The sequence below is a fragment of the Micromonospora sp. PTRAS2 genome (assembly GCF_054052245.1).
On record NZ_JBSWBU010000006.1, the window covers coordinates 114,126 to 229,468 of the forward strand.

Consider the following 115,343-nt stretch of genomic DNA (forward strand, 5'->3'; position numbering starts at 1 on the left):
CTGGCCTTCACGCTGCCCGGCGGCCAGAGCATCACCGGCGGTTGGAACGCCACCTACTCCCCCACCTCCGGGCAGGTGACCGCCAAGAACGTCTCCTACAACGGCACCATCGCCCCCAACGCCTCGGTGAGCATCGGCTTCCAGGCCAACCACACCGGCAACACCGCCAAGCCCAGTTCCTTCACCCTCAACGGCGCGACCTGCACGATCGCCTGACCGTCGGCGACGGTGACCGGGGGTGGGCCGACCAGGCCCGCCCCCGGTCAGCGCGTACGGGACGGGGGCGCGGTGCTGTCGCGGACGACGAGTTCGGTGGCGAGCTCGATCCGCGGGCTCTCGATCTTCTCGCCCCGGGCGAGCCGCAGCACGGTACGCGCCGCCAGCATGCCCATCTCCACGAGCGGCTGCCGGACGGTGGTCAGCGGCGGGGAGCACCACCGCACCTCGGGCAGGTCGTCGAAGCCGACCACGCTGACGTCGTCGGGCACCCGCAGGCCGCGCTTGCGGACCGCCTCGTAGACGCCGAGCGCCATCTGGTCGCTGGAGGCGAAGATCGCGGTCGGCGGGTCGGGCAGGGCCAGCAGCTGGGTGCCGGCGGCGTAGCCCGACTCGTGGTAGAAGTTGCCCGGCCGGATGAGGGCGTCGTCGACGGCGACGCCGGCGGCGTCGAGCGCCGCCCGGTAGCCGTCCAGCCGGGCCCGGCTGCACATCAGCTGCGGCGGCCCGGCGATGAAGCCGACCCGACGGTGCCCCAGGCCGAGCAGGTACTGGTTGGCCTCCAGGCTGCCCGCCCAGTTGGTGGCGCCGATGGTGGGCGCCTCCTGCGGGGCCACGCCGGCCGGGTCGACGATGACCACCGGCAGGTTGAGCCGGCGCAGCTCGGCCTGCAACGGCGGCGCCACCATCGAGGTCACGAAGATGACCCCCTCCGTGGACCGGCCACGCATGTTGTCGAGCCACTGCTTGGCCGAGGAGGTGCGCTGGTGGATGGCCGAGACGACGGTGCCCGCGCCGCTGCTGTGCGCGACGTCCTCCACCCCCCGGATGATCTCCACGGCCCAGGGGCTGTCCAGGTCGTTGAAGACCAGGTCGATCAGGGCCGAGCTGGTACGCCTGCTCGGCAGCCGGCGACGGTAGCCGTGCCGGGTCAGCAGCTCCTCGACGCGTTCCCGGGTCTGGGGGGCGACGTCGGAGCGGCCGTTGATGACCCGGGAGACCGTGGGCACGGAAACGCCGGCCAGACGCGCGATCATCGCGATGGTGACGTTTCGGCTGCTGTCGGAACCCACGGTCCGCCCTTTCGTCTCACCTGGTGCCTACGGTCGCAGAAGGCTATCGCAGCGGTCGCCGGTCACCCCTTGACACTGCCCGAGAGACCGCTGATGAGCTGGCGTTCGGCCACGGCGTAGAAGCCGAGCGCCGGCACCATGGACAGCACCACGTAGGCGAGCACCCTTGCGGTGTCGTCGGAGTACTGCCCCTGGAACGCCTGGACCCCGACGGGCAGGGTCCACCAGCTCTGGTCGGTGAACACGACCAGCGGGAGCATGAAGTTGTTCCAGCTGGTCACGAGGGCCAGCACGGAGACGGTGGCCAGCGCGGGGCGGGCCATCGGCAGCAGGATCCGCCAGAAGAACCCGAACGGGCTGCACCCGTCGAGGATCGCCGCCTCCTCGACCTCGCCGGGGATGGTGCGGAAGAACTGCCGCAGGATGATGACGGTGATCGGCAGGCCGAACGCGGCCTGGGGCAGGATCACCCCGAGCGGGTTGTCCAGCAGGCCCAGGCCACGCAGCAGCACGAACAACGGCAGGATGGCCACCGCGAACGGGAACATCAGCCCCACGCCGAAGAGGGTGAACAGCAGCTCCCGCCCCCGGAACGCGAAGCGCGCGAAGACGAACGCGGCCATCGCCGCCGCGGCGACCATGATGAACGTGCCGGTCACCGCGATGAGGACGCTGTTGCCCAACTGCCGCCAGAACACCTCGGAGGCGAGGATGTCGGTGTAGTTGCTCGGCGCCCACGGGTCGGGCAGGCCGAGGGGATTGGTGGACAGCTGCCCGTTGTCCTTGAACCCGCCGAGCACCCCGAACAGGACCGGCACGACGATGACCGCGCCGACGGCGATGCAGACGAGGTGCAACACGAGGCGGCGGGCCCGCAGGGCGGGGTTCGCCGTGCTGGTCATCGGTTGTCTCCCTGGTTGGTGATCGCGCCCTCGGTGTCGCGGCGCAGCACGACGCGCTGGTAGACGAGGGCGAACACGAAGCTCAGCAGGAACATGACGATGCTGATCGCGCTGGCGTAGCCGACCTCGAAGCGGCGGAAGCCGTACTGGAACATCGTCACGGCCATGGTCTCGGAGGCGTGGATGGGGCCGCCGCCGGTGAGTACCCAGACCATGTCGAACAGCTGGATGGTGCCGATGACCGACAGGAAGACGCTGATCCGGATCGTCGGCCCGAGCAGGGGCAGGGTGACGTGCCGGAAGGCCTGCCAGGGGCCGGCGCCGTCGGTGGTGGCCGCCTCGTTCAGCTCCTTGGGGATGCCCTGCCGGGCGGCCAGGAAGAGCATCATGTAGAGCCCGAAGTACTTCCAGGACACGATCATGAAGACGGCGTACAGCACGGTGTCCGGGTCGGCGAAGATCGTGCCGGCGTCGGAGCCCAGCCACCGCGCGATCGAGTCGCCCAGCCCCCGGTTCGGCGAGAACACCAGGTTGAACAGGACGGCGGTGGTGACCTCGGAGAGCACGTACGGGGCGAAGAAGATCAGCCGGTAGATGCTGCGGCCCCGCAGGGGCTGGTTGAGCAGCATGGCCAGGCCCAGCGCGGCGGGCAGCTGGACGGTCAGCGACAGCACGATCAGCACGAGGGCGTGCCACAGGTCGCCGCGGAACGTCGGGTCGCCGAAGGCGCGCGTGTAGTTGTCCAGCCCGACGAAGTTCTCCGGCAGGCCGAAGCCGTTCCACTTGTAGAGGCTGGCGTAGCTGGCCACCACGATGGGGGCGATGACCAGCAGCAGGAACAGCGCCAGGGCCGGGGTCAGGAAGGCGGCGAGGACGCGGCGGCGGCCCGGCCGGGGCCGGGCGCCGCGCCGTCGCGCGGTGCCCGGCCCCGGCGGGTCGGTCGCCGGGCCGCCGCGCCTGGTGTCCGGCACGGTCGATGGCCTGGTCATACGTGTTCCACTCGATTCTCTCAGCGGGCCACGGGGCGGGCCACGGCTACTGGCTCTTCGCGACCGCGGTGATGTCCTTGAGGATCTGCGCGGACGTCTTGTTGCCGGCGATCAGTTCGGCGACGCTGTCGTTGACCTGCTGGCCGACGGCGGGCGGGTACGCCTGGTCGAGGTAGAGCTGGAAGCCGGTCGCGCTGGCCAGGGCCTGCGCGACGGTCTTGTTGTTGGGGTCGGAGATCGCGTCGGTCGCCTCCTTGACCGTCGGCAGCACCGCGCCGGTCTTGGCGGACTTGCGCTGGCTGTCGACGCTGAGCAGGGCCTTGAGGAAGTCGAGGGTCGCCGCGGGGGCGTCCTTGCCGACGGCGAAGCCGTTGCCGCCGCCGAACACCTCCGTGGCGGAGCCCTTGCCGCCGTCGACGGCCGGGAACGGGAAGAAGCCGAGCTTGTCGCCGATGCCCTTCTTGCTGGTGGAGCTGGACGCCTGCACGGACGGGGCCCACTGCCCCATCAGCTCCAGGGCGGCGCCGCCGTTGCCCATGGTGGCGGCCTGGCCGTCCGGGGAGCCGTACTCGGCGCCGAGGAAGCCCTTCTGGAACGGCTGCAGGTCGACCAGTTCCTTGAGCCGGTCGCCGGCGGCCACGAAGTCGGGGGTGTCGAAGTTCTTGTCCTTGGCGGCCTGCTGGAGGGCGCCGAGCCCACCGATGCGCATGGACAGGTAGGCCCAGTAGAAGTGGGCGGGCCACTTCTCCTTGCCGGCCAGCGCGATCGGGACGATGCCGGCGGCCTTGAGCTTGCGGACCGTGTCGAGCAGCGCGGCCCAGGTGGTCGGCGGCTCGGTGATCTGGGCCTTGGCGAAGAGGTCCTTGTTGTACCAGAACCCGACCATGCCGATGTCGAACGGCACGCCGTAGATCTTGCCGTCGATGGTGTAGGGCTCCAGGGACAGGGGCAGCAGGCTCCCGATCCACGGCTGCACGTCGTCGGTGATGTCCTTGACCAGGCCGGCCTCCGCCTGCTGCCGGAGCACCCCGCCGCCCCACGACTGGAAGAGGTCGGGCGGGGACCCGGCCTGGGTGGCGGTGGTCAGCTTCGCCTTGAACGCCTCGTTCTCCAGCGGCTGAATCTCGATCTTGACGTTCGAGTGCGCGGTCTTGTACTCCTCGGCCGCCGCCGCCCACACCGGCAGCATCGGCTCGGTGTTCTGGATGTGCCACCAGTCGATGGTCTGCGGGGCGTTCGGGTCGCCGGATTCGTCGTCGCCGCTACAGCCGCTGAGCAGGTAGGCGCCGGCGCCGGCGCCGACGAGGCCGAGCAGCGTTCTGCGGGAGAGGTGCGCTGACATGGTCCATCCCTTCGGGGACTCACGAGGTGCTCGGATGCTGATCGAGCCGGCAGGACTCGACGTTATCTTCGGAAGTTCCAATGCTTCGCCGGTATTACCGATCGATGGCGGGCACGCTACGACGAAGCGTATGTCCGGGTCAAGGGGTCTGTCCTAAGGCGACGTCAACGGCTACCGTGGTCGGCACCTACCGATAATCCGGGCCGAGCGTCCGGAAGTTCCGAAAGCCGCACCAGAGGAGCCGACGTGTCGACCGAGACCGCTGACGTGGCGACCGCTGCCCGGTCGATCCGCAACCCCGTCCTTCCCGGGTTCCACCCGGACCCGTCGATCCTGCGGGTCGGCGACGACTACTACCTGGCCACCTCCACGTTCGAGTGGTACCCGGGCGTCCGCGTGCACCACTCCCGCGACCTCGTGCACTGGCGCCCGCTCGGCGGGATCGTCACCGAACGCCGCCTGCTCGACCTGCGCGGCTGCGGCGACTCCAACGGGGTGTGGGCACCGGACCTGACCTGGCACGACGGGCAGTTCTTCCTCGTCTACAGCGACGTGGCCAGCTTCGCCAGCGGCTACTGGGACCCGCAGAACTACCTCATCACCGCGCCCGACATCGCCGGCCCCTGGTCGGATCCGGTGCAGCTGCACGGGCGCGGCTTCGACGCGTCGCTGTTCCACGACGACGACGGCAGCACCTGGATGCTGAGCATGCGCGCGGACTGGCGACCCGGGCGCGACCGCTTCGCCGGCATCGAGATCCAGCGCTACGACCGCGCCCGGCGCCGCCTCGTGGGCCGCCCCCAACTGCTGTTCACCGGCACGTCGGTCGGGCTCACCGAGGGCCCGCACATCTACCGTCACGACGGCTGGTACTGGCTGGTCACCGCCGAGGGGGGCACCAGCTGGGAACACCAGGTCACGGTGGCCCGCTCCCGCGAGCTGCTCGGGCCGTACGAGGTGGACCCGGCGGGACCGCTGCTGACCTCGGTGGGCCGGCCCGACCTGTCGCTGCAGAAGGCCGGGCACGGCAGCCTGGTGCACACCCAGCACGGCGACTGGTACCTGGCGCACCTCGTCGGCCGCCCCTACACCCCGCTGGGCAACTGCGTGCTGGGGCGGGAGACCGCCATCCAGCGGGTCGACTGGCCCGCCGGTGGCTGGCCGAGCGTCCCCGGCGGCGTGCCGGCGGACGAGGTCGCGGGGCCCGGCCTGCCCCTGCACCCGTGGCCCGACGAGCCCGTCACCGACCACTTCGACGCCGGCGAGCTGGGCGCGTCCTGGTCGACGCTGCGCCGGCCCGCCACCGACGACTGGGTCGACCTGCGCATCCGCCCCTCCCACCTGCGTGTCCACGGGGGACAGTCGCCGGTGGGCAAGCAGGCGCCCAGCCTGGTCGCGCGGCGCGTCGGCGCCACGCACTGCTCCCTGGAGACCGTCGTCGAGTTCGACCCGGTCGACCACTACCAGCTCGCCGGGGTGACCGCCTACTACAACACCCTCAACTGGCACCACCTCTACCTCACCCGGGCCGACGACGGCCGACGGGTGCTGGAGCTGCTCAGCTCCGACAGCGGGCGGCGCACCGCGTACCCCGAACTCACCGTCGACGCGCCCGGCACCGGCCCGGTGGGCCTGCGGGCCGAGTTCGACGGGCCCGTGGTGCGCTTCTGGTACGACCTCGGCGCCGGGTGGCGGCGGATCCCGGTGGAGCTGGACGCGACGATCCTGTCGGACGAGCACGCCGCGCTGATCATCGACGGCGAGCCGGCGGCGTGGGGCTTCACCGGGGCCCTGCTCGGGCTGTGGGTGCAGGACCTCGGCGGCGACGGCGCCCACGCGGACTTCGACCTGGCCACCTACCGGGAACACTGACGGTCCGATGCGACCTGTCCCCGCGCCCCGCCCCGGGGTGAGCGCCGACATCGTCGACACCACCCGGGGTGGGGGGCGGGTGCTCGGCCTCACCTTCGACGACGGGCCGAACCCCGCCGACACGCCGCGCCTGCTCGACGTGCTGCGCCGGCACGGCATCACGGCAGTGTTCTGCCTGTGGGGCGAGCACGTCGACGCCCACCCCGACGTGGTACGCCGGATCGTGGCCGACGGGCACACCCTGGGCAACCACAGCATGCGCCACGAGGACATGAGCTCCTGGTCCGCCGAGCGGATCGAGGCGGACCTGCGGGAGGCCGACGCGGCCATCCGCCGTGCCGTGCCGGGGGCGCGGATCCCGTACTTCCGCGCCCCCTACGGCGCCTGGGGCCGGACGCCCGCCGTGGCCGCCGCCATGGGCATGCGGCCGCTGGGCTGGCGGTTGGCCCTCGGCGACTGGGACCCGCCGGGCACCGACGAGCTGGTCCGCCGCCTGCGCGACGGGATCACCCCGGGGGCCGTGGTACTGCTGCACGACGGGGGCGGCGACCGCAGCCAGACCGTCGACACGGTCGAACGCGTCGTGCCCGTCCTGGCGGCGGAGGGCTGGCGGTTCGCCCTGCCGCGGCGGCCGGACTGGCCGTGACGCGGGCCCGACCCGTGGGCCCCGGAACCCGGCGACTCAGAACCCGGCGAGGACGATCTTGCCGATCGTCGCACCGCTCTCGACCGCGGCGTGCGCCCGCCGCAGGTTGGCCGCGTCGATGCCGTCGATCCGCGTGGTCATCGTGGTCCGCAGCACCCCCTGGTCCACCAGCTCGGCGACCCGCCGCAGGATGTGGTGCTGCGCGAGGCTGGCCGGATCGTACAGGGGCCGGGTGAACATCAGCTCCCAGTGCCAGGAGATGCTCTTGGCCTTGAGCGGCAGCAGGTCCAGGCCCGGCGGCTCGTCGATGGCGACCACGGCCCCGAACGGGCGCACGATCCGGGCGAAGGTCTCGACCATCCCGGCGGAGAACGGGCTGAAGACGTGGTCGACGCCGCCGGGCAGCGCCTCGACGAGGTCCTCGTGGTAGTCGACGACCCGGTGCGCGCCCTGGTCGAGGACGAACCGCCGGGACTCGGGGCGCGACGCCGTCCCGACGACCTCGACGTCGGTCAGGTGCCGGGCGAGCTGGACGAGGATGGAGCCCACCCCGCCGGCCGCGCCCAGGACCAGCAGGGTGCCGGTGCTGGTGGCGGTCAGCCGGAGCCGGTCGAACAGGGACTCCCACGCGGTGAGCGCCGTCAGCGGCAGGGCCGCGGCCTCGGCGAAGTCCAGCGACGCCGGCTTCGGCCCGACGATGCGCTCGTCGACCAGGTGCAGCTCGGAGTTCGTGCCGGGGCGGACCATCGAGCCCGCGTACCAGACCTCGTCGCCGGGGGCGAAGAGGGTGACGGCCGGGCCGACGCGCTCCACCACGCCGGCGGCGTCGTACCCGAGGATCTTCGGCTCGTCGCCCGGCGCGCTGCCGGCGCGGACCTTGACGTCGGCCGGGTTGACGGAGACGGCCTCGACCCGGACGAGAAGGTCGTGGTCCCCGAGGGTCGGGACGGGGAGGGTCAGGTCGAGCAGTGAGGACGGATCGGAGCTGGGCAGGTTCCTGCGGTACCCGACCGCACGCATCAGTTCAGCCATGCCCGGGACGCTATTTCGCCGGCCCTAGTTACCGTCAACGGTCATTGGTATCCGAAGGGAACTACGATGGCCGGGTGCTCACCACCGCATGCGGACGGGCCCACGACGTCTACGACGCGTCCTGCCCGTGCCGCCACATCCTGGACCTGCTGGCCAACAAGTGGAGCGCGCTGGCGTTGGGGGCGCTGGAGGACGGGCCCCGGCGCTTCGGCGAACTCCGCGCCCGCCTCGACGGGATCAGCCCGAAGGTGCTCACCGCCACACTGCGCCGCCTGGAAGAACACGGCCTCGTCGACCGCACGGTGTATCCGGCGGTGCCGCTGCACGTGGAATACTCCCTGACCGCCCTCGGGTGGGACGCGTGCGAGCCGTTGGCCCGGCTGCGCCGCTGGGTGGTGGAGAACATCGAGCGTTTCCCGGCCGGGGCGGGCGCGCCGGCCGGTCAGTAGTCCCGGTCGGAGACGACGTGCATCGCGGCCTCCTCGGCGGAGGCCGCCGCGCCGTCGACGCCGATGTCGGTGGCGTACAGGTCGAGGCTGTCGGAGTCGTCGCCGCCGTAGGCCGAGACCAGCCGCCCGGCCCGCCCGTCGCCCACCTCGTCGTCGATCAGCTCGCCGTCGGTGTCGCTCGCGTCGCCGAGGCCGTCGCCGGCCCAGTCGTCGCCCTCCGGCAGCTCGCGCCGGAGCCGGCCGGCGAGGCTCTCCCCCTGCTCCTGTTCGCGGGCCGTGGTGCCCCAGTCGTCGACCGCCCACGGCCGCTCCGCGGGCGACCAGCCCTCGTCGAGGACGTCGGCCACCCCCCGGTCGTCCAGGCTGTCCTCCGGCTGCAGCACCCCGGACTCGTCCGGGCCGTCGTAGTCACTCATGGTTTCCTCCCACCGGCGTGCCTGCTCCCGCGGGGCGGGCCGGGGCCCGGTGCACCGTGGGTCCCCTGGACGGTACAACCCCCCGGCGCACACCACGGGGCCGGTGCGGAGCTCGCCCCCTCCGCACCGGCCCCACCGGCTCGGCCGGCCGGCGCGTCCGCGCCCGCCTGTGGCCGGTGCACTGCCGGTGGTGATCCCGGTGCCGGTCGTGGGTCCGACCGGCACCGGAGCGTCGACCCCGCCGACGTACGCCGTCAGCAGGTGGAGTTGGTCTGGGTGATCAGGCCCAGCCGCCAGGGCAGGCTGTTGTAGTCGCCACCGGCGTTCGGGTCCAGCCCCTGGTAGAGGAAGCGCAGGTTGCAGGGGCTGATCGGCAGGGTCTGGTCGTTGCCGCTGCGGATCAGCTCACCGTGGCTGATGTCCCGCGACCAGGCCGTGCCGCTGAAGGTCACGTTGTTGTGGCGGGCGAACGGGTTGTTCTCCTCGGCGGCCAGGGCCTGCCACGGCCCGGCGATGCTGGTGGAGGTCCAGGAGCGGAACCAGCGCCGCCCGTCGCCGCCGATCGCCTCGATCAGCAGCAGGTACCGGTCGCCGACCCGGTAGACGTTGGACGCCTCGAACAGCCGGTTCTTGTTCGCGTCCTGCATCGCGATCACCGGCTGGCTCATCCCGTTGGGGAAGTTCGCCACGCTCGTCTGCGAGCGGTAGAGGTGGCCGTTGTCGTCGGAGGAGAACAGGTGACAGTTGGCGCTGTCGCAGATGACCCACATGTCGACCCAGTAGCCGTCGCCGATGTTGTCGCGGATGATCTGCGGCATGCCGCTGTAGAAGTGCTTCGGCGCGGTCCACCCGTTCGGGTTGCTGATGTCCGGGTTCGTCGAGTACGACGCGTTGCCGGTCTGGTAGACCAGGTACCACAGCCGCTGCGGCGCGAAGTAGAACACCTGCGGGGCCGCCCGGTAGCCGGTCCCGATGGGCGACTGGTCGAGGTAGTGGAACGTCGCCGAGCCCGCCTGCGACCAGTCGGTGAAGTTGAAGTAGACCAGGTTGTAGCCCGCCGTCTGCGCCGTGCTGGCGAACACGTGGTACTTGCCGTCGTGGTAGACCACGGACGGGTCCTTGATCCCCGCGATGCCCCGCCCGTCGTTCTTCGGGCCGACCAGCGCGCCGCTGGAGGACCACGTGAAGCTGGTCGGCAGCGTCTGCGTGGGCGGCGTCGTCGGCGGCGGGGTGGTGGGCGGGGGCGTGCTCGTCGGGGGCGGGGTGGTCGTGGGCGGGGGCGTGGTCGGGTTCGTGACGCCGCCCGTGCAGGCGGTGCCGTTGAGGGTGAAGCTCGTCGGGGCGGGGTTGCTGCCGGCCCAGGAACCGTTGAAGCCGAACGACACGCTGGCGTTGGTGCCGATGGTCGCGTTGTAGCCGACGTTGCGGGCCACCACTTGGGCGCCGCTCTGCGTCACCGTCGCGTTCCACGCCTGGGTCACCTGCTGCCCCGCCCCGTACGACCAGGTCAGCGACCAGCCGTTGACCGGGTCACCGAGGTTCGTCACCGTCACGTTCGCGCCGAAGCCGCCCGTCCACTGCGACGACACGGCGTAGCTGACCGAACAGCCGGCGGCCGCTGCCCGCGCGGGCAGCACGGCGGCGGTACCGGAGGCGGCGAGCCCGGCGGCGGCCAGGACCAGCCCGGCTCGGACCCTCGCAGACATTCGCACTGGCATTCCCAATCTGTGATGGTGTGGCAGACGAGGACACGAGTCGACGGTCGCGCCCGGGCACCCCGGGACAGGGGCGGGCGGCGCGCGGTGCACATCGGCTGGGGGGGTGCCCGGCGGCCCTTGCCGGGGCACAGGGGCGGACGGACCGCCAGTGGCTCCCGCGCGGACGGCGTCGGGTGGAGCGTGCCCTTCGCTCCCGTAGCGGAGGGTATCTTGTGACCGCTCACACTCACAAGGCATCGACGTGTGGCGATCCTGCCGGGAGGGCCGCCGGCGACACACGGGCGGCGCGCAGCGCCACTTTTCGATCCCGTCCCGCCATCCGGTCACACGGCAACTAAACAAGCCGCCCGGGGCTCGCGACCGCCGCCGGACAGCCAGCGAAAACTCGCTAAACCGGCGCTAACCATCGGAGTCACCACTCGTCGGACTGTCGGGACCCAAGGTGTGAGATACGGCCGAGTCCGGCCAACCACCACTCTTGCGATGATTGTTAAACCTATGAATACTTCGACGCCTCCGATCGGGTGGGCCTCACCAGCCGATCGGCTGCCCGGGGCAGCCCGAAAGGCTGCCCGTGCTCAGCTCCAGGAGGTACCACATGCGACTCTCCGGGTCCCCGCTGCGCCGCGCCACCGCCGCATCGGTAGCCGGCGCGCTGGTCGTCGGCGCGCTGACCGGCGCTCCCGCCCAGGCCGCACCCGCGACGCCCGCCTCCCCAGACCAGGTCACCGCGCTCGCCGCCGCACTCGGCGACCGCTCCGCCGGGGCGTACGCCCGCCCCGACGGCACCATGGTCGTCACCGTGACCGACGACGCCGCCGCCCGGAAGGTCCGCGCGGCCGGCGCGACCCCGAAGCTCGTCACCCGCGGCGCCGACGACCTCGCCCGCGCCACCGCCGCCCTCGACAGCTCCGCGCGGATCCCCGGCACCGCGTGGTGGACCGACCCGGCCACCAACCAGGTCGTCGTCTCCGTCGACAGCACCGTCACCGGCGCGCAGCTCCAGCGCGTCGAGGCCGTCGCCGGCCGCCTCGGCGGCAGCGTCCGCATCGAGCGGGAAGCCGGGACACTCAGCATCCGGGCCGCTGGCGGCGAGGCGATCTGGGCCGAGGGCGGCGGGCGCTGCTCGCTCGGCTTCAACGTCCGCAGCGGCGACACCTACTACTTCCTCACCGCCGGACACTGCACCGACATCGCCGCCAACTGGTACGCCGACTCCGGGCAGAGCAGCCTGCTCGGCTCCGGCGGCACGGGCAGCTTCCCCGGCGACGACTACGGCATCGTCGCGCACAGCGACGCGGCGGCCGCCGACGGCAGCGTCTCCCGCTACGACGGCACCACCCAGGACATCACCGCGGCCGCCGACGCCTTCGTCGGGCAGAGCGTGCAACGCTCCGGCAGCACCACCGGCCTGCACGACGGCACGGTCGAGGCGGTCGACGCCACGGTGAACTACGTCGAGGGCTCCGTCACCGGGCTGATCCGCACCACCGTCTGCGCCGAGCCGGGCGACAGCGGCGGCGCGCTGTTCAGCGGGAGCACCGCCCTGGGCCTCACCTCGGGCGGCAACGGCAACTGCTCCTCCGGCGGCACCACCTACTTCCAGCCGGTGACCGAGGCGCTGAGCGTCTACGGGGTCGAGATCGTCTGAGCGACGGGCGGGGCGGGACGCCGGCTGCGCGGCGGCCCGCCCCGCCCGTCCCCGCACCTTTCGTCGCCGTCACACGACCGGTGCCGGCCCGCGTGATTCCCCGGGCAACGGGCGCGCCGGCATCGACGGGGGCCCGGCAGCCGGGGCGGCTTTCCGGCATTGCCGCCCCGCGATGCGCGACATGCCCGACCACCGTGTCGAGGACCTGGGGATACGACGCGACAAGTCGAATCGCCCACCGCGAGAGCACGGGTCTCCCGCGTCGACCGCGCGGGAGGGCACCATGCCGAGAACAGCGTCGGCGGCCCCTGCCACGGGCGCAATCCGCAGGCCGCGGGACAGCAGTTCCCGTACCATCCGGACGGCCCGCCATGGGATGCGGATCGCCTTGCGCCGCAACAGGATCCGGCACCGGCGGGGCGACGACGGCCACCCGGCCGACAGCCGGCTCGAATTCACCGGCGTGCGCCCTTTCCGTTGAATGAGGCGGATTTCGGCGTATTGAGCGGAACGAACAATCCGCCCTCCGGGCGACCTCTATCAGTGAAGGCACCGAATCAACCTGGCCCGAACGGCGGAAATTGTCCACCGCTGATCCGGGTGTAACCTTGTTGCAATATGAGTGTGGTCAAGTCGATCACATGACGATACCCGTTCCGGGAAAAGCGATTCGGAGTGCGGGCCGGGCACTCCTTTGGACGTCCGGGCTGATTGCACTGGCCCTTCCTCTGACAGCGGCACCTGTCGACGCTCAGGGCCCGGCCGCCACCACCATCGTGATGCCCGAGTGCGCGTGGGCGTCGAAATACGGGGTTACGGGGCTGAATGCCTACTGGCCCGACAGCGCCGCCACCTACTGGTCGACCGTCTACCCCGTGACGGAGGACCTGGAGATCACCATCTCCGGGGTCTACCCGGACGCCCGCTACGCGTCCTTCACCGTCTACGACGACAAGCCCACCTGGTTCAGTCGTAACGGCGCCAGCTCCAGCCTGCCCGACTACCTCATCGCCCCGGACCCGGGCAGCGCCAACCCGTGGCAGGGCGTGCGGAGGCCGGGCGGCCGGTTCACCCTCACGCTCAGCCCGGACGTGGCCCCCGGGCAGCCCAACCGGTTGCCGCTGTCCCGGGAGGACGCCCTCCCCGGGGCGAAGGCCTCCGTGATCTACCGGGTCTACCTGCCCACCGGCGGCGACTCGACGGTGGTGCTGCCGACGGTGACCCTGACCCAGGGAGGCGTGTCGAAGACGCTGCCCACCTGCCCGCCCGCCCCGCCGCCGACCCCGACCCCGACCCCGACCCCGCCACCGCCCTCTCCGCCGACCAGCCCGTCGCCCACGCCCCCGGCCACCACGCCCCCGGCCACCACGCCGCCCGCCACCACGCCCGCCGCGCCGGCCGCCGTCCCGGCGGAGGACGTGGCGGCGACCTCCGACTCGACCGACCGGGCGGTCGGCGACGACCCCGAGGGCCCCGGCGAGGCGGATCGCCCCAGCCCTCCCCCGATCACCGGCGACAAGCTCTTCACCCGCACCTCCGAGGTGGAGAACCTCGCGCCGAACCCGGACAACGCCTACCTCGGCGCCTGGCTCCTCCCACCGGGGCCGGACCACGTCGTGGTGATCCGGGGCCGGGCAGCGCAGGCGGTCTCCGGGAGCCGTCCGGTCTCCTGGCCCCGCCGGCGCGCCGAGGTCCGCTACTGGTCGATGTGCACCAACCTCGGCGGCCAGTACAAGCCCGTCGTGATCAACCGGTTCGCCGACGGGTCGACGAGCTACGGCTGCCGCTACAACGACGAGACCCGGCTCGACCGGCACGGGAACTACGCCTTCGTCCTCGGCACGGAGGGGCAGCGGGCGGCCATCGAGGACGTCAGGAACACCACCTTCGTGCCCTTCTCCGTCTCGTACCCGACGGTCCCGCACATGGTCCTGCTCCGGCACCTGCTTCCGGTGGCGGACTTCCCGTACGCCGTGCAGAACGTGCCGATGAACAGCTCGGCGGAGACCGCCGCGGCGATCATGGTGGAGTACTACCCGCTGGTGACCGTCTGCTCGTTGGCCACGCTCACCACCGAGGGGCCCCACGGCTGCTCCGCCTGAGCGGCGCGGCGCACCCTCCGCGAGCGGGGCGATGATCGGGCTACGGCCCGACCGCCCGCCGCCCGGCCCGCTGGTCCCGCGGGCCGGGCGGACGGCCGGAACCTGCCACGGCAGGTCGACACGTCGCCGGTTCAGGCGTTCACCCCTCGGCCACATTCGGCGCGCGAGGCGGTGACAGTGCGACGCCCGACAGCCGCATGCGCCTGAGGCGAGCCGGGTCGAGCGTGCCCGCCGTGACGACCTGCCTGCCGGTCAGCGCACCGACCGCGCCACGGGCACGGCCGCCGCGCCGACGGCGTACGGGTTCAGCACGTCGGTCGGCTCGTCGGAGAAGTCGACCTCCGTGCCCACCCCGAGCTGCGCGGCCCACTCGACGAAGAGGTCCAGGGCGACGTGGTCCTCGAGTGCGATGCCGGTCGAGTCGAAGATCGTCTGGCCGTGCCGGGCGTCCGCCACGATGCCCGGGTCGGCGCAGATCTCGCTGAGCGAGGGGCCGAGGCGTCGCGGATCGAGGACCTGGCTCTCGCCCTCCCGTGTCGCCTGCTCCGGGTGGTCGGGACAGACGAGTGCCCGGTCCACCAACGTCCGGGGCAGCTCGACCTTGCCGACGATGTCGGAGCCGACCGCATTGACGTGCAGGTGCTCCCGCAGTGCGGCATCCGGGAAGACGGGCCCCGCGCCGATGCCCACCGACGTCGCCGTCACCAGGATGTCGGCGGACCTCGCCACCTCGTCGGGGCTGGCCGCCGTCACCGCCAGCCCGGTGAAGCCGGCCCTGCGGCCGAAGGACGCCAGGTGGGCGGGGTCGACATCCCAGGCCAGCACCGTGTCGATCGGGAAGACGAGGCTCAGGGCGTGCAGTTGGGTGACCGCCTGGGCGCCACAGCCGATCAGCCCGACCGTCCGGCTGTCGGGGTGGGCCAGCGCCCGGCTGGCCAGCGCCGACGCGGCACCGGTGCGCAGGGCGGTGAGCGCCGCGCCGTCGGCCACCACCGTCGTACGCCCGGTCCGGTCGTCGAAGCGCGCCACGCAGGCGGTGATCGTCGGCAGGCCGTGGTCGTCGCCGTTCGACGGGGTGTACGAGACGACCTTGATGGTGGTGCTGTCGTTCCGCTCCCGGTGCGGCATCCACTCGATCACCCCCGGGGCGGGTCCCTCCCGCTCGAACGCTCCCCGGGCGGGCGACAACTCGGCCACACCCTTGTGCACCTCGACGAATTTGTCGCCGAGGCGCGAGATCAGCTCCGTCAGCAATGCGTCGACGCCGACCTCGTCCATTATTCGACCAATGTGCCGCTGGGTCAGAATGAGCATCTCGCTGGAACCCTTGTCTGTAGAGCCATGGCTTCGCCGTCGGGAACGCGTTCTGTGCGGAGACGCCAAAAGGCCGGATCGGGCCGGAACGCCACAACCCAACAGGTCAATCGAAGCCAATCACCAACCATCGGCACGCGACAACACCGAATAGTAGTAGACCCCACACCGGACGGCAACGGCCGACGCTCCCGTCACGGCCAGGGCACCCCGTTTCACCTCGATTCACATCGTTTTCTCATCCAAGATTCACCTCATTCTCACTGCAAATCAAAAGCACACCGGCGCGAATCACCACACATCGACGCAGGCCACTTCAGCTCTCACCGGGCGGCGCCGGGGTGCCCCGCCGGCAACCCCCGCCGACAGCCCTCGCGGCGGCGGCACGGAGCCACCGGAAGGCCGCCGCCGGACAGGAAGGGACGAGACGCCACCCGGATCGACGAGCGCCGTTGCCATAACACTTAACTTTCTTTATAGTGCGATGACGTAGATCACCTTCCCAGTCCCCGGAGGCACCCGTGCGACCTCGCGGCAGAACACTCCTGGCCGCCGGCCTCGCCGCGGCCCTCGCGCTGGCCCCGCTCGCCCTGACCGGCACCGCCGGTGCGGCGGCGGCGCCGACCGCGAGCTTCACCAAGGTGAACGACTGGGGCTCCGGGTGGGAGGGCAGCTACCGGATCACTAACTCCGGCAGCACCACCATCAGCTCCTGGCGGCTGGAGTTCGACCTGCCCGCCGGCACCACCGTCGGCTCGTACTGGGACGCGCTGCTGACCAGCACCGGCCAGCACCACACCTTCACCAACCGGTCCTGGAACGGCACGGTCGCCCCGGGCGCCTCGGTGACCTTCGGCTTCGTCGCCAGCGGCACCGGCGCCCCGACCGGCTGCACCCTCAACGGCCAGCCCTGCACCGGCGGCACCACCCCGACCCCCGCCCCGCCGCCGACCACCACGCCACCGGCCACCGTCCCGCCCACCACCGCGCCGCCCACGACGACGCCACCGCCGACCGGCCTCTCGCCGGTCGCCGCCAACGGCCAGCTCCGCGTCTGCGGCCGCCAGCTCTGCAACCGCGACGGCCGGGCGATCCAGTTGCGCGGCATGAGCACGCACGGCATCCAGTGGTACGCGAACTGCGCCACCCCGGCCTCACTGGACGTGCTCGCCCGCGAGTGGAACGCCGACGTGCTGCGCATCTCGATGTACGTCCAGGAGGACGGGTACGAGACCGACCCACGCCGCTTCACCGACCTGGTGCACAACTACATCGAGCTGGCCACCGCCCGGGGCATGTACGCCATCGTCGACTGGCACATGCTCAGCCCCGGCGACCCGAACTTCAACCTGACCCAGGCGCGCACCTTCTTCGCCGAGATCGCCGACCGGCACAAGGACAAGGTCAACGTGCTCTACGAGATCGCCAACGAGCCCAACGGCGTGCCGTGGAGCGCCATCAAAAGCTACGCCGAGCAGGTCGTCCCGGTCATCCGCAGCCGCGACCCGGAGGCTGTGGTGCTGGTCGGCACCCCCGACTGGTCGTCCCTCGGCGTCTCCGGCAGCGGCGGCGGGGTGGACACGATCGCGGCAAACCCGGTCGCCGGCGGCAACCTCATGTACGTCTTCCACTTCTACGCCGCCTCGCACGGCGACGCGTACTACGACACCTTCGCCCGCGCCGCCGACCGGCTGCCGCTGTTCGTCACCGAGTTCGGCACCCAGGACTACTCCGGCGACGGCCCGAACGACTTCGCCATGGCCCAGCGCTACCTCGACCTGATGGCCAGCAAGAAGATCAGCTGGACGAACTGGAACTTCTCCGACGACTTCCGCTCCGGCGCGGTCTTCACCACCGGCACCTGCGGCAGCGGCCAGTTCGGCGGCACGGCCCGCCTCAAGCCGGCCGGCACCTGGATCCGCGACCGCATCCGCACCCCCGACACCTTCTGACAACCCACCCACCCCACCCAGCCCTCGGTGATCAAAGGGCTGGGGTGGGGCGGGGCGGGGCGGGGGGCAACCGGGGCGGTTACTGCTAGTGATGCTTCTTACTTTGGGTGGGGCGGTGGGGGTGGTGGGGGGTGCGTGTCTGGTGGGGCTGACGGGGGTGGCGGTTTGCGTCTCCCCCGGAACTTCTGGGCGGTTGTGAACAGGGAAAACTGACCGATCGGACAGAGGGTGGCCGCAGATTTGGGTCGCCGGTCGGCTGTTCGTGGGAGCGTCTTCGGGGCGGCGGGCTCGGCACTCTTGAGTCGTTCCCGTTCACCGTGCGTAAGGGCCCCGACCATGTCGCAGCTCCTGCCCGCCGCCGACCGGCCCCTCCCGCCGGCCGTCGCCCCGGTCACCCCGCCCATCCCGGCCGCCCCATCGTCGCCGGCCGTCGACCCGGCCGTCGCCGTCGCCGCTCCCGTCGCCCCCGGGGCCCGTACCGCCGTGGTCGGCCTCGGCTACGTCGGCCTGCCGACCAGCCTGGCCCTGGTCGGCAGCGGCGCGCGGGTGATCGGCATCGACATCGACCCGGCCCGGCTCGACGACATCCGCGCCGACCGCGCCGACCTGCTCGACGTCGACCGCGAGCGGCTCCGCGACACGTTGCGGGCGACCGACCCGGCCCTGCGGCTCACCACGTCGATCGCCGAGATCGCCGACGCCGACACGGTGCTGATCTGCGTGCCCACGCCGGTGGACCGCCACCTCGACCCGGACCTCACCGCGCTGCGGGCCGCCTGTGCCGCGGTGGTCGCCCACGCCCGCGCCGGCCAGACCATCGTGCTCACCTCGACCAGCTACGTCGGCACCACCCGCGACCTGCTGGTCGAGCCGCTGGCCGCCCGGGGCCTGCGGGTCGGCCAGGAGGTGTGGGTGGCGTTCGCCCCGGAACGGGTCGACCCCGGCAACGACGGGCACCGCCAGGAGCTGACCCCCCGGGTCGTCGGCGGGGTCACCCCGGACTGCACCGCGCGGGCCGCCGCAGCGCTGTCCCGGATCACCCCCCGGGTGCACCGGCTCGGCTCGCCCGAGGCCGCCGAGATGACCAAGCTGCTGGAGAACACGTTCCGGGCCGTCAACATCGCCCTGGCCAACGAGTTCGCCGACGTCTGCCGGGACCTGCACCTGGACGTCACCGAGGTGATCGACGGGGCGGCCACCAAGCCGTACGGGTTCATGGCCTTCCAGCCCGGCCCGGGGGTGGGCGGGCACTGCATCCCCTGCGACCCGCACTACCTGCTGTGGCAGCTGCGCGGGCAGCGCCGCGAGGCGCCGCTGATCGAGACCGCGATGCGCGGCATCTCCGCCCGCCCCCGCCGCGTCGTCGAGCGGGTCCGGGACCTGCTCGCCGGGTCCGGTCGTACGCTGCTCGGGGCCCGCGTCCTGCTGGTCGGGGTGACCTACAAGCCCGGCGTCGCGGACGTCCGCGAGTCGCCGGCGCTGGAGATCATCGGCGAGCTGGTCCGGGCCGGCGCGGACGTCGGCTTCGTCGACGACCTCGTCGCGTCGGTGCGCACCCCCGACGGCGCGACCCTGCACCGGCTGACCGACCACACCGAGCGGGAGTGGGACCTGGTGGTCGTGCACACCGCCCAGTCCGACCTGGACGACGCGTGGCTGCGCGGCCAGCCGATGGTGCTCGACGCCACCTACCGGATGACCGGGCTGCCGCGCCGCGAGGTCGTCTGACATGCCGGTGCCCCACGAGGTCCGGGGCGCGTCGGTCGAGGCGCCGGTGCTCCACCCGGTGCGGCGCGGCGTGCGTCGGCTGCTCGCCGCGCTCTGCCTGCTCCCGCTGATCGCCCTGCTGGCCCGGCAGCTGCCCCAGTTGCCGTACGCGCCGCTGGCGGCGTACTACGGCTTCGCCGTGCTCACCGCCACCGTCGCCGTGTTCTACCTGGCCTACGCCCGCTACGAGGACCCCAGCGAGGCCCCGCCGCACCCCCGGCACGCGGCCACGTTCCCGTCGCTGCCCCCGGCCCCCCGGGTCAGCCTGCTGGTGGCCGTCAAGGACGAGGTCGACGGGATCGAGGCGTGCGTACGGTCGATGACCGGCAGCGACCACCGGCCGTTGCAGGTGATCGTGGTCGACGACGGCTCCACCGACGGCACCGCCGAGGTGCTGGACCGGCTCGCCGCCGAACTCCCCGTCACCGTGCTGCACCTGCCCCGCAACGTCGGCAAGAAGCGGGCCCTGGTGCACGGCGCCCGGCACGCCACCGGCGACGTGCTCGCCTTCACCGACTCCGACTGCGTCCTCGCCCCGGACGCGCTGCGCCGCTGCGTCGAGGCCCTGCTGCGCCAGCCCGACCTGGGCGCGGTCAGCGGGCACGCCCGCGCGCTCAACCCCGACGAGTCGCTGCTCACCCGCGTACAGGACGTCTGGTACGAGGGCCAGTTCCGGGTGGCCAAGGCCGCCGAGGCGTCGTTCGGGGCGGTGACCTGCGTCTCCGGCCCGCTGGCGGTGTTCCGGCGGGAGGCCGTGATCAACTACCTGCCGGCCTGGGCGGCGGACCGGTTCCTCGGCGGCGAGTTCCGCTTCGCCACCGACCGGCAGCTCACCGGCTACGTCCTCGGGCAGCGCTGGATCGGCGTACGCCTCAAGCGGCGCTTCGCCGACTCGCCGTTCGTCCGCGACGAGGACCACCCGCCCCGGGCCTGGCGGGTCGGGTACGTCCGCTCCGCGCGGGTGTGGACGACGGTGCCGGCGCGACCGCGCCCGTTCCTGCGCCAGCAGACCCGCTGGAAGAAGAGCTACGTGCGCAACCTCTTCTTCACCGGCACGTTCATGTGGCGGCGCGGCCCCGGCCCGGCGGCGCTCTACTACGGGCACGCGCTGTGGGTCGCGGTCGCCCCGGTGATGGCCTTCGCCCACCTGGTGTGGGCCCCGCTGCGCGGCTGGTGGGCGGTGCCGCTGCTCTACCTGTGCGGGGTGCTGCTCAAGGGCACCTTCTGGGGGCTGGCCTACCGGCTGGACAACCCGGGCGACCCGCGCTGGGCGTACCGGCCGCTGATGAGCGTGCTCTCCGCCACGGTGCTGTCCTGGCTGCTGCCCTACTCGGTGGGCACGATCCGGCGCGGCGTCTGGTCGCGGAGCGCGGTGTGAACGCGGGCCGGCGGCTGCTCGCCAGGCTGGCCCGGGTGGCGCTCACCCTCGCCGGGGCCGTGGCGCTGGTGGCGCTCTACGTCGTGGTGTTCACCCGTGGGGAGGTGCTGCGGTGACGCGCTGGTGGCCGCGCCCGCTGGGGGCGCTGCTCTCGCTGGTCACCCTGCTGGTGGTGGCGACGCCGTTCGGGGTCTCCTGGTATCTGGCCGACCTGCGGCGGCACGTCGGCGCGCAGCGGGACACCGCCGTGACCCGGCTCGACCCGGCCGACCTGCGCCGGTTCACGGAGCTGGCCGGTCGGCTGCCGCAGCGGGCCGCGCCGGTGGTGGTGGCCTACCACGACATCCGGCCGCACGGCGACGACCCGGCCGCGACCGAGCCGGGCGGCCGGGAGCACTACGTGGTCAGCCCGGAGGAGTTCGACGCGCAGCTCACCGCCCTGCAGGCGGCCGGCTACCGGTCGATCTCCTCGGCGCAGTACGTCGACTACCTGCGCGGCGGCGCGGTGCCGGAGCGCTCGGTCTACCTGACGTTCGACGACGGCACCCGGGGCCTGTGGGCGTACGCCGACCGGATCCTCGCCCGGCACGACATGGTGGCCGCCTCCTACCTGATCACCGGGCAGGTGGGCGAGCACCGGCCGTACTACCTGAGCTGGGCGGAGATCGCCCGGATGGCGCGCTCGGGCCGGTGGGACTTCCAGGCGCACACCCACGACCTGCACACCCGGGTGCAGACCGGGCCGGGCACGCAGGGCTCGCCGCTGACCCACCGGCGGTGGGATCCGGCCGCGGAGGCGCAGGAGAGCCTGGCCGCCTACCGGCAGCGGCTCACCGCCGACCTCGACGCGATGTTCGCCGCGTTCACCGCCCACGACCTGCCCCGGCCGCAGCTGTTCGCGTACCCGTTCTCCGAGGTCGGCGACGCCGTGACCGACCCGGCGGCGGCCGAGTTCAGCCGCGAGCTGGTCGCCGGGCGGTTCGCCGGCGCGCTGACCAACAAGTCGCGGGGGCCCGAGCCGAGCAGCCGCCGGTCCGCGGCCGGCGGCCAGGTCGAGCGGGCCGAGGTGTACGCCACGACGAGCGCCGCCGAGCTGGTCAGCGCGGTGGTCGAGCGGACGGCCGTGCCCCCGCTGGTGAGCGCCCCGTTCACGAACCCCTGGGACTGGCGCGACCAGCAGGGCGAGCCGATGACGGACCTGTCGTCGCTGACCGCCGGCCGGTTCACCGCCGCCAGCCCGCGCCGCGCCTACGGCACGCTGCTCGCCTACGCCAGCGCGGACTGGACCGACTACACGGTCGACGCGGCGCTGCGCGGCCTGCGGGCCGACGGCGGCACCGTCACGCTGACGGTCCGGGTGGACAGCGACGACCCGGTGTCGGTGCGCGTCGGGCACGGCCGGGTGGCGCTGCTGCGCGGCGACCGGGTGGTCGCCGAGGCGGCCCTGGACCCGGCCGCCACCCACCGGGTGGCGGTGACGGTGCGCGACGGCGAGACCGTCGCCCGGGTCGACGGCGGCCCCGCCCTGCGGGTGGCGACGCCGGCCGGGCCGCGTTCCACGGGTGGGCTCGCGGTCGCGGTCGACGACGCGGCGGGCCGCCCCCACCCGTCGGTCGCCGCCCTCGACGTGCGCGCCGCGGACTGACGGCCGCGACGGCCGGGCCGGGCGACCGCCCCGCCCCGGCCCCGTCGCAGGGACCGGGCCGGGCGCGGGGACGCCTCAGCCGTCGCGCAGCACCCGGCGGGACAGGCCGAAACCGAAGGCGGCCCCCAGCGTCGCGGCCGTGGCCAGGAACAGCACCGGGCTGCCGTACGCGTCCACGACCAGCCCCGCCGCCGCGCCGGAGAGCGGGAACAGGCCCAGCGCGGCGAGGAGGATGGCGCTCATCACCCGGCCGAGCAGGTGGGGGGCGGTGTGCTGCTGGACGACGGTGATCACCAGGACGTTGGTCACGGTGCTGGCGACCCCGGCCACGGCCAGCGCGACGAGGGCGCCGGCGTACCCGGTGAACGGCACGAGGGCCACCGCCCCGGCCAGCACCAGGCCGGCGAGCATGGCCGTGGCGCCGCGCCGGCGGATCCCGGTCAGCCCGGCGGTGAAGAACCCGCCGGCCAGCGAGCCGCCGGTGAACGCGGCCAGCAGGCCGCCGAAGCCCTCGGCCCCGGCGGACAGGTCGGCGCTGGCCAGCGAGGGCAGGCCCACCCGGACCATCCCGCCGACGGTCAGGTTGGCCGCGGCGGTCACCACCAGCACGGTACGCAGCAGCGGCGACCCGCGCAGCAGCTGCCAGAACGTCAGCCGGGGCGGCGACGCCGCGCCCCCGGCGGGCGGGGCGGCGGCCGGCGCGGCCCGCCGGTGGTGCGCCCCGATGACGGCGAGGCAGGCCGCCGACACCGCGAAGGTCAGCGCGTCGACGCCGAACGCGACGCCCGGCGAGAGCAGCACGACGACGAGCCCGGCCACCCCGGGCCCGACCAGCCCGGCGGCGAAGCCGGCGGTGCTGTGCAGTGCGTTGCCGGCCTGCAACTGCTCGGCCGGCAGCAACCGGGGAGTGATGGCGTAGGCGGCCGGCTGGAACAGGCCGGCCCCCAGGCCGGCGACGGCGACCAGCACCCCGATCAGGACGAGGCCCGGGTCACCGGCGACGGCGGCCACCGCGATCGGGGCCGTGGCCGCCAGCCGGAGCAGGTCGGAGACCAGCATCACCTGCCAGGGGCCGACCCGGTCGGCGAGGATCCCGCCCAGCGGGGTGGTCGCGAGCCGGCACAGGCCGTAGCCGGCGACCAGCAGCCCGAGTTCGCGGGCACCCCCGCCGACCTGGTAGACGAGGAAGGGCAGCGCGACGGCGTGGAAGGCGTCGCCGAAGACCGACACCGACTCGGCGACGAAGAGCAGCCGGTAGTCGCGGGACCGCAGCGGCGCCAGGCTCAGCCGCGGCCGGCGGCGGGGCGTCCGGGTGGCGGTGGTGTCAGCCACGGGGGGCCACCGGCAGCGACTCCAGCCCCCGCAGCATGATCGTGTTGCGCCAGCGCAGGTCCGTCTCCGTGCCGGCCAGGGCCAGCGCAGGGAAGCGGTCCAGCAGCCCGGCCAGCGCCACCTCGCCCTCCAGCTTGCCGAGGAACGCGCCGAGGCAGCGGTGCGTCCCGTGGCCGAAGGCGAGGTGCCCGGCGTCGCCCCGGTCGAGCAGCAGCCGGTCGGCGTCGGGGAACCGGTCGGGGTCGCGGTTCGCCCCGCCGAGGGACACCAGCACCAGCTCCCCGGCGGGGATCTCGACCCCGTCGACGTCCACCGGCGCGGTGGTGAACCGCAGGGTCGCCATGCTCACCGGCGACTCGTACCGGAGGAACTCGTCGACCGCCGCGGGCAGCGCGGCCCGGTTGCGCCGCAGCCAGGCGTGCTGGTCGGGGTGGCGCAGCAGCGCCAGGGTGGCCGTGCCGAGCAGGTTGACGGTCGTCTCGTGGCCCCCGATGAGCAGCAGGAACACCATGCCCACGATCTCGTCGTCGGTGAGCTGCCCCTGGTCGCGGGCCGTGAGCAGGAGGGTCAGCAGATCGTCGCGCGGGTCGGTGCGCCGCCGCCGCAGCACGACGGCGATGTGCTCGGTCAGCTCCCGCAGCGCCCGGCCGAACGCCGCCGGGTCGTCGCCGTGGGTCAGGATCGCCGTCGACCAGCTCCGGTAGGCGGCCCGTTCCTCGGCGGGGAAGCCGATCAGCTCGCAGATGACCAGCATGGGCAGCGGGAACGCGAAGTCCGCCACCAGGTCGGCGGTGTCGCGGTCGGCCAGCTCGTCGAGCAGGGCGGTGGTGATCCGCTGCACCAGCGGACGCATGGCCGCCACCCGGCGTGCGGTGAAGAACCCGTGGATCAGCCGGCGCAGCCGGGTGTGGTCGGGCGGGTCGCTGTTGAGCATGTGGACCATGTCGCCGCCGAGCGTCACCCCCGCCACCCGGCGGTCGGCCAGTTCCTGCGCCCGCCGGGCGTCCTGGCCGAACCTCGGGTCGGCCAGCGCCGCGCGCACGTCGCGGTAGCGGGCGACGACCCACATGGGCAGCCCCTCGTCGCTGTGCAGGATCGACACCGGGCCGTTGGCCCGGATCCGGGCCAGCGTCGGGTACGGGTCGACGACGAACGGGGCCTGTCGTGGCGGCGTCGGCCCGTCCTCGGCGGTGGTCATGGGTCTCCTCTTCGGTGGCGCTCGGGCGGTGCTAGACGATCAGGGCGGGGAAGGGCCAGCGGTGGGCGCGGGTCGGCAGCCACCACAGGTGGCCGGCCTGCTCGGCGACCAGGTGCGCTCCGACGAGTTCCCGGCGCACGTCGGCCGGCACCGCCGTCGCCACGACGCCCTCGGCCAGCGTCTCGATCGCCGCCAGGTGGCCCGGCTCGTCGATCGTCACCACCTCCAGGGCGCCGGAGCGCCGGTCGCGGACCTCCACGAAGCCGGGGCCGCGCCGGTAGACGCAGAGGCCGAGGAAGAACGCCGCCCGCCAGCGGGCCGCGACCGTGCCGGTGGCGTCCCCGTCCAGGCGGGACGGTGGGCACAGGTGGGTGAACAGGTCGCCGCCGTGGCAGCCGTCCCGGCAGCGCGCCGTCCAGTCCACCGCGATCCCCCGGGCGGTCAGCTCCCGGACCAGCAGGAGGGACCGCGCCGCGCGGGCGTCCGCGTCGGCGCACAGGTCCACCGGGTGGGCCAGCCGCGCGTGCCGCGCGCCGGCGGCATACCAACCGGCCACCGTCCCCCCGCACGGCCCGACCAGCCGGTGCGTGCCGAGCGCCATCCCGGGCAGCCGGGCGGCGGCCGGATCGTAGTCGCGGGACAGCTCGACCTCGACCACGGTCGCGCCGAAGTCACCCCGCGGCGACGGCATGGCGGTCCTGTCCGGCGCGCGCGGCGGCGTCCGCGGCGGCCCGCTGGTGGTCGACCCGGGCCAGCACCTGGTTGTGCGACTCGACGGCGGTGTGCACCCAGCAGCCTCCCTCGTGGAACACGATGCCCAGCTCCGACCACTGGTCGAGCAGCGGCCGGACCGTCGCCGCCCCGCCGGGGACGCGGGCCGCCAGGGTGGCGTCCGTGCGGGGCTGCGCCAGCAGCCGGAACAGCGCCACCTCGGCCGGCGTGGCCAGCTCGCGCACCGACCAGTCGTACGCGGCGCGGCGGCTGACCAGCACGACCCGGTCGTCGATCTCCTGGTAGGTGAGCCGGCTGACCGGGTACTCGGTGCGCCACCGGTCGATCGCCGCGTCCAACGCCGCCGCCTCGGCCCGGCCGATGCCCCGGGCCACGGTGGTGAAGATGTACGCCAGGTCGGTCAGCTCGGCGGCGGGCAGGTCGTAGATCTCCCGGTACTGCGGGGCGGGCTCCAGCACCGGGAAGCCCAGCTCCGGCTGGTTGAAGTAGGGGCTGAACCGCTCGATGGCGATGCGCGCCGCGCCCATCGGCGGGTCGAGGTGGTGCAGCGCCGGCAGCTGCGCGACGACGTCGGTGTAGTCCTCGGCGGTCTCGCCGGGGAAGCCGTAGAGGTAGTTCCAGCTCGTCGTCACCCCGGCGCTCTGGGCCTCGCGCAGCGCGCGGACGTTCTGGCAGCCGGTCACGCCCTTGTCCATCAGCCGCAGCACGTGGGTGCTGAGGTTCTCCACCCCGGGCTGGACCTGCACCGCCCCGGCCTCGGCGAGCCGTTGGAAGTGCTGCCGGCGCAGGTTGGCCTTGACCTCGAAGTGCAGGCGGACGTCGTAGTCGGATTCGGCCAGCCGCAGCAGCACCGAGTCGAAGTACGCCATGTCCAGGATGTTGTCGACCACGATGAAGTCGAGCAGCTGGTGCCGGCGGGCCAGGTCCAGCACCTCGTCGAGGAAGCGTCCCGGGCTCTTGCTGCGGAACTGCATCGACGAGCCGTTGAGGCCGCAGAAGGTGCAGTGGTGCTTCTCGCCCCACCAGCAGCCCCGGGAGCCCTCGACGACGAGCTTCGGGGCCACCCACTCGGCCGCCGCCGAGGCGTCGAGGCGTTCGACGAAGCCCGTGTAGTCGGGGGCGACGATCCGGCCCGGCGGCAGCGGTTGCGCCGACATGGGGTTAGCCCGCGCGACGCCCGTGGGGTCCCGCCAGCACAGCCCAGGGACGTCCGCGAGGCCACCGGCAGGGCCGCCGCCGGGACGCGGGTCGCCGCCGCCGACCGGTGCGGCGTCGAGCGCGTCGAGCAGCGCGGGGAAGGCCGCCTCCCCCTCGCCGCGCACGACGAAGTCGAGGAACGGGAAGTTGCGGTGCAGCGCCGCGCCCTGCGCACCGTCGCAGTTGGCCCCGCCGAGGACGGTCCGCACGGCGGGCCTGCGCTGCTTGAGCAGCCGGGCGGCGGCCAGGCTGGCGGTGTTCTGCTGGAAGGTGCTGGTGAACCCGACGACGTCGGGCGCGGCGGCGTCCAGCTCGGCGACCAGGGTCGCCACGAACTCCGGCACCAGCTCGTGCAGCGCGGCGGTCATGGCCGTCTCGGCCCGGCTCGCCCCCGCGTCGGCCAGCAGCCGGTGCAACGGCCCGAAGTCGCGCCGCCGCCCGTAGAGGGCACCGGCGAACACCCAGTCCCCGGCGCCCTGGAAGTAGGAGGTCTCGGAGAAGTACTGGTAGTCGGCCAGGCCGAAGGTGAGCCGGTCCACCGCCCAGTCGACGAAGTCGAGGTTCGCGTGGCGGACCCGCACGTCGTGGCCGGCGGCACCGGCGGCGGTGCGCAGGATGCCCAGGGCGAGCGACGGGACGTCGAGCGATCCCCACGGCATGTGCACCAGGACGACCTTCATCGCCGGTCTCCTCTCGGGCGGGCTGGGCATCGTTCCGGGGCCTCGCGGCGGCGCCCCGGAACGACGTCGTGGACGTGCGTCACCGCGGCCGGGTCACTTGCCGGCCGGCGGCGCCTCGGTCACCTGGGGTCGCGCGGCCGGGACCGCCCGGTCAAGATCGAGGAGCATCTTGACGATGACGGCGCCGCGGTCCCGCTCGCCCGTGCTGATCGGGTCGTGCCGCACAGTGCGTCGCTTCATTGCATTCACCTCCCTCCGGTCGGTCGGGGTTCGGACCCCGCCGGTCGCGGTGGTCCTGACTGGGGGCCGCCGGGGGCGGCCCGTACGGGGGGAGCACCGCGGTGGCGTAGCGGAGCAGGGCGGCGAAGACGACCGACTGTCCGGCGGCGTCGCCGTGGTGGCCGCCGGTGGTCCAGAGCACCTCGTGCGGCACCGCGCGGTCCCGCAGCGCGGCCACGTACCGGCCGACGGCCTCGGCGGGGCACCGCTCGTCGTCGGTGGCGGCGGCGACGAACAGCGGGCCGCGCACCCGGTCCAGGTACGTCATCGGGTCGGCGGCCCGGTACCGGTCGGGGACCTCGGCGGGGGTGCCGCCGAAGAGTTCCTCGTCCGCCTCGCGCACGGCGGGCAGCGTGGCGCGGTGCGCGGTCGCGTAGTCGGCCACCGGGGAGACCGCCAGCCCGACCGCCCAGTCGTCGGGGGCGACGCCCAGCGCGAGCAGCACCAGGTAGCCGCCCCAGGAGTAGCCGCACAGCCCGATCCGCCCCGGCTGCGCCACGCCGAGGTCGACCAGGTGCCGGCGTACGGCGTCGAGGTCCTCCAGCTGGGCCAGGCCGACCCGGTGGCCGAAGTCGTGCCGCCAGCGCGGGCCGTAGCCGGTGGATCCCCGGTAGTTGGTGCGCACGACGGCGTAGCCGGCCCCGGTGAGCAGTTCCACCCGGGGGTCGTAGCTGTCCCGGTCGTGCAGGAACGGCCCGCCGTGCAGCAGGAGGATCGTCGGCCACGGACCGGTGCCGGGCGGGGTGGCCAGGAAGCTGTGGATCCGGCCGTACGGCTGGGGTGTCCACACCTCGCGGCGGCCCGGCGCGGCGGGCGGGCCGGGCGTCGGACGGGGGTCGGCGGCCGGGTCGACGACGAGCCGGCGCGGCGGCGTCGCCTCCCGGCTCCACACGTAGTGGATCGTGCCCTCGGGGGCGCAGGCCAGCTCCAGGATGGTCCCCGCCGGGGTGGGCAGGACGGCCGGCTCGCCGCCGTCGAGGTCGGTCAGGAGCAGCCGGCTGCGTCCCGCCCGGTCCTGTTGGACCAGCACCCGTCGGCCGTCGACGTGCCAGTGCGCGGTGATCTCCGTGTCGAACGCCAACCGCTCGTGCAGCCGGACGTTCCGGCCCGGCCGCCAGGTGCCGACGGTGTAGTGCCCGCCCGCCTCCACGACCAGCAGCAACTCCGCGTCGCCGGCCGGGTCGGGGCGGAACTCCAGGGCCCACACCCGGCGGTGCGGGCCGCCGGCGAGGGCCTCGGTGTGGCCGTCGGTGCGGCGGACCACCGTGACCGCGGCCGGCCCGTCCGGTCGGCCGGCGAGGGCGAGCAGGGTGCCGTCGGGGCTCAGGTCCACCAGGGGCGCGTAGCCGGCCACGGTCGCCAGCGGGCGGGCCGGTCCGCCGGGCGGGCCGAGGTGGTACCGGGACTCCGCGTCGTGCCCGACGCAGACGACCGCCAGCGTGCCGGCGTGGTCGAAGGCGATGCCGTACGGCCGGCCGCGGGGCAGCCCGGTCAGCGCGGGCGCGGCCGGTCCGCCGTCGAACGGCTGGCGGCGCCAGGCACCGACGCCGTCCGGGTCGGCGTCGAACCACCAGACGTGGCCGCCGTCCGGCTCCAGGTCGCAGGCGTCCACCCCGTGCCGCGCCCGGGTCAGCACCCGACGCTGCCCGGTGGCGCGGTCCCACGCGACGACCTGGGGGCGGCCCGCGACGTCGTCGAGCTCGACGGCCCGCAGCGGGGCGGCGGCGGCGAATGCCGGTGCGCGCGGTGCAATCACGACGACCCCGTTCCACCGGACGGCCGGAGCACCGATCGTAATAGACGGATGACGATGCGTACATGCCGTCGGCCGCGGTTGCCCACCGCCCCGCAACTGTCACTTCACGGGCGCTTTCCGGTGAGTCGTCATGACGCGCCGCAAAATGGTCCGCGCGCATCCCGGCGACGGCGGTCACCGTGGACGTCGGTGCCGGCCGCCCTGCGCGGCTGGGTTACCGTACCCGGGTGCCGCCGCACGGACCTCGTCATCTCGGCCGCCGCTGCAGGCGGGCCCCCTCGTGACCGCTCCCCCGGTGCTACGCGTGACGGGCGCGACCGTCGTCCGGGACGGCAGACCGATCCTGAGCGAGGTGTCGCTGACGGTCCGCGCCGGCGAGCACTGGGCGCTGCTCGGCCCCAACGGGGCGGGCAAGAGCACACTGCTCGGCCTTCTCGGTGCCGTCACGCACCCCACCCGGGGCACCGTCGAGGTGCTGGGCCACCGGCTGGGGCGGGTCGACATGCGCGAGTTGCGGTCCCACGTCGGCCACGTCGACCCGCGGCACGACCTGCGCTCGCCCCTCACGGTGCACGACGTCGTGTTGACCGGGCTGACCAACACCGTCGAACGCGTTCCCCGCTGGGCGCCGACACCCGAGCAGGCCGCGCAGGCCGACCGGCTGATCGGACTGCTCGGCCTCGGCGAGCGCCACGGCGCGCGGTGGCCGACCCTGTCGCAGGGGGAGCGGGGCCGTGCGCTCATCGCCCGCGCGCTGATGCCCAGTCCGCGGCTGCTGCTGCTCGACGAGCCCGCGACCGGTCTCGACGTCGCCGGCCGGGAACAGCTCATCGAGCGCCTCGACACGCTGCACCACACCTACCCGCGGCTCGCGTCCGTCCTGGTCACCCACCACCTGGAGGAGCTTCCCCCGGGGACGACCCACGTGCTGCTGCTGCGGGACGGGCGCTGCCTGGCGTCGGGGCCCGCCGACGAGGTCCTCACCAGCGACCAGGTCAGCAAGTGCTTCGACCATCCCGTCCGGCTCACCCGCGTCGAGGGACGGTGGAGCGTGCGGGCGAACCGCCCGGCGAGGCCGGCCGGCTGAGCCGGTGCCGCGGGCTCACACGTCGGTGACGCGCAGGCCGGCGTGCGCCTTGTAACGGCGGTTGACCGAGATGAGGTTGGCGGTGAACGCCTCCACCTGGTGGGCGTTGCGCAGCCGCCCGCCGTAGACGCCACGCACCCCGGGGATGACGGCGGCGAGGTCCTGGACGAGGTCGGTGGCCGCGCGGTCGTCGCCGAGCACGAGCACGTCGGTGTCGACCGTGTCGAGGTCGGGATCCTCCAGGAGCACGGCGGAGACGTGGTGGAACGCGCCGACCACGGTCGACCCGGTGAGGATGGCCGCCGCCTGCTGGGCCGCCGAGCCCTCGGCGACGGGGAGGGCGTACGCGCCCTGCCGGTCGAAGCCCAGCGGGTTGACGCAGTCGACCACGACCTTCCCGGCCAGCGCCGGGGCCAGCTCGGTGAGCAGCTCGGCGTGGCCGTCCCACGGCACGGCCACCACGACGATGTCGCCGGCCGCCGCCGCGTCGGCGTTCGCCGTGCCCCGGACCCGGCCGGGCAGGGCCGCGGCGGTGCTCTCCGCGCGCGCGGCGTCCCGCGAGCCGAGCACCACGTCGAGCCCGGCCGCGGCGAAGCGGCGGGCGAGGCCGCGCCCCTGCGGGCCGGTGCCGCCGAGCACGGCGACGGTACGGCCGCGAAGCGCGTCGCTGACGGTCATGCCGGGTTCCTTTCGTAGACGACGAGCGGGTTGCCGCAGGGGTCGACGACCACCGCCCGCCGCTCGTGCGGGCCGGCCTGCGGGGCCCCGGCCGTGGCGCCGGCCGCCACCAGCCCGGCCAGGCAGGCGTCCAGGTCGTCGACCTGCACGCTGAGCAGGGTCCGCCCGGCGACGGGCTGCTGGGTGGCGTCGGCGAGGCCGACGGTGACGGTGCCGTCGGTGACGGCGGCGTACCGGTCGCCGTCGCGGAACCGCACCGTCAGGCCGAGGGTGGTGTAGAAGGCGAGCTGGGCGTCCAGGTCCCCGGCGGGGACGATCACGTGCCCGATCCTCATGGGCGGAACCTCGGCATGACCTCGCGGGCGAACCGCTCGACGATCTCGATGGACCGCTCGATGGGCAGGCCGAGCCACTGGGCGCGGAAGACGAAGTGGTTGTAGCCGGCGTCGGCGAAGTCGCGGATCTTCGCGGCGATGTCGTCGGGCGAGCCGAAGAACAGCGCCTTCTCCTTGATCGCGTCCCACTGCGACTCGAAGAAGTCCATGCCGTACTGGACGTACTCGCCGTAGGAGCGGCGCACCGCGTCGCCGGCCACCGCGAAGGCGGCCTCCGCCGAGTCCGCGACGCACAGGTCGCGGTGGATCGGGAACACCGCGCCGTCCTCGTCGAAGCCGGCCGCCCGGCGCTGCTCCCGGTAGTCGGCCAGGTTGCCGACGGCCCAGTTGCGGCGCACGTTCGACGGGGCCAGCCACGGCAGGCCCTGCCGGGCGATCCGGGCGATGCCCGTCGGGCCGTTCGCGCCGACCCACACCGGCGGGTGCGGGCGCTGCACGGGCAGGACGCTGCAGCGTACGCCGTCGAGGGCGAAGTGCTTGCCCTCGTGGTGGACCGTCTCCCCCATCCACAGCCGCTGCATCACCGCGAGGGCCTCGTTCATCCGCGACACGCGGGTGCGCCGGTCGATGCCGAACGACGCGAACTCGACGTCGCGGTAGCCGGAGCCGATGCCCAGCACGAACCGGCCGCCGGACATCTGGTCGATGGTCGCGATCTCCTCGGCCCAGTGCACCGGGTGGCCCAGCGGCAGGATGAGGATGCCGGTGCCGAGCTGCATGGTCCCGGAGTGGTCCACGAGCCGGCTCAGCAGCGGCAGCGGCTGCGGCGTGCTCAGCGACGACAGGTAGTGGTGGATGCCGAACACCGAGTCGTAGCCCAGGTCGCGGACGTGCTGGACGTACTCGACGGTCTCGCCGATGCGCCGGCCCAGGTCGTCGCCGGGGGCGTACTGGTGGTCGAGGAGGATGCCGAACTTCACGCCGCGCGCCTACTCTTCCCGGGACCGGGTGTCGCTGAGCCGGAAGTAGGGCGCGACCAGCCGGTCCCGGTCGGCCAGCGCCTGGGCGATGCCCTTCTCGCGGCGCTCCTTGAGGAAGTTCCAGTCGCCCTCGTCGAAGCTGACGTTGGTGGCCCAGCCGTGCCCGACCCAGCCGGTCATCGCGCCCAGACCCTTACCCCGGGCCTCCATGACCACCTGCATCATCGACTTGCCCATCATCAGCGAGTCCAGCGGCATGACCGCGATCGCGTCGGCGTAGTCGTCGACCCACTTCTGCAGCTCGTCGCGCTCGACGACCTTGGTGACCAGGCCCTTGCGCTCGCCCTCCTCGGCGCCGATGGCCCGCATGGTCAGCATGACGTCCTTCATCGTCGTCAGGCCGACCTTCTCGATCCAGTGGTACATGTCCTGCGGGGCGGGGCCGAGGTAGCGGAACGCCGGGTGGGTGAACCGGGCGTCCGGGGAGGCGATGACGATGTCGGCCGACAGCGCGATCTGGAAGTGGCCGCCGTAGCAGTAGCCCTGCACCTGGCAGATGGTCGCCTTCAGCGACTCGATGATCGGGCGGGTGAAGCCGGAGCTGAGCACGTTGCGGTCGGGCAGGATGCGCTGCCGCTGCGCCGGCCGCCGCCGCGACGCCTTGTCGGTGCCGGTCCGGTAGCCGATGTAGTGGCCCAGCTCGGCGGCGTCCGCGCCGGTGCCGAAGTGCTCGCCCTCGCCCTTGAACACGATGACCTTGACCCGGTCGTCGGTCTCGGCCTCCCGCACCAGGTCGCCGACCCGCTCGAACGCGGCGACGGGGATCGCGTTGAGCCGCTCGGGACGGTCGAAGGTGATGGTCGCGACGGACCGCTGTTCGTCGACGTCGTAGCGGACGTACTTCGCGAGGACCTCGGGGTCGACCTCCATGTTCTCGACGTCCCACTGGTGTTCCAGAAGCTCGGCTTCGGTCTTCTTCACGGCGGTTCCTTAGGTGGCGGGGGTGCGGAAGGCGGGGATCACTTCGGTGGCGAACAGCCGCAGCGAGGCGCGCAGCTTCTCGGTGGGCATGCCCAGCCACCCGGGGCGGAAGATCAGGTGGTCGAAGCCCAGGTCGCGCAGGGCGGAGATCCGTTCGACGAGGAACTCCGGGGAGCCCAGCAGCAGGGTGTTGCGCACCAGCTCGTCGAACCGGTCCCGCTGCCAGCGCAGCGCCGGGTACTCGGCGTACGTCGAGTACTCGACGCGGGCGTGGGGCAGCGCCTCCTCGACGGCCCGCTCGGTGGTCGGCGCGCAGTACAGCTCGACGCCGACGGGCCGCTGCACGGTCGCCGGGTCGCGGCCATACTCGGCCAGGGCCTCGTTGTAGACGGCCAGGTGCTCGGGCAGGAAGCGGCGGCTCGGGGAGTTGCCCGGCGCGTACCAGGCGTCGCCGAGGCGGGCCGCCCGGCGGACGGCCTTCTTGCCGCCCGCGCCGATCCAGATCGGCGGGCCGCCCGGGGTCAGCGGGCGCACCCCGATCGTGGCGTCGGTCTGCGGGTAGAACTCGCCCTCGTGGGTGACGGGCTGCCCGGTCCACAGGGCCCGGATGAGCCGCAGGCTCTCGTCGAAGCGGCGGAACCGGGTCTCCGGGTCGATGCCGAACGCGGCGAACTCGTTGTCGCGGTAGCCGGCGCCGACGCCGAGGACCACCCGCCCGCCGGAGAGGTGGTCGAGGGTGGCGAACTCCTCGGCGACGTGCACCGGGTGGAACATCGGCAGCAGCAGGATGCCGGTGCCGAGCAGCATGTCGCCGGAGCGCGGGATCAGGCTGGCCAGCATCGAGATCGGCTGGGGCGTGGCCAGGTTGGACTGGAAGTGGTTGATCGTCCACACCGAGTCGTAGCCCAGCTCGGCGGCCAGCTCGACGGTGCCGAACAGGTCGTCCAGGTGTCTGCGCAGGTCGTCGCCGTGCGGGTACTGGTGCGACGCCATGATGCCGAACCTCATCAGCTTCCCCCTCCCTGCGACACGGGTGCCGCCGCGCGGCTGGTCTTGCCGGTGGTGCTGCGTTCCAGGGCGGGCACGAACTCGACCCGCCGGGGGGTCTTGAAGTGGGCGAGGCGGTCCCGGGCGTACGCGACGACGGCGTCGGCGAGGTCGGCGTCGGTGACCGCGTCGTCGGCCTCCCGCACGACGAGCGCCACGGGGATCTCGCCCAGCCGGTCGTCGGGGCGGCCGAGCACCCGCACGTCGCGCACGAGCGGGTGCTCGCGCAGCACGTCCTCGATCTCCTCGGGCCACACCTGGAAACCGCCGCACTTGATCATGTCGCGCTTGCGGCCGACGAGGAACAGGACGCCGTCGGCGTCGACGTAGCCGATGTCGCCGGTGTGCACCCAGCCGTCGCGGACCAGGTCACGGGACGCCTCGGCGTCGTCGACGTACCCCCGGGTCAGCGCGGACCGGACGACCACCTCGCCCGACGAGCCGGTGGGCAGGGCCTCGCCCGCGTCGTCGCGGATCTCCAGCTCCACGCCCGGGTAGACCCGGCCGGCCGAACCGGGCTTCCACCGGCCGGCCTTCATGTCCCGGCCGGTCCAGCCGGCGATGTGCCCGGCCTCGGTCGAGCCGTAGTTGACCAGGATCGGCACCCGGTAGCGCTCCTCGAAGGCGCGCCGCACCGGCCACGAGATCGCCTGCCCGGCCACGAGGACGGACTTGACCCCGTGAAACGGCAGGTCCCGCTCGGCGTGCACGATGTCGAAGACCATCGTGGGCAGCAGGAAGAGGTTGTCGAACGCGAACCGGTCCATCAGGTCGGCGAGCCGGTCGACGCCGAAGCGTTCCCAGACCACGGCGGCCCGCCCGACGAAGTACGCGAACAGCAGCGAGTGCTGGCCGCCGCTGTGGAACAGCGGCAGGGCGATGAGGTTGGGGGCGGCGTCGGGCGCGGCGGTGCCCTCGGCGTCGGTGCCGGTGCTGACCCGGGCCAGCCGTCCGAGCGACTCGCGGGTCCCGCCGTGGGTGACGCTGACCGCCTTCGGCCGCCCGGTGGTGGTGCCGCCGGTGAACAGGATGCACGCCTCGGCCTCGGGCGCGACGTCGACCGTCGGCACCCGCGCCTCGTGCCGCCACGGCAGCGCCGACGCCCCGGCGAGCGGCTCCGCGACGCTACGCACCGGCGGCGCGTCCCCGGCGGCGGCGAGGAACTCGGCGACCACGTCCGGGCGGCGGTCGTCGACGAGCAGCAGGCGCGGGTCGGTCTTCGCGACCGACTCGGCCAGTTCGGCGGCGTTGTAGAGGCTGCTGACGGTGACCGGGACCGCGCCGATCTTCCACGCGCCGAAGAGGAAGAAGACGATCTCCGGGCCGTTGGTCAGGTAGCAGGCGACGCGGTCGCCGGGGCCGACGCCCTCGGCGCGCAGCGCGGCGGCGACCCCGCCGGCGAGCAGGTCGATCTGGTCGAACGTCCACGACCGGCCGTCCTCGCCGTACAGGCCGGGCACGTCGGGGCGGTCGGCGCAGCGCCGGTCGAGGATGCGGGCGAGGTTGCCGGCGCTCATCGGGACGCCTCCCGTCCGGTCGGTGCGGTGTCGACGCGCGCGATGACCTCCGCGCCGAAGCGGGCGAGCTGCTCCATCGCCTCGTCCTGGCCGGCGCCGACGAACTGGTGGCGCAGGGAGACCTCCGTGATGCCGAGGTCGGTCTCCCAGCGGCGCAGCTTGTCGACGATCTCGTCGGCCGACCCGACGAGGCAGTCCTCGGCGAGGTAGCGGTCGAGGTCGAGGGACTGGGCGTCGTCCCACGACTTGTAGCCCGCGTACTGGCGCTGCAGGTGGGGACGGACGGCGGCGACGGCGCCGGCGTAGCTGTCGCCGAGGTACGCCTCGCGGGTCATCGGGTACTCCCGGTCGAGGGCGAAGCCGCGCTCGGCGAGGTCGGCGCGGTAGATGCCGAGCAGGCGGGCCAGCTCGGCGTCGTTGCCCTTGGGGCCGATGAGCCACGGGGCGTCCAGCCGGGCGGCCCGGCGGATCGCGGGCTCGGCGAACGCGCCGATCCACAGCGGCGGGCCGCCGGGCTGCACCGGGCGCAGCGCCAGGGACGCGCCGGGGACCTCGCCCCAGCTGCCGGCGAGATCGACGGTCTCGCCGTTCCACAGCGACCGCAGCGTCGGCACGTACTCGCGCAGGCGGCGCAGCCGGTCGTCCCAGGCGACGCCGAAGGCGGCGGTCTCCCGCTTGCGGTAGCCGGCGCCGACGCCGACGGTCAGCCGGCCGCGCGAGAGCACGTCGAGGGACGCGAGGTCCTCGGCGAGCGCGACCGGGTTCAGCAGCGGCGCGAGCAGCACCCCGAAGCCGATGCGGACCCGCGAGGTGGCGCGGGCGAGGTACCCGGCGAGCGGGATCGGCTGGACGAACGCCGACCGGGCCAGGTAGTGGTGGCCGAGGTAGACGGCGTGGAAGCCGGCCGCCTCGGCGGCGGCGGCCTGGGCGAGCACGCCGTCGATGCCGTCGACGGCGGAGGCCGACGGGTCGAACTGGGCGCTGAGGAAGCAGCTGATCCTCACCCGACGACCGCCTCGGTGACGGGCGGGGCGACCGGGGCGGCGTCGGCCTTCTCCTGGGCGCGGAAGTGCGGGATGACCTTCTCGGCGAACTCCTCCATCGACCGCAGCGCGGCCCGGCGGTCCAGCGACGGGATCCGCAGCCAGCCGATGTAGTGGTTGATGCCGAGCTGTTCGCGCAGCATCTCGATGGTCTCGATGACCCGCTGCGCCGAGCCGAAGTTGCCGCCGTGGGTCAGCGTCTGCTCCAGGGTCAACAGCTCGATGTTCTTCGCGACGGCCGCGTAGTAGGAGCGTTCCTGCTCGATGGCCTCCTCCGAGCCGGGGATGACCTTGCCGACCGACTTGTAGTAGTTCATCGCGGCCAGGGCGGCCTCCCGCAGGCCCTCCTCGCCCTCGCCGCACCAGACCTGCTGCATGAACGGCAGTTCGTAGTCGGCGATGTCGAACCCGTTCTCCCGCATGCTCTGCCGGTAGAGGCTGAAGTTCTTCTGCATGATGCCCAACGGCGTGAAGTTCGGGGAGGTGATGATCGACTCGCCGACCGCGCCGCGCTCGCGGAAGCTGTCCGGGGAGACGGTGCCCTGCAGGATCGGCGGGCCGCCGGGGGTGTGCGGGCGCGGGTAGGTCGTGACGTTGTCGTAGTGGAAGATCTGGCCGTGGTAGGAGAAGTTCTCCTGCGACAGCGCCAGCCGCAGGATCTCCAGGGTCTCCTGGTAGCGCTGCTTGGACTCCTCGAGGGGGATGCCGAAGCCGGCGAACTCGGCGGGCTGGTAGCCGCGGCCGACGCCGATGCGGACCCGGCCGCCGCTGAGCACGTCGAGGGCGGCGATGTCCTCGGCCAGGCGCAGCGGGTGGTGCAGCGGCAGCACGAGGACGGCGGTGCCGATGGTGATCCGCCGGGTCCGCTCGGCGACGGCCATGCCGAAGTTCACCGGGCTGCCGAGGATGCCGTACTTGGAGAAGTGGTGCTCGGCCAGCCAGATCGAGTCGAAGCCGAGCTCGTCGGCCAGCTGGATCTCGTCGAGGGTCTCCCGCAGCACCTGGTGGTCCGATGTGCCATCGCTCACCGGAAACAGGTTCATGATTCCGAACTTCACGGCCTCTCCTCGTTTATTCCGACCAGCCGGTATGTTACTGCCGTGGTAGATGGCCTGCAAGGGTTACGCAGGTCAGGCCGCTGCTGTGCGGCCGGGCGGCGCGCCGGCGCGCGCGCCGACCCGCAGCTCGCCGGCGCGACGGCGGTGCCACGAGCCGCGCCCGAACCGGGCGTCGAGCACGAGCGCCCGGCGCAGGAACAGGTGCGGGTCCGCCTCCATCGTGATGCCCATCCCGCCGTGCACCTGGATGCACCGCTCGGCGGCGAAGACCGCCGCGCGCCCGGCCGCGGCCTTCGCCGCGTGCACCTGGATCCCGGCGTCGGGGCGGCCGGTGTCGACCGCCCAGGCGGCGTACAGGGTCAGGTCCCACGCGGCCTTGCGCGCCGTGGCGGCCTCCGCGAGCTGGAACGCGACCCCCTGGAACGAGCCGATCACCCGCCCGAACTGCCGGCGGGTGCGGGCCTGCTCGGCGGCCAGGTCGATCGCGCCCTGCGCGACCCCGCACAGCTCGGCGGCCACCACCAGCGCGGCGCGCCGCACGCCCGCACCGGCGGGCGACACCCGCCCCGGCGCGGTCACGGTGACGTCCGACAGCGGCACCGACGGGTCGACGGAATCGCGCGCGGCGACCCCGGCCGCCTCGGCGGTCCAGACCCCGTCGGGGCCCAGGACGGCGAGGCCGTCGGCCTGTGCCGCGTACGGCACCAGGGTCCGCACCAGCGGATCGGGCGACACCGCGGCCGCCCAGCCGGAGCCGCCCGGCACGTCGACCGCGCAGGTGAGCACCCGGCCGCCGGAGAGCACCTCGTCGGGCAGCGGGTCGGGCCGGTCGCCGCCGCAGAGCAGCTGGACGGCCGCCGCGTGCGCCGGGAACCGGCTCGGCACGAGCCGCTCGCCGAGCGCCTCGACGGCGACCAGCAGGTCGATCAGGTGCGACCCGACGCCGCCGGCGGCCTCGGGCACCCCGAGGAGGCCGAAGTCGCCCAGCAGCAGGCCGTCGCAGGCCGGGGCGCGCCACGGGCCCGTCAGGGCGTCGCGGGCCCGGACTTTCTCCCCCGCCGCGAGGGCCGCGACGGTGTCGCCGATCTCCCGCTGCTCCGGGGTGAAGGTTGCTCGCATGTGGCCACTCCGCTCAGCGCGAGCGGGGCAGGTTCAGCACCCGCTCCGCGAGGATCGACTTCTGGACTTCCTCCGTGCCGCCCTCGATGGTGTGGGCGCGGGCACGCAGGTAGCGGCGCATCCGGGCGGCGGCCCCGTCACCGTCGAGCAGCACGCCGCCGGCCTCGTCGAGCTGCACGGCGAGGCGGTTGGCGTTCTGCACCACCTGCGCCCACAGGCTCTTGAGCGCCGACGTCTCCGGGCCCGGCACGCCGCCGGCCCGGCTCTCGCCGAGCATGCGCATCGACCCGATCCGGACCGCCTCGGCGTCGCAGTGCAGCGCGCCCACGGTGTCGAGGAACGCGCCGTCGTCGGCCATCCCGCGCGCGACCGCGAGGTCGACGACGCGGTCCACCGCCTGGCGGGCCCACACCCACAGGTTCAGCGCCATGCTGCCGCGCTCGAACGCCAGCGTGGTGAGCGCGACGGTCCAGCCGTTGCCGACGCCGCCGAGCACGTCGGAGTCGGGCACGAAGACGTCGTCGAGGAACATCTCGTTGAACTCGGTGTCCCCGTTGATCATCTCCAGCGACCGGACGGTGAAGGCGTCCATCGGGGCGAGGAAGTAGGTGATGCCCCGGTGCTTCGGCGCGTCGGGGTCGGTGCGCGCCAGCAGCAGGCACTTCGACGCGTTGTGCGCGTTGGACGTCCAGATCTTCGCGCCGTTGACGCGCCACCCGCCGTCGACCCGGGTCGCGGCCGTACGCAGGCTCGCCAGGTCGGAGCCGGAGCCGGGCTCGCTGAAGCCCTGGCACCAGTACGTCTCGCCGCGCAGGATCCCGGGCAGGTGCCGGGCCTGCTGCTCGTCGGTGCCGTGGGCGATGATCGTGGGCCCGGCCAGCATCATGCCGACCCCGTTGAGCGGGTACGGCGCGCCGCGCACGGCGGCCTCCTCGTTGAAGATGGCCTGCGCCAGCGAGTCCATGCCCCGGCCGCCGTGCGCGGTCGGCCACGACAGGCCGGCCCAGCCGCCGGTGCACAGCCGGTCCTGCCACACCCGCGACCAGTGCTCGCGCTCGTCCTGCGACAGCTCCTCCTGGTCGGGCACGTCGGCCAGCGCCTTGTCGAGCCAGTCGCCGACCTCGCGCCGGAACGCCAGGTCGGTGCCGCTGTCAGCGAAGTCCATGCCCACCTCCCAGCGGGTCGTCGTCGATGCCGCTCACGCGGAGAGCTCCTCGGAGCGCGTGAGCCGGGCCTTGTAGAGCTTGCCGTTCGGGTCGCGCGGCAGCGCGTCGCGCACGACGTACGACACCGGGCGCTTCGGCTTGGCCAGCCGCTGCGCGAGGTGGTCGCGCAGCCGCGCCACGGCCGCGTCGGCGTCGGGCGCGGTGTCGGCCAGCACGACGTGCGCCTGCGGCACCTCGCCGAACTCCTCGTCGGGCACGCCGACCACGCCGGCGTCGACGACCCAGTCGTGTTCGAGCAGCGCCGCCTCGATCTCGGCCGGGTAGACGTTGACGCCGCCGACGAGGATCAGCTCGGCCGCGCGGCCGGTGACGTAGAGGAAACCGTCGGCGTCGACGTGGCCGACGTCCCAGACGGTCATCAGGCCGTCGCGGCGCGCGCCGTCGGTCTTGCCGGGGTCGTTGTGGTATTCGACCCGGTCGTCGCCCTGGCGCATGTAGACGATGCCGGTCTGCCCGACGGGCACCTCGTTGCCCAGCTCGTCGAGGATCTTCAGCGTGGAGATCGAGGCCGGGCGGCCGACCGTGCCGGGGTGGGCGAGCCACTCGTGGGGGCGCGCGATGGTGGTGCCGACCTCGGTCGAGCCGTAGTACTCGTAGACGACGGGGCCGAACCAGTCGAGGATGCGCTGCTTGACCTCGCGGGGGCAGGGCGCCGCGCCGTGCAGCACGTAGCGCAGCGTGGAGACGTCGTAGGCGTCGCGCACGTCGGCGGGCAGTTGCAGCAGCCGGTAGAAGTGCGTCGGCACCATGCTGGTGCCGGTGACCCGCTGGTCCTGGACCCGCCGCAGGAAGCCCTCCGGCGTCCAGCCGTCCATCAGGACCAGGGTGCCGCCGGCGTGCAGCGCGCCCATGGCCGGGGTGATGTTGGCCGAGTGGTACATCGGCGCGGAGACCAACCAGGACGCGAACGCGGGGCGTTCCATCCCGAACTCCTTGAACAGCCAGACGTACGTCAGCGCCCCGGTGTCGGCGTCGACGCCGCTGAGCGGCCGCTTGACGCCCTTCGGGCGGCCGGTGGTGCCCGAGGTGTACATCATCAGGGAGCCGGCCGGCGTGTCCTGCGGGCTCGTGTCGGGCATGCCCCCGGTGAGCGCCGACAGCGGCCGGGCCCGGCCCGTGCGGGGGGTGCCGTCGACGAACACGTCGATGTCGGGGGTGGCCCCGGCGGCGGCGACCACCACGTCCTCGACGCGGGCGGAGCCGACGACCACCTTCGCGCCGCTGTCGGCGAGGATGTAGCCGACCTCGGGCGCGGTGAGGTGGTAGTTGAGCGTCACGAGGTAGAGCCCCGACTGCATCGCCGCGAGATACAGCGCCACCATGCCGGCGCTGTTCGTCATGACCGCCGCGACCGTGTCGCCGGCCTGGAGGCCCGCCCGGGTACGCAGGCCGTGCGAGATCCGGTTCACCTCGGCGAACAGCTCGCCGTAGGAGATCCGCCGATCGTCGGCGGTCACGATCGCGCACAGGTCCGGTTCGGCGACGGCCCACAGCCGAAACCCCGTCCGCTCCTCGCTCATCGGACTCCTTGAATTAAATTCCGACCATCCGGTATGTTGTTGTCACACAGTAAGGGAGCCGTCCGACGATGTCCATACCCGTGAGCGACGCACACGCCGCCAGCTACCGCGCCCGCCAGGTGCCGGCCCCCGTCCAGGTCGCCGACGGCGTCTGGGGCATCCCGATCCCCCTGCACGGCAGCGCCCTGCGCTACGTCACCGTCTACCTGGTCGACACCGGCGACGGCCCGGTCCTCGTCGACGCCGGCTACGACCACCCGACCTGCTGGGCGTCGTTCCAACGGTCGGTCGAGTCGCTCGGCCACCGGGTCGAGGCCATCACGACCGTCCTCCTCACCCACAACCACCCCGACCACGTCGGCTTCGCCGCCCGCCTGCGGGAGGTCTCCGGGGCGCGGATCGTCATGGGACGCGCCGACGACTTCGCCACCGCGCATCGCACCCGCGGCACCTTCCTCGCCCAGCTCCGCGCCGCCCTCGACCTCACCGGCGCGCCGGCCGACGTCGTCGACGGCATGTACGCCGACGCCGTCGCGGTCGCCGAGCACCACGAGACGCTGCGGCTCGACGTCGCCCTCGACGCCGACACCGAGTTCCGCTTCGGCGACGTGACCATCCACGCCGTGCCCGCCCCCGGGCACACCTACGGGCACACGGTCTACTTCGACGCCCGCGGCCTGGTCTTCACCGGCGACACGATGATGGCCGAGGGGCCGACCCAGCTCGCGATCGTGAGCCGGCCCGACGACGACCCGGCCGGCGACCTGCTCCGTTCCCTGGCGCGCATCCGCGACCTCGGCGCGACCGTCGCCTGCCCCGCCCACCAGTTCCCCTACCGGGACGTGGCGGCGCGCGCCGACGAGCTGTCGGCCTTCCACCGGGGTGAGGTCGACCGGGTCCGGGACCTGGCCGGCGACGGCGCCGACGCGTGGACGCTTGCGCCGCGCATGCCGTGGCGCAAGCCGTGGGACGACCTCGGCCGGGGCACCCGACGCTTCTCCCTGATGCACACCCTCGCCCTGCTGCGCCACGTGACCGGCGCCAACCGGTAGGCGTCGGCGGGCGGCGCGTCAGCCGCGCCCGGACTCGGCGTACGCCCAGTCGGGGCGCAGGTCGGCGCGCAGCTGGCGCAGGGTCCGCTTGAGCACCTTCCCCGACGGGTTCGTCGGCAGCTCCGCCACCAGGTAGACCTCCTTCGGCACCTTGAACCGGCCGAGCCGCTGCCGGGCGTACGCGATCAGGTCCTCGGCCCGAAGCCCCGGCCGGCCGACGACGAACGCCACCGGCACCTCCACCCACACGGGGTGCGGCGCACCCACCACCGACGCGGCGAGCACGAGCGGGTGCCCGGCGAGCACGTTCTCGATCTCGGCGCTGGCGATGTTCTCCCCGCCGCTGCGGATCATGTCCTTGAGCCGGTCGCGGATGTAGAGGTAGCCGTCGGCGTCGAGGCAGCCGACGTCGCCGGTGTGGAACCAGCCGTCGCGGAACGCGGCCCGCGTCGCCTCCGGGTCGTCGAGGTAGCCGGGGCTCACCTTCGGCCCCCGCGCCACCACCTCGCCGTCCTCGCCGACCGGCACGTCGCGGCCGTCCGGGTCGACCACCCGCACCTGCACCCACGGCACCGGCAGGCCGACCGAGCCCTGCTTGGCCTCCTGGTGGGCGGCGTCGAGGTAGGTCAGCCCGCTGCACGTCTCGGTGAGGCCGTAGCCCTCGATCAGGCGCGCGTTGCCGAACAGCTCCCGCGCCACGGCGAACAGCGCCGACGTCACCTGCGAGTAGATGACCCAGCGCACCGACGACAGGTCGGCCGCGACGCCCGTCGCGCGGCGGAGCATGTCGAGCATCGTCGCCGCCATCACCATGCCGGTGATCCGTTCCGCCTCGATCGCCCGCAGCACGGCCGCCGGCTCGAAGCGCCGCAGCAGCACCATCGTGCCGCCGACGTGCCAGATGCCGTAGCCGGGCAGGTCGGTGCCGCCGACGTGGTAGAGCGGGGCGAAGTTGAGGATCCGGTCGCCGGGGCGCAGCCCCAGCTCCACGATCTGGGCGTGCATGTTCATGTTCACGTTGCCGTGGGTGAGCAGGACGCCCTTGGGCAGGCTGGTCGTGCCGGAGGTGTAGACGATCCGCTGCAGGGCGGCGTCGTCCAGGTCGGCGTCGGCGACCCGGGCCCCCCGGTGGGCGTCGATCAGCGCCCGCAGGTCGAGCCAGCCGTCGCCGATCGGTTCGAGGGCGAGGCGGCGCACGCCCCCCGGGCCGGGACCATCGGCGGCCGGCGCGGCCTCCGCCAGCCCGGCTTCGGTCAGGGCGGCTTCGGTCAGGGCCGCGAACTCCGGGACGGTCGCGACCGCCTGGACCCGGGCGTGCGCGAGCAGCCGCGCCAGCTCTCCCGCCGTGAGCCGGTAGTTCAACGGCACGAAGACCGCGCCGAGCTTCGCCAGCGCCAGGGACAGGATGAGGAACTCCGGCACGTTGTTCGCCACGATCGCCACCCGGCTGTCCCGGCGTACCCCCTCGGCCGACAGGCCCGCGGCCAGGGCGTTGACATCGGCGTCGAGCTGCCGGTGGGTCCACCGGCGGCCCTCGAAGACGAGCGCGTCGACGTCGGCGAAGCGCCGGGCGTTGCCGGCCAGCATCGCGGCGATGTTGGCGGTGCTCACCCGGCCACCGCCGGGCGCGGGGAGCTGTGCACCGGTGGTGGCGTCCCGGTGCCGCCCTGGCGCAGCAGCGTCTTGAGGACCTTGCCGGAGTCGTTGCGCGGCAGCGCGGCGACGACCTCGACGTACTTCGGGACCTTGTACCGGGCCAGTTCGGCCCGGCAGTGCCCGCGCAGGTCCTCGGCGGCGGTGGCCGCGCCGTCGCGCAGGACGACGAACGCCTTCGGCACCTCGTCCCACTGCGGGTCGGGGACGCCGACGACGGCGACCTCGGCGACGTCGGGGTGCCGGGCGAGGACCCGTTCGATCTCGGCGCTGGCGATGTTCTCCCCACCGGACTTGATCAGGTCGGCGCGGCGGTCGACGAACCACAGGTAGCCGTCGGCGTCGATCCGCCCGACGTCGCCGGTGAGGAACCAGCCGTCGCGGCGGGTCCGCCGGTTGGCCTCGTCGTCGTTCCAGTAGCCGGGCGAGACCTTCTCGCCGCGTACGACGATCTCCCCCGCCACCCCGGGGGCGACGGGCCGGAAGTGCTCGTCGACGATCCGGATCTGCACGCCGGGGAACGGCGCGCCGAGCGCGCCCAGCTTCGCCTCCTCGTGCGCGGCGTCCAGGTAGCAGACGCCGTTGCACAGCTCGGTCATGCCGAAGGTGTCGACGAGGCGCACGTGCGGCAGGCGGCGCTTTACCTCCCGGCGCACGCCCGGCGCGACCCCGGCGAAGAGCAGGTAGCGCAGCGCGGCGAGGTCCGGCGGGTCGGGCAGGTCCAGCACGCCGAAGAGGATCTGCGCGGCCAGCACCATGCCGGTGATGCGTTCCTCGGCGGCGATGCGGGCGATGTCCGCCGCCTTGAACGTCGGCGTGAGCACCATCGTCGCGCCCGCCACGAACGTCGCCAGGCCCGGCGCCTCCAGCCCGCTGACGTGGAACAGCGGCGCGGAGACCAGGATCCGGTCGGCGGCGGTCAGCTCCAGTTCGAGGACCTGCGCGAGGTGGTTCGCGGCGAGGTTGCCGTAGGTGTGCACGACCCCCTTGGGCCGGGCCGTGGTGCCCGAGGTGTAGAGCAGCCGGTGCACGTCGGCGGGGCCCTTCTCGGCGTCGGCGACCCGCACGCCGGCCGGCTGCCCGGCGAGCAGGTCGGCCAGCCGCCGCGCGCCGCCGACGACCCGTTCGCCGTTGGCGACGAGGGTCCGCAGCCCGGTCGCGGTCGCCAGCCGGGCGGCGTCGTCGGCGAAGTCGTCGTCGTAGAGCAGGCCGGTGACGCCGGCCTGGTCGAGGACGTAGGCCTGCTCGTTGACGTGCAGCCGCCAGTTCAGGGGCACCGAGATCGCGCCGATGCGGCTGAGCGCGAGCAGCTCGATGACGTAGGTGGCGGTGTTGCGCCCGAGCACGCCGACCAGATCGTCGGCGGTGATGCCGGCGGCCAGCAGCGCCGCCGCGTGCCGGTCGACGTCCGCGTCGAGCGCGGCGTACGTGAACCGGCGGTCCCCGTCGACGAGGGCCTCCCGGTCGGCGCGGCGCAGCGCCTGCCGGCGCAGGTGCTCGGTGACGTTGCTGGCGGCCATCAGTTGCCGCCGCCCTCGCGCCGCCGGGCCAGGATCTCCTCCCGGGACGGCAGCGACACGAACTCCAGCAGGTTGCCGTCGAGGTCGCGGGCCGCGAACGCGGTGATGTGGCCGTAGTTCTCCAGCAGCACCCGGTTGGGGGTGGTCAGGCAGTCGGCGCCCAGCTCGACGAGCCGCTGGTGCAGCTCGTGGATCTCGTCGAGCGGCACCTCGAAGCTGAGCAGGAAGGGCCCCAGCTCCAGGTGGCCGCCGGTCGCCGTCCGGGTGGTGGCGCCGTTCCACTCGATGAGTTCGAGCTGGCCGACGCGGCTGGGCCCCTGCAGGTACTGGACCTTCCCGGTGGTGCCGGCGGGCAGGCCCAGCGACACCTCGATCCCGGGGCCGCCGACATCGGTGCGCAGCGTCCTGCGGTAGCCGAGGGCCCGCTCGTAGAAGTCCGCGGCCCGGTCGACGTCGGAGACGGTGATGGCCACGTGGTGCACTTCGCTGACCGGCATGGTGACTCGCTTTCTGGGTTGTCCGCGCGGCTCAGGCGGCCGGTCCGGGCGGGCCGGCCAGGACCCGCTGGATCAGCGTGACCTCGTCGGCGCCGCTGTCGGGCACGACGAAGTCGTCGAGCCGGCAGATGTCGTCGATGGACCCGTCGATGTCGTCGGGGGTGGCCGGCTCGGGCCCGCCGTACCAGCCGGGGGTGACGCCGAGGAAGATCCGGCCGACCCGGCCGCCGCCGACGGTGAGGATGTGCCGGTTGATCCGGCACCGCTCGGAGGCGAGGTACGTCGCCACGGCCGCGACGTGCCGCGGGTCGAACCGGTCGGCCAGGTCGCCGAGGAGGTTCTCGGTCATCCGGGTCGCCGCCGTGGGCGCGATCGCGTTGACCAGGATGCCGTGCCGGGCGCCCTCCAGCGCGAGGACGTTCATCAGGCCCACCAGCCCGGCCTTCGCCGCCCCGTAGTTGGCCTGGCCGAAGTTGCCGAACAGCCCGGACGACGAGCTGGTCAGCACGATGCGGCCGTAGCCGCGCTCGACCAGGTGCGGCCAGGCGGGACGCAGCACGTGGAACGCCCCGGCGAGGTGCACGTCGAGCACGGCGGCGACGTCGTCGTCGCCCATCTTGGCCAGCGTCCGGTCCCGCAGGATGCCGGCGTTGTGGATGACCGCGTCGAGGCGGCCGTACGCGTCGACGGCGCGGCGCACGAGGCTCGCGCCGCCCTCGGCGGTCGCCACCGAGTCGGTCGAGGCGACGGCGGTGCCGCCGGCCGCGCGGATCTCGGCGACGACCTGCTCGGCCGCGCCGGAGGAGCCCGACCCGTCGACCGCGCCGCCGAGGTCGTTGACGACGACCGCCGCGCCCCGCTCGGCGAGGCTGAGGGCGTGGGCCCGGCCGATGCCGTTGCCGGCCCCGGTGACGACGACGACCCGGCCGTCGAGGGTGACCCGGGCGCTCATCGCTCGTTCCCCAGGACCGCCACGAACGCGACGGAGGAGCCGGGCTGCCCGCCGAGGTTCTGCGCGACCGCCAGCCGGGCGTCGGGCACCTGCCGGCTGCCGGCCTCGCCGCGCAGCTGCGTGAAGCACTCGAACATCATCCGCAGCCCGGTCGCGCCGATCGGGTGGCCGAACGACTTGAGGCCGCCGTCGGTGTTGACCGGCAGCGCCCCGTCGAGGTCGTAGCGGCCGTCGAGGATGTCGCGCCAGGCCTTGCCGCGTTCCGAGAACCCGAGGTCCTCCATGAGCACCACCTCCGTCGGTGTGAAACAGTCGTGCACCTCGGCCAGGGAGATCTGCGTGGCCGGGTCCGTGACGCCGGCCTGCTCGTAGGCCTGCCGGGCCGCCGCGACCACCTCCGGGAAGGTGGTGAAGTCGTAGCCGTCGGTGGCCAGCCCGGCCCCCGACCCGGCGACGAAGCCCATCCCCCGCAGGTAGACGGGCCGGTCGGTGTAGCGGTGGGCGTCCTCGGCGCGCACGAGGATCGCGGCGGCGGCCCCGTCGGAGACGCCCGAGCAGTCCATGACGCCCAGCGGGCCGGCCACGCGCGGGGAGTTCTCCACCGTCTCGGCGGTCACCGCCTTGCGGAACTGGGCGCGCTCGTTGCGCGCGCCGTTGGCGTGGTTCTTCACGGCGACCCGGGTCAGGGCGTCGCGCATGCCGCGCGCGTCCACCCCGTACGCCCGCTGGTAGGCGGGGACGAGCAGGGAGAACCCGCCGGGCGCGGTCCAGTCGACGTCGGTGCCGTCGGCGGGCGGGTAGACGGCGGACAGCCCCGAGTAGGAGGAGTCCTTCAGCTTCTCCACCCCGGTCGCCATGACCATGTCGTACGCCCCGGACGCGACGGCGTAGGCGGCGTTGCGGAACGCCTCGGAGCCGGTGGCGCAGTAGTTCTCGACGCGGGTGACGGGCTTGCCGGTCAGCCGCAGCGGCCGGGCGAGGGTCTGCCCGGACAGGCCCGAGCCCTGCGTGCCGACCCAGAACGCGTCGACGTCGTCGAGGGTGACGGCGGGCAGCGACCCGACGCACTCCCGCACCGCGTCGACGAGCAGGTCGTCGGCCGAGGCGTGCCAGTGGTCGCGGAACGGGGTGCAGCCCATCGCGACGATCGCGACGTCGTTGACCGTGCGCCTACTGGCCATCGGTGGTGTCCTTTCCGGGCGGGGCGTCCTGGGGTGCCGGGCGGAGCTTCCAGAAGTAGTTGTGGATCGCGTCGGTGGTCCACAGCCGCCGGAAGGTCGGCGTCATCGCCATGCCCACCGTGACGTCGGCGGGCGCGACGTCGGTCGCGTACGCGCTGAGCCGGCCGCCGCCGTCGACGTCGGCGACGACGACCGCGACCTCCGGCTCCGGCATGGTGGTCAGGTGGTCGCGGGTCACCGACACGACCCGGGCGGTGCGCTCGCGCAGCGACACCTTCCCGGTCGCGTCGGGCGCTCCGGCGATGCCGCAGGCGGCGCAGACCCGGCCGGGCGGCGTGGTGACCGCGCCGCAGGCGCCGCAGCGGCTGCCCTCCAGGCGGTACTTCCAGCCGGCACGGCGGTGCATCGGCGGGGCCGCCGGGGCGGGTGCCGCCGGCCGCGCCGGGCCCTGCACGTCGAGCAGCCCGCGCCAGCGCAGGTAGCGGCCGTAGCCGAGGGGCTGCCGCGCGGCGAGCTGGTCGCGCACGGACGGGCCGCCGCGCGCCGCGCGTACCCCGTCGCCGACGCGGAGGACGAACGCGTCGGCGCCCTCGGTGGCCGACAGCAACAGGATCGTCTGGCCGGGGCGGGCCTCGTCGAGCGCGGCGGCGAGCAGCAGCCCGGGGTGGGCGGCGCCGGTGAAGCCGGTGGCCCGCTCGATCGTCGCGTCCCGGCCGTCGCCGCCCAGCGCCCGGCGCAGCGCCGCCGCCGCGCGGGGGTTCGACGACGACACGACGACGGTGTCGACGGCGTCGAGGGACGCCTCGGCCAGGGCACGGCGGGCCGAGGCGAGGCCGGCGGCGGCGAGGACCTCGGCGGTGAACCGCTCGTCCCAGACCCGGTCGTGCCGTTCCCCGGGCAGCCGCCAGCGTTCCAGGACCTCGGCGGTGCGGCCGGCGCGGGCCAGGAGCACGGCGGCGGCGTGGCCGCCGCCGACGAGGCCGACGGCGGCGTCGCCCTGGGCCAGCTCGTCGGGCGCGCCGGGGCGGGTGGTGCGCAGGTCGGCCAGGGCGGCGGTCGCGCCGGCCCGGACGACGAGGTCGAGGGCGGTGGCGCCGCTGCGGTGTCCGCGCAGGTCGACCGCGCCGATCCCCGGGTCGAGCCCGAGGGCCTCGTGCACCACGCCGGCGGACGTCTTCGCCTCGTACGGGGCGTTGGTGGTGGCGAACAGCAGTTGCCCGCCGGACGGGCTGGCGGCGGCGACGGGGCGCAGCGCCTCGACGGCCATCGTGACGGTGTCCTCGTCGAACGCGGCGACGCCCCGGGCCGGGCCGCCGCGGCGGGGCGGGTCGGTCGCGTCGAGTCGGTTGTCGGCGAGCACGTACGCCGGGAGGTAGGCCGCGTAGGCGTCGATGCCGGGCTGCTCGGGCATGGGTGGCGGGTTCTCCTTCGGCTCCACGCGGTTCTGGTCGGGCTCCACGCGGTTCTCCTTCAGGTCCACGAGGGGATGGCGGCGAGGAGCCGTCGGGTGTAGTCCTGCTGCGGCCGGTCCAGCACGCTCGCGGCGTCACCGGCCTCGACGACCCGCCCGCCGCTCATCACCGTGATCCGGTCGCAGAGGTCGCTGGCCAGCATGAGGTCGTGGGTGACGAACAGCAGGCCGATGCCGAGCTCGTCGACGAGGGTGCGGAACAGGCCGACGACCTTGGTCTGCGTCGTGACGTCCAGGGCCGTGGTGCACTCGTCGGCGATCACCAGGGCGGGGCGGGTGACGACGGCGAGCGCGATGGCGACCCGCTGGCGCAGGCCGCCGGAGAGCTGGTGGGGGTAGCTGTCGAGGACGCGGGCCGGGTCGGCGATGCGCATCTGCTCCAGCACCTCCAGCGAGCGGCGGCGCACCTCGGCCCGGGTGATGTCGCGGACGTGCCGGCGCAGCACCTCGGCGAGCTGGGTGCGGACCCGCATCAGCGGGTTCAGCGACCGCGACGCGTCCTGGAAGACCATGCCGACGGCGCTGCCGCGCACCCGGTCGGTGCGGTCGACGCCGGGGGCCACCACCACGTCGCCGGCCAGCGTGACGGAGCCGCGCTCGACGCGGACGTTGCGGTCGAGCAGCCCGACGACGCAGCGGGCGAGGGTGGTCTTGCCGCTGCCGGACTCCCCGACGACGCCGACGATCTGGCCCCGGCGGATCTCCAGGTCGACGTCGTCGAGCAGGCGCAGGTCGCCGCCGGAGAGCCGGGCGGTGACGGCGAGGCCGTCGGCCTTCAGCAGTACGCTCATCGGCGCGCCTTCCGGGGGTCGTGGTGGGTGAGCAGCGCGTCGCCGAGCAGGTTCACCAGCAGCACCAGCAGCGTGATGGCGAGCCCGGGGAAGAAGGCGATCCACCACGCCTGGCTCAGCTCGTCCTGGCCGGACGCCAGCATCGAGCCCCAGCTGTTCATCGGCGGCACCACGCCCAGGCCGAGGAAGCTCAGCGCGCTCTCGACCAGGATGGCCGTGCCGACCTGGAGGGTGCCGAGCGCGACGGTCGTGCCGGCCAGGTTGGGCAGGATGTGCCGGAAGACGATCCGGGGTTCCGACGCGCCGGCCGCGCGCAGGCCGAACACGAACTGCCGCTCCCGGATCGCCATGGTCGCCGAGCGGGTGACGCGGGCGCAGACGGCCCAGCCGGTGAGCGCCAGCACGAGGAACAGCACCGGCAGCGAGCTGCCCCGGTTCGCAATGATCGCGAGGGCGACGAGGATGAACGGCAGGGCGAGCTGGGCGTCGATGAGCACCGAGATGACCCGGTCGACCCAGCCCCGGAAGTAGCCGGCGAGCACGCCGAGCAGCGTGCCGGGGCCGATGGCGACGAGCGCGCCGACCAGGCCGATGACGATCGTCAGGCGGCCGGCCGTGACGAACTGGGTGAGCACGTCCTGGCCGAGCTTGTCGGTGCCGAGGGGGTGCGCCCAGGTGCCGCCGGGCAGGAAGGCCGGCGGCTGCCGGGTCGCCGCCAAGTCCTGGCCGGCCGCCGGGAGCAGCCCGGTCAGCGGCAGCACGAACACCCCGACGGAGACGACGGCCAGCGGCAGGGACAGCCAGAACACGGAGGTACGCGCGCGCCGGCCGGGCCGCCGGGGCGGCGCCCCCGCGGCGGTCGGGTCGAGTTCGAGTTGGCTCACGCCGGTCACCTCACCCTCGGGTCGACGATCGAGTGCAGGACGTCGACGACCAGGTTGAGCAGGACGAAGACCAGCGCGCCGAAGACGACGATCGCCTGCACGAGCGGGAAGTCGCGGAACTGGATGGCCTGGAGCGCGAGCTGCCCGAGGCCCGGCCAGGAGTAGACGTACTCGACGGCGACGGCGCCCGAGAGCAGGATGCCGGTCTGCAGCACGACGATCGTCAGGATCGGCATCATGGCGTTGGCGAACGCGTGCCGCCACACGACCCGGCGGTTGCCGAGCCCCCGGGCGCGGGCGGAGTCGATGTAGGGCTCGGCGAGGGCCTCGCTCATCGAGGCGCGGGTGAGCCGGGCGATGTGCGCCATCGGGTAGACCGACATGGTGAGGGCGGGCAGGATCAGGTGCTTCGGGGTGCCCGACTGCCCGGCGGGCAGCCAGCCGAGCTTCACGGCGAACAGCACCACGAGCATCATGCCGAACCAGAAGACGGGCACGGACTGCCCGAGCAGGGCGACGGTGGAGGCGGCCCGGTCCCACCAGGTGCCCTCGCGGGTCGCGGCGAGCACGCCGAGGGGCACGCCGACGCACACGGCGAGGCCCATGCCGGCGGCGACCAGTTGCAGCGTGTACGGCAGCCGGTCGGCGATCATCGACGTGTTGGACTGGTAGAACTGCAGCGACTGGCCGAGGTCGCCGGTGAGGACGCCCCGCAGGTAGTCGAAGTACTGCACGACCAGCGGCAGGTCGAGGCCCAGCTCGTGGCGCAGCGCCTCGCGCTGCTCCGGCGGTGCCAGCGGCCCGAGGATGGTGGCGGTGGGGTCGCCGGAGAGGCGGCCCAGCAGGAACGCGAGGCTGAGGGCGATCAGCAGCGACGCGAACAGGGACGCGAGCCGGCTGCCGACCCGGCGGACGGTGCTGGCCTTCATCGGCGGGACCTCCAGCGCGCTCCGGGCATGGCCGCGAGCAGCTCGCGGGTGTAGTCGTTCTCGGGGGTGACGAAGACCTGCTCGCAGGGTCCCGACTCGACGACCCGGCCGCGGTACATGACGTGCACGACGTCGCAGAGCGAGCGGACGACGGCGAGGTCGTGGCTGATCATCAGCAGCGCCGCGCCGGTGGTGGCGCGGATCTGCCGGAGCAGGGCCAGCACGTCGGCCTGGACGGAGACGTCGAGGCCGGAGGTCGGCTCGTCGGCGACGATGAGTCGCGGGCGCATGAGCAGCGCGCGGGCGATGCAGACCCGCTGGGCCTGGCCCCCGGAGAGCTGGTGCGGGTAGCGGTCGAGCAGCTCGGGGGCGAGCCGGACGCTGCCGAGCAGCTCGGCGTCGCCGATCCAGGAGGTGCGCTCGGGTTGCAGGGCGCGCAGTTCCCGCAGCCCGGACCGCACGGACTGCCGGGGGTCGAGGGAGCCGTGCGGGTCCTGGAAGACGACCTGCACCTCGGGCCGCAGCCGGCGCAGCCGCGTACGACTGATCTTCGACAGGGAGTGGCCGAGCAGCCGGATGTCGCCCCCGCCGCGCGGGCCCAGCGCGGTGGCGGCCATCGCGAGCGTCGTCTTGCCGGAGCCGGACTCGCCGACGACGGCGACGCTCTCGCCGGCGTCGATGCGCAGCGACACGTGGTCCACGGCGCGGAAGACCTGGCCGGTGCCGCGGTCGCGGTGCTCGACGACGAGGTCGTCGACCACCAGCACGGGGGTGTCCGTCTCCGGGGTGCGGGGGTGCCGGGCGGCCTCGCCCGACACCCCCTTGCGCACTGCCTCGGTCATCGTCAGCGGGTCGTCTTCGTGAAGTCCACGGTGTTCAGGGGGCCGAACACCACGCCGGAGACGCCGGGGGCGGTCGCGTAGTTGAACACCTGCCGGTACAGCGGCACGTAGCAGTGCTTGTCCACGACGCCGATGGTGTTGAGCTGGTCGTAGATCGGGGCGGCCTGCTCGGCGCCGTCCTGTTCCAGCGCCTGCTGGGCGAGTTCGTCGATCTTCGGGTCCGGGCAGTTGCCGGTGATCGACTTCGTCTTCAGGAAGCCGCTGACGAAGTAGTCCGGCACGGCGACGTTCGGCACCCCGGCGAAGATGGAGATGCCGGGCACCTGGCGGCCGATGATCCGCTTGACGAGCGTGCCGTAGTCGAGCGGCACGTACGTCACCTTGAAGCCGGCCTGTTCGAGGCTGCCGCCGACGGCCTGGGCGACCTCCTCGATGTTGGTGTACTGGGCCGCCGGGTAGCTGATCTGCACAGTCGGGGCGGCGGAGCCGACGAGTTCCTTCGCCCGGGCGGCGTCGGCGGTCACGCTGCGCGACGGCTGCTGGCCCGGCTTGACGTTGAGCAGCCCGGCGTCGGCGACGGCCTGGCCGTCGAAGATGCCCTTGACGATCGCGTCTCGGTCGATGGCCAGGGCGGCGGCCTCGCGCAGCTTCGGGTCGTCGAAGGGCGCCTTCGTCGAGTCGAGGAACGCGATGATCTTCATGGCGGTCTCGGTGCTGACCACGTCGACGCCGGCGCTCTTGGCCGCGCTCGCCTGCGCGGGCGGCAGGTCGAAGGAGATGTCGACGCTCTTGCTCTGGATCAGCGCGAGGCGCTGCGCGGCCTCGTTGGCCCAGGTGAAGGTGACGCCGTCGTTGGTGGCCTTCGTGCCCCAGTAGTCGGGGTTCTTCTTGACCGAGATGTCGCGGCCGGCGTTCGCGCCCGCCCACACGTACGGGCCGGTGCCGACGGGTGCGGCGGCGAAGCCCTCCGACCCCTTCTCCTGGTAGTACTTCGGCGGCACCAGGTAGACCGTGGTGAGCAGGTCGGGGATGTTGTACTGCGGGGTCTTCGTCTTCACCACGACGGTGGTGGCGTCGGGCGCCTCGATCGCGGTGACGTTGGTGAAGTAGGACTTGAGCTGGGAGGCGGCGGCGTCGCGGGTGAGCGTGATGGTGTTCGCCACGGCCGCGGCGTCGGCCTTCTCGCCGTTGCTGAAGGCGATGTCGGGCCGGACCTTGAAGGTCCAGGTCGTCGCGTCGGTGCGCGTCCAGCTCGTGACCAGGCCCGTGTCGGTCGGGGCGAGGTCCTTGTCGGTGTTGATCAAGGGCTCCAGCATCGTCGCCCAGACGATCTGGGCGGAGCGCGCGCCGACGATCGGGTCGAGGGTCGCCGGCTGGGCGGCGAGCAGCGCCCGGATGGTGGCCGAGCCGGACGACCGGGCGTCATCGGAGTCGGACCCGCCGCACGCGGTGAGGCTGGCGCTCGCGACGGCAAGGGCGGCGGCCACGGCGAGGGGCCGCCGGGAGCGCAGGAATTTCGTGATCATCATGGGCGTCCTTCAGAGGCGATGGACCCGTCATGTCTCGGCCTGGGCCGGCGGTGACGTTCGCCACAAAGTACCGACCAGCCGGTATCAAGTCAACGGGTCGAGCGGGTATCTCGTCCGTGACGTTCGTGTGTCAAAGGGCCGCCCGCCAGGGGCGTTGTATTCATACCGACCGGTATGTATGATGCGGCGGTGACCATCACCCTCACCCATGGGCACGACGGACGCGTGGCGCACGTCCGCTACGACAACGCCGCGCGCGGCAACTGCGTCGATGACGCCGCGCTACGGGAACTCGTCGACACCATGACGTCCGCCGCCGCCGACGAGACCTGCGTGGTGATCCGCCTCGACATGGCCGGGCGGCACTTCTGCGGCGGCTGGGACACCTCGTCCTTCGCCGGGCTGGCCGGCGCGACCCGCGAGGCGGTCTCCGCCCGGCTGCGCGGCAGCGACGCGGCGCTGGAGGAGATCCGGCGGCTCCCGGTGCCCGTCGTCGCCGCCGTCCGGGGCCACGTCATCGGGTTCGGCGCGGGCCTGCTCGACGCCGTGCACCTGCCGGTCGCCGCCGCCGACGCCCGACTGTCGCTGCCGGAGGCCCGCTTCGGCTTCGCGCCCGCCGGGGTCGGCCACACGATCGCCCGGGCCCTGCCCCGGGCGCACGCCTACCACCTGCTGACCGGCGCGGCGACCGCCACCGCCGCCCAGCTGCACGCGTGGGGCCTGGTCGCCCGGGTCGTCCCCGACGCCCACCTCGACCGCGAGGTCGACGACCTCGTCGACTCGCTGCTCGCGCTGCCGCGGGGCACCCTGCGGGCGGTGGTCGAGGTCGTCGAGTCGAGCCTGGCCACCGGCGCCCCCGACCACGCGTACGACGTGTCGGCGCGCACGATCGTGGCCGGCCTCGCCGCGCGGGCGGTGTCCGGGTGAGCCGGCCGTTCCGGCCCGGCGAGGCCGTCTGGGTGGAGCTGTGCACCCCGCATCCCGAGCGGGCCGAGGCCTTCTACGGCGCCCTGCTCGGCTGGACGGTCCGCGCGGAGCGGCTGGGCGCCACCACCTACCGCATGTGCGGCGTCGCCGGGCGCGACGTCGCCGGCATCTCCGACGCCGCCGCCCTGCACGGCGGCCGCCCCCGGGGCTGGCTCACCTACTTCGCCGTCGACGACGTCGCGGCGTCGGCGCGGCAGGCGGTCGCGCTCGGCGGGGAGCTGGTCACGCCCCCGCGCTACCTGCCCGCGGCCGGCACCGGCGCGGCGGTCGTCGACCCCTTCGGCGCGGCCTTCGGCCTCTACCAGGGCGAGTCGCGCGCCGGCGTCCAGGCCCTCAACTCGGTCGGCGCGCTGTGCTGGAACGAGCTGGACACCGGCGAGCCCGCGCGGGCGGTGGCCTACTACCGGGCCCTGTTCGGCTACACCAGCCGCCAGCGCGGCGACGCGCCGACGGCCCGGCCCTACACGCTGCTGATGCTCGACGACGTCCCGGTGGCCGGCGTCCTCGAACTGGACAACGAGTGGCCCAACCTCATCCCGTCGAAGTGGATCACCTACTTCGCCGTCGCCGACCTCGACGACGCGCTGGCCCGGGTCGCCGCCCTGGGCGGCACCCCGACCGTCGGGCCGGTCGACAGCCCGCACGGACGCCTGCACCTGATCAAGGACCCCGGCGGACACACGCTGTGCCTCATCCAGCTCGAAGGCGGGCTGCGCCCCGTGCCCGACTCCTGCGACCCGGCGGTGACCCGATGATGGCCGAGCCCCTGTTCGACTCCGCCGAGTTCCGCCAGGTGTGCGGGCACTTCCCCACCGGCGTGACCGCCGTGACCGCCGTGACCGGCGCCGGCGAGGTCGCCGCGCTGACCGTGAACTCGTTCACCTCGGTCTCGCTGCAGCCGCCGAAGGTGCTGTTCTGCGTCACCAGCCACTCGTCGAGCTTCCCGGTCCTGATGGCGGCCGACCGCATCGCGATCCACATCCTCAGCCAGAACCAGGAGGACGTGGCCCGGCGGTTCGCCACCTCCGGCCTGTCCGGCGCGCAGCGGCTCGACGGGGTGTCCTGGGTGCCCGGCCCCGACGCCGTCCCGCTGCTGCCCGGCACGCCGGCGATCCTCGCCGGCCGCCGCGACGAGGTGATCACCAGCGGCGACCACGTGATCGTCCTGCTGGACGTCGACCACGTGCACCTGAAGCCGACGGGCGTGCCCGCGCTGTCGTTCTACCGGGGCCGGTTCGTCGCCCCGTCGGACGCCGCGCCGGAGTGAGCGCGCCGGCGCAGACGACCGGCGGGCAGGCGCCGGCGCGACCCGTCGGGTCGCGCCGGCGCGGCGGTCGCCCGCAGCAGCGGACTCAGCCGTGGTAGCGGAACAGGATCTCCGCCACGCAGCAGGGCTGCGACTGGTCGGCGAACTCCACGACCACCGACGCCTTGGCCTGCACGCCGCCGGGCGAGCCGTCCTGCGCCGCCGGGATCGGCCGGGCCGAGACGAGGGTCGCCGTGCCCTGGATCTCGACGCCCGGCGGCAGCGGCCGCACGAAGCGGACCCGGTCCAGGCCGTAGTTGACCCCCATCGAGTGCTCCCGCACCTCGAGGATGTCCGCGAGCAGGAGCGGGACGAGCGCCAGGGTCAGGAACCCGTGCACGACCGTCGTGCCGAACGGCCCCGAGCGCGCCCGTTCGACGTCGACGTGGATCCACTGGTGGTCGCCGGTGACGTCGGCGAACCGGTCGATCTGCTCCTGGGTCACCACCCGGGGCTCGCTCGCGCCCAGGTCCTGGCCGACGAGGTCGAGCAGGTCGCCCGGGGTGTTCACGATCGTCTTCTTCGCGGTGCGCATGGGTCGCTCCGTTCCAGCGTGTCGGTCGAGGGGTGCGGCGGGACAGGGCTGTGGCGGGACAGGGCCGTGGACTAGGCCGGGGGCCCTGGCGGGCCGGCGGGGCCCGCCGCCTGGTCCGCGACGTGCGCGACGAGGGTCTCCCACTCCCTCGCCCAGGCCGCGTCGGCGACGGCGGGCCGGGCGAGGCCCAGCATCCGGCGGACCGCCGTCTCGTCGCGGGCCGCGATGGTGGCCACCAGCGCGTCGACGTGCGGCACGAGGTCGGCGTCGGCGACGGCCTCGCTGACCAGGCCCCGGCGGGCGGCCTCGTCGGCCGTCCATGTCTCGCCGGTGACGAGCAGCCGGCGGGCCAGCGCCGGGCCGACGGCGAGCGGCAGCAGGACGCTGGAGCCCCAGCCGGGGACCTGGCCGACGGCGAGGTGCCGGTCGCCGAGGCGGGCGCTGCCGGCGGCGACGGCGACGTCGCAGGCCAGCAGCAGTTCGAGCCCGCCGCCGAAGGCCGCCCCGTTGACCGCGGCGACGGTGGGCACCGGGGCCGACCCGATCGCGCGCACGAGGCGGCGGCCCCGGTCGAGGAAGGCCCGCAGTGCGGGCTGGTCGCCGAGCAGGCCGGTGGCCTCCGCGAGGTCCGCGCCGGCGCAGAAGCTCCGGCCGGTCCCGGTGAGCACGAGTGCCCGTACGCCGGGATCGTCCGCACCGGCGAGCCACCGTTCGAGGCCGGCGAGCACCGTGCTGTCGCACGCGTTGCCCGCGCCCGGGCGGTCGATGCGGGCCCAGAGGGCGGGCCCGCGCCGGGTGACGACGACGGTCATGCCAGGCTCACGCAGAGCTTGCCGAACGCGGTGCCGGCGAGCATCCGGGCGGCCTGGGTGCGGACGTCGGCGAGGTCGACGACGCTGTCGACGGCGGGCCGGATGCCGTGGGTGTCGACGTAGTCGACGAGGGCCCGGAACTCGTCGAGGGAGCCCATGGTGGACCCGTGGACGGTGATCTCCCGGGCGAACAGGCGCGGCAGGTCCAGCTGGGCGGTGAAGCCGCTCGTGCCGCCGCACACGACGATGACGCCGCCGGCCCTGGTCGAGCGCACCGAGTGCGCGAAGGTGGCGGGGCCGACGGTCTCGACGACGACGTCGGCGAGCTCCGGCACGCGTTCGCCGACGTCCAGGGCGACGGCGGCGCCGAGGGCGAGCGCCCGCTCGCGCTTGGCCGGGGAGCGGGAGGTGACGACGACGGTGGCGCCGGCCGCCACGGCGAGGCCGACGGCGGCGGTCGCGACGCCCCCGCCCGCGCCCTGCACGAGCACGACCCGCCCGGGCCCGACCGTGGCCTTGGTGAACAGCATCCGGTACGCGGTCAGCCAGGCCGTGGGCAGGCACGCGGCCTCGGCCCAGCTCAGGGCGGCGGGCTTGGGCACGAGGTGGCCCGCCGGCACGACGGCGCGCTCGGCGAGGAGGCCGTGGCCGGCGTCGGGCAGCAGCGTCGCGTGGGTGACGGTGCGGCCGTCGGGCGCGGTGGGCAGCACCGGGTAGACGACGACGTCCCGGCCGTCGGCCACCCCGGCGGCGTCGCTGCCGATGACGTGGGGCCCGCCGTGGGGGCGGCCGGCGACGCCGCGCAGCGTCCAGATGTCGTGCATGTTGAGCGCGCCGGCCCGGACGTCGACGCCCACCCAGCCGGGGGGCGGCTGCGGGTCGGCGAGGTCGCCGACGCGGAGGGCCTCGACGGGGCGGTCGGCGCAGGGCTCGACGACATGGGCGGCCCTCATGCCGGCGCCGATCCCGCCGGCTCGACGGGTCCGTTCCAGAACGCCACGTCCGCCAGGTCGGCGCGGGCGGCGGGGCGGAAGTCGACGCCCCGGGTGTAGGCGACGGGGAGCAGGGTGATCGGCCGCCACTCGGCCGGCAGGCCGAGCACCGCCTGGACGCCGCTGGCCTTGTGGGCCAGGGCGGTGGCCAGCACCGAGCCGAGGCCCCGGGAGCGCAGCGCGAGCTGGAAGGACCAGGCGAACGGGAAGATCGAGCCGTAGTATCCCGACGCGGTGCCGCCGACCGGCCGCTGCGGCAGCGGCTTGGTGCTGCACAGGACGACCAGGACCGGCACCCGGTCGAGGTGGTCGACCAGGTACTTCACCGCGCGCAGGACCCGGGCCTGCCGGGCCTGGGCCTGCGGGTCGGCGCGGACGGTCGGCGACAGGCGGGTGGTGGTCGCCGCCTCGCCGCTGGCCAGGGGGCGTTCCACCGTCTGGTGCCAGACCTCGGTGTAGAGCCCGGACAGCTTCCGTTTGAGGGTGGGGTCGTCGACGGCGACGATGCGCCAGTCCTCAAGGTTGGAGCCCATCGGCGCCTGCTGCGCGAGTCGGAGGCACTCCTCGACGACGGCGCGGGCGACCGGCCGGTCGAAGTCCATCCGGCGGCGCACCGCGCGGGTGGTCGTCAGCACCTCGTCGATGTCGGTGATCACTCTGGCGCTCATCCGGGTTCCTCTCCCGTGCGGCGGCCGACCTCCGCGTCGAAGCCCATCAGGTCGGCGATGTGCAGGGTGTCGCAGTACTCCCGGACCTCGCCGATGCCGTCGGCCCGGACGTCGACGATCCACAGGTAGCGGTTCTGGTAACGGGCCCCGTCGGCGAGGACGGCGTCGCCTACCGCCTCGACGGCGACCAGGGTGTCGTCGGCGATCCAGCGGCGCGGGGTCACCGTGACGGCGGGCGACCGGTGGCCGCCGAACGTGTCGAGGTCGCCCCGGGCCAGCGCCGGCCACATCGCCAGGACCGCCGCCACGGCCGGCGGTGGGTCGCCGGGGTCGGGCGCGTCGCCGGCCGTCGGGTGGTCGAGGCTGCTTCGGGGTACGGGCGCACCGCCGCCCACCACCTGCTGGGCGTGGACGGTGTCGAGGTACTCGCGGACCGCGACGATGGCACCGGTGGCGTCGACGTCGAAGACGAACCCGTACCGGTTGGCGTACTCGACGCCGCTGGCGTGCACGCCGTGCCCCTCGACCTCGATGACGCACGTGTCGTCACCGGCGACGACGCGGCGCGGGATCTGCCGGCAACCGGTCGGGAACGCGGTGGGGCCGAGCCGGCGCATCAGCGCGAGCTTGTCGTCCATCCGCATGACGCCGTGCAGCGGGAACCGGCCGCTTCCGTGGGGGGACAGTTGCGGGTCGCCGCCGCGGCGGTCCGGGCCGGTGTCGACCCACCAGGTCGCGCCGGTGGCGCAGAGGCGGGCGAGGCCGCCGAGGCTTCCCCGGTCGAGCGCGGAGATGAAGTCCATCCCCGCCCGTACGGCGCGTGTCACCCGACCCCCTACATACCGACTGGAAGGTATCTACCACGCCCGGCCAGGCAACTCAAGGGGCAGAGTTCATACCGACCGGATGGTATCCTGTCGCGACAGGCTGTCCGACGAGGGGGTTCGTGGTGTTCGAGGCGTACCAGTTGCCCGAGGAGCACGCGGAGGTGCGGGCGGCCGTCCGCGCGGTGTGCGACGCCAAGGTCGCGCCCCACGCGGCCGAGGCCGACGAGACCGGCCAGTTCCCGCAGTCCTCCTACGACGCGCTGCGCGCCGCCGACTTCCACGCCCCGCACGTACCCGCCGCGTACGGCGGCGCCGGGGCCGACGCCCTCGCCACCGCGATCGTCATCGAGGAGGTCGCCCGCGCCTGCGCCTGCTCCTCCCTCGTCCCGGCCGGCAACAAGCTGGGCACCATGCCGCTGCTGCTGGCCGCCGACGAGCAGCTCAAGCAGCGCTACCTCCCGCCGGTGGCCCGGGGCGAGGCCATGTTCTCCTACTGCCTGTCCGAGCCGGAGGCCGGCAGCGACGCGGCGAGCATGCGCACCCGCGCGGAGCGCGACGGCGACACCTGGGTGCTCAACGGGGTCAAGCGGTGGATCACCAACGCCGGGCTGAGCGAGTTCTACACGGTGTTCGCCGTCACCGACCCGACCGCGCGCTCCCGGGGCATCTCCGCGTTCGTGGTGGAGCGCACCGACCCCGGGATCAGCTTCGGCGCGCCCGAGCGGAAGCTCGGCATCAAGGGCTCGCCGACCCGCGAGGTCTACTTCGACGACTGCCGAATCCCGGCCGACCGGATCATCGGCGCGCCGGGCACCGGCTTCGCCACCGCGATGCGGACGCTGGACCACACCCGGGTCACCATCGCCGCCCAGGCCCTCGGCATCGCGCAGGGCGCGCTCGACCACGCGCTGGCCTACGTGCGCCAGCGCCGGCAGTTCGGCAGGGCGGTCGCCGACTTCCAGGGCGTCCAGTTCATGCTCGCCGACATGGGCATGAACCTGGAGGCGGCCCGTCAGTTGACGTACGCCGCCGCCGGCCGGTCCGAACGCGGCGAGGCGGACCTGACCTACTTCGGCGCGGCGGCGAAGTGCTTCGCCTCCGACGTGGCCATGCGGGTCACCACCGACGCGGTGCAGCTGCTCGGCGGCTACGGCTACACCCGGGACTTCCCGCTGGAGCGGATGATGCGCGACGCCAAGATCACCCAGATCTACGAGGGGACCAACCAGGTCCAGCGCATCGTGATGGCCCGCCAGCTCCTCGGCGGCTGAGACGGCCGGCGGCTCCCCGGCCGGCGGTCAGGCGTAGAGGCCCTCCAGCACCATCGCGCTGAACTGGCGCGCCACCTCGTCGACGCTGAGCGGGCCGCCGACGTTGAGCCACTGGTACGCCCAGGCGCACATGCCGACCAGCCCGAACGTGGCGATGCGCGGATCGACGTCGGAGCGGAACGCCCCCCGGGCGACGCCGTCGGCGATCATCCCGGCGAAGGCCGACTCCACCAGGCCCCGCTTGCGGGTCACCTCGGCGAACAGGTCGGCGGTGAGGTTGCGCCGTTCCTGGTAGAAGATCGTCACGTGCGCCCGGTATTCGGCGACGCTGGTCAGGCTGAACCGGATCAGCTCGGCCACCCGCACCTTCGGGTCGTCGCTGCCGGCCTCGATCTTCGCGATCGCGGCGAGCTGTGCCTCCAGGTACTCCTCCTGGATGTGGCGCAGCAGGTCGTCCTTGCTCTCGAAGTGGTGGTAGAAGGCACCCTTGGTGAGCTTGGCCCGGTCGGCGATCTCCTGCACCGACGTGCGGTCGAAGCCGCGCTTCTCGAACAGCTCCAGCGCGCTGGCGATCAGCGACTTGCGGGTGTTCTCCGGGTCGTAGCCGTCGGGCCACCGCTGCCGGCGACGGGTCGACTCCGGCCGGTTGGACGTGGCACGCGCCATTGGTGGCCTCCTATCCCCTGCACAGCCCCACAATGCTACCGTCCGGTCGGAAGGAACGGGGTACGCGGCCCGGGGCGGTTCGCGCCGCGCCCCGTCGGTCAGGCCGCGCCCCCGTTGACGTACACCACCTGGCCGTTGATCCAGCGGGCCGGGCCGGCCAGGAACGCCACCACCTCGGCGGTGTCGGACGGGTCGCCGAGCCGCCCCATCGGCGACATCGCCGCCATCGCCGCGATCGTCTGCTCGTCCTTGCCCGCCAGGAACAGGTCCGTGCCGGTGGCGCCCGGCGCGACCGCGTTCACCGTGACGTCACGCCCGCGAAGCTCCCGGGCCAGGATCAACGTGATCGCGTCCACCGCCGCCTTGCTGGAGGCGTACGCGGCGTAGCCGGGCATGGACAACCGGGGCGTTGTGCTGGAGATGTTGACCAGCGCGCCGCCGGGCCGGATCCGGCGGGCCGCCTGCTGGTCGACCACGAAGGTGCCGCGCACGTTGACGCGGTGCACGCGGTCCAGCTCCGCCAGATCCAGCTCGGTCACCGGGGCGTGCGACGCCACCCCGGCCGAGTGCACGACGACGTCGATCCCCCCGTACGTCCGCTCGGCCACGTCGAACAGCTCCGCCACCGCCACCTCGTCGGCGACGTCGGCCGGCACCGCGACGGCGTCCCCGCCGGCGGCGACGATCGCCGCCACGACCTGCTCCGCCGCGGACTTGCCGGTGGCGAAGTTGACCACCACCGCGAAGCCGTCCGCCGCCAGCCGCTGCGCGACCTGCCGGCCGATGCCCTGGGAACCGCCGGTCACGATGGCGACACGCTGCGGGACGGTCATGACGATTCTCCTGGTCCTCGCGGGGCCGGGACGGCGACGCCGCCCCCGGAGATCGAATTAGATCAAACGGCGTACGTCAAGGGCCGCCCCCACGGTCGCCCCGCACCAGGCGCCGTGGGGGCGGCGGTCCACGCCGGCCCGCCCGTGGATCAGCCGGCCGCCGGTGCCACCCAGGAGGACCGGATCAGCTCCCGCTCGGTGGCGGCGAGGTGGGCGGTCGCGGCGAGCCAGGCCCAGGCGTACCGGTCCGGGTCGGGGTCGGTGAGCCGCCCGAACGCGTCCCGGCCGCGCCGGTCCGACTCCGCCACCAGCGCCGACGCCACCGCGGCGGCGGTGGTGAAGCCGGCCCGGCGCAACGGCACCGCCAGCGAGGCGGCCTCGTCGCGGGCCGCCTCGGCCACCGCCCGGCGGCCACCCGAGACGGCCAGCTCCACCAGCCGACGCACCCGCCACAGCGGGGACTCCGCGACCGCGTCGACGTCCGGCGCCGACTGCGCCGCACCGGCCTGCGCGCGGGGCGGCAGGTGCGAGCCCTGGATCTGGTCGTAGCCCAGGTCCGCCCGCCCGTGCCACTCGGGCGGCAGCCGCAGGGTCTCGGTGGCACCCGGCACCGCGCCGACCGCGAGCGGGCGCAGCGTGCCGGCCCGGTCGGGGTCCAGCCGACCGACCACCCGGATCCGCAGGCCCGGCCAGGACGCCAGCCGCCGCAGGTTGGCCACGTGCGCCAGCACCGGGTGCGGGTTGGCCGGCACCAACCGGATCACCGGCCCGTCCGGCACCGGTGCCCGGTCCGCCCCCGCGCCGGGGGCCAGCTCGCGGGCCAGCACCTGGTCGCCGACCGCGCCGACCACCACCAGGTCGGCGCCGAGCAGCGCCGTGCCGGCCCGCCCCGCATCGGCCGGGTCGTCGACGGCGAGCTGCCCGGACACCACCTCCGCCAGCGGCCGGGCGAACAGCTCCGCCAGCACGCCGCTGGACCAGTCGGCCCCGGTGAGGGGGGTGGCCCGCACCCCCGCGCCGGCACCGAGCCGGCCGTCCGGGGAGACCGTGCTGCCGGTGATCCGCAGGCCGCCCCGGGCCAGCGCCGCGTGGTCGACCGAGGCCGCGCCCATCTCCGTGACCGCGTGGGCGCAGTCCCTGGCGCGGTTCGGGCCGCCCGGCTTCACGTCGGCGAACGAGAGCCGACGGCCGTCGGCGGCGACCAGGTGGGTGACCACGCCGGCGTACCCGGTCGCGCTGATCACCGGTTCCCGGCAGACGCCGTACACCTCCAGCGTGCCGTCCGGCTCGTAGGCCCGCCGCAGCACGCCGACCAGCGCCGGATCGGGATCGCCGGCGGCGAGCCGACCCGCCGCGTACAGCAGGTCGTGCAGCACCTCGACCAGGTCGGCGAGCCGGTGGCCGGTCTGCCGGGACCGGTGCGCGCGCAGGCCGCGCACCAGGCGCAGCGCGGCGGCCTCGGCGCGCGGCAGGCCGGCCAGGCGGGCACCGTGCGCGGCGCGCAGCAGATCGGCCTGACCGACCGCGCCGGCGGCCGGGACACCGGAGGCGAGCACCGCGGCGGCGGCCCGCCACAGGGCACCGGCGGCGGCCCGCTGCGCCTTCGTCGGCGCGCCACCGGCGACGGCCGGGCCGGCCGCGCCCGCCCGCCCGGCCCTTCTGGCCCGCCCGGTGCCGTCCGGGGTGGACGGCGCGGCGGGTGCCGGGTCGGGGTGGCTGGCCGGGTCGGCGACCGGGCAGGCGGCCAGGACCGCCGCGAGGTGCAGGCAGCGGGGTGCCAGCAGGCAGGCACACCGGGCCTGCTCCGGACCGGTGACCGCGCCGGTCGGGCCGGGCCGCAGCACGACCAGGGCCTCCGGCCCACACTCGACCGACACGCCGCCGTCGACCTGGCCGACCGGCAGCGCGGCCAGCCGCTCGACGGTGGCGTCCAGCCGCCGGCGCAGCCGCGACGGCAGGGCCGCCACCGCCGCGGCGGCGACCGCCGGCGACACCGGCGGTAACCGGTCCGCGGCCACGGCGGTGGGGGTACGGTTCGTCAACGTGATCCTCCCCGGACACGGTCGCCCACCCAGCGGGCGAGTTCGAGCGGGCTGAGCGCGGCGACCGGCATCCCGGCCGCGACAAGCTGCTCGGCGACCGGCACCGAGTAGCAGGGCAACCCCCGGTCGTTGAGCGCGGCGCAGCCCAGCAGGTGCACGCCGGCCGACGCCAGGGTGCGGACCTCGCCGAGCAGCCCGGCCAGCGGGTAGCCCTCCTCGAAGTCGCTGACCACGGCGACGATGGTGCGGCTCGGCACGGTCACCAGCGAGCGGGCGTGGGCCAGCCCGGCGGCGATGTGCGTGCCGCCGCCGACGCGCACCTCCAGCAGCAGCGACAGCGGGTCGTCGACCCGGTCGGTCAGGTCGACCACCTCGGTGGAGAAGGCGAGGAAGTGGGTCGACAGGGTGGGCACCCCGGCCAGCACGGCGGCGGTCAGCGCCGACCACACCACCGACGCCTCCATCGAGCCGGACACGTCGACCACCAGCACCAGCCGCCAGTCGGCCTCCCGGCGGGTGCGGGTGTGGAACACCGGGCGCTGCGGCACGACCACCGTCCGGCCGTCGCCGAGCCGCCGGGTGTGCGCCAGGTTTGCCCGCAGCGTACGGGCGAGGTTGATCCGCCCACCGGGTCGGCGGGTCGGGCGCGGGCTGGTCAGCCCGGTCAACGCCGGCCGCGCCTGGTTGGCCAACCGCGCGGTCAGCTCCTCGACCAGTCGCCGCACCAGGGGCCGCAACGCGGCCAGCTTCGCCTCGGGCAGGCCGCCCGCCAGCGACAGCACCGACGCCAGCAGCTCCACCGAGGGGCGCACCGAGGCCGGGTCGAGTTCGCTGAGCACGTCGGTGCGGCCGTTCTCGGCGGCCCGGGCGATGACCTCCTCGCGCACCGTCGTGCCGAACAGCGCCTCCAGTTCGTCGGCCCACTCGCGGGCCGTCGGGAAGGCGGGCTCCTGCCCACCGCCTGCCGAGGGGCCGAGGTCGATGCCGCCCTCGCCGCGCCCCGCCCCGTACAACTCGTCGAGGGCGCGGGCGTAGCGGCGGGCGTCGGCCGGCAGCCGGTCGGGTTGCCGGCCGAGCAGCAGCCGCCACCGGTCGGCCGGGGTCAGCCCGCCGCCCGGCGCAGCCGCCGCCCGGTCCCCGCCGCCGACGGGGGCGTCGACGGCACCGGCGTCCGGGCCCGGGAGCGGCAGGGCGCGGGCGAGCAGCACGGCCCGGCCGGCCGCGTCGGCGGCGGCCCACCGGGCCAGCAGCTCGGGCGGGGCGGACAGGGACAGGTCGAGCCGGTCGCCCAGCCGTTCGGCGACGGTGTCCAGCAGCCGCTCCCGGGCCGCCGGGGTGAGCGCGTCGAACCCGCCCCGCAGCGCGGGCAGCCGGTCCAGGAACTCGGGGTCGGTGAGTCGTTCGACCCGGTCCAGCAGCGGGTCCAGCGCGGCGGGCGCGGACTGCAGCAGGGGGTGCGCGGCGGTGAGCAGGCCGCCGAGCAGCCGGTGCAGGTGCCGTCGCGTGTCCGGCCCGGTGGCCGCGTCGACCCAGCCGGCCACGCGGGTGCCCAGGGTCGCCAGGTCGGTCAGGTCGAGCAGCACCCGGGCCGCCAGGGCGGCGCCCTGCATCAGCGCCGAGCCCGACCGGGTCAGGTCGTCGAGGGCGGCGTCCAGGCGCAGGCCGATCCGGTCCTGCCCGGCCCGCACGGCGAGGTCGACCAGGGCGGCCGCGTCGTCCGCGGCGTCGCTGCCGGCCAGGCCCGGCAGCCCGCGCACCGCCGCGTCCAGCAGCACGACGGCCAACTCGGCCGCCCGGTCCCGGCTCTCGGCGGTGGTGCCGGGCAGGTGCTGCCGGCGCAGCGCCTCCAGCAGGTCCAGTGCCGCCAGCAGCTCCGGCAGCGTGCCGGTGGCGGGCAGCACGGCGGCGGCCAGGTCGAGCCGGTCGGCGACCAGCTCGGGCAGGTCGCACCGGGCGGCGTCGCGGAGCCCGGCGAGCAGCTGCGCGGCGGTGGGCCCGCCGTCGGCGACCTCGCGGCGGAACCGCTCCCGCAGCGTGCCGGTCGCGGCCAGCGCCGCGGTGACCCCGCGCACGCCGACCAGGTCCAGACGGGCCGCCACGGACGGGGTCCAGGCCAGCTGCCAGCGGGTGGTCAGGGCGGCCCCGTCGCCGGTGCCGGTCACCGCGACGGGTTCGCCGTAGCCGACACCGCAGACGTGCAGGCGGTGCAGCAGGACCTCCCGCCGCCGGTCCAGGTCGGTGCGCAGCGGGTCCAGGCGGACCTCGCGGGCCTTCGGGCTGTCGGGGTGGGGCAGGCGCAGCGCGGCCAGCGCCGCCTCGACCGCCGGGCCGAGCCCGGAGCGGGGCGTGCCGGGGGCCGTCCGTCCCCGGTCGGCGCCGACCAGCACGGTCTCCAGCGCACGGGCCAGGGCGCGGCCCCGGCCGAGCAGCTCGCCCTGGCCGAGCACGGTGGTGACCGCCTCCAGCACCTCGCCCCGGCCGGGGGCGGGCAGGCCGCGCAGCCGGGCCAGGTCGTCGGCGAGCCGCACCGCCTCGGCGGCCTCGCCGGTGCCGGCGGTGTGCCCGGCCGCGCGCAGCTCCCGGCACACGTCGGTGACGGCGCGGGCGGCGGCGGCCCGGATCCGGTCCGGGTCACCGCCGGCGGCGAGGACGGCCTGCTGCCAGCGCGGGTCGCGGATCCCGGCCGGGTAGCCGGACCGGGAGTCGAGCAGATCGAACGCGTAGGGCACCAGCGAGGTGGCGACGGCGTCGCCGGGTGGGGCGCTCGACCGGTCGGCCGCCCCGCCCAGCGGGCCGTCGGTCGACCGGGCCGGGCCGCCGGTGGCGGGGCCGGCGTGACCGGCGGCGTCGGGCGCGAGCAGGGCCGGGGCGTGGAAGGCGCCGACGACGGCGGCGACCCGTCGGCCGTCCGCGCCCGCGTCGGCCAGCACCCGGCGCATGTGCTCCTCGCGGGCCAGGTCCCGCGCCGGTACGCCCTCGTCGCCGGCGCTGTCGGCGCGCATCGCCCAGCCCACCCCGAGGGCGGCCCGGCGCACGGCCTCCGGCGAACAGCCCGGGGCGCGTACCTCGACCACCCGGTCCCACATGTCGTCGCCGTCGCGGCCGGTGCCGCTGGCGCCGAGCCCGGCGGCGTAGCGCGCCGGGCGGGGGCCGGGCACGCCCTGGTCCGCGTCGGCACCGCCGACGGTCGTCGGAGCCGCGCCGGCGGCCGTCCAGCCGGGATCGGCCAGCGGCAGGTCACAGCAGATCACCTCGACGCCGCGCTGCCGGGCCCAGCGGATCGCCGCCAGCTCCGGCGAGAAGTCGGCGAACGGGTAGAAGCCCATCGGCCCGTCCGCGCCGTGGCTGCCGACCACGGCCAGCGGCGCCCGGGCGGCCGGGTCGGACAGGTACGGCAGCCAGTGCTGGAAGTCCGCCGGCAGCTCGACGGCGACCACCTCGGCCCCGGCGGCGTCCAGCAGGGCGGGGACCACCGACGCCAGGGCGGGGCTGTGGTGCCGCACCCCGATCAGGTAGGGCCGCGCCGAGGCGGCGAGGGCGTCGACCACGGCGCGCGGGTCGGCGGCCGACAGGTCGGTCGCGGCCGGGCCGCCTGCCGGCGGGTCGAGCACGGCCGGTGCGCCGGCCGGGCCGGCGGGTTCGCGGGACGGTGGCGTCACCGCAGGCTCGCCCGCAGGTCCCAGAGCCGACGCCACATCGCCGAGCCGTCCTCGGCGCGGCGGCGGACCGGGCCGTCCCAGTAGCCGAGCAGCCGGGCGTGGTCGTTCTCGTCGTCCTTGCGGACCACCCCCAGCAGGTGCCCGGGGACCAGGTCGAGCGGGTCACCGCCGGGCAGGTACGCGGCGGCCAGCCCGAGCGACGCCGCCACCTGCACCGCCTCGGCGGTGGACATCACGGTGCCGGGCCGCTCCACGTCCCAGCCCTCGCCCGACCGGCCGGTGCGCAGGTCACGGAACACCGTGATCAGGGCGTCGAGCACCGCGTCGTCCACCGTGTACGGTGCTCCGGCGCGCTCGACGGCGGCGGTGGCCTGCCGGCGGACCAGGTCGGTCTCGGTGCCCGCGTCGGCGATCGGGTGGACCGTCTCGAAGTTGAACCGGCGCTTGAGGGCCGAGGACATCTCCGACACGCCCCGGTCGCGCAGGTTGGCGGTGGCGATCACGGTGAACCCGGGCGTCGCACGGATCAGGCCGTCCCCGGTGCCGGACAGCTCCGGCACGTTCATCCGCCGGTCGGACAGGATGGACACCAGGGCGTCCTGCACCTCGGGCAGGCAGCGGGTGACCTCCTCGATCCGGGCCACCCGGCCGGTGCGCATCGCGGTCAGCACCGGCGAGTCGACCAGGGCCTGGGGGGTGGGGCCCTGGGCGAGCAGCAGCGCGTAGTTCCAGCCGTACCGGAAGGCGTCCTCGGTGGTGCCGGCGGTGCCCTGCACGGTCAGGGCGCTGGTGCCGCAGATGGCGGCGGCCAGCAGCTCCGAGAGCATCGACTTGGCGGTGCCGGGCTCGCCGACGAGCAGCAGGCCCCGCTCGCCGGCCAGGGTGACCACGCACCGCTCGACCAGGCTGCGCTCGCCGACGAACTTCGGCGCGATGGTCATGCTCGCCGGCAGGTCGACGCCGCCGGGGCGGCTACGCCGGTCGGCCGGCAGCGACAGCGCCTCGCCGTCGCTGCCCCGGATGAAGGTGACCACCGCGCGCGGGGTCAGCGCCCAGCCCGGCGGCCGGGCCCCGTCGTCGTACGCGGCCAGGAAGGCCAGCTCGTCGGCGTACCGCTGCTCGGCGGAGAGCACCTGGGCGGCGGCGTTGTCCGGCGCCGCGGTGGGGCGGACGTGTTCCGTCACGGTCACGGGGTTCCTCGATCTCTCACTGGTGTCGGACGTGCGGGAGGTCGGTGGTGGGGCCGGCGGCCCCACCGCCGACGCGGGGATCAGCGCGGGGCGCGGGTGGCCGGGGCGTCGAGGCGGGGCGGGTCGCCGTCGCACGACCGCCGCCAGGCCCGCCGGTACAGGTCGGCGACCGGCTCGCCGGGCACGGTGACGCCGAGCGCGGCCGTGCCGTCGGGGGCCAGGTCGAACAGGGTGGCCTTCCAGCCCTCGATGGGGGCCTGCCCGCCGCCGCGGGCCAGCCACGGGCCGGGCAGGAACAGCGACCGACCGGCCCGGGGCCGGCTGGCGGCGACGACCAGGTCGGTGCCGGCCAGCTCTGCGCGGGCGGCCTTGAGCCGGGCCGGCTTCCAGCCGGTCCACGTCGCCGTGTTGCGGTCGGTCGGGTCCGGCATGGCCAGCAGCATCAGGTACACCGCCGCCGCGTCGGCGCCCAGGCCGTGCGCCGTGACCACCTCGGCGACGAGGTCGGGCACGGACCGGGTCGGGTCCTGCGGCCACCACGTCCCGTCGGCGGCCCGCTCGCCGCCGGCCGGGTCGCCGGGGTCGGCGAGCAGCGCCGCGAACCGCGGGTCGCGGACCAGCCGCAGGGCCACCTCCATCGGGTACGGCCGGGCCGCGTCGTAGCGCAGCGTCGGCAGGTACGGGTCCGTACCGTCGGCGTCGAGCAGGTCCGGCCGCAGCGCGGGCGAGGGCTGGTCGTCGTGGGTGGCCAGCACGATCGCGCCGTAGCGTTCCCAGCCCTTCCCGGTCTCCGACGGGGTGCCCGCCACCTGGCGGAAGTTGGGCAGGGAGACGTACCGGTCGAGGTCGAGCAGCAGCTCCGGGTTGGCCAGCCGCTCCCGGATCGCGGCCAGGGCGGCCGGCAGCGCGGCCCGGCACGCGTCGCCGGCCGGCGTGTGGTGGGCGACCCAGGCGGTCAGGGCGACCGTCGAGGTCAGCACCGCGCCGGTGAAGCCGGTGGCCCGCTCGTCGACCGGCCGGGCCCGGTCGCCGCTGATCCGGAAGGCCAGGTCGGTGCTCAGCTCGACCGACCGGGCCGGGTCGAGCAGCGCCGGCAACGCCTGGGCGGGGCTCCAGGCCGCACGGACCGCGCGCACCGCCGCGGCGAGCAGGTGCTCGGGCACCACGACCCGGCGGCCGAGGGCGGCGTTCCAGACCTCTGCCGCCGCGTCGACGTCCGGCCCGTCGGTCCACAGCCGGGCCGGGTCGGCGGGCAGCAGGGCCGCGACCACGGCCCGGCGCAGCGGCGCGGCGGCCTCGTTGAGCACGCCGAAGGCCAGCTTGACCTCGGCGACCTGCCGGATGCCGAGCGCCCGGCGGGCCTCGACCGGCACGGGGGTCGCCGAGTCCGCGTGCGGCAGGCCGGCCAGCACCAGCTTCGCGGCGGTGGGGGTGACGCCGGTCAGCTCGGCGAAGCGCTCGGCCGCCTCCGGCCGCCACGGCAGTGGGCCGCGCGCGGCCCACTCGGTGCGGAAGCGGGCCAGCCAGCCGGCCGGCCGGGCGTCGCCGACCGGGGTCGAGGCGTCCACCGTGTACGGCTCGGGCACGGCGAACACGCCGGCCGGGTCGTGGTGCAACGCGTCGAGGTGGTAGCCGGTGCGGGTGCCGCTGGCGGCGAGGACGGCGAGGAACGCCCCGTCGGGCAGCGGCAGGATGCCCGGCCGAGGATGCCGGCGCTTGCCCTGCGCGTCGTTCAGGTCGTCGTCGAGCAGGTGCAGCCGCAGCCGACGCCACCGGGCGGGTTCGGTGGCGGTGGTCAGGTCGAGCCGGTCGAGTTCCGTGAGCAGGGCGGCCAGGTCCTCCCGCTGCTCGTCGGGGGTGACCGCCGCGACGGCCCGGTAGGCGACGGCCGCGACGCCGTCGAGCACCGGCCACCAGTGCAGGGCGCCGGGCAGCACCGGCCCGTCGATGTGCAGGCGCACCCCGGGGTCGACGCCGCCGGTGGCGGAGCGCTGGGCGTCCAGCGCCTGGAACTGGGTGAAGGCGTGGGCCAGGTCGGCCTCCCCGTAGGCCGTGCCGCGCAGCCCGTCGAGCGCCGCGCTGAGCCGCCGGTCCGTGGGGCCGGCGGCGGTGGCCACCGGGGCCTGCGCCGGCGCGGAGAGCGCCCGGGTGAGCCGCCCGGTCGCCGCGTCCAGGTCGGTGCGGACGCGGGCGGCCATCCGCAGCACCCCGGCGACCCCGGCGAGCAGGGCGTCGTGGCTGATCGCCGGCACCGCCGACCGGATCAGCGCGACCAGCGGGTCAGGGGCGGTGGTGGCCGGCCCGCCGGCCCGTGCCGGGGCGGTCGCGCCGGGGCGGCTGGCCGCCGCCTGCGTCGCCGCCGCGTCGGCCAGCTGGGCGCGTCGTTCGTCGACGGCGGCGGCGAGCAGACCGGCGACGGCGTCCCGGTCGATCCGGCGCAGGGCGGTGGAGCCGGCCGGGTCCCGGGGCAGCAGATTGCCGAGGAAGTCCGGGCCGGGCAGCGGCACCGCGCCGGGGGTGTAGTCCTGGCCGGACACCCCGGCCACGGCCGACGCGACGCCGTCCGGGTCGAGCAGGGCGAGGTTGCCGAGCACGGCGCGGGGCCGCTCATCGCCGGGCAGCACCAGCGCGGCGACCGGTTCCTGTCCCGCCGGCACGGTGACGGCGCGGCCGGCCAGGTCCTCGCCGCACACGGAGCCGTCGGGCCGGGTGACGACCCGCCAGCCGAGCAGGCCGTCCACCGGCGCGGCGGCCGGGGTGGCCTGCGGCGACAGGGCGGACCGCAGCCAGCTCGTCCGCTCCGTGAGGCGCTCCCCGGCGGGCAGGTCGGCCAGGAACCGGGGCAGGCTGCGCCGGCCGTGGGCGCCGCTGGCCGGGTCGTGCTCGCGCCAGCCGTGGTCGCCGTCGTCGTCCCTGCGGTAGACCCAGTGGGTGGTGCCGTCGGTGATGACCGGCAGCTCGTCGGGGACGGCGGTGTCCCCGGCGTGCAGCACGCCGCCGCCGGTGGTCCGCCCGCCGCCGGCCAGGGGCAGGGTGATCGTGTTGCGTCGCGGCTGGCTGCCGCGGGTGCGGCCCTGGAGGGGCTGCGGCTCGTCGGGGGCCGTGTGCCAGTAGCCGCGCAGGTTGTAGTCGAGCTCCTGGGAGCGCCAGAAGACCAGCAGGCGGCCGTCGACGTAGTGGTAGCCGGGCTCGCCCCACCGGTCACGGGCGGGGATGCGCAGGTCGTGGCGGAGCACGATGCCCTCGGCGCCGATGACGCGGACGGTGGTGGGGCCGCCGAGGATCACGTAGGGCCAGGCTTCCTGCCGGGTCGTCTCGATTCGGTGGTCGCCGCCGGTCACCTCCTGCCAGGCCGTCTCCCACTCCGGCCAGCCCAGCTCGTCGAAGATGCCGCCGCGCAGGCTGGCGGCGACCTGCTCGGCGAGGTCGACGCCGAGGGCCCACCCGAGGTCGCCACCAGGGCCGGCGTCGGGCCCGTCGGCGTCGTCGGTGACCAGTCGCAGCGCCTCGGCCGGGAGCCCGCCCAGCCAGCCCACCGACTCCCGCAGGTACGGCAGCCCGGCGGTGAACCGGTCGCGGACGCGGCCCCGCAGCCAGTCGGCCAGCAGCGGCCGCAGGCCCGGCGTGTCGGCCAGCCGGCGCAGCGTCTCCGACTCGTTGTCGAGCCGGGCCAGCCCTCGGCGCAGGGGCTCGGTGAACCGGTCGTCGCCGGCCAGCGCGCGCAGGTCCCGTTCTCCCCCGGTCCTGGCCCACTGCGCCAGGTCCAGGGTCTCGCGCTGCCGCGGCGCGGCAACCGGCAGGTCGAGGGCGAGCAGCAGGTCGAGCAGGTCCAGGTCCTCGCCGATGGCGAGGGTCTCGCCGCTGTCGGCCAGCTCGGCGCGCAACCGGTCGGCCATCCGTTCGACCAGCGGATACAGCGCCGGAAGCCGAGGGGGCCGGTAGCCGGAGGTGGCCCGGTCGAGGAAGCGGCGCAGCCACCCGGCGGCACCGTCGCGGGGGCGGGCCGCGTCCGGCACGTCGGGGTTCCACAGCCCGGCGAGGGCGCCGGTCTCGGTCAGCAGGGCCAGCCAGGAGACCAGGTCGTCCCGGTCGGTGGGCATCAGGTCGAGCAGGTTGCCGCGCACCGCCGGCTCCCGGCCGGCCAGCGCCGCCACCGCGGGCAGGTGCGCCCGCCACCAGCCGGCCGGCGCCCCGGCGACGGCGGGCAGCCGGAGCAGCTCGGTCAGGTAGGCGGCCACCCGGTCGGCGGCGCCGGCGTCGGCCTTGCCGGCGGCCCGGGCCAGCCGGTTGACCGCGGTGGCCGACTGGGTGGACGGCACCACGCCGGTGGTGGCGGCCCGCAGCGCCAGCCGGCAGAACCGGTCCAGGGCCTCGCCGGGCGGCAACTGGGCGGACAGCTCCCGCGCGTAGCCGGCCAGCGCGGCGCCGGACACCACCTTGGCGGACGCGAACTCCAGGTAGACCTCGTCGAGCCGGTTCAGGTCGATGGGCAGGCCGTGCTGCGCCTCCGCCCGGCGCGCCTTGTTGAACAGCTGCGTCGCGTAGGTGTCCTGCCCGACGGCCAGGAACACCCGAGCCGCCTGCTCGAAGAACGTCGGCAGCACGTGCGGCAGCGTGCGGGCGAACCGCTCGGCGACGGCCAGGTGCCCGTCCAGGGCGACCTTGGGCCGGGACCGGGCCTGCCGGGCGAGCTTGCGCAGCTCGGGCACCACCGCCAGGACGTGCCGGCCGTCGGCCGGGTGGTGGACCAGCACCCACTCGGGGAACGCCAACGGACGGCGGGGTCCGAGCCCGACGACGGCCGGCTCGGCGGCCGGGGCGAGGCCGAGGAAGCCCACGGCGGCGTCCTCGCCCTCGCCGAGGGCGGCGTCGACCAGCCGTACGACCGGCCGGTCACCGAGGACCGGGTGCCCGTAGCTGCGGGCGGTCAGCGGCACCGCGACGTCGCCGGCCCCGGCGGCGCCGGTCGGCAGCACCGCCCCGGCGGCCAGCAGGCTCTCCGCCGACGGCGGGGCCGCGGCAGTGGTCGTGGTGGTGGTCGCGGTCATGCCGTCCTCCCCGTGGTGGTCGCGGCGCCGGACAGGGCCGTGGCCATGCGCATCCCCTCCGACCAGGCGACCGGCCCGACCTCGGCCAGCCGCAGGGTCGGCCCGTCCACGACCGTCCAGGACAGGCCGCCCAGCGTCGCCTCGGAGTCCCAGTAGTCCTCGTCGAAGCCCAGGGCGGCCTCGACCGTGTGGCCGCCCTCCCAGACGCGGCACCTGACCTGCGAGCCGGAGACCCGGAAGCCGAACGTGGCGGCCCGGACGGCCAACCGGTTGGGCACCTTCGTGCCCCGGAAGTCGGTGACGGTGGTGTCCCGGTCGGTCAGGGTCGCGGGCCGGGACCAGGTGCCCCGGTGCAGTTGCTCGACGCGCTGGGTGATGTCGAGTTCGTCGGCGAACTCGCGTAGGTCGGCCAGGGCGGGCAGGTGCGCCGGGTGGGGCAGCCGGGCAGTGGTCGGCGACAGCCGGACGGTCTCCCCGTCGAGGTCGACCATCCGCAGGTCGCCGCCGTCGGTGACGTCGCGCAGGAAGCCCGGCGCGGCCGGGTCGTCGCCGAGCACCACGAGGTCGCGCAGCGCGTCCCGCCAGGCCGGGTCCGGCCAGACCCGGGCCAGCAGCGCGGTCGGCACCGGCAGCGAGGACACCACCCAGGCGTCGACCCGGGCCAGGCACTCGGCGGCGTGCCGGTCCAGCCACTGGGCGAGCTGCCGCAGCCGGTCGACCTCCGGGTCGTCCCGCAACGCCTTGGGGAGGGTCTTCAGTGGACGCCCGGTGGCCCGTGGGCCGGCCGACCGGGCCGCCACCTTTCCGTCCACGAGGGAGATCTCGTACGAGTCTCCCACCGCTAGCCAGCCCATCAGGAACACCCTCCGCAATGGCGAAATCACCAGATTCCCCAAGGAATCCGTCATGATCGACGACGCACGGAGGCTAACAGTAGCGACCGACAAGATCGCTGGGGTCGGTCAGGGAGCGGTGCCGGACCAGGCCCGGGCGACGCCGGGAGCGGTTGTTGCGCCGGCCAGCCGGGCGAACGCGCCACCGGCGGCCAGCAGCACCCCGGGCGGCCCGCACTCCACCAGCCGGCCCCCGTCGAGGACCAGCACCAGGTCGGCGTCGGCGACCGTGGAGAGCCGGTGCGCGATCACCACCCGGGTCATGGGCAGCGCGCGCAGGCCGGCCTCGACCGCCGCCTCGGTCACCGTGTCCAGCGCGCTCGTCGCCTCGTCCATGATCAGCAGGGCGGGTTCGGCCAGCAGGGCCCGGGCGAGCGCGACCCGCTGCCGTTGCCCGCCGGACAGGCCGGCCCCGCCGTCACCGAGGCGGGTCTGCAACCCCATCGGTAGGGCCGCCACGTCGTCGTGCAGCGCGGCCAGCCGGATCGCGCGGGCGATCGCCGCGTCGGAGGCGTCGGGCCGGGACAGGGTCAGCGCCTCGCGCAGGGTGCCCGCGCCGACGTACGTCTCCTGCAACACCACGCCGATCTGCCGGCGCACCGAGGCCAGCTCCAGCGTGGTCAGGTCGACGCCGTCGAACCGGATCTGGCCCTCCGTCGGCGCGTACAGCCCGGTCAGCAGGCCGACCAGGGTGCTCTTGCCGCTGCCCGAGCCGCCGACCACGGCGACCTTCTCCCCCGGCCGGAACACGGCGGTCACCCCCCGCAGCGCCCAGGGGGAGCGCCGGTCGTACCGGAAGCCCACCCCGGTGAGGGTGACCAGGCCGATCAGCGCGGGCGCGGGCCGCCCCGGGGCGGGCTGTTCGACGGGTGCCTGGGCGATGTCGGCCAGCCGGTCCACCGTGGGCGTCAGCAGCGTGAACGACGGCAGCCGCTGCGCCAGCGCCACCGCCGGGGTGATCGCGGCGACCGCGAGCGCGGCCAGCCCGGCCGCCCGCCCGGGTGAGTCGGCCAGCCGGGCCGCCACCAGGAGCATGAGCACCGGGCTGGCCACCGACCACGCGGCGAGCAGCGCCTCCCCGGCCGCCGAGAGCCGGGCCAGCCGGTACGCCGCGTCGACGCCCCGGTCGAACGACTCCTGCCACCGCCGCAGCACCCGCCGCTGCGCCCCGGCGACCCGGATCGCCGCCATGCCCTGCAGCGCGTCGGTCAGCCGGGCCGCCTCCTCGCCCGAGGCCAGCAGCTCCTCCCGTTGCAGGGCGCTGGCGCGACTGCCGATACACGCCGCCGTGCCGACCTGCACGGCGATGACGCCGGCGGCCACCAGGCCCAGCAGCGGGGCCAGCACGGCCACCACGGTCAGGTAGCCGACGACCAGCAGCGCGTCGAGCGCCGTGGCCACCAGCGACGACGCCAGCAGGTCCCGCACGGAGCCGACCGCGCGCACCCGGTCGATCAGGTCGCCGGCCGAGCGGCGCTGGAAGTACCGGTAGACCACCTCGAACAGCCGGGTCACCGTGTCGATGCCGAGCCGGGTGCCGATGCGGCGTTGCAGGGCGGTCACGGCCAGGCCCCGCGCCAGCGACAGCGTGCCGGTGACCGCCGCGAGCGCGGCGACGGCGGCGAGCCACGACGCCTGCGGGGGCGTCGCGGCGTCGATGATGGCCGCCGTCGCCCACGGCACGGCCAGCCCCGCCACGGTGATCAGCAGCGACGCCGCCGCCAGCACGGCGAGCAGCCCGGTGTGCCGGCGGAGCACCGGCGCGAGCAGCTGGCGCACCGGCCCTGGGGAGGGGGTGACCGGCGGCGCGGGGCCGGCGGGCTCGGCCAGCAGCACCACCCCGGTCGAGCCGGCGCAGAACTGGGCGGGCGTCAGCCGCCGCCGCCCGACGGCCGGGTCGACGACGTCGACGCCGCGCCGGCCGACGCCTTCCACCACCACGTAGTGGTCGCCGTTCCAGTGCGCCACCAGGGGCAGCGGCAGCTCCCGCAGACGGGTCGCGTCCTGCCGCAGGGCCGGCAGCGCGATCGCCCGGCAGCGCAGCCCGAACTCGTGCGCCGCGTCCCGCAGGTCGCGCAGGCTCAGCCCGTCGCGGCCGACGTCGAGGTGGGCCCGCAGCCTCGCCACGGGCACCGTCCGGCCCGACGCGGCCAACAGCATGGCCAGCGCGCTGGGGCCGCAGTCGGTGGCGGCGACCTGGAGCACCACGGGCACCCGCCGCCGGCCGGTCACCGCGGTCGCGCCGTCCGGTCCCGGGGCAGCCAGAACCACTCGACGTCCGTGGCCGCCCGCCGGTCGGCCAGCCACCCGTCGAACACGGCCCGCTCGACCAGCGGCCGGACGGCGTCGTCCAGTTCGGCGGGCTCCCGGGCCACCACGACGGCCGTCACCGGCGTGCCGGCGACGACGGTCGGCACCGGCCCGCAGGCGGCGCGCACCTCCGGGGCCGCCGCGGTGGCGACCGTCCGCAGCACCCCGGCGGCCCGGCCGGCGCGCACGGCCCCGGCCACCGCCGCGAGGGCCGCCTCCGGTTCGGCGGGCAGCGCCGCGTCGGCGGCCCAGGCGACGACGAGGGTGTCGAAGTCCGACCGGTGCCGGGCGAACCAGGCCGGCAGCCGGTCGGCCACCACCCGCTCGCGCAGCCGGGCGACCGCCACCGTGTGGGCGACCAGGTCGGCGAAGTCCGCGGCGGACAACCCCCGCTCCGCCAGCCACCGCGCGGTCGACGCCGGGTCGAGCAGGCCCTTCGCCCGGCGGTACGCGTCGGCCGCCGCCTGCAGCTCGTCGTCGGTGACCTCCACGGGGTGCAGTTCCAGCTCGGCGGCGAGCACGCCGGTGTCGACCAGCCGGGCGAGCACGTCGTGGTCGTACCAGAGGAAGTCGAGCGCGGCCAGGGCCTCCCCCACCAGCAGCGTCCGGGTGCCGACCCGGACGAGGTGGTGTTCGGAGTGCCGGATCGCCCCGCGCAGCGGCCACGGCAGCGCCGGGGCCGGGCTGTACGCGACGGAGACCGTGCCGGCGGGCTCGCGCAGCAGCACGTCGAAGGAGACCGAGCCGTCGCTGCTCTCCTCGTCCCGCACGAGCGCGGGATCGGCCTGCGGCCAGCGGTGTCGCAGGGACGCGAGCCGGTGCTGCCCGTCGCGCAGGCTGGCCCGCGAGCGGGTCAGCTCCCGCGCCAGGGTGAGGGCCTCGTCGAGCAGGGCCGGGTCCAGGGTGCTCATGCGGCGGCTCCGGTGGTGGACGCGACCCCGGTCAGCAGGTCGACCACGGCTGCCGTGATGGGCAGCCCGGTCTCCTCCTCGACCCACAGGTACTGGCCGCTGGGATTGATCTCGATGTACACGTACCGGCGGTCGGGGGTGACGATCAGGTCCAGGGCGCCGTAGCACAGGCCGAGCGCGCGGGTCAGCGCCACGCAGCGCGCCGCCACGTCGGCGGGCAGGTCGTACGGGCTCAGTGGGGTGTTGCGGCCGTCCTGCCGCCGCCAGTCGTGGCGGGCGTGGTTGGAGCGCTGCGAGTCGATGGCCGCGGTGAACACCCGGTCGCCGACGACGGTGACCCGCAGCTCCACCTGCTTGGGCACGCGGGCCTGGGCGATGAACGGGCAGTGCCGTACCCCGTCGACGTGCCCGATGTCGCGGTGGGTGACGGGCTCGGTGAAGCGCATCAGCTCGTTGCCGATGTCGGTCAGGCCGACCTGCTTGGCGATCAGCCGGCCGCCGGTGTGGCCGAACAGGTCGAGCACGGCGGCCGGGTCGTTGCCGACGACGGTGGCCGGCACGTCGAAGCCGAGGCGCACCGCGAGCTGGAGCTGGCGGACCTTCTGCTGGGCCCGCAGGACCACCGGGCGGGGCGCGGGCAGGGTCGGCACCTCGGCGAGGGTCTCCCAGACGTCGCCGACGAACTGCCGGCTCTCCTCGGCCACGTACCGCGCGTACGGGTCGCCGAGGTGGGCGGGGGCGACCGGGTTGCCGGGGCGGCGGAACCAGACGGCCGTCACCGCGTCGAGGTCGACGACCTGCCTGGCGGCGGGGCCCGCGCCGGGGTTGGACGGGTCGGGGTGGCGCACGAGGGTACGGGTCAGCCGCCCGTCGCGGACGGCGACCGACAGCGACGCGCGGGCCGGCACGTCGGCCGGGTCGAAGCGGACCCAGGTCTCGCCGCGGCGGCGCAGCTCCACCTCGGCCGCGTCGGCGTGCACGTCGTCGGGGGCGGTCAGGATGAGGATCATGGAGGCTCCGGACGAGGTCGCCGCCGGGGGGCCGGCGGGTGGCAAGCAGTGTCTGCCGGCGGGGGCCGGGGGGACACCGGGGAAATCCCGGGCTTGGACCCCGGTTCTACGCTCACCGGCGTGTCTACCGAGATCGTGGCCGAGCGTCTCCTGTCGGCGGCCGACAGCGCCGACCCGGACCGGGCCGCCCGCCTGGCCTTCCGGGCGTTCGTCGCGCTGTCCCGCACCGCCGACAGCCACCAGATGCTGCCCTTCCTGGCCCGCGCGCGGAAGGCACACGACGCGGTCCGCTCGCCACGGACGGAGCTGATCTACTGCACGCTCGCGGGCACCGCGGCGACCCGGGCCGGCCTCGCCGACGGGCCGGACTACCTCGACAAGGCCCTGCGGATCTTCGACCAGAACGCCTTCGGCGACGATCCGGTGCTGGTCGAGTGCGCGCTGACGGCCGCGCTGACCCTGATGCGCCCGCAGGAGGCGCGGCGCTTCGCCCCGCTCGTCGCCGCCCTCGACCTGGCACCGCTGGACCGGGCCCGGCTGCTCGCGCTGATCGGCGCCGGTGACGCGTGGGCCGGCAACCTGGTCCGGGGGCAGGCCGAGCTGCGGGAGGCGGTGCGCCTCGCCGCGCTCTGCGACAGCCTGGACGTGCAGGCCGAGGCGACCTCGTGGCTGGCCAAGTGCGACGCGCTGCGGGGCGACCTGGACGAGGCGGCGGACCATCTCGACCAGGCCCGGGAGCTGGCCGCGCGGGTCGGTTCGGCCTGGGTCGCCCGGCATCTACCCGAGTGCACGGTCGCGCTGGCGTTCGCGCGCGGCGACCACGACGCGTGGGTGGGGCTGCTCGAACTCGTGGTGGCCACGGACGCCGGCGTGACCGCCGGCCTGCAACACGAGCACCGCTGGGAGCTGGCGACCCACCACGCCCTGGCCGGCCGGCCCGGGCTGGCCGCCACCCTGCTCGCCGACGTCGCCGACCCGCCCGCCTCCTGGCCGGGCGGCCCGGTGCTGCCGGCGTGGCGGGCGTGGATCCTCGATCCGGACTCGCCGGCGACCGCGGCGGCGCTCACGGCCGCGCTCGGGAGGCTGACCCGCCCCATCGAGCGGCTGCTGGCGGCCCGCGTCGCCTGGCTGCTCGGCGCGCACCACGGCCGCTCCGGGCGGCGCGGCGAGGCGGCCCGGCTGCTGGAGCAGGCGTCCGCCGGCTACGCCCGCGCCGGTGCCGCCGGCCTACTCGCCCTGGTCCTCAAGGACCTGCGGCTGCTCGGCGGCCGGCCGCCCACCACCGGGCCCGGCGGCGCGGGCCCGGCCGGCACGGACCCGCCGCCGGCGCCGGCGTTCCCGGTCGCGGCGGGTCGGCCGGCGCTGACCGACGCCGAGGCCCGGGTCGCCGCCGCGATCGCCGACGGGCTCAGCAACCGGGAGGCGGCGCAGCGCCTGTTCGTCTCGGTCAAGACGATCGAGTTCCACCTGGGCAACATCTTCCGCAAGCTCGGGGTGCGCAACCGCACCGAGCTGGCCGCCCGCCGGGCGCGGACCGGCTGAGCCCGGGGCGGCACGACGGGGCCCGGTCGAGTCTCCCGGGCCCCGTCGGCGGGTCAGCGGTAGCCGGCGGCCACCACGTTGGCCTGCACCGCGTTCTCCGTCGCGTCGGACGGGTAGCCGGCGACCATCGCCCCCTCGTAGAAGGTGCCGGCGCTCAGGTTCGCGCCGCCGTCGGGCTTGCAGCAGTCCCCACCGCTGCCCAGGATGATGGCCCCCTGCTTCTTCATCGGGCTGTAGCCCGGCGGGAGCGCGCCGTCCCAGAGCGTGTAGAGGCCGCCCGACTGGGCGTTGCTGCCCTTGATCGCGAAGCGGCTCGTGCCGTTGTTCTTCAGCGTCGCGGTGACGAACTTGCTGGTGAACGCCCGCTGGTTGGGGTTCCAGGAGCTGCTCCCGCCGGGGAACAGCCCCCATTCGAGGTCCGCCTGCACCCACGGGCCGGTGCCGGAGCAGCCGCCGAACCAGCACTGGGTGCCGAAGTTGATGGCGTCCATCGCCCCGGCGGCGTCGGCCTTCCTCGTCGTCTCGCTGTTGCCGTAGTCGAAGCAGCAGCCGTTGTTGACGTGGGTGCCGCTGGTCACCATGTACATGCCCTCGGGCGCGGCGCCGGTCGGCACTCCGGTCAGGTGGCCGTCGCGCCAGTAGCTGTTTCCGGGGTTGATGTAGAGCGAGTACGCCTTCGCGCCGCCCACCGTGAGCGACTCCGAGGTCGCGACCGCCGGCTTGCTCTGCGGCGAGCCGGGCACCACGCTCGACCCCTGGTACCACAGGTCGTTGCCGCGGCCGGACTGGTCGTAGACGACCGTGATCACGCAGGTCGTGCCGGCGCAGAACGAGTCCTGCGTCGCCGCGTTGGCGGTGCCGCCCGCGCCCGACAGGCCGATGTTGCGGGTCGTGTTGTCCGACGAGCGCCGCACCTGGTAGAGGTTGCCGTTGTACGCCGCGTAGAGCGCCCGGGTCGTGCTGTGCGCCGCCACGCACGGGGTGCCGCCGGAGGCGTAGATGTCGCAGGGCCGCCCTCCGGTCGGCGGCGGGCTGGTCGTCGGCGGGGTCGTCGGCGGGGCGGTCGGCGACGTCCACTGCTGGTTGGCGCCGCCGTTGCACGCCCAGAGGATGAGCTTCGTGCCGTTGGCCGTGCCGGCGCCGTTGGCGTCCAGGCAGAGCCCGGACTGCACCCCGGTGACGGTGCCGTTGGCGTTGACGTTCCACTGCTGGTTGGCCTGGCCGTTGCAGTCCCAGATGATGGCCGCCGTGCCGTTGGCGGTGCCCTGGCCGGAGGCGTCGAGGCACTTGTTGCCGTACACCGTGAGTTGCCGGCCTGACGTCCAGGTCCAGGTCTGGTTGGTGCCGCCCTGGCAGTCCCACAGTTGGGTCTGGGTGCCGTTGGCCGTGCTGGAGTTGGGGACCTCGAGGCAGCGGCCGGACTGGACGCCGACGACCGGGGCGCTCTGCCCCGGCTCGATGGCGGTGACCGCCGACGCCGCCTCGGCGGCCGGGAACAGGGCGGCGGGCGCGGCGGCGCCGACGACGAGGAGGCCGAGCAGCGCGCCGGCGAGGACTCCGAGGCGGCGCGGGCGACGCCGCCTCGGTACGGGTTCGCGGGCCGGTCCTGGCCCGCTGGGGGACGGGGTTCGCACGGGGTCACTCCTTGTGTGGGTGGTGGGGGGAAGGCGGGACGGCTACCGGCCCCAGATCCGCCACGTCTGGTTCAGCGGGCTGCTCTGGCCGACCGGTTTGCAGGTCCACTGCAGGATCCGCGCCTGGGCTGCGGTGGAGACCCCGTTGACGTCGACGCACTTGCCGCTGTGCCGGGCGACGAGCTGGTAGTCGTGGGAGTCGTTGCCGGCGTAGGTCACCCTGCGGAGGGTGAACTGCTGGCTGGGACTGTTCTGGCAGGTCCACTGCTGCACGGCCGCGCCATCGGCGGTGGACGCCCCGCTGACGTCGAGGCACTTGCCGCTGCCCTGGTTGACCACGGTGTAGGTGTTGGCCACGCCGTCGACCGGGCGGAAGTTCCACAGCTGCTGGTCCCCGCCCTCGCAGTAGTACTGCTGCTGGGGGTTGCCGTCGGCGGCGCCCAGCCCCGTGTTGTCCAGGCACTGCTGGGAGTGCTGGGCCACCGCCACCGACTGGAAGCCGGCGTCCGAGGGCGGCAGCAGGGTGACGGTGTAGGTGTCGGTCTGGTTGCCGTACGGCAGGGTCACGGCGATGTTGTTGTTGGCCACGTTGACCACGCTGTTCGAGACCGTGACCGGCCCCTGCACCGCGCCCCCGCCGTTGTGGGGGATGCGCTGCGTGAGGACGCGCACCTGGTTGTTCTGCACGATGCCGCTGGTGGTGTCCAGCCGTTGCAGGTTGACGGTGAGGTTGCCGGTGGTGCGCCCGCCGCCGACGAGGACCTTCGCCGCGCCGGTGGCCTTGGTGGCGTACGCGTCGTAGGACTGGCTGGCGGTCACCGAGACGGCCTGCCCGGTCTGCGAGGCGTAGTAGCGGTAGGCCCACCACTCGCCCTTGGGTTGGTGCTGGCCGGCCGAGTTGCGGACCAGCAGGTTGCCGAGGTCGTTGTGCAGGTTGCCGCCGCCGGCCCAGTTGGCCCGCAGGCCGTCCGCGCGGGCCCGTTCCAGGCGCGCGATGTACCAGGCGCCGTCGGCCGGGTTCTGCTCGTCGGTCGCGCCGTACTCGTTGATCTGGTACGGCCGGGGGTGGGCGATGCCGCGCGGGTCGAGGGTGGCGTTGGCGGCGGCGACGTTGGCGACCGGGTCGCCCGGCAGCGAGTGCCAGCTGACGATGTCCGGCACGGTGTTGGTCGAGCGGACGAAGTCCAGGTACTGGTTCCAGAAGGCGTGGTTGGTCGACGGCACGCAGGCGCAGCTCGGCCCGACGATGAGCTGGTTGGGGAACTCCGAGCGCAGGCGCTGGTAGGTGCGCCGCCACAGTTCGAGGTACTGGGAGATCGGGCGGTTCCAGAAGATGGTGATGTTGGGTTCGTTCCAGATGTCCCACTGGACGGTCAGCCCGGCCGCCCGGACGTCGCCGATGAGCCGGGTGAGGAAGTTGTCGTAGTCGGTCCAGTTGCCGTTGTCGCCGGGGAAGCGGGAGATGCCGGCGCCGTCGGCGCCCCACAGGTCGTGCGGCAGGATGATGAACTGGCCGCCGAGGGCGGCGGTGCGGCGGGCCTGGGCGAGGGTGGAGTTCCAGCGGCGGTCGTAGTTGCCGCCGACCCAGCCGCTGCCGGGCAGTTGCGCGCCGCCGGCGCGCATGTACTGGAACTTGACGTCGCGGTAGAAGTGGTCGGCCGGTCCGCTGGCGTTCTCGGTCATGCCGTAGATCCAGCCGGACGCCCGGTAGGTCGGCGTGCCGGTGGTCGTGGCGAAGTTGACGGTGATCGACTCGTCGGCGGCCCGGGCGGGGGATCCGGCGACGGTCACGGCTGCGGTGGCGGCGAGCAGGCCGACCACGAGGCGGGCGACGAGCGCACGGGCTCCTCCTGGCCTGCGGCGGGACGGGGTTTTCACGGGCGGCTCCTTGGTGGGGCGTGGGGACGCACTCCGGAGGGCAGCGCTTGCGAACCGATTCGCAGGGATCGTAGGACCGGACGTCGATTGATGTCAATGAAGTGACAAGGCGGTGACGACGTGGTTTCCCACCTGGTAGATCCGTCGCGCCCGGCGGCCCTTGACCGCCAGCCATAGACGGACATATCTTCGTCCGAACCGGTTCGTCGAATCGGTTCGCCGACTGCGAAGCGTTCAGAGAAAGGGCACTCGCCGCCCATGACCGTCGCCCCGTCCGGCCCGGAGTTCCCCATCCAGGACATCCCGTTCAGCTACCGCGGATCCTGGCTCGACGTCTCCCCGGTGATCGCCGAGAAGACGTACGCCGACGACCTGCACCTGGTCTCGCACCAGACCGGGCTGCACGCCGTGCTGCGCCTGACCCCCGCCGGGTCCGACACCACGGTCGTCGCCACCCCCACGCTGCTGACCTGGCGCGACGGCACCGGCCGGATCGAGGCCGGCTACGCCGGGCCGGACACCCTGCGGCTGCGGGGCCGGGGGCTCGGGCTGCGGATCGCCGCGGCGGCGGCCACCCTCACCCCGTTCAGCGGCACCTACCTCTACCTCGACCCGCTCGACGGCTCGCATGTGTTCACCTCGTACGAGACCGGTCGCCGCTACCGGGTCACCGTGCTCTCCGGCGCGCTGCGGCAGACCGCGGGCGCCGAGGCGCTCGGCACCGCCGACCGGTTCCTCGACCTCCCCGGCGACCAGCCGTGGGAGGTGGCGATCGAGGAGTACGAGACCGCCCGCCCGCCGTACGCCGCGCCCGTCGACTTCGACCGGCTGTGCCGCGACCGCAGCGCCGAGTTCGCCGCCTTCGTCGACGCGGTCGCGCCGTGGCGCGGCGCGGACACCCCGGCCGCTGACCTGGCCGCGTACGTGCTGTGGTCGGCCACCGTCGCCCCCGCGGGCTTCGTCACCCGGCCCGCCGTCCTGATGTCCAAGCACTGGATGGACAAGGTGTGGAGCTGGGACCACTGCTTCAACGCCATCGCCCTGGCCGCCGGCGAGCCGGAGCTGGCCTGGCACCAGTTCCAGCTGCCCTTCGACCACCAGGACGCGGCCGGGGCCCTGCCCGACTCGGTCACCCACTCCGAGGTCCTGCACAACTACGTCAAGCCGCCCATCCACGGCTGGGCCCTGCGGCACCTGCGCCGCCGCCTGTCCGCGCCGCCGGACCGGGCGGCGCTGGCCCAGACGTACGACCGGCTGGCCCGCTGGACCGGGTTCTGGCTGGACGCACGCCGGGCCCCCGGCCAGGACCTGCCCCACTACCAGCACGGCAACGACAGCGGCTGGGACAACGCCACCACCTTCGACGGCGGCCGGGTCCTGCAGACCGCCGACCTCGCGGCGTTCCTGGTGTCGCAGCTGCGCTGCCTGGCCGACCTCGCCACCGAGCTGGGCGAGCCCGCCGGCCGCTGGTCCGCCGAGGCCGACCGGATCCGCGCGGCCATGCTCCGGGACCTGTGGGACGACGGGCGCTTCACCGCCCGCGATCCGCGTACGGGGCGACGGCGGGCGAGCCGCAGCCTGCTCGACCTGATGCCCGTCACGCTCGGCGCGGACCTGCCCGCCCCGGTCGCCGCCGCGCTGGCCCGGGGCGTCGAGGCCCACCTGACCACGCACGGGCTGGCCACCGAGCCGCCGGACTCGGCCGACTACCTGGCCGACGGCTACTGGCGCGGCCCCATCTGGGCCCCCTCCACGGTGCTGGTCGAGGACGGGCTGCGCCGGGCCGGGCACACCGCGCTCGCCGACGAGATCAGCCGGCGCTTCCTCGCCCTGTGCGAGAAGTCCGGCTTCGCGGAGAACTTCGACGCCGAGACCGGCGCCGGGCTGCGGGACCGCGCGTACACCTGGACCGCCAGCGGCTATCTCCTCCTCGCCGCCGCCCAGGAGCAGCGGCGGGCCACCGGCGGGTAGCCGGCCCGGTCAGCGCGGCCGGGCCGGGCCGGTGCTGGACCGCAGCGAGACAGGCGGGCTGTAGAGGCGGTGGCGCGGCACGGCGTCGGGCGCGGCGATGATCTCCAGCAGCAACGCCACCGCCTCGGTGCCCATGTCGACCATCGGCACGTCGGCGGCCGTCAGCGGCGGGGAGAAGTCCTCGGCCCAGTGCTGGGCGGCGACCCCGGTGACGGAGAAGTCCCCCGGCACGGCCAGCCCGGCGCCGGCCAGGGCGCGCTGCACGCCGGGCAGCGCGGCCTCGTTGATGGTGGCCATCGCGGTGAGCTGCGGGTACGTCGCGAGCAACTGCTCCACGCACGCCTCGCCGGAGGCGGCGTCGTCGCCGCAGCAGACGTCGACGCCGACCAGGCCCCGCTCCGCCACCGCCGCCCGGAAGCCGGCCAGCGCCCGGTGGCTGGGCCCGTAGCCGGAGGCCACCAGTTCGGCGGAACGGTTCACCAGGGCCACGTGCCGGTGCCCCAGGTCGGCCAGGTGGTGCACGCACCGGGCGATCAGCCCGGCGTAGTCGACGTCGATCCAGCTCATGCCGTGCGGCTCGGCCGTCCGGCCGATCGTGACGAACGGCAGGCCCACCTTGGCCAGCCGGGTCACCCGGTCGTCGGCCAGCCGGATCTCCATCAGGACCACGCCGTCGACCCGCCTCCCGGCGACGATCCGCTCGAACGAGCGGTCGTGGTCGCCGCCGGACGGGGACAGCAGCACGTCCAGGTCGTGCCGGGCCGCCGCCTCGACGACGCTGGCGACGAAGCCCAGCTGCATGTCGGTCAGCCGCTGGCTGGCCGGGGGGATCACCAGCCCGAGGGTGCGGGTGCGCCCCTCCTTCAGCGCGCGGGCGCTGGCGTTGGGCCGGTAGTCCAGCTCGTCGATGACCGCCTGAATCCGCTGTCGGGTCGCCTCCGACACGGTCCGCTTCCCGCTCAGCACGTACGACACGGTGCTGCGGGACACCCCCGCCCGCCGGGCGATCTCCCCGATGTTCATCACACCGCCCTCGACTCGACGCCCGCCCCGGCGCGGGGGACGGGCCATGCTCCGCGCCGAAGCATAGCCCTCCCCGTTCCCGGGCCGGGCCGCGACAGTGGCCGGGCCGTCACGCCGGGTGCCCGGCCGGACGGCCGGGCGGGCGAGGCGTGCCGGCCCGTCGGGAACCGGCTACCGGACGCGCTGCGCGGGCAGCGGGAAGGTGACGCCGGTCAGCTCCTCGGAGACCGTCCACAGGCGACGGGCGACCCCGCCGTCCCGGGCGGCCTTCGACCGGCCGACGAGCTTCGGCGCACCGCGCCCCTCGAGGAAGCCGCCCGGACCGGCGTAGCTGCCGCCCGGCACGTCGACCACCGCCGCGTAGAGCGTGGGCAGCGCGCCGTCCTCGTCGCTCTGCGCCAACCGGTTGGTCACCGCCGTCTGGAGCCGGTGCAGCAGGGAGCGGTCGTGGTCGAGGTGGCCGAGCAGGTTCGTGGCCGCGAGGCCGGGGTGGGCCGCGGTCGCGCGCACCGGCGAGCCGGCCTCGGTGAGGCGGCGCTGCAGCTCTGCGGTGAACAGCAGGTTCGCGAGCTTCGACTGCGCGTACGCGGAGAACGCCCGGTAGGGGCGGCGCTCCCAGTTGAGGTCGTCGAAGTCGATCGCCCCCGCCCGGTGCCCGCCGGAGGAGACGGTGACCACCCGCCCGCGGATCCGCGGCAGCAGCAGGTTGGTGAGCGCGAAGTGCCCAAGGTGGTTGGTGCCGAACTGGAGCTCGAAGCCGTCGGCGGTGCGGCCGAGCGGCGGGATCATCACGCCGGCGTTGTTGATCAGCACGTCGATCGGCTCGGTGACGCTCTCGGCGAACGCGCGGACCGAGGCGAGGTCGGCGAGGTCGAGCCGGCGTACGTCGACGTCGCCGGTCATGGTCGCGGCGGCGGCGCCGCCCTTGGCGGGGTCGCGGACGGCGAGCACGACGCGGGCGCCCTTGGCCGCGAGCGCGCGGGCGGCGGCGCGGCCGATGCCGCTGTTCGCGCCGGTGACGACGACGGTACGGCCGGTCATGGCGGGGATCTGGGCGGTCGTGAATGTTGTCATGGGAAACAATGTATGCGCTGACAACAATGTTGGCAATGACGACATCGTCGGCTACCATGGCCCGGTGCCCGCGTACCACCATGGGAACCTCCGCCCGACGTTGCTCGCCGCCGCCGAGCGCAGCCTGCGCCAGCACGGCGCGGAGCAGCTCTCGCTGCGCGAGCTGGCCCGCGCGGTCGGCGTCAGTCACGCCGCGCCGCGCCGGCACTTCCCCGACCGTCAGGCGCTGCTCGACGCGCTGGCCGAGGCCGGGTTCGCCCGGCTGGACGCGGAGCTCCGCGCGGCGCTCGCCGCCGCCGGGGACGACTTCGGGCCGCGCCTGCACGCCATGGCGGCGGCCTACCTGCGGTTCGCCACCGAGGACGCCGCGCTGCTGGAGCTGATGTTCACCAGCAAGCACCGCCCGGGCGCCGATCATCTCGTCGCGGCCGCCGCCGCGCCGGTCGGGCTGATGCACGATCTGATCGTGCAGGGGCAGGCGCAGGGCGTGCTGGAGGCCGGCGACCCGGAGCGCGTGGGCATCGTGCTGTTCGCGACGTTGCAGGGCATCGCCATGCTGGTCAACGGCAACCTGGTGGCCCCGGAGCTGCTCGACGGGATCGCGCAGACCGCCGTCGACCAGTTCATCCGGGGATCGCGACGCCAGTAGCGGGCCGGCGGCCCGCGTGCGACGCGCCGCGTGCGACGTCGTCGCCCGCCCGCGAACCCGCCACAGGTGCGGCGCGCAGGGCCGGCCACGGGCCGGCCCTGCGCGCCGGTTGCTCAGCTCCGCAGGCTCCACTGCTGGTTGGCGCCGCCGTTGCACGCCCAGAGGATGAGCTTCGTGCCGTTGGCCGTGCCGGCGCCGTTGGCGTCCAGGCAGAGCCCGGACTGCACCCCGGTGATCGTGCCGTTGGCGTTGACGTTCCACTGCTGGTTGGCCTGGCCGTTGCAGTCCCAGATCACGACCTGGGTGCCGTTGCTGGTGCCCTGCCCGGAGGCGTCCAGGCACTTGCTGCCGTAGACCATGAGCTGCCGGCCGGCGGTCTGCGTCCACCGCTGGTTGGCCGCGCCGCCGCAGTCCCAGAGCTGGGCCTGGGCGCCGTTGGCCGTGCTGGAGTTGGGGACCTCGGCGCACCGGCCCGACTGCACCCCGACGATCTGCGCACCCTGCGGCGAGGGGTTGGTGCCGCCCTGCGGACCGGCGTTGGCCATCACGGTCTGCGCACCCGAGGGCCAGTTGTTGTTGCTGACGACCGTGTTGTTGTTGACGACGTTGCCCCGGTCGCCGTTGGTCACGTTGGTGCTGTTGTTGGTCGACCAGTTGTTGGTGACGGTGAAGTTGCCCATGTTCTCGGCGTACCAGTAGTTGGCGGTGGCCCAGGTGCCGGTGCTGGAGAACACGTTGGTGCGGGCGGTGTAGTAACGGGACCCCTCGTCGAAGTAGAGCCCGAACCAGCCGTTGGTGCGCAGGCAGTAGTTCTCGTTGATGGTCGCGCCCGGGTTCGCCGACAGGGTGTAGATGCACCCGCCGTCGGTCATCTGCTGCATGACGTCGTGCACGTAGTTGCCGATGACCTGGTTGTTGGAGGCGGTGGTGGCCGTCGTGTAGCGCGGCTGGTAGTTGTACAGCCCGCGGTTGGCGTAGTGGTCGCTGCCACCGGCGTCGTTGGCGCCCCAGCCGTAGCCGACCGACAGGCCGGTGTACGGCATGTTGTAGACCTCGTTGTGGGAGACCAGCGAGGTGCTGACGTAGGTGGTCAGGATCGACACGACGCCCCGGTACTCCAGGCCCAGGTCGTGCACCCGGTTGTTGCTGATGGTGACGTTCCGGTTGACCATCCGCTGGTCGGCGGGGTGGTGGGCGTCGGCGCGCACGCCGCCGACCACGATGCCGCCGGCCGAGTTGCGGGCGATCTCGGAGCGGGTGACGGTGATGTTGCTGGTGCCGAGGCCGACCCCGCTGGCGTGGGCGTTGGCGTCGTTGCCGATGCCGATGGCGGTCTGCCCGAGGTTGACGAACTGGGAGTCGCTGAAGGTGATGGTGTTCGCGGCGGACACCTGCACGGCGGCGGGCATCTGGTTCCAGTGCGGACGGGTGGCCTCGAACTGCGGGCAGCCCTCCTGGCAGGAGGTCAGGGCGTCGGCCGGGCGGGCCCAGGTGCCGGTGATGTGGGCGCCGGTCTGCTGGTCGGCGAAGCCGTTGCTGCTGCTGGGGCCGAGCCAGCTGGTGCCGGTGAAGGTGATCCCGCTGAACGAGATGTGGTGCGCGGGGGCGTCGTAGGTGCCACCGACGTTCACCAGGGACTGCAGCTGCGGCAGCTCGACGCTGACGCTGCTCATGCTCTGCCCGGCCAGCGGGATGTAGTTGAGCTGCCCGCTGCCCGGGTTGAGGTACCACTCCCCCGGCGTGTCGAGGAACTCGTACGCGTTGGCCAGGTAGAACGGGCCGGCCCGGTGCGGCTTGGAGAGGGTGTCGAAGCCGAACGTGTTGTTGTTCCAGGCCGGCTGCTGCATGGTCAGGAAGTTGCCGCTGATGCTCTGCACCGGGGAGTACCGGTCGGTGAACGAGCCGACGCTCTCCACCTCGACCCGGTTCTGGTTGCCCAGGTTGTTGAGGTAGTTGAGCGCGCTGTTGCTGAACCGCAGGCCGGTGGTGGTGAAGGTGAAGTCGGCCCGGTTCACGGCAGTGCGCGCACGGGTGGCGACGGCGCCGTTGACGTAGAGCTGCCGGCTGTCGAGCCCGGCGGGGACGCTGGCCCGCCAGATGTTCCTGCCCGAGTCGACCAGCGACCAGCCGGTGACCGCCCGGGCGCCGCTCACGACGGGGCGGGCGGACGCGGCGGCCCGCCACGTCACGGTGTAGCCGTTGGTGCCGGAGTCCGCGGCGGTCATCCGCAGCGGCGCGGTGAGCCGGTACACGCCGTCGGCCAGCTCGACGACGATGTCGCCGGACATCGACGCGGTGCGGGAGCGGACGGCGTTCTGCGCCTCGGTCAGGGAACACGGCTGGCTGGCCGAGCACGCGGTGCCGCTGCCGGCGGGGGACGCGTAGAGGGTGGTGGTGGCCGCGAGGGCGGGTGTCGCCGCGGCGAACACGGCGGCCGCGGCGGCGAGCGTCGCCGCGGCGACGCCGGCCAGCACCGGCCGACGCCTGCTGGGGGATGACGGGACGGGCACGGGCGGGACTCCTATCGGTGGGGTGGCGGCCGGGGTCAGGGCCGGACGGCGGGCGAGGCGCCGTCGTGGGTGTGTGCGGGCGCGCCGGGCCGGACGGTGGCGTGCGGTCGCGCCGTGGCGTGGGCGTGGTCGGCCACCGCCAGCAGGCGTCGCCCGGCCCGTTCCGGCCGGACGTTGGGGCCGTCGGCGGCCGGGGCCTGCGGGGGGCGGTGGGGCGGGCGGATCTTCTCCTCGGCGACCGTGACGCCCAGGCCCGGCGAGTCGCCGAGGACGAACGCGCCGTCGGAGACGTGCAGGTCGAGGCTGACCCCGACCGGGGCGTGCAGGTCCTGCAGCTCGCTGACCAGGTGGTTCGGCACCGACGTGGCGGCGTGCAGCAGCCCGATGGGGCTGTTGCCGATCGGGCTGACCGGCAGGTCGAAGGCGTGCGCCAGGGCCGACACCCGCAGGAAGTGGGTGACGCCCCATACCGCGGCCGCCTGGACGACGTCGACCGCCGCGGCGGCGAGCAGCGGACGGTACTGTTCGAGGCCGGTGAGGTTCTCGCCGGTCGCGACCGAGGCGCGGATGCCCTGGCCGACGGCGGCGAGGCCCTCGGCGTCCCACCGGCGCACGGGCTCCTCGATCCAGACGAGGTCCAGGGTGCGTTCGAGCTCGCAGACGTGCCGGACGGCCTGCTTGCGGGTCCACGCCTCGTTCACGTCGAGCATCAGGCCGGGCCGCTGCCCGTGCGCGGCGTCGGTCAACACGTCCCGCACCAGGTGCAGGCGGTCGCGGTCCCGCTCGATGTCGAGGCCGCCCTTGAGCTTGGCGGCCCGCAGGCCGTGCCGGGCGTAGCCCTCGTACGCCGCGACCAGTTCGTCGTCGCCGAGCCCGATGTCCAGACCGGACGCGTAGGCGGGGACCCGCCGGTCGCGTCCGCCCAGCAGCCGCCAGAGCGGTTGCCCGGCCGCCTGCGCCTTGATGTCCCACAGGGCGGTGTCGAGCGCGCCGATGGTCCCGAACACCGAGCCGGCGTGGCCCGCCTTGAACGTCTGCCGCAGCATCCGGTCGTACAGGCTGGTCACGGCGCGGGGATCCTCGCCGTGCAGCGCGGCGAAGATGTTCTCGATGTCCCCGTGCGGGCCGAGGCCGACGCCGGTGATGCCCTCGTCGGTCTCCACCAGGACGATCGGCACGGCGGTGACGCCGTCGGCGAAGACGCCGTTGGCGTCCCCGACGGGGCGTCCCCATTCCTGGCTGGTCGTGAGGGTCCGGTATCCGGTGATCCGCATGTCAGCCCTTCGTGGAGCCGGCGGCGACGCCGTCGGCGATCTGACGCTGGAGGAAGAGGTAGACCACCAGGACGGGGATCGCGGCGATCAGCACCCCGGAGGCGAAGGTGGGAATGTCGGCGGAGTACTGCCCGCGCAGCGAGGTCACCCCGACCATGAGGGTGCGGTGCTCGGCCGAGGGCATCAGCAGCAGCGCGATCAGCACGTCGTTCCAGCAGAACAGGGCGTTGAGGATGCCGACCGACAGCAGCGCCGGGGCGCCCAGGGGCAGCATGATCCGCCGGTAGACGCCGTAGACGCTGTTGCCGTCGATGCGGGCCGCGTCGACGATCTCCGTCGGGATGGTCCGGTAGTAGCTGGTCATCAGGAAGATCGTGAAGGGGAGGAACTGCGCGACGTAGGCGAGGACGAGGCCGGGATAGGTGTCGACGAGCCCGGCGTCGGCCATGATCCGGTTCAGCGGCACCATGATCACCTGGAACGGGACGAAGAGCGCCGCGAGGCAGCCCAGGAACAGCACCGACGAGCCCCGGAAGCGCAGTTGGCTCAGCGCGAAGCCGGCCATGGAGCCGAACAGCAGCAGCAGGACCACCGCGGCGGTCACCGTGCCGACCGAGTTGGCCAGGTAACGGCCCATGTCGACGGTGTTCCACGCGGTGGCGATGTTCTCCCAGCGCAGGGCGTCGGCCAGCGAGAAGCGGTCGAGGACGTACTCGCGGCGGGTCTTCATCGCCACGTTGGCGGTGAAGACCAGCGGATAGATCGTCGCCAGCGCCAGGAGGGCCATCGGGAGGGCGAGCAGCCACCTGCTCGGCCGGACGCGGGACATCACGCCTCCCTCACCCCCCGCCGGAGCAGGCTGATCTGCAGCAGCCCCACCACGAGCATGACGCCGAACAACACCGTCGAGGCGGCCGAGGCGAGCGCCGGCCGGTTCATCTGTCCCTGCTGGATCCAGATGTAGTACTCGGGCAGGTAGGTCGAGCCCTCCGGGCCGCCGCTGGTCATCACGTAGAGCAGGCCGAACATGGAGGTCAGCATCCCGATCATGGTGGTCACGAAGACGAACTGGATGGTGCGGGAGAGGCTGGGGACGATCACGTGCCGGATGGTCTGGGGCAGCGACGCGCCGTCCACCCGGGCGGCGTCCAGCAGCGTGGCGTCCAGGGTGGCGAACCCGGCGAGGAACACCACCAGCGCCATGCCGAAGGTCGCCCAGACGTGCACCCCGACCACCACGAACATCGCCACGTCGGGGTCGCCGAGCCAGTCCGTGGGCCCGATGCCGACGCCGCCGAGCACGGTGTTGAGCGGGCCGTCGAAGGCGAGCAGGAGGTTGAAGATAGCGCCGACGATGACCGGGGAGAGCACCGCCGGGAAGAAGTAGACGCTGCGGTAGAAGCGGTGCCCCGGCACGCGCAGGTAGATGAAGGTCGCGAGCAGTCCGGGAATCGCCACCGCCACCGGCAGCAGCAGCACGAGCAGCCCGACGTTGCGCAGCGCGCCCCGGAACAGCGGGTCGGCCAGCAGCTCCCGGTAGTTGTCGAGACCGACCATCAGCCCGTCGCGGTCGCCGTCCCCGGTGAAGGAGAAGTTGACCCCGAGCAGCAGCGGCCACAGCCGCAGCAGCACGATGATCAGCACGGCCGGGGCCAGCAGGACGTACGGGGCGAGGCGTTCGCTCCGCCGGGCGCTGGTGTCGCGCCCGGTCGGTCCGCCCGGCCACCACCGGACGGACCGACGTCAACGGCTTTCCACTCGGCACGGGTCAACCGGCCTGGTCCGAGGCCGCCAACTGCCGCACGGCCTCGTCGACGGTGATCGAACCGCTCAGCAGCTTCTGGGAGACCCGGCCCATCAGGTCCAGGGTGCGCGAGGAGAGGGCCACGTGCAGGGCGGGCTTGCCGCTGGCGAGGTCGGTGACGATCGTGGTCACGGCCGGGCCGCCCTTCGACACGTCGATCGTCGTGTCGGCGGCGATGGCGCCCGCCTGCTCGTGGAAGGCCGTCAGGGCGTCGGTCGAGGTCAACGACCGCACCAGGTCGGCGGCCAGCTTCGGGTCCCTGGTCCACTTGGCGACCCCGTACCCGATGCCGCCGTCGAACGGCAGGCTCGGGGTGGCCCCGGGGACGACCACCGGTGCGCGCATCACGCCGATCTTGTCGGCCGGGAGGAACTCGCCGAAGTCCTTCCAGTGCCCGATGTCCGACATCAGGCCGATGACGTGGGAGGCCTTGGCGGACTGGAAGATCGCGAAGGCGTCGTTGAACATCGCCGTCGAGTTCGGCCCGTCGCTGTTGAGCTTCGCGTCCTGGGTCTCCTTCCACAGCGCGAAGATCCGCTTGACGTGGGGCGAGGTCCAGTCCCGCTTGCCGGCGATCCAGGCGTCGTACTCCTGCGGGGTGAGCACGCCCGATCCGAAGGCCGAGAGGAAGAACTGGATGCCGATGCCCTCCTTGTTGCCGAGGGCGAAGCACTTCGTGCCGGTCTGCTTCGTGATGGCGGCGCAGTTGGCGACGAACTCGGGCCACGTGGCGGCCGGCTTCGCCGGGTCGAGGCCGGCCTTCTCGTAGAGCGCCCGGTTGTAGTAGATCGGGTGGCCCTGGAGGGTCACCGGGCCGGCGTAGGTCTTGCCGTCCTTGGTGAACGCGTCCCAGCCGGCCAGCCGCTGCCGGTCCTCGGCCACGTACTCGTCCAGCGGCAGGAGCGCGTCCGCCCGGTCGCGGATCTGTCCGCCGCCGTTGAACAGGATGACGTCGGGCCCCTTGCCCGACTGGATCGCCGTGCCGAGCAGCGTGTAGTACTGGTCGTGGGGCTGGGCCACGAACTCGACGGTCACGCCGGGGTGCTTCCTGGCGAAGTCCGCCTTCGCCTTCTCGATGTACTGCGCGGCGGTGGCCTCGCCGGACTTCCAGTCCCAGACCACCAGTTTGGCGTCGGAGCCGCCGGGCGAGGAGCGCGTCCCCGAGGCGCTGCCGCAGCCACCCAGCACCAGTGCCGCGACGAGGATCGCTGGCCACACTGTTCGCTGCTTCATCGCTGCTCACCTTCGACTATGCGAGTGCCGGAGAGCCGGCCGTCGATGCAAGAATTGACGAGAAGGTAACTCGTATGACGTATGACGTCAACACTGGGGCGTAGAATTTCCCGACGGCGCACGACCGCCGCCCGCGGGGGCACTGGAGGGGACATGACGGCAGCACAGGAGACCACCCCGAGCACCTCGGGCCCCTCGGCGTGGGCGCGGCGACCCGCCAACCTCGCCACGGCGGTCACCGCGGAACTGGTGGAGCGCATCGTCCGCGGGGTGCACCCCCCGGGGACTCCCCTGCCTCCCGAGCCGGCGCTGTGCGGGGCGTTCTCCGTGAGCCGGACGGTCGTCCGGGAGGCGGTGAAGATCCTCCAGGAGAAGGGGCTGGTGCAGGTCCGCCAGGGCAGCGGCACCATCGTCACCCCGCCGTCGACGTGGGACATGCTCGACGAACTCGTCCTCGCGGCGACCATCGCCGAGGACGACAGCCTGGCGATCCTCGACGACCTGGTCGTCACCCGCCGGGTGTTGGAGTCCGACATGGCCAACGTCGCCGCCCGCCTGGCCGACCAGGAAACCGTCGACCGGCTGCGCGCCCTGGTCGACCGGATGGACGAGCTGGTCGACGACCACGTCACGTACCACGAGCACGACCGCGCGTTCCACGACGTGATCATGCAGGCGTCGGGGAACCGCATCGCCCGAGGCGTGGTGCGGGCCCTGGAGAGCCAGGTCGTGAACACCGCCCGGTACATGGGTCGCACCAAGCGCGCGCTCTGCGTGGCGTCCAACCGGGGGCACCGGCGCATCTACGAACGCATCGCGGCCCACGACCCCGACGGCGCCGCCCAGGCCATGTTCACCCACATCACCGAGGCGTGGCTCGTCCGCCGCAGCGGGCCGGACACCGCACGGCTGGTGCGCTGACGGGCGCGCCGCTCCCGGGAGGGACCACCCTGGGGCGGCCCCTCCCGGACAGGCTCGGGCAGCGGTCAGCTCCGCGTCCACTTCTGGCTGTTGCCGCCGGTGCAGGTCGAGATGACCACCTGCGTGCCGTTGGCGGTGCCGCCGCCGGTCGGGGACAGGCACAGCCCGGACTGCACCCCGGTGATCGTGCCGTCGGTGTTGAGGTTCCACTGCTGGTTGGTGCCGCCGGTGCAGTCCCAGATGATCACCCTGGTGCCCGACGAGGTTCCCGCGCCCTCGGCGTCGAGGCACTTCGTGCCGTACACCTGGAGCTGCTTGCCGGCGGTCTGCGTCCACTGCTGGTTGGGCCCGCCGTTGCAGTCCCACAGCGTCAGCTGGGTGCCGTTCGTCTGCGACTGCGACGGGACGTCCAGGCACCGGCCGGCGTTGGCGTTGCGCAGCGAGAACTGCGTGCCGCCGCCCACGCCCGGGACGACGCTGAGGTTGTCGAACTGGGCGGTCTGGCCCTGGCTGGTGCCGAAGCCGACCAGGCCCGCGCCGAAGGACGAGTCGGTGGCCGTGCCCACGGTGACCCCGTCGACGGTGGCGGTGATGGTGCTGCCGGAGAAGCCCAGGGCGAGGCTGTGCCAGCGGTTGGTGCCGAGCGCGGCGACGGTGCCGCTGCGCAGGGTGGTGAGCTGGTTGCTGGTGTTGTTGCGCAGGATCGACCAGGCGCCGGCGTCGGTGACCCGCAGGAAGTACGCGTTCTGGGCGCTGACCGGGTCCAGGTTCTGGCTGCCGACCCGGCCCTCCAGCTGGACGTAGCCGGCCTTCTCCAGCAGCACGTCGGCCGAGACCGTGTAGTTGTTCCAGTTCAGGTTGCCGCCGTACGTGCTGGGGTCGGCCAGGGTCTTCCAGGTGATCGGCGCCATCGGCGACGACTGGCGCAGGCACATGCCGGCACGGCCGCCGCCGCAGGTGGCGGTCTCGAACGCGCCCTGGTTGTCCTGGAGGTACCGGGCCAGCTTGCCGGCGGGGTAGCTGTCGAAGTTGTCGCTGTAGGGCAGGCTCAGCTGGCCCTGCGGGGGGCTGGTCGCGGTGCCCTTGCCGCCGCCGGTCGTGGTGGTGATCGTGTAGAGGTGACCGGGCTGCACGGTCAGCGAGTAGTTCCCGCCGGACGGGGTGATGTCGGCGCCGCGGACGAAGTGGTCGGCGGTGTTGGTGGAGTTCAGGTTGGTCGACCAGACGCGCACGGAGCCGGTGGAGAGCCCGCCGGTGACGCTGAGGTTCAGCGTCTGCGCGGCGGTCGCGTCCATGGTCTCGACGACCGTGGTGTAGTCGGTGTTGTTCGGCGACTTCAGCGACACGTAGCTGCCGTTGTTGCGCACGCCGCCGATGAATCCGCTGGACGAGTCGAGATACTTCCAGCCCGGGGCGGTGAACTGGGTGGTGTGGGCGAGCGTCCAGGAGTTCTTGCCGACGGCGTACCAGCCGGACCAGGGCTGGTTGGCCAGCATCAGCCCGACGGTGGCCCAGGGGATGTTCGTGGTGGTCGCGCCGATCAGGTTCCAGTTGATGTACGCGGTCATCTTCCCGTCGATGTACCCCCGGTTGATGCCACGCGCCAGTGGCTTGGCGCCGTCGTTGTAGTCCTGCGAGCCGCCCTCGCTGTTCCACAGGGTCTCGCCGGTGGCGGTGGCGTTGGCCGACACGGTGCAGGTGGTCTGCGCGGCCAGGTAGCCGCACGGGTAGTGGCCGCCGATGACGTCGATCGCGTTGCGCAGCGCCGCGTTGTTGACGGCCACGTTGGCCGGGTTCCAGCTGCCCGGGTAGTCGTCGCCGAAGATGAGCTTCACGCCGGCGTAGCCGTTGTTGTTGAGCGCGGTACGCAGGTTGATGGTCCAGTTGGCGTCGTACAACCGCTCGTTCTGGGCGGCGGTGAGGTAGTCGATGGTCAGGTTGTGCTGCTTGGCGCAGCCCAGCCAGGACAGGTGGTAGTCGATCGAGTCCTGGGACATGAAGGTGCCGTTGCCGATCCAGCCCGGCGCGCCCCAGGCCAGCCCGACGAGCGTGATGTTCGGGTTGCGGAGCTTGGCCTGCTCCATGATCCACCACTCGTAGCCGCGGTTGCAGTCGAGGTCGCCGCGGAAGTGGGAGTGGCTCGGCTCGGACCCGCTGGTGGAGTTGGTGTCGCCGCCGATCTCCACCTTGAGGATCTGCAACGAGGCGCCGTAGTTGGGCTTGAAGAGGTAGTCGAGGATCTGGCCGCGCTGGGGCTCCGGGTAGTCGATCAGCAGCCGGCTGTTGCCGCCGCCGCCGCTGACCGCGCCGAGGCCGTCGAACGTCTTGCCGCCCGACGCCCCGTTGATCGTGATCGAGGTGGCGGCCTGGGCCGGCGCGGCGAGCCCGCCCACCGCACCGCCGACGGCCAGCAGAGCGCCGACGACCAGGAGCGCGAGGGTCGATGGGCGGCGGAGTAGCCGCCTGGTTCCTGACATGGGTCGGGGCCTCCCCGGGAACATGGCCCGGCCTTGCCACCCCGCTGGGACCGGCCCACGTGTGGTGGTGGTGCGGTGCGGCATCAGGGAGGATCCGGTCGCGCCTATCCATAGACGAACTTCGACTTATCAGTCGTCATACGTTATAGCTGTCGCGGCGGCGCGGGTCAACCCACCCCGGCTAGGCGTCCGCCGCCCCGACGGCGAGCACCCGGCGCAGCCACGCCTCGGAGGTGTTGACGTGCATCAGCGCGCTGGCCTGGGCGAGCAACTGGTCGCGCGCCCGCAGCGCGAGGTAGATCGCGTGATGCTCGTCGATCGTCTGGTGCGCCGAGTTGCCCTCGATCAACCCGCGCCACACCCGCGCCCGCACCGTACGGCTGGACAGCCCGTCCAGCAGCGAGGTGAGGGTCTCGTTGCCGGTCGCGGCGACGACGGTGTGGTGGAAGGCGGTGTCGAACCGGATCAGCTTCTCGGCGTCGTCGGCCGCCGCCCGCATCTCCTCCAGGATCCGGCTCAGCTCGTCGAGGTCCGCGTCGGTCATCCGCAGCGCCGCCAGGCCGGTCGCCACCGGCTCCAGCATCCGGCGCACCTCCATCACCTCCAGCAGGGTGTCGTCGCGGAGCAACTCCACCGCGACACCCAGGCCCTCCAGCAGCAGCCGGGGGGCGAGGCTGGTGACGTACGTCCCGTCGCCCCGCCGCACGTCGAGCACCCGGGCCGACTCGAGCACCTTCACCGCCTCCCGCACCCCGCTGCGCGACAGCCCCATCTGCGCGGCCAGCTGCGGCTCCGGTGGCAGCCGCGCGCCCGGCGGCAGCTCGCCGCTCTGGATCATGCTCCGGATCTTCGCGATCGCGTCGTCGGTCAGTGCCACCCCGGCCCCCTCAGCACCCGCCGCCATGCGCCGACGGCATGGGACCCGGCGCCCACGCCCAGTGGGTGCCGGCAGCACCCCACTATAGGAGACGTCACATGTTTGCCACCCGGCGCGAGCACGGCGGGCGACGCGCCACGCCGGGAGCACGACGAGACCCCGGGGCGGCGGACCGTGCGTCCGCCGCCCCGGAGCCGGGGTACGCCTGCCGCCGTCCGGCGGTCAGCTGGCGGTGCAGGTGGGGGTCTGGGTGGGCGCGGTGCCGTTGCCCTGGAACCCGAACTCCGTCACCTGACCGGCGGCGAGCTGACCGTTGTAGTCGACGTTGGCGAACCGCACCGTCCCCGAACTACCACTGGCCGTCGCCGACCACGTACCCGTGACACTCGTGCCACCCGGCAACGTCACACTCACGTTCCAACCCCGGGTACCACCAGAACCCGCGGTCACCTTCACCGTCGCCACGAAACCACCCGTCCACGAATTCGCCGACACCGTCGCCGAACAACCCGCCCCACCCGGCGGCGGAGTCGTCGGGGGCGGGGTCGTCGGGGGCGGGGTCGTCGGGGGCGGAGTGGTCGGCGGCGGCGTGGTCGGCGGCGGGGTCGTGGGGGGCGGCGTGGTCGGGCTGGCCGCGTCGAAGCCGAGGAAGCGGATGGCCTGCGCGGTGTCGAAGGGGATGGAGTGGCCGTAACCCTGGAAGCTGATCGCCTCGACCGGCGCCGTGCCGCCGGTGCCGCCGTAGCGGGTACGGGTGGCGCTGGTCTGCGGGTAGTCGGTGTAGGCCGGCGTCTGGGACACGCCGAGCACGTTGGTCCACTGCTTGATCTGCTCGCCGAAGTTGACGTAGCTCAGCGTGGTGTCCGTGGTGCCGTGCCAGATCTGCATGCGGGGGCGCTTGCCGGTGTAGCCGGGGTAGGCGTTGCGCACCAGGTCGCCCCACTGCTGCGGGGTCTTGACGATCCGCCCGCCGGAGCACTCGCTGTTCCACTCCGAGCCGTTCGTGGTGGCGAAACAGCCGAACGGCACGCCGGAGGAGCTCACCCCGGCGTGGAACACGTCCGGGTAGAGGCCGGCCATCACGTTGGTCATCATGGCGCCGGACGAGAACCCGATGACCCCGATGCGGCTCGCGTCGACCGGGTAGCGGGCCCGGACGTAGTCGATCATGGACTTGAGGCCGACCGGGTCGCTGCCGCCGTCACGCCGCAGGGCCTGCGGGGAGGAGACGTCCCAGCACTTGCTGCTGCGGGTCACCGACGGGTAGATCACGATGTAGCCGTAGCGGTCGGCCATGGAGCTGAGCTGGTAGCCGGTGTGCAGCGCCGGGCCACTGCCGGTGCAGTAGTGCAGGGCCAGCAGCAGCGCGGGCCGGGCCGCCACCCGGTCCGGCACGTACAGGTGCATCTGGAGGTTGGTCGGGTTGGTGCCGAAGTTGGTGACCTGGGTGAGCGTCGCGGCCGACGCCGGGGTGGCGGCGGTGATCACGGCCGTCGTCGTCGCCAGGGCCGTCGCCAGCGCGGCCGCCAGCAGGGCGATCCTTCGTTTCATCGGCGGTTCCTTCGTGGTGGTGGGTGCGGCGGCAGGGCAGGGCCTGGCCTGGTCGGGCCGGGCACCGGTCGCCGGGCCGGCCCGACCAGGGGCGTCGGCCCGACCCGGAGCACCCCGGGTCGGGCCGACGGTGGATCAGCTGGCGGTGCAGGTGGGGGTCTGGGTGGGCGCGGTGCCGTTGCCCTGGAACCCGAACTCCGTCACCTGACCGGCGGCGAGCTGACCGTTGTAGTCGACGTTGGCGAACCGCACCGTCCCCGAACTACCACTGGCCGTCGCCGACCACGTACCCGTGACACTCGTGCCACCCGGCAACGTCACACTCACGTTCCAACCCCGGGTACCACCAGAACCCGCGGTCACCTTCACCGTCGCCACGAAACCACCCGTCCACGAATTCGCCGACACCGTCGCCGAACAACCCGCCCCACCCGGCGGCGGAGTCGTCGGGTTCGGCGGGGTGGTGGTGGGGTTCGGCGGGGTGGTCGTCGGGTTGGGGATGCCGGTGCCCGCGTTGAGGGCGTTGAGGACGGAGTCGTACGCCGGCTTCTTGTTGCCGTTGCAGTCGAACAGCAGGGCGTTGTCGGACCCGCGCCACGAGTCGCAGTCCCGCACGCCCCACACCGTGATGCCGGTGCAGCGCGACACGTTCATGCAGGCCCGGGTCACCGCGCCGAAGATGTTGGCCTGGTTGCCGCCGGTCATGACGTCCAGCTCGGTGATCTGCACGTCGACGCCGAGGTCGGCGAAGCGCTGGAGGTTGGCCTGGTAGTCGCTGGCCAGGGTGGTGCCCAGGTGGGACTGGAACCCGACGCAGTCGATCGGCACGCCCCGGGACTTGAAGTCGCGCACCATGTTGTAGATGCCGGTCGACTTCGCGTTGACGCCGTCGGTGTTGTAGTCGTTGTAGCAGAGCTTCGCGCCGGGGTCGGCGGCCCGCGCGGCGCGGAACGCCGCCTCGATCCAGTCGTTGCCGGTGCGCTGCAGGTTGGAGTCACGCCGCCCGCCGCTGCCGCCGTCGGCGAACGCCTCGTTCACCACGTCCCAGGCATAGATCTGCCCCTTGAAGTGGGTGGCGACCTGGGTGACGTGGTTGATCATCGCGCTGCGCAGGGCGCTGCCGGACATGTTCTGCGCCCAGCCCGGCTCCTGCTGGTGCCAGAGCAGGGCGTGGCCACGCACGCTCATGCCGTTGGCCCGGGCGTGGCTGACGAGACGGTCGCCGCCGCTGTAGTTGAACACCCCCTGCTGCGGCTCGGTGGCGTCCCACTTCATCTCGTTCTCGGCCACGACGCTGTTGAACTCGCGGTTGAGAATCGTCGTGTACGTGCTGTTGGAGAGCTTGCCCGTGGCGACCGCGGCGCCGAAGTAGCGGCCCTTTTCGGCAGCGGCGGCCCGCAGGGTCGTGCCGGCGCTGGCGGCGGGGGCCATCGTCACCAGTACGCCGGCGGTGAGTGCGCCGGTGACCGCGAGGGTCACCGTCGTCAGGAGGACTCTCTTGCGTCTCATGTCGATTCCTTCTCCGGGTGGATTGCAGCGGTGGTGGTGCGCCCGGATGCGCTTCGCAGAGGAGATCCGGGCGGATGATCCTGGAGGGTCACTGTTGCCGCACGAGGCCCGTCCCGCCGTCGCCGGCGGCGCTGTGGGGGTGCTGACACGACGCCCGCATGCCCTGTCGGGAAGTCGCGATCCTGAGGTGCGACCAGCAGGCCCGCCCGGTGGGCCATCGACGCTGGCAATCCTCGGCATCGACTGTGAACGATAACAAGGTCGTTCGTCAAGTCCTGCCGAATCGCACCGGTTCGGGCCGCCGCTCCGGTCGTCGATGGTGTCGGCAGGCCCCGCCGCCGGTGGGCCTCCTGCGCGATGGACTACCGCAGGCGCAGGAGAGGCACCCTGTGGCGTACTCCGCTGGACGGACGACGACAGCCGGTCTCATCGCCTACGGTCGGATCATGCACGCCGAGAGGTCCGTCCGGGGCTGGGTCGGATGCCACCCGTGGGCATCCTCCACCCTGCTCGCGGCAGCGGTGCTCGTCGGCTCGGCGATCGCCCGGCGCGGGCCCGACGAGCCGCCCCTGCCGCAGCCCTCAGCCGGCGGATGGGTCCTGGTCGTCCTCAGCTGCGCCGCGCTGGTGGTCCGCCTGCGCTGGCCGGTCCGGGTGTGGGCGGCGACCCTGGCGCTCTGTGTGCTCGCGACCGTCGTCGACGGTGGCATCGGCCGGGCCGTTCCCGCCGTGCTGGTGGCGGTGTACACGGTCGCGGCGTGGCGCCCCCTGCCGGTCGCGCTCGGCGCGGCGCTCGGTTCGGTGACGGCGTTCCTCGTGGCGTCGGTCGCCGTGTCGTCCGGTCCGGTGTTCTCCGAGGGCGCGTACGCGGTGGCGGCCTTCGTCGGCATGGTCTGTGCGATCGGGATCGCCGTGCGCAGTCAACGTGCCGTGGTCGCCGCCGCGCAGGAGCGCGCGCACACGGCGGAGCTGACCCGGGAGGAGGAGGCGCAGCGCCGGGTGGTCGAGGAGCGCCTACGGATCGCGCGGGAACTGCACGACGTCGTGGCCCACCACATCTCGGTGGTCAACGTCCAGGCGGGTGTCGCCCGGCACCTGCTCGTCAGCGACGTCGCAGCGGCGGACGCGGCGCTCGGCACCGTCCGCGAGTCGGCGGCACTCGTGCTGCGCGAGATGGGCTCGGTCATCGGGCTGCTGCGGACGACCGAGGAGCCGGCCGGGACAGAACCGACCCCGGGCGCCGACCACATCGACCGACTCGTCGCCGACGGGCGCCGGGCGGGCCTTGACGTGGCGGTTGCCGTCAACGGCACGCCCCGCACGCTCGCGCCGGTGGCCGACCTGGCGGCCTACCGGCTCGTCCAGGAGGCGCTCACGAACGCGCGGCGGCACGGCGCCGGACAGGTTCGGCTGACCCTCGACTGGACGCCCGGCGGGTTGGTCGTCGACGTACGCAACCGCGTCCGCCCGGAGGACGCGGGCGCGCGGGGCCCATCGGGAACGGTCGGAGGGCACGGCCTCGTCGGGATGCGGGAACGGGTCACCGCCGCCGGTGGACGGCTCGACGTCGGCCGCGACGATGACACCTTCACCGTCCGGGCGACGCTGCCGTACGGCGAGCCGCAGGGTGCACCGTCGGTGGCGCAGGTGCCGGACGTACTACCGGGGAGAAAGACGTGATCGGTGTCGTCATCGCCGACGACCAGGCCCTCATCCGGGCGGGGTTCGCCGCGTTGGTGCGCAGCGCGGCCGACATGACCGTCGTCGCTGAGGCGGGCGACGGTGAGCAGGCGTACGCCGCCGCACGGCGGCACCGGCCCGACGTCGTGCTCATGGACATCCGGATGCCGGGCACGGACGGGCTGTCCGCGACCCAACTGATCACCGGCGACGCCGAACTCGCCGGCGTCCGGGTCCTCGTGCTGACGACCTTCGAGGCCGACGAGTACGTCCTGGCCGCGCTCCGCTCCGGCGCGAGCGGGTTCCTCGGCAAGGGCGTCGAGCCCGCCGAACTGCTCGACGCGATCCGGGTCGTCGCCGCCGGTGACGCGCTGCTGTCGCCGAAAGCGACCAAGAGCCTCATCAGCAGGTTCCTCGCCGCACCGGTCGACGGCGCGGACGCCGCGGTGTCGGCGGAGCTCGACGTCCTCACCGAACGTGAGCGCGAGATCGTCGCGCTGGTGGCCCGGGGGCTCAGCAACGACGAGATCGCCGCTCGGCTCTACGTCTCCCCGTTCACGGCGAAGACCCACGTCAACCGCGCGATGGCCAAGCTCGGCGCCCGGGACCGGGCCCAACTCGTCGTCATCGCCTACCAGAGCGGGCTGGTCAGAGCGGGCACCCGACCGGACTGACGGCCGGTCCCCCTCCCCGGCCTACCGCAACCGCGGTACGCCGCGAACCATGCAGCCGGACGACGACGTTTCGCCCCTGGGTCCAGGACGGTGGACGGGCGCCTCGGCGACCGGCCGGGGAGCGTGTTCTCCTGACCGGAGGTCGATCCATGGCCGCGTCGCCCGTCGCCCTCGGCCCCGCCGCCCGTACGAGCGAGTCCCGGGTCCGGCGCCGCCCGCGAACCACCCTCACGGCCGCGCACGCGGCCGTCACGATCCTGATCGCCGCCGGTTGGCTCGCTGCGGGCCCGGTGTCCGGGCCGTACCGCAACCACGTCGCCGAGCTCGTCGGTCTCGAAGCGATCTGGCTCATGTCCTCGTCGGTGCTCATGCTCACCCGCTCTGAACGGCTCGAACGGGCCGTCGGCGGCGTCGAGGTCGAGCTGTGGTGGCACCGGCTCGCCGGAGCCCTCGGGCTCGCCCTCGGCATGGTGCATCCGAAACTGTTCGTCCCGTCCGGGGACGAACCGTCGTTCATGGCCGGGCTGGTCAACCTGCTGATGTTGGCCGGCATCGTGCTTGTCGCCTGGTCGTTCATGACGCCGTCGTCCCGGGTGGCCCGCTGGCGCGGACCGCTCGGCTGGCTGGCCCGGCGCGGATACGACCGCTGGTTGTCCATCCACCGTCTGCTCGCGGTCTTCGTCGTGGCCGCGATGGTGCACGGCGTCGTCGACAGCGCGACCCTGCTGCGGTCTCCGCTGCTCCTGCTCGGCTACGCCGGTGTCTGCGCGACCGGGCTGTACGCCCTCGTGGAACGCTTCGTTGCCGCCCGTCGCGGCGGCCGCGCCGTGGGCGCTTCGGTCGTCTCCGCGCGACGGCACGGCCGCACCGTCGTCCTGCGGATGCTGCCCGACCGGCCCGTCGCGCACGGGACCGCCCAGTTCGTCGAGCTCGGTGTCCCGGTGAGCCGGGAGCGCCCCCACCCGGTGACCGTGGTCAGCGCACCTGACGATCCGTTGATCGAGGTTGCGGTCCAGGCCGTCGGCGCGGGCACGACCCGGATCGTGGACGACGTCGCCCCGGGCGACCGGGTCCGCCTCGACGCCGTACGCGGGCTTCCCGACCACCCGGCGACGTCCGGCCGGGAGTTGTGGCTCGCGTCCGGCATCGGCATCACCCCGTTCGTCGCCCGGGTGCGCGCCCGCGCCGCGCTCGCCGGGGTGCCGCCGGTGGACCTGGTCTGGAGCCGGCGGGGGTTCGCCGACGCGCCGTACGTCGACGAGCTGCTGGAGGCCGGCCGGCACCTGCCGTGGCTCACGCTGCACCTGCGGGACACCGCACGGCAGGGCCGCGTCACCGTCGACGAGTTGCTCGACCTCGTCGATCACCGCCCGACGGAGCTCACGGTCGTCGCCTGTGGCTCCGCGACCGTGGTCCAGCCGCTGGTCAAGGGACTGGCGGCGCGCGGCGTCCCCCGGGCGCGAATCACGTCGGAGGCGTTCGGCTTCCGCTGACGGCTGCGCCCGCCCGGTCCGGCCGGCCGCCCCCGGTCAGGAGACCGCGGCCCTGACCAGCTCGACGACCTTCCGCTCGACGGCGGGGCTCCACGCCCGCAGCGCGTACGCCACCGGCCACAGGTCCCCGTCGTCGAGGTTGGCCGCGTCCTGGAAGCCGAGGGTCGAGTAGCGGTAGTTGAACTTGCCCGAGTCCTGGAAGAAGACGACGATCTTGCCGTCCGCGTTGGCGTAGGCGGGCATCCCGTACCAGGTCTTGGGCGACAGCTGCGGGGCGGCGGCGGTCACCGCCACGTGCACGCGCTCGGCGAGCGCGCGGTCCTCCGGCGCCATCTGCGCGATCCGGTCGAGGACCGCCTGGATCCCGTCGGCCTTCTTGGCGCCCTTCCTGCCCTCGGCGCGCAGCTCGGCGGCGCGCTCCTTCATCGCGGCACGCTCCTCGGGGGTGAAGCCGTCGGACGCGGTCGTGGAATCCGTGGGGGACATGCGGGGGCTCCCTTGCGCCGTTGCGGGCCGGCGGAGTACCGGCTACCTGGCAAAAGGCTAGGCCGGACGGCGTGACCGTGCTTCTCGATTCCTGATCTCCTCCGCCTGGCGGGCGGGACGCCCCCGCCGCGCGTCCCCGCGACGGCGGTGAGGTCACGGCGCGGGCGGCGCGGCGACGCATTCGCCGGCGAGGAGGTCGGCGGTGGTGTGGGCGGCGATGCCGGGCTGCGCACCGTCGGCGAACCGCGCGACGACCGCCCGGACGTGCCGCTCGGCGGGTGCGGCGAGGCCGTCGTAGACCGCCGCGAACAACTCCCGGGCCCGCTGCCTGGGCCACCCCGTCGGCAGCAGTTCCAGGGGCAACTGCGGATCGAGGACGGGAAAACGCCGGTAGGTGTCCATGACCTCGGTGCGCGCCCGCACCGCCGCCGCGCCGTCGATCCGTCCGGACCGCACCCGGGGCAGCAACGGGGTCCACCGCCGCAGGAACGCCTGGTAGTGCCGGCTGATCACGTCGATGTCCCAGGCGTCGACGGGAGCCCGGTGGCCGAGCGCGTCGAGCGCGGCCTGCCGGCCACGGAACACCGTGACGGCGCCGGGGGTGAGCTCGGCGAGGTGCGCCCGCGCCTTCGGCGTCAGGTCGTGCGGCGAGATCCACAACCCGTCGTACAGCGGCGCGTAGCCGAGCCAGCGGAGCTGGCCGCGCAGGGCCCGCCGCTGCGCGCTGCGCTCCTGCGGCAGCGAGAAGGCCACGATCGTCCAGCGCCCGTCCCACGGCACCGCCGCGGCGGTGGAGGCCACGATCCAGTTCCCTCCGGCGGCCAGGTTCGCGGCGGCGAGAGGGCTCAGCCGGTAGGCGCTGCGCCGGCCCTGGCGGCTGCCCTCCAGCACGCCCCGGCGGGCCAGCCGGCTGATCGCGGTCCGCGCGCCGGCCGTGGACACCCCGGCCTCGGCGAGCAGCGCGACGATCGCGGCGGACGGGAGCGCGGCCCGGGCCCGCAGGGTGTAGTCCGCCAGCAGGGTCACCGCGACCCCCTGGGGCGAGTTGCCGGCCTGCCTCCGGGGCAGCCGCAGCGGGCGCCCGTCGTCCGGATAGATCTCCTCGATGCTGAACGGGCTTGCCACAGGCGCTCCGGGCTCGAAGTCTCGGGGACAACCCACGACTGTAGACGGATCTCCCGACGGGCCGGCTCGCCGTGCCGGGCGCCGTCGGTGCGGCAGAGCGACCCGGCGGGCCCGCCGCGGCCGGGTCGACGACCCACGATGATCGAGCCATGTCGATTGACACTTGTGTGCCCCGGGGGAACACTAACTGCTACGCGATGCCCTACGGAGCCGGGCGGGCGAGCACACGCAGTGGGCGACACGCATCCCACGGGGCCGGGCGACCCCGACCGGGAGGCGTGGCCCGACCCAGCCCGCACACCCGCACAGGTGACCGAAGGAGTCGTCCCCGTGAGAATCAGAAGGAAACTGCTGCTCGGCCTGGCCACGACCCTGGTGGCGGCCGGCCTGGTGGCGCCGACGTTCCAGCCCGCGTACGCGGCGTCGCTGGTCGAGGTGACCAGCTTCGGCAACAACCCGGGCCGGATGCGCATGCACGTCTACGTGCCGGACAACCGCCCGGCCCACCCGGCGACGGTGATCGCCATGCACGGCTGCGGCGGCTCGGGCCCCGCCTTCTATTCCGGCAGCGAGTTCGCTTCCCTCGCCGACCGGTACGGGTTCATCGTGATCTACCCGACCGCGACCCAGCAGGCCGGCTTCGGCAACTGCTTCGACACCTGGTCGGACGCCGCCAAGCGCCACGACGGCGGCAGCGACCCGGTGTCGCTCGTGTCGATGGTCCGCTACGCGCAGCAGCAGTACGGCGCCGACCCCGAGCGGGTCTACGCCACCGGCAGCTCGTCCGGCGGCATGATGACCAACCACATGCTGGCCGTCTACCCCGAGGTGTTCAAGGCCGGCGCCGCGTTCATGGGAGTGCCCTACAACTGCTTCGCCGGCGCGGCGGACTACCCGCCCGGCAGCAGCCAGTGCACCGGCGGCAGCATGAACCGGACCCCGCAGCAGTGGGGCGACGCGGTCCGCCAGCAGGCGTACCCCGGCTACTCCGGCCCGCGCCCGCGGGTGCAGGTGTGGCACGGCACCGCCGACACGCTCGTGCCGTACAGCCTGCTCCAGGAGTCGATCGAGCAGTGGACGAACGTGTTCGGCCTCAGCCAGACCCCCACGTCCAGCGACACCCCGCAGGCCGGCTGGAACCGCCGCCGCTACGCCGACGGCAGCGGCACCGTCCAGGTCGAGGCGTACAGCATCCAGGGTGCCGGGCACAGCCTGCCCTCCGGTGGCATGGCCGCGGCCGCCATCGCGTTCTTCGGCCTGACCAGCACGCCGAGCCCGACCACCACGCCCAGCCCCACCGTGACGCCCACCCCCACCACGACCCCCAGCCCGACCCTGCCCCCCACCACGCCGCCGGCTTCCGGCGCCTGTCGCGTGACCGTCGCCGTCAACGCCTGGAACACCGGGCTGACCGCGAACCTCACCATCACCAACACCGGCGCCAGTGCCGTCAACGGCTGGTCCCTGGTGTTCGGTCTGCCCGCCGGGCAGACCATCACCTCCGGCTGGAACGCCACCTACTCCCCCACCTCCGGGCAGGTGACGGCCAGGAACCTCGCCTACAACGCGGCCATCCCCGCCAACGGATCGATTGACATCGGCTTCCAGGTCACCCACGGCGGCAACGCCGCCAAGCCGACCTCGTTCGCCCTCAACGGCGCGTCCTGCACGGTCGCCTGACAAGGCCGCGCTCCGGGGAGGCGTGCCCCGGCATGTCTCCCCGGAGCACCGGCGGGTGTCACCACCGCCCAGGCGAACGAACCGGCGGGCCGCGCCCGCCCCCTGTGCCATCTCCATCATATGGGCCGGTCAAGCCGCCCGAATCGTCCGGGATGCCGATCTTCTGTCCCCGGCCGACGCATAGTGTCGACCCGTCCGCGCCGGCCGCGCGCGCCGTGAGGCGCGCGGGCCGCAGCCGCCGCGCGCCTGTCGACCCGACACGCGCACGCCGAGGCGCCCGGCCAGGGCCGCGCGGGGCGACGCACGCAGGAATCGGGGGGCACCGTGTCGGAAGCAGCACACCAGATCGCCGTCGAACAGCAGGTAGTCGACCGGGTGTACGCGCGCCTGGAGGTCATGCGCGAGCAGACGAGGCAGCTGAGCGCGGAGGGACACCGCCGCGCCGGCTCCGGGCCGGTCACCGGCCTGGTCGAGCGGGACGCCATGGTCCTGGGCGCCGCCGCCAGGCTCGCGGAGCTCGACGGCCAGGAGGAGGGCATCGTCTTCGGCCGGCTGGACTTCGACGACGGTTACACCTACCGCATCGGCCGGCTCGGCGTACGCGACGAGGACCGGGAGCCGCTCGTCGTGGACTGGCGCGCGCCCGCCGCCGCGCCGTTCTACCGCGCCACCCCGGGCGAGCCGCTCGGGGTGGCACGACGCCGCGTCATCACCTGCGCGGGTGACCGGGTCGTCGGCCTCGACGACGAGGTCCTCACCACACGGGACGTCGACGGCGTGGTCGGCGAGGGAGCCCTGCTCACGTCGCTGACCCGGGCGCGCGGCGAACACATGCGCGACATCGTCGCGACGATCCAACGCGAGCAGGACGAGGCGATCCGCGCCCCCGCGCACGGCGTCACGCTGATCACCGGCGGGCCGGGCACCGGCAAGACGCAGGTGGCCCTGCACCGCGCGGCCTACCTGCTCTACACCGACCGGGGCAGGTTCACCGACGGGCGGGTGCTGGTGGTCGGCCCGTCGACGGTGTTCACGGAGTACATCGGCAAGGTGCTGCCCGGGCTCGGCGAGGACAGCGTCCACCTGCGCGCGATCGGTGAGCTGTTCGACGGCGTCGTCGCCACCCGGCGGGATCCCGCCGCCGTGGCCCGGTCCAAGGGCGACCTGAAGATGGTGCGGGTGCTGGCCGACCTGGCCTGGGACACCCCGCCCCACGCGCCGGAGCACCTGCGCGGCCTCACCGCCGACGACCTGGCGAAGGCCCGCGTCGAGATCCGGCGCAGGTGCGAGGCCAGGGGCGTCACCGTCAACGGTGCGCGGGCCGAGGCCGCGCGGGTGCTCGCCGAACTGCTGGACGGCGGGGAGGCGCCGGAGGCCTTCCTGAACGCGTGGTGGCCGCCGCTGACCCCGCAGGACGTCCTGCCCGCGCAGGACGGGCAGTGGTCGGTCGACGACGTCCCGCTGCTCGACGAGCTGGCCGAGATCCTGGGCAGGCCGCCGGAGCCGACCCGGGCCAAGCCGGAGTGGCAGCTCCGTGAGCTGCGCAGCGGCGCCCGCCTCGCGGAGACGTTCGTGCTGAGCTGGAGCCTCAACGACGGCTGGCAGCTCTTCGCGCCCGGCCTGGCCACGCCGATGGCGTCGTCCGGCCAGTCCATCGACCACAACGGCTACTGGTCGGCGCAGCGGTGGGCCGCCGCCATCATCCTGCGCGAGGGCCACCAGGTGGTGAGCTGGGTCGACGGCTTCGACCCGTACGGCGAGGAGGGCTACGTGCCGGTGCTGGCCGAGCCGTTGCCGGTGGCCGAGACCGAGGAACCCGTCGCCGACGCCTACCTGCACGTCATCCTCGACGAGGCGCAGGACCTGTCGCCGATGGAGTGCCGGATGATCGCCCGCCGCGCCGCGCACGCCTCGATGACCATCGTGGGCGACCTCGGCCAGGCCACCCACCCGCTGGCCGCCGACTCCTGGCCGGAGCTGGTGCGGCGGCTGGGCAAGCGCGAGGCCAGGACGCTCGACCTGCCCACCGGCTACCGGGTGCCGCAGGTCATCGCCGACTTCGCCGCCCGCGCCCTCGCGCCGGGGATCCCGCCCACCCGGTCCTTCCGGCCCGGCGGCAGCCTGGAGATCCGACAGGTCGACGACCTGGCCGAGGCGGTCGCCCGCGAGACGGGCACCGTCATCGCCCCCGACCACCTGGCCGCCGCCCTGGGCGCCGTGCCGGTCAGCCAGGTCAAGGGCCTCGAGTACGACCGCGTGGTGCTGGTGGAGCCGGCCGACATCGTCGCCGCCGAGCCCCGCGGGATGAACCGCCTCTACGTCGCCCTCACCCGGGCCGTCGCGGAGCTGGTCGTCCTGCACACCAGGCCGCTGCCGGAGAACCTCACCGTCGGCGGGCCGCAGGCTGGCTGACCCGACCCGCCCGGCGCTCAGAAGACGGACATGAACTCGATCGGCCCCATCCTGGCCGACGCGAGGCGGCGGACCGACTCCGCCCCGTCCCGCACGGCCGCCACGAACAGCTCCTCCAACCGCCCGGCGTCGCCCTCGGCGAACACCGCCGGGTCGACGTGCACCTGCCGCAGCTCGCCCAGCCCGGACAGGGTCACCGTCACCAGTCCCCCGCCGGCCCGGCCCGTCACCGACGTGCGGCCCAGCTCCTCCTGGGCGCTGGCCATCCGCTGCCGCAGCCGCTCGGCGCGGTCCAGCACGGCCCTGACCTCAGCTTGCACGCTCGCCTCCTGCGGGTTGCCGGGTGATCTGTTCCGCCGCCGCGGCCCGGCTCAGCC

At 74.0% G+C, this 115,343-nt stretch carries 92 protein-coding genes (2 of these 92 cut by a window edge); 25 read left to right on the forward strand and 67 right to left on the reverse strand.

All coding sequences use genetic code 11. The features are described 5' to 3' along the window. Positions 1-216 carry the 3' end of a cellulose binding domain-containing protein gene (locus ACVMYR_RS20395; RefSeq protein WP_396790196.1) on the forward strand. The gene continues 1,107 nt to the left of window position 1, outside the view, so only the last 216 of its 1,323 coding nucleotides appear in the window; the start codon falls outside the window, past its left edge; the stop codon is at positions 214-216. A gap of 47 nt (positions 217-263) precedes the next feature. Here the strand turns inward: ACVMYR_RS20395 and ACVMYR_RS20400 are convergent, their stop codons facing one another. The 4 genes from ACVMYR_RS20400 to ACVMYR_RS20415 all read right to left on the reverse strand — a co-directional run bounded on the left by ACVMYR_RS20400 (position 264) and on the right by ACVMYR_RS20415 (position 4,522). Then, positions 264-1,253 (reverse strand): LacI family DNA-binding transcriptional regulator, encoded by a 990-nt coding sequence (locus tag ACVMYR_RS20400; protein ID WP_228986508.1) that lies wholly within the window; start codon positions 1,251-1,253, stop codon positions 264-266. Positions 1,254-1,351: 98 nt separating this feature from the next. Continuing rightward, the gene (locus ACVMYR_RS20405; protein WP_043963122.1) at positions 1,352-2,191 is read right to left on the reverse strand and encodes a carbohydrate ABC transporter permease; all 840 of its coding nucleotides are present in this window, start codon (positions 2,189-2,191) and stop codon (positions 1,352-1,354) included. After that, positions 2,188-3,180: a carbohydrate ABC transporter permease gene (locus ACVMYR_RS20410; RefSeq protein WP_077937901.1), complete on the reverse strand. Its 993-nt coding sequence runs from the start codon at positions 3,178-3,180 to the stop codon at positions 2,188-2,190. Before ACVMYR_RS20410 ends, ACVMYR_RS20405 begins: the two co-directional genes overlap by 4 nt. Before the next feature lie 46 nt (positions 3,181-3,226). Next, the gene (locus ACVMYR_RS20415; protein WP_077937900.1) at positions 3,227-4,522 is read right to left on the reverse strand and encodes an ABC transporter substrate-binding protein; all 1,296 of its coding nucleotides are present in this window, start codon (positions 4,520-4,522) and stop codon (positions 3,227-3,229) included. A 246-nt stretch (positions 4,523-4,768) separates the two neighbouring features. On the opposite strand from ACVMYR_RS20415, the gene ACVMYR_RS20420 reads away from it, so the two are divergent. Together ACVMYR_RS20420 and ACVMYR_RS20425 are read left to right on the forward strand one after the other, a co-directional pair. Beyond that, a complete protein-coding gene (locus tag ACVMYR_RS20420) occupies positions 4,769-6,394 on the forward strand; it encodes a glycoside hydrolase family 43 protein (protein ID WP_457122440.1) in 1,626 nt (541 codons plus the stop codon). A gap of 7 nt (positions 6,395-6,401) precedes the next feature. Beyond that, positions 6,402-7,040, forward strand: coding sequence for a polysaccharide deacetylase family protein (locus ACVMYR_RS20425; RefSeq protein WP_077937898.1), 639 nt, complete (start codon positions 6,402-6,404; stop codon positions 7,038-7,040). 36 nt (positions 7,041-7,076) lie between these two features. On the opposite strand, the gene ACVMYR_RS20430 is transcribed toward ACVMYR_RS20425, so the two are convergent. Next, the gene (locus tag ACVMYR_RS20430; RefSeq protein WP_228986507.1) at positions 7,077-8,072 is read right to left on the reverse strand and encodes a zinc-binding alcohol dehydrogenase family protein; all 996 of its coding nucleotides are present in this window, start codon (positions 8,070-8,072) and stop codon (positions 7,077-7,079) included. A gap of 74 nt (positions 8,073-8,146) precedes the next feature. On the opposite strand from ACVMYR_RS20430, the gene ACVMYR_RS20435 reads away from it, so the two are divergent. After that, positions 8,147-8,521: a winged helix-turn-helix transcriptional regulator gene (locus ACVMYR_RS20435; RefSeq protein WP_043963116.1), complete on the forward strand. Its 375-nt coding sequence runs from the start codon at positions 8,147-8,149 to the stop codon at positions 8,519-8,521. On the opposite strand, the gene ACVMYR_RS20440 is transcribed toward ACVMYR_RS20435, so the two are convergent. Then, positions 8,515-8,937, reverse strand: a complete 423-nt coding sequence (locus ACVMYR_RS20440) for a DUF5709 domain-containing protein (protein ID WP_077937897.1) — start codon at positions 8,935-8,937, stop codon at positions 8,515-8,517. The two genes, ACVMYR_RS20435 and ACVMYR_RS20440, sit on opposite strands and share 7 nt — an antisense overlap. 254 nt (positions 8,938-9,191) lie before the next feature. Beyond that, entirely contained in the window at positions 9,192-10,643 is a 1,452-nt protein-coding gene (locus tag ACVMYR_RS20445) for a non-reducing end alpha-L-arabinofuranosidase family hydrolase (RefSeq protein ID WP_396790202.1), read from the reverse strand. Between the two features lie 610 nt (positions 10,644-11,253). On the opposite strand from ACVMYR_RS20445, the gene ACVMYR_RS20450 reads away from it, so the two are divergent. Then, positions 11,254-12,306, forward strand: a complete 1,053-nt coding sequence (locus ACVMYR_RS20450) for a S1 family peptidase (RefSeq protein ID WP_077937465.1) — start codon at positions 11,254-11,256, stop codon at positions 12,304-12,306. Between the two features lie 779 nt (positions 12,307-13,085). Beyond that, complete coding sequence (locus tag ACVMYR_RS20455) at positions 13,086-14,408, forward strand: hypothetical protein (protein WP_457122441.1); 1,323 nt, start codon at positions 13,086-13,088, stop codon at positions 14,406-14,408. A 252-nt stretch (positions 14,409-14,660) separates the two neighbouring features. Here ACVMYR_RS20455 and ACVMYR_RS20460 read toward each other — a convergent pair whose 3' ends face one another. Continuing rightward, positions 14,661-15,722, reverse strand: a complete 1,062-nt coding sequence (locus ACVMYR_RS20460) for an ornithine cyclodeaminase family protein (RefSeq protein ID WP_228986505.1) — start codon at positions 15,720-15,722, stop codon at positions 14,661-14,663. Positions 15,723-16,267: 545 nt separating this feature from the next. Between ACVMYR_RS20460 and ACVMYR_RS20465 the strand changes: the two genes are divergently transcribed. From ACVMYR_RS20465 to ACVMYR_RS20480, 4 genes are all read left to right on the forward strand, one after another. Beyond that, positions 16,268-17,674: a cellulase family glycosylhydrolase gene (locus tag ACVMYR_RS20465; protein ID WP_457122540.1), complete on the forward strand. Its 1,407-nt coding sequence runs from the start codon at positions 16,268-16,270 to the stop codon at positions 17,672-17,674. Positions 17,675-18,010: 336 nt separating this feature from the next. Then, a complete protein-coding gene (locus tag ACVMYR_RS20470; protein WP_457122442.1) occupies positions 18,011-19,402 on the forward strand; it encodes a nucleotide sugar dehydrogenase in 1,392 nt (463 codons plus the stop codon). A gap of 1 nt (position 19,403) precedes the next feature. Continuing rightward, positions 19,404-20,819 carry a glycosyltransferase family 2 protein gene (locus tag ACVMYR_RS20475; protein WP_457122443.1) on the forward strand — a complete coding sequence of 472 codons (1,416 nt, stop codon included), beginning with the start codon at positions 19,404-19,406 and terminating at the stop codon, positions 20,817-20,819. A gap of 112 nt (positions 20,820-20,931) precedes the next feature. Further along, the gene (locus ACVMYR_RS20480; protein ID WP_457122444.1) at positions 20,932-22,464 is read left to right on the forward strand and encodes a polysaccharide deacetylase family protein; all 1,533 of its coding nucleotides are present in this window, start codon (positions 20,932-20,934) and stop codon (positions 22,462-22,464) included. 75 nt (positions 22,465-22,539) lie between these two features. On the opposite strand, the gene ACVMYR_RS20485 is transcribed toward ACVMYR_RS20480, so the two are convergent. The 5 genes from ACVMYR_RS20485 to ACVMYR_RS20505 all read right to left on the reverse strand — a co-directional run bounded on the left by ACVMYR_RS20485 (position 22,540) and on the right by ACVMYR_RS20505 (position 29,638). Further along, positions 22,540-23,796, reverse strand: a complete 1,257-nt coding sequence (locus ACVMYR_RS20485) for an MFS transporter (RefSeq protein WP_043963107.1) — start codon at positions 23,794-23,796, stop codon at positions 22,540-22,542. Continuing rightward, positions 23,789-24,994 (reverse strand): cytochrome P450 family protein, encoded by a 1,206-nt coding sequence (locus ACVMYR_RS20490; protein WP_091285087.1) that lies wholly within the window; start codon positions 24,992-24,994, stop codon positions 23,789-23,791. The genes ACVMYR_RS20485 and ACVMYR_RS20490 overlap by 8 nt, the downstream gene beginning before the upstream one ends. A 31-nt stretch (positions 24,995-25,025) precedes the next feature. Beyond that, entirely contained in the window at positions 25,026-25,685 is a 660-nt protein-coding gene (locus ACVMYR_RS20495; protein ID WP_457122445.1) for a DUF5825 family protein, read from the reverse strand. After that, a complete protein-coding gene (locus tag ACVMYR_RS20500; RefSeq protein ID WP_396790216.1) occupies positions 25,666-27,603 on the reverse strand; it encodes a RiPP maturation radical SAM C-methyltransferase in 1,938 nt (645 codons plus the stop codon). The genes ACVMYR_RS20495 and ACVMYR_RS20500 overlap by 20 nt, the downstream gene beginning before the upstream one ends. Before the next feature lie 151 nt (positions 27,604-27,754). Next, positions 27,755-29,638, reverse strand: a complete 1,884-nt coding sequence (locus ACVMYR_RS20505; protein ID WP_396790218.1) for a S9 family peptidase — start codon at positions 29,636-29,638, stop codon at positions 27,755-27,757. Positions 29,639-29,942: 304 nt separating this feature from the next. Here ACVMYR_RS20505 and ACVMYR_RS20510 point away from each other — a divergent pair, with 304 nt between their 5' ends. Further along, entirely contained in the window at positions 29,943-30,725 is a 783-nt protein-coding gene (locus ACVMYR_RS20510; RefSeq protein ID WP_396790220.1) for an ABC transporter ATP-binding protein, read from the forward strand. Positions 30,726-30,740: 15 nt separating this feature from the next. On the opposite strand, the gene npdG is transcribed toward ACVMYR_RS20510, so the two are convergent. From npdG to ACVMYR_RS20565, 11 genes are all read right to left on the reverse strand, one after another. Next, a complete protein-coding gene (gene npdG / locus ACVMYR_RS20515; RefSeq protein ID WP_396790222.1) occupies positions 30,741-31,403 on the reverse strand; it encodes an NADPH-dependent F420 reductase in 663 nt (220 codons plus the stop codon). After that, entirely contained in the window at positions 31,400-31,738 is a 339-nt protein-coding gene (locus tag ACVMYR_RS20520) for a VOC family protein (protein ID WP_077937440.1), read from the reverse strand. Before ACVMYR_RS20520 ends, npdG begins: the two co-directional genes overlap by 4 nt. Beyond that, positions 31,735-32,718, reverse strand: coding sequence for an LLM class flavin-dependent oxidoreductase (locus ACVMYR_RS20525; protein WP_457122446.1), 984 nt, complete (start codon positions 32,716-32,718; stop codon positions 31,735-31,737). Before ACVMYR_RS20525 ends, ACVMYR_RS20520 begins: the two co-directional genes overlap by 4 nt. A 9-nt stretch (positions 32,719-32,727) precedes the next feature. Then, on the reverse strand, positions 32,728-33,699 hold the full coding sequence (locus tag ACVMYR_RS20530; RefSeq protein ID WP_077937438.1) for an enoyl-CoA hydratase/isomerase family protein: 972 nt from the start codon (positions 33,697-33,699) through the stop codon (positions 32,728-32,730). Between the two features lie 9 nt (positions 33,700-33,708). Beyond that, positions 33,709-34,707 (reverse strand): LLM class flavin-dependent oxidoreductase, encoded by a 999-nt coding sequence (locus ACVMYR_RS20535; protein ID WP_052503750.1) that lies wholly within the window; start codon positions 34,705-34,707, stop codon positions 33,709-33,711. Beyond that, positions 34,707-36,263 (reverse strand): class I adenylate-forming enzyme family protein, encoded by a 1,557-nt coding sequence (locus tag ACVMYR_RS20540; protein WP_396790227.1) that lies wholly within the window; start codon positions 36,261-36,263, stop codon positions 34,707-34,709. Before ACVMYR_RS20540 ends, ACVMYR_RS20535 begins: the two co-directional genes overlap by 1 nt. After that, the gene (locus tag ACVMYR_RS20545) at positions 36,260-37,267 is read right to left on the reverse strand and encodes an LLM class flavin-dependent oxidoreductase (protein WP_158229411.1); all 1,008 of its coding nucleotides are present in this window, start codon (positions 37,265-37,267) and stop codon (positions 36,260-36,262) included. Before ACVMYR_RS20545 ends, ACVMYR_RS20540 begins: the two co-directional genes overlap by 4 nt. Next, a complete protein-coding gene (locus ACVMYR_RS20550; protein WP_396790289.1) occupies positions 37,264-38,349 on the reverse strand; it encodes an LLM class flavin-dependent oxidoreductase in 1,086 nt (361 codons plus the stop codon). Before ACVMYR_RS20550 ends, ACVMYR_RS20545 begins: the two co-directional genes overlap by 4 nt. Positions 38,350-38,436: 87 nt before the next feature. Beyond that, positions 38,437-39,483: an acyl-CoA dehydrogenase family protein gene (locus ACVMYR_RS20555; RefSeq protein WP_457122447.1), complete on the reverse strand. Its 1,047-nt coding sequence runs from the start codon at positions 39,481-39,483 to the stop codon at positions 38,437-38,439. Positions 39,484-39,496: 13 nt separating this feature from the next. Next, positions 39,497-40,648: an acyl-CoA dehydrogenase family protein gene (locus ACVMYR_RS20560; RefSeq protein WP_457122448.1), complete on the reverse strand. Its 1,152-nt coding sequence runs from the start codon at positions 40,646-40,648 to the stop codon at positions 39,497-39,499. Between the two features lie 33 nt (positions 40,649-40,681). After that, positions 40,682-42,229 carry an AMP-binding protein gene (locus ACVMYR_RS20565; protein ID WP_457122449.1) on the reverse strand — a complete coding sequence of 516 codons (1,548 nt, stop codon included), beginning with the start codon at positions 42,227-42,229 and terminating at the stop codon, positions 40,682-40,684. Between the two features lie 68 nt (positions 42,230-42,297). Between ACVMYR_RS20565 and ACVMYR_RS20570 the strand changes: the two genes are divergently transcribed. Beyond that, complete coding sequence (locus ACVMYR_RS20570) at positions 42,298-43,281, forward strand: MBL fold metallo-hydrolase (RefSeq protein WP_077937431.1); 984 nt, start codon at positions 42,298-42,300, stop codon at positions 43,279-43,281. Between the two features lie 18 nt (positions 43,282-43,299). Here ACVMYR_RS20570 and ACVMYR_RS20575 read toward each other — a convergent pair whose 3' ends face one another. Genes ACVMYR_RS20575 through ACVMYR_RS20625 form a run of 11 tightly spaced genes read right to left on the reverse strand, consistent with a single transcriptional unit; the run spans position 43,300 to position 55,530 of the window. Further along, a complete protein-coding gene (locus ACVMYR_RS20575; RefSeq protein WP_457122450.1) occupies positions 43,300-44,892 on the reverse strand; it encodes a class I adenylate-forming enzyme family protein in 1,593 nt (530 codons plus the stop codon). Continuing rightward, entirely contained in the window at positions 44,889-46,454 is a 1,566-nt protein-coding gene (locus ACVMYR_RS20580) for a class I adenylate-forming enzyme family protein (protein ID WP_457122451.1), read from the reverse strand. Before ACVMYR_RS20580 ends, ACVMYR_RS20575 begins: the two co-directional genes overlap by 4 nt. After that, positions 46,454-46,951 (reverse strand): VOC family protein, encoded by a 498-nt coding sequence (locus tag ACVMYR_RS20585; RefSeq protein WP_077937428.1) that lies wholly within the window; start codon positions 46,949-46,951, stop codon positions 46,454-46,456. Before ACVMYR_RS20585 ends, ACVMYR_RS20580 begins: the two co-directional genes overlap by 1 nt. Positions 46,952-46,982: 31 nt before the next feature. Continuing rightward, positions 46,983-47,903 (reverse strand): SDR family NAD(P)-dependent oxidoreductase, encoded by a 921-nt coding sequence (locus ACVMYR_RS20590; RefSeq protein WP_396790240.1) that lies wholly within the window; start codon positions 47,901-47,903, stop codon positions 46,983-46,985. Continuing rightward, positions 47,900-49,084 (reverse strand): acetyl-CoA acetyltransferase, encoded by a 1,185-nt coding sequence (locus ACVMYR_RS20595; protein WP_043963089.1) that lies wholly within the window; start codon positions 49,082-49,084, stop codon positions 47,900-47,902. Before ACVMYR_RS20595 ends, ACVMYR_RS20590 begins: the two co-directional genes overlap by 4 nt. Beyond that, entirely contained in the window at positions 49,074-50,543 is a 1,470-nt protein-coding gene (locus tag ACVMYR_RS20600; RefSeq protein ID WP_457122452.1) for a zinc ribbon domain-containing protein, read from the reverse strand. The genes ACVMYR_RS20595 and ACVMYR_RS20600 overlap by 11 nt, the downstream gene beginning before the upstream one ends. A gap of 11 nt (positions 50,544-50,554) precedes the next feature. Then, positions 50,555-51,346 (reverse strand): ABC transporter ATP-binding protein, encoded by a 792-nt coding sequence (locus ACVMYR_RS20605; RefSeq protein ID WP_457122453.1) that lies wholly within the window; start codon positions 51,344-51,346, stop codon positions 50,555-50,557. Further along, a complete protein-coding gene (locus tag ACVMYR_RS20610; RefSeq protein WP_457122454.1) occupies positions 51,343-52,230 on the reverse strand; it encodes an ABC transporter permease in 888 nt (295 codons plus the stop codon). Before ACVMYR_RS20610 ends, ACVMYR_RS20605 begins: the two co-directional genes overlap by 4 nt. A gap of 5 nt (positions 52,231-52,235) precedes the next feature. Next, positions 52,236-53,159 (reverse strand): ABC transporter permease, encoded by a 924-nt coding sequence (locus ACVMYR_RS20615; RefSeq protein WP_077937424.1) that lies wholly within the window; start codon positions 53,157-53,159, stop codon positions 52,236-52,238. After that, on the reverse strand, positions 53,156-54,001 hold the full coding sequence (locus ACVMYR_RS20620) for an ABC transporter ATP-binding protein (RefSeq protein WP_077937423.1): 846 nt from the start codon (positions 53,999-54,001) through the stop codon (positions 53,156-53,158). The genes ACVMYR_RS20615 and ACVMYR_RS20620 overlap by 4 nt, the downstream gene beginning before the upstream one ends. A 2-nt stretch (positions 54,002-54,003) precedes the next feature. Beyond that, the gene (locus ACVMYR_RS20625) at positions 54,004-55,530 is read right to left on the reverse strand and encodes an ABC transporter substrate-binding protein (RefSeq protein ID WP_077937422.1); all 1,527 of its coding nucleotides are present in this window, start codon (positions 55,528-55,530) and stop codon (positions 54,004-54,006) included. A gap of 189 nt (positions 55,531-55,719) precedes the next feature. On the opposite strand from ACVMYR_RS20625, the gene ACVMYR_RS20630 reads away from it, so the two are divergent. Genes ACVMYR_RS20630 through ACVMYR_RS20640 form a run of 3 tightly spaced genes read left to right on the forward strand, consistent with a single transcriptional unit; the run spans position 55,720 to position 57,784 of the window. After that, the gene (locus ACVMYR_RS20630) at positions 55,720-56,457 is read left to right on the forward strand and encodes an enoyl-CoA hydratase/isomerase family protein (RefSeq protein ID WP_158229408.1); all 738 of its coding nucleotides are present in this window, start codon (positions 55,720-55,722) and stop codon (positions 56,455-56,457) included. Next, on the forward strand, positions 56,454-57,272 hold the full coding sequence (locus tag ACVMYR_RS20635; RefSeq protein WP_457122455.1) for a VOC family protein: 819 nt from the start codon (positions 56,454-56,456) through the stop codon (positions 57,270-57,272). Before ACVMYR_RS20630 ends, ACVMYR_RS20635 begins: the two co-directional genes overlap by 4 nt. Next, positions 57,269-57,784: a flavin reductase family protein gene (locus tag ACVMYR_RS20640; protein WP_457122456.1), complete on the forward strand. Its 516-nt coding sequence runs from the start codon at positions 57,269-57,271 to the stop codon at positions 57,782-57,784. The genes ACVMYR_RS20635 and ACVMYR_RS20640 overlap by 4 nt, the downstream gene beginning before the upstream one ends. Positions 57,785-57,869: 85 nt before the next feature. On the opposite strand, the gene ACVMYR_RS20645 is transcribed toward ACVMYR_RS20640, so the two are convergent. From ACVMYR_RS20645 to ACVMYR_RS20665, 5 genes are all read right to left on the reverse strand, one after another. After that, positions 57,870-58,358, reverse strand: coding sequence for a MaoC family dehydratase (locus ACVMYR_RS20645; protein ID WP_043963084.1), 489 nt, complete (start codon positions 58,356-58,358; stop codon positions 57,870-57,872). A gap of 71 nt (positions 58,359-58,429) precedes the next feature. Next, complete coding sequence (locus ACVMYR_RS20650) at positions 58,430-59,170, reverse strand: enoyl-CoA hydratase/isomerase family protein (protein ID WP_457122457.1); 741 nt, start codon at positions 59,168-59,170, stop codon at positions 58,430-58,432. Beyond that, on the reverse strand, positions 59,167-60,123 hold the full coding sequence (locus ACVMYR_RS20655; RefSeq protein ID WP_091285180.1) for a zinc-binding dehydrogenase: 957 nt from the start codon (positions 60,121-60,123) through the stop codon (positions 59,167-59,169). The genes ACVMYR_RS20650 and ACVMYR_RS20655 overlap by 4 nt, the downstream gene beginning before the upstream one ends. Then, positions 60,120-60,830, reverse strand: a complete 711-nt coding sequence (locus ACVMYR_RS20660; RefSeq protein WP_077937416.1) for a nitroreductase family protein — start codon at positions 60,828-60,830, stop codon at positions 60,120-60,122. Before ACVMYR_RS20660 ends, ACVMYR_RS20655 begins: the two co-directional genes overlap by 4 nt. Further along, entirely contained in the window at positions 60,827-61,657 is an 831-nt protein-coding gene (locus tag ACVMYR_RS20665) for a nuclear transport factor 2 family protein (protein ID WP_457122458.1), read from the reverse strand. The genes ACVMYR_RS20660 and ACVMYR_RS20665 overlap by 4 nt, the downstream gene beginning before the upstream one ends. A gap of 122 nt (positions 61,658-61,779) precedes the next feature. On the opposite strand from ACVMYR_RS20665, the gene ACVMYR_RS20670 reads away from it, so the two are divergent. Continuing rightward, positions 61,780-62,928: an acyl-CoA dehydrogenase family protein gene (locus ACVMYR_RS20670; protein WP_396790290.1), complete on the forward strand. Its 1,149-nt coding sequence runs from the start codon at positions 61,780-61,782 to the stop codon at positions 62,926-62,928. A 27-nt stretch (positions 62,929-62,955) separates the two neighbouring features. On the opposite strand, the gene ACVMYR_RS20675 is transcribed toward ACVMYR_RS20670, so the two are convergent. The 10 genes from ACVMYR_RS20675 to ACVMYR_RS20720 form a co-directional block, all read right to left on the reverse strand. Beyond that, entirely contained in the window at positions 62,956-63,594 is a 639-nt protein-coding gene (locus tag ACVMYR_RS20675) for a TetR/AcrR family transcriptional regulator (RefSeq protein WP_043963079.1), read from the reverse strand. A gap of 98 nt (positions 63,595-63,692) precedes the next feature. After that, complete coding sequence (locus ACVMYR_RS20680) at positions 63,693-64,427, reverse strand: SDR family oxidoreductase (RefSeq protein WP_457122459.1); 735 nt, start codon at positions 64,425-64,427, stop codon at positions 63,693-63,695. Between the two features lie 149 nt (positions 64,428-64,576). Then, on the reverse strand, positions 64,577-66,469 hold the full coding sequence (locus ACVMYR_RS20685) for a hypothetical protein (protein WP_457122460.1): 1,893 nt from the start codon (positions 66,467-66,469) through the stop codon (positions 64,577-64,579). Beyond that, the gene (locus tag ACVMYR_RS20690; RefSeq protein ID WP_431892022.1) at positions 66,466-70,128 is read right to left on the reverse strand and encodes a DUF5682 family protein; all 3,663 of its coding nucleotides are present in this window, start codon (positions 70,126-70,128) and stop codon (positions 66,466-66,468) included. Before ACVMYR_RS20690 ends, ACVMYR_RS20685 begins: the two co-directional genes overlap by 4 nt. Then, positions 70,125-71,318, reverse strand: coding sequence for an ATP-binding protein (locus tag ACVMYR_RS20695; RefSeq protein WP_457122461.1), 1,194 nt, complete (start codon positions 71,316-71,318; stop codon positions 70,125-70,127). The genes ACVMYR_RS20690 and ACVMYR_RS20695 overlap by 4 nt, the downstream gene beginning before the upstream one ends. An 80-nt stretch (positions 71,319-71,398) precedes the next feature. Beyond that, positions 71,399-76,366, reverse strand: coding sequence for a hypothetical protein (locus ACVMYR_RS20700; RefSeq protein ID WP_457122462.1), 4,968 nt, complete (start codon positions 76,364-76,366; stop codon positions 71,399-71,401). After that, positions 76,363-77,220, reverse strand: a complete 858-nt coding sequence (locus ACVMYR_RS20705) for a DUF4132 domain-containing protein (RefSeq protein WP_077937411.1) — start codon at positions 77,218-77,220, stop codon at positions 76,363-76,365. The genes ACVMYR_RS20700 and ACVMYR_RS20705 overlap by 4 nt, the downstream gene beginning before the upstream one ends. 108 nt (positions 77,221-77,328) lie before the next feature. Next, positions 77,329-79,530 carry a peptidase domain-containing ABC transporter gene (locus ACVMYR_RS20710; protein WP_457122463.1) on the reverse strand — a complete coding sequence of 734 codons (2,202 nt, stop codon included), beginning with the start codon at positions 79,528-79,530 and terminating at the stop codon, positions 77,329-77,331. Further along, positions 79,488-80,480: a TIGR04500 family putative peptide maturation system protein gene (locus ACVMYR_RS20715; protein WP_077937409.1), complete on the reverse strand. Its 993-nt coding sequence runs from the start codon at positions 80,478-80,480 to the stop codon at positions 79,488-79,490. Before ACVMYR_RS20715 ends, ACVMYR_RS20710 begins: the two co-directional genes overlap by 43 nt. Then, complete coding sequence (locus tag ACVMYR_RS20720; protein WP_457122464.1) at positions 80,477-81,490, reverse strand: ATP-grasp domain-containing protein; 1,014 nt, start codon at positions 81,488-81,490, stop codon at positions 80,477-80,479. The genes ACVMYR_RS20715 and ACVMYR_RS20720 overlap by 4 nt, the downstream gene beginning before the upstream one ends. Positions 81,491-81,610: 120 nt before the next feature. Between ACVMYR_RS20720 and ACVMYR_RS20725 the strand changes: the two genes are divergently transcribed. Continuing rightward, positions 81,611-83,032, forward strand: coding sequence for a helix-turn-helix transcriptional regulator (locus ACVMYR_RS20725; RefSeq protein WP_457122465.1), 1,422 nt, complete (start codon positions 81,611-81,613; stop codon positions 83,030-83,032). Between the two features lie 53 nt (positions 83,033-83,085). On the opposite strand, the gene ACVMYR_RS20730 is transcribed toward ACVMYR_RS20725, so the two are convergent. Together ACVMYR_RS20730 and ACVMYR_RS20735 are read right to left on the reverse strand one after the other, a co-directional pair. Continuing rightward, positions 83,086-84,666 carry an arabinofuranosidase catalytic domain-containing protein gene (locus ACVMYR_RS20730; protein ID WP_457122466.1) on the reverse strand — a complete coding sequence of 527 codons (1,581 nt, stop codon included), beginning with the start codon at positions 84,664-84,666 and terminating at the stop codon, positions 83,086-83,088. 42 nt (positions 84,667-84,708) lie between these two features. After that, positions 84,709-86,544: an RICIN domain-containing protein gene (locus ACVMYR_RS20735; RefSeq protein ID WP_077937406.1), complete on the reverse strand. Its 1,836-nt coding sequence runs from the start codon at positions 86,542-86,544 to the stop codon at positions 84,709-84,711. 258 nt (positions 86,545-86,802) lie between these two features. Here ACVMYR_RS20735 and ACVMYR_RS20740 point away from each other — a divergent pair, with 258 nt between their 5' ends. Next, the gene (locus tag ACVMYR_RS20740) at positions 86,803-88,515 is read left to right on the forward strand and encodes an amylo-alpha-1,6-glucosidase (RefSeq protein ID WP_457122467.1); all 1,713 of its coding nucleotides are present in this window, start codon (positions 86,803-86,805) and stop codon (positions 88,513-88,515) included. Between the two features lie 9 nt (positions 88,516-88,524). Here the strand turns inward: ACVMYR_RS20740 and ACVMYR_RS20745 are convergent, their stop codons facing one another. Continuing rightward, positions 88,525-89,586 carry a LacI family DNA-binding transcriptional regulator gene (locus ACVMYR_RS20745; RefSeq protein ID WP_457122468.1) on the reverse strand — a complete coding sequence of 354 codons (1,062 nt, stop codon included), beginning with the start codon at positions 89,584-89,586 and terminating at the stop codon, positions 88,525-88,527. Between the two features lie 123 nt (positions 89,587-89,709). Beyond that, on the reverse strand, positions 89,710-90,612 hold the full coding sequence (locus ACVMYR_RS20750; RefSeq protein ID WP_457122469.1) for an oxidoreductase: 903 nt from the start codon (positions 90,610-90,612) through the stop codon (positions 89,710-89,712). A 64-nt stretch (positions 90,613-90,676) separates the two neighbouring features. Between ACVMYR_RS20750 and ACVMYR_RS20755 the strand changes: the two genes are divergently transcribed. After that, the gene (locus ACVMYR_RS20755; RefSeq protein ID WP_396790283.1) at positions 90,677-91,261 is read left to right on the forward strand and encodes a TetR/AcrR family transcriptional regulator; all 585 of its coding nucleotides are present in this window, start codon (positions 90,677-90,679) and stop codon (positions 91,259-91,261) included. Positions 91,262-91,374: 113 nt separating this feature from the next. On the opposite strand, the gene ACVMYR_RS20760 is transcribed toward ACVMYR_RS20755, so the two are convergent. The 5 genes from ACVMYR_RS20760 to ACVMYR_RS20780 form a co-directional block, all read right to left on the reverse strand. Next, the gene (locus ACVMYR_RS20760; RefSeq protein WP_457122470.1) at positions 91,375-93,771 is read right to left on the reverse strand and encodes a ricin-type beta-trefoil lectin domain protein; all 2,397 of its coding nucleotides are present in this window, start codon (positions 93,769-93,771) and stop codon (positions 91,375-91,377) included. 35 nt (positions 93,772-93,806) lie between these two features. Continuing rightward, positions 93,807-95,045 carry a mandelate racemase/muconate lactonizing enzyme family protein gene (locus tag ACVMYR_RS20765; RefSeq protein ID WP_228986903.1) on the reverse strand — a complete coding sequence of 413 codons (1,239 nt, stop codon included), beginning with the start codon at positions 95,043-95,045 and terminating at the stop codon, positions 93,807-93,809. Position 95,046: 1 nt separating this feature from the next. After that, positions 95,047-95,874, reverse strand: a complete 828-nt coding sequence (locus ACVMYR_RS20770; RefSeq protein ID WP_077937397.1) for a carbohydrate ABC transporter permease — start codon at positions 95,872-95,874, stop codon at positions 95,047-95,049. Further along, a complete protein-coding gene (locus tag ACVMYR_RS20775; RefSeq protein WP_228986902.1) occupies positions 95,874-96,689 on the reverse strand; it encodes a carbohydrate ABC transporter permease in 816 nt (271 codons plus the stop codon). Before ACVMYR_RS20775 ends, ACVMYR_RS20770 begins: the two co-directional genes overlap by 1 nt. Positions 96,690-96,813: 124 nt before the next feature. Further along, complete coding sequence (locus tag ACVMYR_RS20780; RefSeq protein ID WP_077937395.1) at positions 96,814-98,082, reverse strand: ABC transporter substrate-binding protein; 1,269 nt, start codon at positions 98,080-98,082, stop codon at positions 96,814-96,816. Positions 98,083-98,235: 153 nt separating this feature from the next. Between ACVMYR_RS20780 and ACVMYR_RS20785 the strand changes: the two genes are divergently transcribed. Beyond that, the gene (locus ACVMYR_RS20785; protein ID WP_077937394.1) at positions 98,236-99,003 is read left to right on the forward strand and encodes a FadR/GntR family transcriptional regulator; all 768 of its coding nucleotides are present in this window, start codon (positions 98,236-98,238) and stop codon (positions 99,001-99,003) included. A gap of 65 nt (positions 99,004-99,068) precedes the next feature. Here the strand turns inward: ACVMYR_RS20785 and ACVMYR_RS20790 are convergent, their stop codons facing one another. From ACVMYR_RS20790 to ACVMYR_RS20805, 4 genes are all read right to left on the reverse strand, one after another. Further along, complete coding sequence (locus ACVMYR_RS20790; protein WP_457122471.1) at positions 99,069-101,480, reverse strand: ricin-type beta-trefoil lectin domain protein; 2,412 nt, start codon at positions 101,478-101,480, stop codon at positions 99,069-99,071. 181 nt (positions 101,481-101,661) lie between these two features. Next, positions 101,662-102,384 carry a FadR/GntR family transcriptional regulator gene (locus tag ACVMYR_RS20795; RefSeq protein ID WP_255705010.1) on the reverse strand — a complete coding sequence of 241 codons (723 nt, stop codon included), beginning with the start codon at positions 102,382-102,384 and terminating at the stop codon, positions 101,662-101,664. Positions 102,385-102,579: 195 nt separating this feature from the next. Further along, on the reverse strand, positions 102,580-103,908 hold the full coding sequence (locus tag ACVMYR_RS20800; protein ID WP_457122472.1) for an extracellular catalytic domain type 1 short-chain-length polyhydroxyalkanoate depolymerase: 1,329 nt from the start codon (positions 103,906-103,908) through the stop codon (positions 102,580-102,582). A 135-nt stretch (positions 103,909-104,043) separates the two neighbouring features. Further along, positions 104,044-105,417, reverse strand: a complete 1,374-nt coding sequence (locus tag ACVMYR_RS20805; protein WP_077937391.1) for an endo-1,4-beta-xylanase — start codon at positions 105,415-105,417, stop codon at positions 104,044-104,046. A 446-nt stretch (positions 105,418-105,863) separates the two neighbouring features. On the opposite strand from ACVMYR_RS20805, the gene ACVMYR_RS20810 reads away from it, so the two are divergent. The 3 genes from ACVMYR_RS20810 (at position 105,864) to ACVMYR_RS20820 (ending at position 109,263) form a co-directional block, all read left to right on the forward strand. After that, positions 105,864-107,096: a sensor histidine kinase gene (locus ACVMYR_RS20810; RefSeq protein WP_457122473.1), complete on the forward strand. Its 1,233-nt coding sequence runs from the start codon at positions 105,864-105,866 to the stop codon at positions 107,094-107,096. After that, positions 107,093-107,770: a response regulator gene (locus ACVMYR_RS20815; protein ID WP_457122474.1), complete on the forward strand. Its 678-nt coding sequence runs from the start codon at positions 107,093-107,095 to the stop codon at positions 107,768-107,770. The genes ACVMYR_RS20810 and ACVMYR_RS20815 overlap by 4 nt, the downstream gene beginning before the upstream one ends. A 149-nt stretch (positions 107,771-107,919) precedes the next feature. Then, positions 107,920-109,263, forward strand: coding sequence for a hypothetical protein (locus ACVMYR_RS20820; RefSeq protein ID WP_457122475.1), 1,344 nt, complete (start codon positions 107,920-107,922; stop codon positions 109,261-109,263). A 36-nt stretch (positions 109,264-109,299) separates the two neighbouring features. On the opposite strand, the gene ACVMYR_RS20825 is transcribed toward ACVMYR_RS20820, so the two are convergent. Next, positions 109,300-109,749, reverse strand: a complete 450-nt coding sequence (locus tag ACVMYR_RS20825; protein WP_091281674.1) for an iron chaperone — start codon at positions 109,747-109,749, stop codon at positions 109,300-109,302. Between the two features lie 153 nt (positions 109,750-109,902). Then, positions 109,903-110,874, reverse strand: a complete 972-nt coding sequence (locus tag ACVMYR_RS20830) for a PaaX family transcriptional regulator (protein WP_396793378.1) — start codon at positions 110,872-110,874, stop codon at positions 109,903-109,905. Positions 110,875-111,204: 330 nt separating this feature from the next. Between ACVMYR_RS20830 and ACVMYR_RS20835 the strand changes: the two genes are divergently transcribed. Both ACVMYR_RS20835 and ACVMYR_RS20840 read left to right on the forward strand, forming a co-directional pair. Beyond that, on the forward strand, positions 111,205-112,554 hold the full coding sequence (locus ACVMYR_RS20835; RefSeq protein ID WP_353898512.1) for an extracellular catalytic domain type 1 short-chain-length polyhydroxyalkanoate depolymerase: 1,350 nt from the start codon (positions 111,205-111,207) through the stop codon (positions 112,552-112,554). 324 nt (positions 112,555-112,878) lie between these two features. Beyond that, positions 112,879-114,966 (forward strand): HelD family protein, encoded by a 2,088-nt coding sequence (locus tag ACVMYR_RS20840; RefSeq protein ID WP_431892054.1) that lies wholly within the window; start codon positions 112,879-112,881, stop codon positions 114,964-114,966. A 17-nt stretch (positions 114,967-114,983) separates the two neighbouring features. On the opposite strand, the gene ACVMYR_RS20845 is transcribed toward ACVMYR_RS20840, so the two are convergent. After that, entirely contained in the window at positions 114,984-115,286 is a 303-nt protein-coding gene (locus ACVMYR_RS20845; RefSeq protein WP_144082617.1) for a YbaB/EbfC family nucleoid-associated protein, read from the reverse strand. Further along, on the reverse strand, positions 115,276-115,343 hold the 3' portion of the coding sequence (gene eccB, locus ACVMYR_RS20850; protein ID WP_457122476.1) for a type VII secretion protein EccB. The gene runs 1,321 nt beyond the window's last position; only the last 68 of its 1,389 coding nucleotides appear in the window; its start codon lies beyond the right edge, outside the window; its stop codon occupies positions 115,276-115,278. Before eccB ends, ACVMYR_RS20845 begins: the two co-directional genes overlap by 11 nt.

What these genes read in the sequence shown, in the direction of transcription:
- ACVMYR_RS20415 (WP_077937900.1), bottom strand. Translation starts at nt 4,522, where the DNA reads ATGTCAGCGCACCTCTCCCGCAGAACGCTGCTCGGCCTCGTCGGCGCC.
- ACVMYR_RS20440 (WP_077937897.1), bottom strand. Translation starts at nt 8,937, where the DNA reads ATGAGTGACTACGACGGCCCGGACGAGTCCGGGGTGCTGCAGCCGGAG.
- ACVMYR_RS20540 (WP_396790227.1), bottom strand. Translation starts at nt 36,263, where the DNA reads ATGAGCGCCGGCAACCTCGCCCGCATCCTCGACCGGCGCTGCGCCGAC.
- ACVMYR_RS20490 (WP_091285087.1), bottom strand. Translation starts at nt 24,994, where the DNA reads ATGACCACCGCCGAGGACGGGCCGACGCCGCCACGACAGGCCCCGTTC.
- ACVMYR_RS20585 (WP_077937428.1), bottom strand. Translation starts at nt 46,951, where the DNA reads ATGCCGGTCAGCGAAGTGCACCACGTGGCCATCACCGTCTCCGACGTC.
- ACVMYR_RS20400 (WP_228986508.1), bottom strand. Translation starts at nt 1,253, where the DNA reads ATGATCGCGCGTCTGGCCGGCGTTTCCGTGCCCACGGTCTCCCGGGTC.
- ACVMYR_RS20430 (WP_228986507.1), bottom strand. Translation starts at nt 8,072, where the DNA reads ATGGCTGAACTGATGCGTGCGGTCGGGTACCGCAGGAACCTGCCCAGC.
- ACVMYR_RS20800 (WP_457122472.1), bottom strand. Translation starts at nt 103,908, where the DNA reads ATGAAACGAAGGATCGCCCTGCTGGCGGCCGCGCTGGCGACGGCCCTG.
- ACVMYR_RS20745 (WP_457122468.1), bottom strand. Translation starts at nt 89,586, where the DNA reads ATGGCCCGTCCCCCGCGCCGGGGCGGGCGTCGAGTCGAGGGCGGTGTG.
- ACVMYR_RS20750 (WP_457122469.1), bottom strand. Translation starts at nt 90,612, where the DNA reads ATGACAACATTCACGACCGCCCAGATCCCCGCCATGACCGGCCGTACC.
- ACVMYR_RS20765 (WP_228986903.1), bottom strand. Translation starts at nt 95,045, where the DNA reads ATGCGGATCACCGGATACCGGACCCTCACGACCAGCCAGGAATGGGGA.
- ACVMYR_RS20820 (WP_457122475.1), top strand. Translation starts at nt 107,920, where the DNA reads ATGGCCGCGTCGCCCGTCGCCCTCGGCCCCGCCGCCCGTACGAGCGAG.
- ACVMYR_RS20625 (WP_077937422.1), bottom strand. Translation starts at nt 55,530, where the DNA reads ATGATGATCACGAAATTCCTGCGCTCCCGGCGGCCCCTCGCCGTGGCC.
- ACVMYR_RS20470 (WP_457122442.1), top strand. Translation starts at nt 18,011, where the DNA reads ATGTCGCAGCTCCTGCCCGCCGCCGACCGGCCCCTCCCGCCGGCCGTC.
- ACVMYR_RS20740 (WP_457122467.1), top strand. Translation starts at nt 86,803, where the DNA reads ATGACCGTCGCCCCGTCCGGCCCGGAGTTCCCCATCCAGGACATCCCG.
- ACVMYR_RS20720 (WP_457122464.1), bottom strand. Translation starts at nt 81,490, where the DNA reads ATGATCCTCATCCTGACCGCCCCCGACGACGTGCACGCCGACGCGGCC.
- ACVMYR_RS20605 (WP_457122453.1), bottom strand. Translation starts at nt 51,346, where the DNA reads ATGAGCGTACTGCTGAAGGCCGACGGCCTCGCCGTCACCGCCCGGCTC.
- ACVMYR_RS20705 (WP_077937411.1), bottom strand. Translation starts at nt 77,220, where the DNA reads ATGGGCTGGCTAGCGGTGGGAGACTCGTACGAGATCTCCCTCGTGGAC.
- ACVMYR_RS20650 (WP_457122457.1), bottom strand. Translation starts at nt 59,170, where the DNA reads ATGACCGTCGTCGTCACCCGGCGCGGGCCCGCCCTCTGGGCCCGCATC.
- ACVMYR_RS20790 (WP_457122471.1), bottom strand. Translation starts at nt 101,480, where the DNA reads ATGTCAGGAACCAGGCGGCTACTCCGCCGCCCATCGACCCTCGCGCTC.
- ACVMYR_RS20770 (WP_077937397.1), bottom strand. Translation starts at nt 95,874, where the DNA reads ATGTCCCGCGTCCGGCCGAGCAGGTGGCTGCTCGCCCTCCCGATGGCC.
- ACVMYR_RS20455 (WP_457122441.1), top strand. Translation starts at nt 13,086, where the DNA reads ATGCCCGAGTGCGCGTGGGCGTCGAAATACGGGGTTACGGGGCTGAAT.
- ACVMYR_RS20700 (WP_457122462.1), bottom strand. Translation starts at nt 76,366, where the DNA reads ATGACCGCGACCACCACCACGACCACTGCCGCGGCCCCGCCGTCGGCG.
- ACVMYR_RS20535 (WP_052503750.1), bottom strand. Translation starts at nt 34,707, where the DNA reads ATGAGGTTCGGCATCATGGCGTCGCACCAGTACCCGCACGGCGACGAC.
- ACVMYR_RS20560 (WP_457122448.1), bottom strand. Translation starts at nt 40,648, where the DNA reads ATGGACTTCGCTGACAGCGGCACCGACCTGGCGTTCCGGCGCGAGGTC.
- ACVMYR_RS20675 (WP_043963079.1), bottom strand. Translation starts at nt 63,594, where the DNA reads ATGGCGCGTGCCACGTCCAACCGGCCGGAGTCGACCCGTCGCCGGCAG.
- ACVMYR_RS20805 (WP_077937391.1), bottom strand. Translation starts at nt 105,417, where the DNA reads ATGAGACGCAAGAGAGTCCTCCTGACGACGGTGACCCTCGCGGTCACC.
- ACVMYR_RS20520 (WP_077937440.1), bottom strand. Translation starts at nt 31,738, where the DNA reads ATGAGGATCGGGCACGTGATCGTCCCCGCCGGGGACCTGGACGCCCAG.
- ACVMYR_RS20425 (WP_077937898.1), top strand. Translation starts at nt 6,402, where the DNA reads ATGCGACCTGTCCCCGCGCCCCGCCCCGGGGTGAGCGCCGACATCGTC.
- ACVMYR_RS20620 (WP_077937423.1), bottom strand. Translation starts at nt 54,001, where the DNA reads ATGACCGAGGCAGTGCGCAAGGGGGTGTCGGGCGAGGCCGCCCGGCAC.
- ACVMYR_RS20410 (WP_077937901.1), bottom strand. Translation starts at nt 3,180, where the DNA reads ATGACCAGGCCATCGACCGTGCCGGACACCAGGCGCGGCGGCCCGGCG.
- ACVMYR_RS20715 (WP_077937409.1), bottom strand. Translation starts at nt 80,480, where the DNA reads ATGAGCACCCTGGACCCGGCCCTGCTCGACGAGGCCCTCACCCTGGCG.
- ACVMYR_RS20555 (WP_457122447.1), bottom strand. Translation starts at nt 39,483, where the DNA reads ATGCGAGCAACCTTCACCCCGGAGCAGCGGGAGATCGGCGACACCGTC.
- ACVMYR_RS20655 (WP_091285180.1), bottom strand. Translation starts at nt 60,123, where the DNA reads ATGAGGGCCGCCCATGTCGTCGAGCCCTGCGCCGACCGCCCCGTCGAG.
- ACVMYR_RS20475 (WP_457122443.1), top strand. Translation starts at nt 19,404, where the DNA reads ATGCCGGTGCCCCACGAGGTCCGGGGCGCGTCGGTCGAGGCGCCGGTG.
- ACVMYR_RS20660 (WP_077937416.1), bottom strand. Translation starts at nt 60,830, where the DNA reads ATGAGCGCCAGAGTGATCACCGACATCGACGAGGTGCTGACGACCACC.
- ACVMYR_RS20780 (WP_077937395.1), bottom strand. Translation starts at nt 98,082, where the DNA reads ATGAAGCAGCGAACAGTGTGGCCAGCGATCCTCGTCGCGGCACTGGTG.
- ACVMYR_RS20640 (WP_457122456.1), top strand. Translation starts at nt 57,269, where the DNA reads ATGATGGCCGAGCCCCTGTTCGACTCCGCCGAGTTCCGCCAGGTGTGC.
- ACVMYR_RS20795 (WP_255705010.1), bottom strand. Translation starts at nt 102,384, where the DNA reads ATGGCGGCGGGTGCTGAGGGGGCCGGGGTGGCACTGACCGACGACGCG.
- ACVMYR_RS20825 (WP_091281674.1), bottom strand. Translation starts at nt 109,749, where the DNA reads ATGTCCCCCACGGATTCCACGACCGCGTCCGACGGCTTCACCCCCGAG.
- ACVMYR_RS20590 (WP_396790240.1), bottom strand. Translation starts at nt 47,903, where the DNA reads ATGAGCGCCCGGGTCACCCTCGACGGCCGGGTCGTCGTCGTCACCGGG.
- ACVMYR_RS20595 (WP_043963089.1), bottom strand. Translation starts at nt 49,084, where the DNA reads ATGGCCAGTAGGCGCACGGTCAACGACGTCGCGATCGTCGCGATGGGC.
- ACVMYR_RS20580 (WP_457122451.1), bottom strand. Translation starts at nt 46,454, where the DNA reads ATGGCCGCCAGCAACGTCACCGAGCACCTGCGCCGGCAGGCGCTGCGC.
- ACVMYR_RS20680 (WP_457122459.1), bottom strand. Translation starts at nt 64,427, where the DNA reads ATGACCGTCCCGCAGCGTGTCGCCATCGTGACCGGCGGTTCCCAGGGC.
- ACVMYR_RS20810 (WP_457122473.1), top strand. Translation starts at nt 105,864, where the DNA reads ATGCACGCCGAGAGGTCCGTCCGGGGCTGGGTCGGATGCCACCCGTGG.
- ACVMYR_RS20500 (WP_396790216.1), bottom strand. Translation starts at nt 27,603, where the DNA reads ATGAAGGTCGTCCTGGTGCACATGCCGTGGGGATCGCTCGACGTCCCG.
- ACVMYR_RS20785 (WP_077937394.1), top strand. Translation starts at nt 98,236, where the DNA reads ATGACGGCAGCACAGGAGACCACCCCGAGCACCTCGGGCCCCTCGGCG.
- ACVMYR_RS20550 (WP_396790289.1), bottom strand. Translation starts at nt 38,349, where the DNA reads ATGAACCTGTTTCCGGTGAGCGATGGCACATCGGACCACCAGGTGCTG.
- ACVMYR_RS20445 (WP_396790202.1), bottom strand. Translation starts at nt 10,643, where the DNA reads ATGTCTGCGAGGGTCCGAGCCGGGCTGGTCCTGGCCGCCGCCGGGCTC.
- ACVMYR_RS20645 (WP_043963084.1), bottom strand. Translation starts at nt 58,358, where the DNA reads ATGCGCACCGCGAAGAAGACGATCGTGAACACCCCGGGCGACCTGCTC.
- ACVMYR_RS20495 (WP_457122445.1), bottom strand. Translation starts at nt 25,685, where the DNA reads ATGCCGTCGCCGCGGGGTGACTTCGGCGCGACCGTGGTCGAGGTCGAG.
- ACVMYR_RS20450 (WP_077937465.1), top strand. Translation starts at nt 11,254, where the DNA reads ATGCGACTCTCCGGGTCCCCGCTGCGCCGCGCCACCGCCGCATCGGTA.
- ACVMYR_RS20565 (WP_457122449.1), bottom strand. Translation starts at nt 42,229, where the DNA reads ATGAGCGAGGAGCGGACGGGGTTTCGGCTGTGGGCCGTCGCCGAACCG.
- ACVMYR_RS20615 (WP_077937424.1), bottom strand. Translation starts at nt 53,159, where the DNA reads ATGAAGGCCAGCACCGTCCGCCGGGTCGGCAGCCGGCTCGCGTCCCTG.
- ACVMYR_RS20460 (WP_228986505.1), bottom strand. Translation starts at nt 15,722, where the DNA reads ATGCTCATTCTGACCCAGCGGCACATTGGTCGAATAATGGACGAGGTC.
- ACVMYR_RS20405 (WP_043963122.1), bottom strand. Translation starts at nt 2,191, where the DNA reads ATGACCAGCACGGCGAACCCCGCCCTGCGGGCCCGCCGCCTCGTGTTG.
- ACVMYR_RS20570 (WP_077937431.1), top strand. Translation starts at nt 42,298, where the DNA reads ATGTCCATACCCGTGAGCGACGCACACGCCGCCAGCTACCGCGCCCGC.
- npdG (WP_396790222.1), bottom strand. Translation starts at nt 31,403, where the DNA reads ATGACCGTCAGCGACGCGCTTCGCGGCCGTACCGTCGCCGTGCTCGGC.